A 113,489-nucleotide genomic window follows, 5' to 3' on the forward strand; every position below is an offset into this window, starting at 1 on the left:
GGCAGCCTGGAAGAACAGGCGGCGCGCCTGGCCGATGTGGCGGGAGGGTTCAAGCTGGCGGTGGCGGCAGGACGGCCGTTGCAGCGGGTGGCGGGCAAGGCGCCGTTGAAACTGGCGGCTTGAGGCAAACCTCCACGCAACGGCTTCAGGATGCGTCCGAGTGATAAAAGAGGAAAACTTCGAAATCTCGTCGTTCCGGCGCAGGCGGGAACCCAGGTTCGTGCTGAAAGCACCGGCTAAAACTGCGAACTTGGGTCCCCGCCTGCGCGGGGACGACGGTGGTTAAAGCAATTCCAGCGTCGAGAACCTGGAGGAAAACGCGATCACCTCGTCGTTCCCGCGCAGGCGGGGACGACGGTGGCTGAAGCAACACCAGCGTCGAGAACCGGGAGGAAAACGCGATGATCTCGTCGTTCCCGCGCAGGCGGGAACCCAAGTTCGCGCTGAAGGCACCGGCTAAAACTGCGAACTGGGGTCCCCGCCTGCGCGGGGACGACGGTGGTTAAAGCAGCATCAGCGTCGAGAACCGGGAGGAAAACGCGATCATCGCGAACCGGGACGAAAACGCGATCATCTCGTCGTTCCCGCGCAGGCGGGAACCCAAGTTCGCGCTGAAGGCACCGGCTAAAACTGCGAACTGGGTTCCCCGTCTGCGCGGGGACGACGGTGGCTGAAGCACCGCGAGGGTAGAGAACAGGAGCGGGGCTCACGTCCCCAAAAACATCTCCTGCAGATCATTCAAGAAACGCTGTCCCAGCTCGGTCGGCCGGATGATCTTGTGATCGCGGTAAATCAAGCCCTTCGCCTCCGCCGCATTGAGCGTCTGCTCGATCGCATTGATCCCCATCCCGGTGCGTTCCCCGAACAGGTTCGGCGAAAACCCCTCGGTCAACCGCAAGGTATTGAGCATGAACTCGAACCCCATGTCGGCCCGGCCGATCTCGCGTTCCTCCTGCACCGGATTGCCGGCCCGCGCCGCCTCGATAAACGCCTTCGGCTGCTTGTAGCGCGCCTGGCGCAGCACCCGGTGCGGGAACGATATCTTCGAATGCGCACCCGCCCCGATCCCCAGGTAATCGCCGAACTCCCAGTAATTCACATTGTGCTTCGCGCGCCGCCCCGGCTGCGCATACGCCGACACTTCGTAATGCCCGTACCCCGCCGCCGCCGTCTCGGCCGCGATCATGTCCTGCATGTCGGCGCTGGCGTCATCGTCCGGCAGCGCCGGCGGATACTTGGCGAACAGGGTGTTCGGCTCCATCGTCAGGTGGTACAGCGACAAATGCGGCGGCGCGAACGACAGCGCCGTCTCCAGGTCGAGCCGCGCTTCTTCCAGCGTCTGGGTCGGCAGGGCGTACATCAGGTCCAGGTTGAAGTTGTCGAAGTTCGCATGCGCGATCTCGACCGCCCGCCTGGCCTCGTTGTCGTCATGGATGCGCCCCAGCGCCTTGAGGTGCTTGCCGCTGAAGCTCTGGATGCCGATCGACAGGCGGTTGATGCCGCTGGCCCGGAACGACTTGAACTTCTCCGCTTCGAAGGTGCCCGGATTGGCTTCCATCGTCACTTCGGCGTCCACGTCCAGCGGCAGCAGGGTGCGCACGTCCGACATCAGCCGGTCCAGGCCCCTGGCCGACATCAGGCTCGGCGTGCCGCCGCCGATGAAGATGGTGTAGATCTTGCGGCCCCAGATCAGGGGCAGCGACTGCTCCAGGTCGAGCCGCAGCGCGTCCAGATACGCTTCTTCCGGCAGTTCGCCGCGCGCCTCGTGCGAATTGAAGTCGCAATAAGGGCACTTCTTCACGCACCACGGATAGTGGATGTACAGCGACAGCGGCGGCAGCGCGCTCAGGTTCAAGGCGCCCGGTTGCAGGTATTGCAGGGCGCTGGCGGCCGGCGAGCGCGGTTCAGGACTAACGGCGCTGCCGGCGACTTTGATCGGAATCATTTCAGCTTCTCTACCAGCGCGCGCAGGGCCTGGCCTCGGTGCGACAGCGCGTTCTTCTCGGCCGGCGTCAGTTCGGCGGTGCACTTGCCGAGCGAAGGAATGAAGAAGTGCGGATCGTAGCCGAAGCCGCCCGTGCCGCGCGCTTCGGCGACGATGTCGCCATTCCAGCGGCCGTCGGCGATGACCGGCTGCGGGTCGTCGGCGTGGCGCACGAACACCAGCACGCAGTAGTAATACGCCGATTTGTCGGCATGGGGGGCCAGGTCGGCGATGAGTTTCTCGTTATTGCGGGCGTCCGATTTGGGCTCGCCGGCAAAGCGCGCCGACCACACGCCGGGCGCGCCGCCCAGGGCATTGACGCACACGCCGGAATCGTCGGCCAGCGCCGGCAAACCGGTCATGCGCGACGCGTGGCGGGCTTTTTCGAGCGCGTTTTCGACGAAGGTGGCGAACGGCTCCTCGGCTTCGGGGACGTCGAACTCACCCTGCGCGTGCAGGGTAAAGCCGATGGGGCCGAGGATTTCGCCAAACTCCTTGAGTTTGCCGGCGTTGTTGGAAGCGAGGATGAGGCGTTGGGTCATAAGAGTCTGGTCTGGCGGGTGATGGATGCCAGCGGCATCCGCAAGTGCGTATTTTAGCGCCAATGGCCGGCCGCCTGGCCGGCGCGCGGCTTTCGCAGGATTTTGCGGGGCAAACACTGTACTATATCGGCATCTCAAATTGACGGTGGAAATCCGATGGCGACAGCAGCGCACACTGACCAAGACGCAGGCATGCGCACCGGGAGCTGCCTTGCTTGACGTCGACAAGCCCGAAATGAGCTACGGTTCCGATCCATCGGGACTGGTGTGGGGCTATCTGTTCGGCGTCACGCCGGAAGCGCTGCCGGTCGATTCGGCCGCCGCCCTGGCCTGGATGCGCGACCACGCCGCCAACAACCCCTCGCAGTTCATCTGGCTGCACTTCAACCTGTCCAACGCGGCCAGCGAAAAGTGGCTGACCACGCACGCCAACCTGGCCGACGAATTCTACGAAACGCTGCACACCGGCTCGCGCTCGACCCGCATCGAACTGGCCGAAGACACCCTGATCGCGGTGGTCAACGATGTGCTGCACAATTTTTCGTTCGAAGAATCCGACATTTCGACCCTGTGGGTCAGCGTGGCGCGCAATGTGGTCGTCAGCGCGCGCAGGAAGCCCCTGCAGTCGATCGAGCGCGTGCGCCAGGCGGTGCGCCACGGCGAACCGGTGCGCTCCTCGGTCGAACTGCTGATCCACCTGCTGCGCGACCAGGCCGACGTGCTGGTGAAAATCGTGCGCGACGCGGTCGAACGGGTGGACGACATCGAAGACAAGCTGCTGGCCGACCGCCCCACCGCCAAGCGCGAAGACCTGGGCGCCATGCGGCGCGTGCTGGTGCGCCTGCAACGCCTGCTGGCGCCGGAGCCGGCGGCCCTGTTCCGCCTCCTGCAACGCCCGCCCTCGTGGATGGCCGACCTCGATACCCAGGAGCTGCGCGAAGCGACCGAGGAATTCTCGGTGGTGCTGAGCGATATGTCGTCGCTGCAGGAACGCATCAAGCTGCTGCAGGAAGAAATCGCCGCGCGCGTCAGCGAAGAAACGGGCCGCAGCCTGTTCATTCTGACGATCGTGACGGTGCTGGCGCTGCCGATCAATATCATCGCCGGCATGCTGGGCATGAACGTGGGCGGCATTCCGCTGTCGCACCACCCGGCCGGCTTCTGGATCATCGCCGGGATCATCGCCACGTTCACGGTGGTGGCGGGCTGGCTGGTCACGCGTGCGGCGCGGCGCCTGCGTTAGCCACTATGATGGTGTTTTAGTTAATTAACGGAGGACGCCATGAGCAGACACGAAGCGGCCAGCGCCACCCTGATTGCGGACGCGCTGCACGCGAAGCTGGAAGACCATTTCACCTATCGCGGCATGTGCGACGCCTCGGCCGCCGCCGCGCTCGGGGAAGACCTGTTCGTGGTCGCCAACGACGAACGCAACCAGCTCAAGATCTACCAGCGCGGCGTGGCCGACGCGGTGGAGGTGGTCGACCTGTCGGCGTTTTTGGGCACCAAGAAGAACAAGGAATCGGACCTGGAAGGCGCAGCCACCATCGGCGAGCGGATTTACTGGATTACCTCGCACGGCCGCAACAAGAAGGGCGAGGTGCAGGAGCGCCGCTTCCGCTTCTTCGCCACCGAGGCGGGCAAGGCGAATGGCAAAGGAAAAGCGCGCCTGCAACCGGTCGGCAAGGCCTACAGCGGCCTGCTGGACGACATGATCGCGTCCCAAGCACTGAAAAAATATCCGATCGCGCAGGCATCCGGGATGACGCCGGAAGCCGATGGCGCTTTCAACATCGAGGGGCTGGCCGCCACGCCCGAAGGGACCTTGCTGATCGGCTTGCGCAATCCGGCGCCCGAGGGCAAGGCGCTGGTGGTGCATTTGCTGAACCCGGAAAAAGTGGTCGAGGGCGAGCGTGCCGAATTCGGCGAGGCGTTCGAGCTCGATCTGGGCGGTCTGGCGATCCGCAGCATGGAGCTGGTGGGGCTGGCATACATGATCGTGGCGGGGCCGCCGGCCGATCACGGCGAGTTTGCCCTGTATCGCTGGTCAGGAAAACGGGAGGATGCACCGGAACAGCTGGTGCATGAGGATTTTGACGATGTGCGGCCGGAGGCGCTGTTTGCCATTCCCGGCACGCGCAAGGTGCAGATCCTGAGCGACGACGGCGGGCCGCATGTGAAGGCGATGGCGCAGGAGGAGCAGACCTTCCGGAGCATTACGGTCGTTCTTTAGCGCGCTTCCAGGCTTACCGAAAATGCTACAATGCAAGCGGAAAGCCGTGGCGTAATGGAAGCGCGTTTGCATTGCATGCAAAAGGAGCCGGTTCGACCCCGGCCGGCTTTCCACGCGATGGTTCGATGGCCGGTTTCATCGGCGCCGGAGCGGTTCTGTCGCGCAGCAGCTCCCCTTGCAAGGTGGCCGGCGCCGATGCAAATCCATCCCGTTCTCTTCCTGTTTGAGGCATGGCGCGAACCCGGCCTGCTCCAAAGGATCGATTTTTCTACAGACCTTGCGATGACTTTCACGAACGAGGACCTGGCCACCACGCTGCGTGTGCTGCAAACCATTGCGGACCAGCCGTCCCAGATGAACGCGCATCCGCGTTTCAAGGCGCTGATTGCCAAAATTCAAAAAACGGCCAAGCGCGAGCAGCGCCGGGCGCGCACAGAATTGTCCACCGAGCAGTTTCACCAGGCCCGCCTGCAAACCGGCATCGTGCAGGCACAGCAAGCAACACCAGCGCTGTTGCCACCGCAGCAGCACGGCGGCAGCACCTTGCGTTCCCAGCGCTGCTATATCTGCAAGAAGACCTATCACGAACTGCACCACTTCTATCACCTGCTGTGCCCCGTATGCGCAGCGAAGAACTGGGCAAAGCGCCAGCAACGCGCCGACCTGGGCGGCTACGTGGCGCTGGTGACAGGCGGGCGCATCAAAATCGGCTTCGAAACGGCATTGCGCTTGCTGCGCGACGGCGCCCGCGTGATAGTCACCACGCGTTTCCCGCGCGACGCCGAGCGGCGCTTCCTGTGCGAGCCGGATGCCGGCGCATGGCGCGACCGGCTGACGCTGGAAGCACTGGACCTGCGCAATATTGCGTCGGTCGAGGCTTTGGCCGACACCCTTTGCCGCGACCTGCCCCACCTCGACATCGTCATCAATAACGCGGCGCAGACCATCAAGCGCCCGCGCGAATTCTATGCCGCCCTGATGGCCGCCGAGCCCACGCCGTGGCTGCTGGAGGCAAGCAGCCAATACCTCGGACAGCTGCCGGGCTACGAAAACTACTTCTTGCGCAATGAGCTGGACAGCTACGGGCAGGCGCTCGACAAGCGTCCCAGCAATTCGTGGTCCCAGCGGCTGCACGAGGTGTCCACGCTGGAACTGGTGGAAGTGCAAGTGGTCAACGCGATCGCGCCCTTTCTGCTGACCTCGCGCCTTCGCCCCGCGATGCTGCGCTCGCCTAACCAGAGGCGCTTCGTGATCCAGGCGTCGGCCATGGAAGGGCAGTTCAACCGGCAGGACAAGACCGCGTTCCATCCGCATACGAACATGGCCAAGGCCGCATTGAACATGCTGGTGCGCACCAGCGCCCAGGACTGGGCGCGCGACGGCATCTACATGAACGCCGTGGACACGGGCTGGATTACCGACGAAAAGCCCTACCCCAATGCCGAGCGGATGCGGCAGGAACAGCACTTCTACCCGCCGCTCGATGTCATCGACGGCATGGCGCGCCTGATCGATCCGGTCGCCCGCGGCATCAACGAGCCCGACACGCCCCTGTTCGGCCATTTTCTCAAGGATTACGAGCCCTATGCCTGGTGAACCTTCGCTGCCGCTGCGCCAGCCCATCGCCGCTCCGGCTGCGCAGGACGGCAGTGCCGTGCAATGCCCGGTCCATCGTGTCGAGATCACGCCGTGCGACGCAGCCGAGCTGGCGCCCTTGCTGGCCTACCTGGGCGCCAATCAAGCGCTGCAAGGCAGTCAGTACTTTCCCCGTGGCGCCGTGCTGGAAGATGGCAGGCTGGACCTCTGCAAGCAAAGCCTGGGCACCGACAACTGCCTGCGGATCGCGCAGGCGCTGCAGGGCAACACCCAGGTGCGCAGCCTCATGCTGGGCACCGACGCGATTGGCGATACCGGTGCGCATGCGGTAGCCGAGCTGCTGGACAAAAACGCCCATCTGCAGGTGCTCTACCTGGGCTGCAACAACATTGGCCCCCAGGGAGCGCGCTGGCTTGGCGCCGCGCTGGCGCAGAACGCGCAGCTCACCGGCCTCTGGTTGAAGCGCAACCCCCTGGGACCGGAGGGCGCTGCCAGCATCGCGCAGATGCTGCGTAGCAATCGGCACTTGGGCGTTCTCGACCTCGTCAATACCGATCTGCGCGCTGCGGGCCTGGACGCCATCGTCGATGCCTTGTGCACCGATAACCGCACCATGCACACCCTGTACCTGAGCGGCAACGGCCTGGGGCCGCCCGCCGCTGCAGCCTTGTCCCGGCTGCTGCGCGAAGCGCCGCACGTCACGGCGCTCTACCTTAGCGTGAATCGCCTGGGGGACGAAGGCACGGCCATGCTGGCCGAAGCGCTCCATGTGAACCGCAGCTTGCGGACACTGGACCTGGCCAGCAATGGCATCGGCCCGGAGGGGGCCAGGGCCTTGTTCGCGGCGCTGCAGCGACATCCCGCCATCGAATGCCTTAACCTGGGCTATGCTCCTTCTACCAGAGTGCTGGGCGCGTCGGCAAATCGCATCGGCGATCAAGGTGTCGAGCACGCGATGGGAATGCTGTCGGAATCGCGCACCTTGCGCAGCCTGGATTTGACGCGCAATGGCGTGACGGCCCGAGGGCTGGGAGCGCTGGACAGGGCCCTGTCCGGCAATCGGCATCTCGGCCGCCTGCTGGTCGATGGCAGCCTGCCCGACGCGCTGGCCGAGCGCCTGGCGCGCAACCGCGTGGACCATGGCGATCTTCCGGTTCCACTTGACCGGGCGTTGATCAAGAGTGTCTACCGCTGAAGGGCGGTTCCGGCAGGAGATGGCGCAGGAGGCTCTCGCTTACAACCCGAGGCTTTTCTTCTGCAACGCGATAATGTCCGCAATCCCCGCCTGCGCCAGATCCAGCAAACGGTTCATCCCGGCCCGGTCGAAGGCGGCGCCTTCGGCCGTGCCCTGCACTTCAATAAAGTGCCCGGCTTCGGTCATCACCACATTCATGTCCGTGTCGCAGCCCGAATCCTCGACATAATCGAGGTCCAGCACCGGCATGCCCTGGTACACGCCGACCGAGATCGCCGCCACAAAACTCTTCACCGGCACCGCCGCGATCGCGCCGCTGGCCACGAGTTTACCGAACGCGTCATACGCCGCCACCATCGCGCCGGTGATCGACGCCGTGCGCGTGCCGCCGTCAGCCTGGATCACATCGCAATCGAGGTTCAGGGTGCGCTCGCCGAACGCTTCCAGGTCGAACGCCGCGCGCAGCGAGCGCCCGATCAAACGCTGGATCTCCTGCGTGCGCCCGCTTTGCTTGCCGCGCGCCGCTTCCCGGTCCATGCGCGTATGCGTCGAGCGCGGCAGCATGCCGTACTCGGCCGTCAGCCAGCCCTGCCCCTTGCCCTTCAAAAAGCCCGGCACCTTTTCCTCGATGCTGGCCGTGCAGATGACCTTGGTGTCGCCGCACTCGATCAAGACCGAACCCTCGGCATGCTTGGTGTACTGGCGCGTCAGGACGAGGTCGCGCAACTGGTCGACGGCGCGGCCGCTCGGACGTGATTCAAATGTCATTGATTTCCTTGTTTAAAACAGGCCTTACTTCAGTACCTGGGATGATTTTTCGATGGCGTCGCGGATCTCGGCAATCGCCTTTTCGATTTCGTCGTCGTTGAAGGCGTCGATTTCGAGCGGCTGTTCCGGCTCCGGGGCGCTCAGGATCGTGGTGCTGACCAGGTTCTCGGGCAGCATCATGGTCGAAATCACCGTGCCGCTGCCGTCCGTGTTCACCGCCGGCGTTTCCACTTCCGGCGAACCTTGCCACATGATCGCCAGCGCGGTCGTGTTGTCGCAGGTCTCGCCGCCGATGGTGATCGCCGTGCTGATCATGTCCGGAATGGCGCGCACGATGGTCTGGGTCGAGAGGCGATGGACGATTTCTTCGTCCGGCAGCATCGACCACAGGCCGTCGGAGCACAGCATGACCACGTCGCCCGTCAGCAGGCTGACCTGGCGCGATACTTCGATCTTCGGCAGCGAGCTGGCGCCGATGCAGTTATACAGCTTGTTGCGGTCCGGGTGGGTCGCGCGTTCGGCCGGATCGGCCAGGCCCTGGGCGATCAGGTGCTCGATGTGCGAGTGGTCGCGCGTGCGGCCCAGGATCTGCCCGCGGCGCAGCCAGTACAGGCGCGAATCGCCGCAGTGGGCCCAGATCGCGGTGTTGTGCTGGATCAGGCAGGCCACCACCGTGGTGCGCGGCGTGTCGGGCATGTTGTTGGCGATGCGGTAGCGGTGGATTTCATCGTGCGCTTCCAGAAAAGCCTCTTCCAGGAAGCGTTCGGGCTTGCGCACATACGGCGTGGCGTGCTGCTGGAACATGCTCGACATGGTTTGCAAGGTGATGGCGGCGGCCATTTCGCCGCGCAGGTGGCCGCCCATGCCGTCCGCCAGGACCAGCAGCAGCGCGTCGCGCGTGAAGCTGTATCCCATCCGGTCCTGGTTGACCTTGCGGCCGCCGAGCTGGCTTTCCTGGTAAACGGAAAATTGCATAGTAATCTTTCTGGATCAGGTGTTTTTATCGTTGACTTTTTTGCGGCCGAAGCTACCCAGGCGGTCGACCAGGCCGCGCACCTGGCCGCCGATCTTTTCCAGCCCGCGCGGGGCTTCGGGCTTCTTGGGCGGCGGCAGGGCCAGTTCCTTTTGCAGCGCGAACAGGCTTTGCGGCCGCGCCAGCGGGTCCATGTCGAGGCAGTTCTTGACCATATTGATCAGCGCCGGCGAGAAGCTGCCTTCCAGGCGCGCGTAGTAGCCCGGCATCTTGTCTTCGGTCTTGCGCTGGTCGGCCGGCTGCGGCGGCGCGCCGGCCATGCAGGCGAACATGGTGGCGCCGATGCTGTAAATATCCGACCACGGCCCCAGCGCCGCCGTCTTCGAGTACAGGTCCGGCGGGGCGAAGCCCGGGGTGTACATCGGCGTAAGCTTGGGAATGTCGGCGTTGATGGTCTGGCGCGCGGCGCCGAAGTCGAGCAGGATGGGCGAACCGTCGGTGCGCAGGTAGATATTGGCCGGTTTCAGGTCCAGGTGCAGCAGCTTGTTGGCATGCACTTCGCGCAGGCCGCCGCACACGCCCAGGAAAATCTGGCGGATGAAGGCTTCCGACAGGCGGCTGCCCTTGCTGCCGAGGCGGGCGATATGTTCCTGCAGCGAGTGTCCCGATTCGTAGCCCATCACCATATAGACGGTGTCGTTGGCGCGGAAAAAGTTCAGCACGCGCACCACGTTCGGGTGGGAGATCAGCGCGAGCGCCCTGCCCTCCTCGAAAAAGCACTTCAGGCCGATGCGGAACACCGGCAGGTTGGGCGGCGAAATCACCGGTACCAGCTCGCCCGGCTGGCGCAGCGCGAGGGAGCTCGGCAGGTACTCCTTGATGGCGACCGCGTTCCCCTCGGCGTCGTAAGCGAGATATACAATACTGAACCCACCGGACGCAATTTTCTTTACAATGCGATATCCGGCAATTTCAAGTCCATCGGGCAGGGGGGCGTTATTTTGTGCAGCCATCAGTGTGTGTTCCTTGCTTAACACGGCGATTGTGTGGATAAATCACGGCTTTGTAAAGAAAAGATAAAAATACCGGGGACTCCATTGAGCATTTCTAGCATGACAGGTTACGCGGTGGCTACCAGCGAAGGCGCGGCGGGCACCCTTACAATTGAAATCAAGAGCGTTAATTCGCGCTTTCTGGACCTGCAGTTCCGCATCAACGACGAGTTGCGCGCACTCGAACCGGACCTGCGCGCCGCGATCATGGCCGCCATCACGCGCGGCAAGGTCGAGGCACGCCTCTCTTTCGGGCGCAAGGTCGCCGGCGGTTCGCAAGCCTTGAATAGCGCCTTGCTGGCCGATCTGGCGCGTTTGCAGACCGAAGTGACCAAGCATTTCGTCTCGGCCCCGGTGATGACGGTAGCCGAACTGCTGCGCTGGCCCGGCGTGATCGAAGAGGCGCAAGTCGGCCAGGAGTCGCTCCAGGCCGACGTGGCCGCCCTCACCGCGACCACCGTGGCGGCGTTTGTGGAAAGCCGCCGGCGCGAAGGCGCGGCGCTCGAAGCGATGCTCATTTCGCGCATCGATGCGATGGATGTCATCGTCAAGCGCATCACGCCGCTGATTCCGCAGGTGATTTCGCAGTTCCAGCAAAAGGCGGTCGAGCGCATGCAGGATGCATTGGGACTGGCCGGACACGGCACCCCGTCAACCCTGACGCGCCAGGAAGCGTTCGAACGGATTCGCCAGGAAGTGACCCTGTACGGGATCCGGATCGATGTGTCGGAAGAGTTGTCGCGCCTGTCCGCGCACCTGACCGAGACGCGCCATATCCTCAAAAAAGGCGGCCAGGTCGGCAAGCGCCTGGACTTCATGATGCAGGAGCTGAACCGCGAAGCCAATACGCTGGGCGCCAAGGCGTCGGTGAAGGAACTGGCCGACGCGTCGATGGAATTGAAGCTGTTGATCGAACAGATGCGCGAGCAGGTGCAGAATCTGGAGTAACCTTTCCTTCATTGCGCCCGTTATCTCGTCGTTCCCGCGCAGGCGGGAACCCAAGTTCGCGCCAGCCCCGTCGGCTGCGCAATCGACCTGGGTTCCCGCCTTCGCGGGAACGACGTTTTTGAGCTGACGCAGTAAGCCAGCAAATAAGCAAGTGGCCGTATTAACGCAATAACGCACCAACGTACTCAAGAAAGACACTTATGCCATCTCCTATCCCCGGTTTTTCAGGCAGCCTGTTCGTCGTCGCCGCGCCTTCCGGCGCCGGTAAATCGACCCTGGTCAACGCCCTGCTCGCGCAGGAACCCGGCATTAAGCTGTCGATCTCGACCACCACGCGCCCTCCCCGCCCGGGCGAGCAGGACGGGCGCGAATACCACTTCACCACCGCCGAGGACTTCGTCGAGCGCGCCGGCCGCGAGGAATTCCTCGAATGGGCCGAAGTGCACGGCAATTACTACGGCACCTCGCGCTTGATGGTCGAGAAGGAAATGAAAACCGGCACCGACATCCTGCTCGAAATCGACTGGCAGGGCGCGCGCCAGGTGCGCAAGCAGTTCCCGGACGCGGCCGGCATCTTCATTTTGCCGCCCTCGATCGCCGCCCTGGAAGAGCGCCTCTACAAGCGCGGCCAGGACGAACCGCACGTCATCACGCGGCGCCTGCTGGCCGCCGGCGGCGAGATCGCTCACGCTCCCGAGTTCGAGTATGTTATTATCAATGAAGAGTTCAACGTCGCCTTGTCAGAGATGAGCGCGATTGTCAGAGCGACACGCAGCCGTTTTGCACAACAAGCTGCGCGTAACGCCTCGCTATTTGCCCAACTGGGTATCCATGCGCAACAATCGTGACACGGCACACACCGTCATATTGAGGAAAAACCATGGCCCGCATTACCATTGAAGATTGCTTGAAAAATATCCCTAACCGCTTTCAGCTGACCCTGGCCGCGACCTACCGCGCCCGTCAGTTGTTGCAAGGCCACACTCCCAAGGTCGAAGCCAAGGACAAGCCTACCGTTGTCGCCCTGCGTGAAATCGCCGCCGGCAAGGTCGGTATCGAGATGCTGAAAAAGGTTCCGATGTAAGTTGTGTCGTGCCCGAACGGTGTCAACAAGCCATCCTGATTTACTTTTTTCACATTTCGGCTGATTGACTTTGCGTATGAATCTGACTCCTCCGGATACGACACTCTCAGGCACTCCCAAGACCCGGTCTGCGCGCGCCGCCACCAAGGCGCAAGAGGCCGTGGTCCCTGCCGCTCCCGCCCCGGGCGTGGCCTCGGTCTCGCAGCTGTCGGCCAAGCTGTCCGAGTACCTCACTCCCTCCGAACTCAAAAAGGTCAAGGAAGCGTATCGTTTTTCCGACGAGATGCACCTTGGACAAGTCCGCAAGTCGGGCGAACCGTATATTTCCCATCCCATCGCCGTGGCCGAAATCTGCGCCGACTGGAAGCTCGACGCCCAGGCCATCATGGCCGCGCTGCTGCACGATGTGATGGAAGACCAGGACGTCAAGAAGGATGAGCTGATCGAGCGCTTCGGCGCCCCCGTCGCCAGCCTCGTCGACGGCCTGTCCAAGCTCGAAAAAATCGAATTCCAGACCCTGATCGAAGCGCAGGCGGAAAACTTCCGCAAGATGCTGCTGGCCATGGCCTCGGACGTGCGCGTCATCCTGATCAAGCTGGCCGACCGCCTGCACAATATGCGCACGCTCGAGCACATGACTGCCGCCAAGAAGCGCCGCATCGCGTCCGAGACGATGGAAGTGTACGTGCCGATCGCGCACCGGCTGGGCCTGAACAATATTTACCGCGAACTGCAGGACCTGGCGTTTTCGCACCTGTATCCGGTGCGTTACCGCACCCTGTCCAAGGCGGTCAAGGCGGCGCGCGGCAACCGCCGCGAAGTGGTCAAGAAGATCCTCGAATCGGTCAAGAACACGCTCGCCATGGCCGATCTGCCGGCCGAAGTCTACGGGCGCGAAAAGACCCTGTACGGCATCTATAAAAAGATGCGCAACAAGCATCTGTCGTTCTCGCAGGTGCTCGATGTGTACGGCTTCCGGGTGGTGGTCGACAGCTTCGCCAATTGCTACGTGGCGCTGGGCACCCTGCACGGCCTGTACAAGCCGATGCCGGGCAAGTTCAAGGATTACATCGCGATCCGCAAGCTCAACGGCTACCAGTCGCTGCACACGACCCTGATCGGCCCCTACGGCACGCCGGTCGAATTCCAGATCCGCACCCAGGAAATGCATCGCACCGCCGAATCCGGCGTGGCGGCGCACTGGCTGTACAAGAATGGCGAAGCGAACCTGTCGGACCTGCAGCAAAAGACCCATGCGTGGCTGCAATCCCTGCTCGACATCCAGCAGCAGACCGGCGACTCGGCCGAGTTCCTGGAACACGTCAAGGTCGACCTGTTCCCCGATTCGGTGTACGTGTTCACGCCGAAGTCGAAGATCATCGCCCTGCCGCGCGGCGCCACGGCGCTCGACTTCGCCTACACCATCCACACCGGCATCGGCGACCATACGGTGTCGGTCAAGATCAACAACGAGCCGGCCTCGCTGCGCACCGAGTTGCGCAATGGCGACATTGTCGAGATCGTGACCAATCCCGATTCGAAGCCGAGCCCGACGTGGCTGGCGTTCGTGCGCACCGGCAAGGCGCGTTCGGCCATCCGCCATCACCTGCGCACGATCAACCTCAACGAGTCGGTCGAGCTGGGGCGCGAGTTGCTGGCGCAGGCCCTGACCGCCCTGAATATCCAGCCGGACTTGCCGGAACCGACCGTCGAGAAGCTGCTCAACGAATCGTCGGCCAAGTCGATGGACGAGCTGTACGCCGACATCGGCATCGGCAAGCGCATGGCGGCCCTGGTGGCGCGCCATATTTTCGGGCTGATCGACGACGATCTGGTGAGCTTGCCGGCCAATCCCAACGCCACGCCGGGCGAACTCGATCCGGTCACCATCTACGGCAGCGAAGGCGTGTCGGTGCAGCTGGCGCCGTGCTGCCTGCCGATTCCGGGCGACCAGATCATCGGCCAGCTGCGGCGCGACCAGGGCTTGATCGTGCACACCAGCGATTGCGCCAGCGCCAAGCGCCTGCGCGGCAAGGAACCGGACCGCTGGATCGCCGTGCAGTGGGGCGGCGAATTGAACCGCCGCTTCGATTGCCGCATCAGGCTGCTGATCAATAATGAAAAAGGCATCCTGGCGCGCGTGGCGGCCGAGATCGGCGAGTCCGACGCCAACATTTCGTACGTGGGCATGGACGAGGACGAAGAACACGTCATGACCCAGCTGCGCTTCACGATCCAGATCAAGGACCGCGTGCACCTGGCGCATCTGATCCGCAACCTGCGCCGCGTGGTGGGCGTAACCAGGGTGGAACGCGAGCGCAATTAAGCCCTTGGCGTAAAGCCATGCCGATACACTGAACGCCGTCATTCCCGCGCAGGCGGAAATGACGGCGTTCTCTGTGCGGGCGCTAGCGCATCGCCAGGATCCGGTCGAAGGCGTCGCACGCTCCCCGGCAGGCATAGTCAATCTCGCCTTGGCTTTTCACGCTCTCCCTCAGCGCCAGCATGAAGCTGCGCCAGCGCGGTCCCGGCCCCTCGGCCCCGCTGCGCAGGTAACGCAGCGGATGCGGCGCCAGCGGCCCGGCCAGGCGCTGGTACAGCACCGCCCCGCCCAGTTGCGACCCCTCGATCACATACGTCACGCCCCAGCGGTAGGCCGCACTGGCGCCGTCCGGCCACACGGTCGTGTCGTCGGGACGGGTATCCGCAAGCACGCCGGCCAGCGCCGGATCGGCCAGGTCGGCGTCGATCAGGGCCACCCGCGCCAGCGCCGGCAGGCTTGCCTCGCCCTGCGGTCCGTCGCCGTATTGGCCCAGCCAGCTTTCCAATGGCGACAGCCAGCGCCGCAGCATGCGCAAATGGTCGCTGTACTGCTGCAGGCCGGCGTCCGGCCGCGCCAGCGGCATGCCGGAATCGAGCTCGGCGTGACGGCCGGCGGTGGCGATGCGCAGCGCGCTCAGCGCGTCGCTTTGGGTGGGGTTGGGATGTTGGTTAATAGACTGTTCCTATTCTGCAAGGCATTTTTGCCACAGTTTATCAGCCCGGCCCCGCGCACGCCTCAAAACGCCGAACGCAGGGTCAGCCGGAACGAGCGCGATTCGGTCGGGTGGAAATGGATGTCCTCGACCGCCTCGGGCTCGCCTTGCAGGCGCGATTCGTAAAAGTAATCGATCGCCGAACTGCGCCGCCTGGCCAGGTTGAAACCTTCCAGTTCGAGCTTGAGGCGCGGGCCCAGCTTGTAGCCGATGCGGCCATTCACGGTGGCGCTCGGGCGCGAACGCACGCGATTGTCTTCGATCAGCGGCCGCGGGCCGAAGTAGCGCAGTTGCAGCGCGCCGAACCACGGTCCGATGCGATCGAGCGCCAGCGCCAGCGAGGCCACGCGCTCGACCGCGCCGGGAATGCGCCGTCCGGCCGCGTCGGCATTGCTGAAACGCGCGCGCGCAAAGGCCAGGTCGGCGTCCAGGGTCATGAGCTCGTTCGGCTTGTAGTAGTTGGAAAACTCGACACCGCTGCGGCGGCTCGGCCGGCCCGCCTCGGTGGTGCCGGCGTCGCCCACGAACACGAGTTCCGAATCGACATCGAGCCGGTACACCGACAGCGAACTCTGCAATCCAGGCAGCGCTTCGCTGCGCAAGCCCACTTCATAGCCCCTGGCCTTGACCAGCGGGGTCACGCGCTCGGTCGGCGCGCCGCTTTTCGGGTCGGTGCGGATGGTGGCGCCGCGCGCATCGTTGCTGTGGAAACCGGTGCCGGCGTTCAGATACAGCTCGGTCCGGCGCCACGGCCCGAAAATCAGGCTCAGCGTGGGACTGGCGCGCCGGGCGCTGGCGCGGCCGCTGTTGTCGGGCAGGACGCTGTCGACATCGAAGCGGTAGCGGTCGACGCGCACCCCGGCCACCGAGCGCAACATCGGCGTCCAGCGCGTGCTGTTGTCGTAGAACACGGCGGCGCTGGTCTCGACGATATGGTCCTCGCGCGTGGTGGCGCGGCGCTGGCGCGCGACGGTGTCGTACAGGCCGTTGTGGATATTGTCGTTCTGGAATTGGAAGCCGACCCGGTGGCTGCCCCAGCGGTGCTCGGCATGGACGGCGCTGGTGACGCGCCGGTCCGGCTGGCTGAACTGGTCGCCGTTGACGGGGTCGTCCAGGAAATAGGTGAAGTTCGAATACAGTTCCAGGCGGTTGGCGACCACGGAGGCATTGACCTTGGTCGCACCCGCGCTGGAGGCCGCGTGCCAGCCGCCGGACAGGCTGTAGCGGCGCGCGCTGCCGCCGTCGCTGGCGTCGACCGTGTCGAAGCGGCCCAGGCGGCCGTCCTCCAGCGCGCGGCGCGGGATCTGGTCGCTCGCGTTCCAGCGCGCGCGGTAGGCCATGGCGGTCAGGTTGAAGCCCTTGGCGGCATCGCCCTGGCTGTACCGCAGCACGCCGTTGAGCTTGTTGTAATCGTCCTCGCGCGTAAATGGTCCGTCGTTATGGAACGATTCGAGCGCATACAGCAGATGGCCTTTGCCGGCCTCGGGCGACGCCGCCAGCAGCGCGCGCCGGTAGCCGTTCTGCCCCAGGCCCAGGCTGGCGATGCCTTCCGCCAGCGTATCGGCGTAGCGCACGGCCAGCGCGCCGGCGGCGGCGAAGTCGCCCTCGTCGGCGTAGTACGGTCCCTTGCGGTATTCGAGCCGGTTGGCCAGTTCGGGAATCAGGAAGTTGAGGTCGGTCCAGCCCTGCCCGTGGGCGTGGCTGCGCTGGTTGACCAGCATGCCGTCGACCGTCGTGCGCAGGTCGGTGCCATGGTCGAGGTTAAAGCCGCGCAGGTAAAACTGGTTGGCCTTGCCTTCGCCGCTGTGCTGGCTGACGATCAGGCCGGGCGTCGCTTCCAGCAGTTCGCCGGGACGGTACACCGAGCGCGCCGCCAGCTGCTGCTGGGTGACCAGGCCGGCATTGGCCGAATCGGCCACGCCCAGCTGGCTCACGCGCGAGGCGGCCACCACTACCTGGGGCAAGGGCTCGGCGGCCTCCCCGGCGTGAACCAGGGCCGAAGCGCCCAGCAGCAAGGCGGTGAACGGGCGGCGGACAAGTCGGTCATTGTGCATGGGTGGGCCTGTGGTCGGAAGGGGCGCTATACAACAGCGGACGCATCTCTTATTCGCTTGCCATGCGGTTTCGGATTCAAGCGATTGATGCATTATCAAAAAGACAGCTTCCTTGCGGCAATCGTGTGTTAGCATCGACATCCTTGCCAACCTTTCATGCCATGTCATGGGCTACCGCCATTTTCTTCACACGCTTCCCTTGTGCCTGGCCCTCGCGGTCTGCGGCCGCGCCGGTGCCGTCGAGCGCACGGAAACCGTCGAATGCGACTTGCCGGACGGCAGCGCCTTCGTCTTGCAAGCGCGCCACGACTGGGCGCCGCTGGCGGTGTTCACGCGCCATGGCAGCAGCCGCAGCGGCCAGGGCGGCTTCAAGGTCTCCTACCGCGCGCGCGGCGCACAGGCCCTGGTCGACGCCGGCGCGACGCTGGACTACCAGCGCCTCGATCAAGGCCGCGAGCTGGAAGTGCTGTGCGCCGGCCTCGGACTGCACGAAGGACAGCCCGGCACCGGATCGTCCCTGCGCCTGCCCGGCGAACAGCGTTTCTGGGTACCGGCGCCGCCCTCGCTGGGAGACTTTGGCAAGATCGAACAGGGGCGCGTCGATGCCGCCTTGAAGCAGCGCGGCTTGCGCAGGCTGGGCCAGACCAGTGCCATGGCGCTCCGCCAGGGCACGCTGGTGCGCGAGGCGCCGCTGTTCGCAAAAGACGCCCCCGCCTGCGCCGAAGCCGCCAGCCAGGCATGCCCGGTGAGCGCCGTGCTGCGCATGGCATCGAGCGACCGTGGGCAAACCTGGCAGGCGGCCGGCATCGAGAGCGCGCCCTATTTCTTCAAGACCGGCGCAGCCCTCGCAGAGCAAGCCGGCGTGGCCCGCCCTTCCGCGCGCAGCCTGCGCAATTATCGTAACGGCGACGCCAACGACGCCAGGCCGCTTGAGCAGCCATGCCAGAAAAAATGCACCGAATGAAAACGTCCCTCATCACCGCGCTGGTGCTCGGCCTGCAGCTCCAGCCCGGCGTCGCCCAGGACCGCCTGGAATGCCTGCTGCCGCAGGGCGGCCGCATCCTGATGGAAGGCCCTTGCGAAGCACCGAACGACGATCGTCCGGACACCTGCGACACGCAGTACAGCACGCGCTATCTCGGGCCGGACGGGGCCGCGCCGGTCGAGCTGGGCGTCACGTCGATGCGCCGCACGGCCGATTCGGGCACGCCGGCGGAAATGTGCGCCCATTTTTACGTCAGGGACGGCACGTTGCATGCGCCCGGGGCCGGTTATGGCGAATACCGCACCGTCGCCCGGGGCCAGCTTGCCGCGCTGGTGGCAACACCGCATCACGACGACGCCGTGGACCAGCAGGCCAACCGCGAATCGGCGCGCCAGGCGCTGAGCCGTCCCGGCTATACGCGCATGGCCGTGCTGGGCGGGACCTGGGTGGTCGAGGAAGCGCTGACGCGCTGGCACTGGGGCCACTACGCCGGCGCCGATGTTTACCGCGCGCCGCTGTCGCAGGTGTCGCAGACGAGCTCCACCGACGAGGGAAAAAGCTGGAGCGCACCGCTCATCACCAGCGCGCCGCGCCTGTTCGCCATCGGCGCCTCGGCGCTGGACCAGGCCGATGCCGCCAGACCCGGCGCGGCGCTCATCGCCGACAAACGCCGGGAACGGCGCGCGCTGCTGGCGCAGGGCAAGCAGCTGGTGCTGCGCTGCCGCCTGCCCGACCGCGCCGAATTCGTGCTGTCCGGCAGGCTGCCGGACGCGACTGACGGCGAGCTGCCGCCCTTCGTGCCGCTGGTCTCGGTCGGGTACGTGGCCGCCCCGGGCCGCGCCGCCATCGAGGTGGAGCCCGAACTGGCCCTGGTCATGGGTTTGCCGACCGCCGCCGGTGCGCAGCAGGAGCAGGTCTGCAACAAGGCCGGCCTGGCCAATGGCGTTCCGTACATCGGCATCAGCATGCTCGACCAGGGCGGCAAGCGCTTCACCGATTTTTCGTTTCCGGACAAGATCTGGTACCCGAGCGCGCCGCCGCGCCAGGCGAGCGAGCTGCTGATGCGCCGGGAACTGAGCTACGGCATGAACGTCGCGCTCACCCGCCGCGCCAGGGTGATCGCCCTGGAATATCCGCTCGTGTCGCAGGCCTGCACCCGCGCCGCCAGGCGCGACCAATTGCCCGTGTGCCCGGTCGGCGCCGTACTGCGCAGCGAATCGCACGATAACGGCAGGACGTGGTCGGACCTCGTTTTTTCCGGCAGCTCATGGATTTTCGCGCCCGGCCAGTCCACCGACCAGCAGCCGGGGCGCGCCAGGCTACGCTAGCGGCTCACGTGGTGATGCATGCGCCGCAGTCCCAGCCAGACGACGGCGAGCATCACCGGCATCGCGGCGCCGGTCACCATGTCGGGATTGAGCGGCACGCCGGCCGCCTTCATGGCCTTGCCCGCGTAAGCGATCAGGCCGATCGAATAGTAGGAAATGGCCACCACCGACAAGCCCTCGACCGCCTGCTGCAGCCGCAATTGCTGGGCCGCGCGGGCGTTGAGCGACTCCAGGATGCGCCGGTTCTGCCGCTCCTGCACGATGCCCACGCGCGTGCGCAGCAGGTCGTTGCTGCGGCCGATGCGTTCGGCCAGCGCCTGCTGGCGCCGCTCGGTCGACTCGCAGGTGTTCATGGCCGGGGCCAGGCGCCGGTCCATGAATTCGCGGATGGTCGGCACGCCCGGAATGCGCGTTTCGCGCAACTCCTCGATGCGCGCCTGCACCAGCCGGTAGTAGGCTTTCGACGCGGCGAAGCGGTAACTGTTTTCCAGCGCCAGCTTTTCCATGCGCGCCGCCAGCACCGTGATCTTGTGCAGCAGCTCGCGCTCGTCGTCGGGGCCATCGGCCGCGCCATCGCCGGCATCGCTCATGCCTGCCGACAAACGCGCCAGTTCCGCTTCGATGTTGTTGAGCACAGGCGCGGCCTGCTGCGCCTGCGGCAGGCCGAGCAGCGCCATCATGCGGTAGGTTTCGATTTCCAGCACGCGCTGCACCAGCCGTCCGGCCTGCTGGTACTGCATGCCCAGGTCCTGGATCACCACCCGTCCGAAACCGTCGGGCGCGATCGCGAAATCGGTCCACACCTTGGCGAAATTCTGGCTGTCGCAGCCGACCAGCAGGTTACCGGCGAAGACATGGCGCATCTCGGTCAGCGAGGCGCTCACCTGCTGCAGGGTGACGTGGGTGGCCGCCATCACCTTGCCTTCCAGCCCCAGCAGCCATTCCTCGGGAACATGGCGCAGCGGCACCTGTTCGAACGCGTGTTCGGCCGCAACCGGATGGGCACGCTGCTCGGCGAAGGTGTAGGTCGAAAACTCGGTGTGCGACTCCCACTGCAGGCGAACATTGCCGAAGTCGTGGAAGAAATAGCGCGCTTCCGGATGCGGCGGCGCCACCCCGAAATGGCGGCACAGGGCGGCCAGCAACTGGTTTTGCGACGCCAGCTGGTGCGCATCGGCATCGCCCTCCGCGCGCGCGTAGACCGCCAGGTGGGTCAGCGTTTCGGGGCCGTTCAGGCGCAGCGAGGGGCGCGAATGGACTTCGGCCGCCAGCGGTATTCGCAGCGCGTGGTTGAAAGTGGCATGGGAAATCGACATCGGCAACTCGCTAAAATGAAAAATCAGTCTGTGGCGGGGGCCGGATAGCGCACCTCGAGCACTTCGAGCTCGTCGGGGCCGAGCGGCGTCTGCAGGGTGATCACATCGCCTTCGCGCGCCTTGGTCAGCGCGCGCGCCACCGGCGAGACCCAGCTGATCTTGCCGTTCAGCGGATCGAGCTCGTCGATGCCGACGATGGTGATGGTGTGCTGCTCGCCCGCGCTGTTGCAGTAAGTCACCGTGGCGCCGAAAAAGACCTGGTCGTTGCCGTACTGGACGCTGGGATCGACCACGGCGGCCGAGTCCATGCGCTTGGTCAGGAAGCGGATGCGCCCGTCGATCTGGCGCAGGCGCCGCTTGCCGTAGATATAGTCGCCATTTTCGGAGCGGTCGCCGTTCGAGGCCGCCCAGTGCACCACCTTGACCACCTCGGGACGCTCGACATCGATCAGCTGCAGCAGCTCATCCTTGATGCGCTGGTAGCCGGCCGGCGTGATGTAATTCTTGGCGCCCGCAGGAATAGCTTGCGCAAGCGCAATGGCTTCCTCGTCGTCGTTATCCGATTCTTTGACAAATGCTTTATTCATGCGGTCCATTGTAATGGCGCGCGCGCATCCTGTCCGGGCGATACCCATTTTGGCGCAGGCAATCTTTTTGGCGCGGACACCATGCCGCCGGCTCCGGCCTGCGCTTGGTGGGCGGCGCGGCTGAGCGTCATGCAATGTTACATAAAAGTCATCGCGAACGGATATTATCCCATGTAATCTGCTTAACGTTCTGCCGATACCCGGCAGCCAACCTCCCCAAAGGCAAGCATGCACCCGCATTTCAACAAACGCACCCTGTGCGCCCTGGCCGCCCTGGCCGCCGCCTGGGCGCCGGCCCAGGCCGACACCAGCACCTCGTCCGCCAGCATCGAGCAATTCCAGTTCCGCCTCGTCGACCTCGACCTGAACGATGGCATCGCTCCCTGGATCACCTTCGGCACGGACAGCCGTGTCGTGCGTAGCGAAGGCGCCGGGCAAGTCGACACCCGCAGCGAAGCGGGAAGCACCTCGATCGCGACGCAGTCCGGCTCGGCCGGCGCCATGCTGTCCGATAGCGCCGTGCTCGCGCGCTCCAGCGTCAACCATCTGCCGCTCGATACGGCCAACCACGCCTACGGCAGCCGGAGCAGCCGCGTCGCCGAGTTCGTTCTGAGCCCGAATACCGAGCTGATCTTCACCGGCATCGGCCGGATCGCGCAGCAGCTTGGTGTCCAGTTCGCCTTGAGCGAAGCGGAAATCAAGATGTCGGCGCATCTTCTGGACGCGGATGGCTCGTGGAGTCACCAGCTCAACAAGAACTACGCCGTGCGTTACGGCGATGGCGCGGCCACCGTCAATCTGTACGGCTCGCTGATGTCGGATGCGCAGCAACGCAGGGGCGCATTCTCGCTCGACGCCATCACAATCCTGTCGGGACCGGTCACCAGCGTTCCGGAGCCGTCCACCTACGCCATGCTGCTGGCCGGCACCTTCATGCTGGGCGCCGTGGCGCGCCGCCGCAAGGCCGCTGGCGCCCGGGCCGCATGACGCAGCCCCGCCCCCACCATTCCGACCCGGCCATGGCCGGAACACGCCATCCTCATCGAAAGAATCGTATGCCTGTCCATCCACTCAAGATCGCCGCCGGGCTGTTCGCAGCCGGCCTGCTGGCCTGCGCACCGGCGCAGGCCGCGTCTGCCAACGCTACCGCCAGCCTGAACAACATCAGCTTCCAGCTGATCGACCTGGACCTGACCGACAACATCAGCCCGAGCATTACCTTCGTCTACACGGACGCCGCAAGCTCGCTCGACTTCGTCGGCGGCGGCGTCGTCGAGAGCGCGTCGTCGGCCGACTACGGGAGCATGAACAAGGTGTTGACGTACGGCGGCGGCAGCGTGCAGAACGGGGCGGCCAGCATGCATGCCGACCTGCATATCGACGCCGCTCCGGGCGCCTGGGGCTCGGCCGCCAGCGCCAGCCAGTTGCTCACGTTCACCTTGTCGCCGTCGACCCGGCTGCTGTTCACGGCCGAGGCCGAGGTGCTCATGCAGAAGGACGGGATCGACTTCGGGGTGGCGTCCGCCCTCCTGAGCGGCAGCGTCGGGAGCTCGATCGATGGGGTGTGGGGGACGGAATCATTCAACTCCAAGCTCAGCAGCACGGAGGGACTGCGCAACCAGGTGCTGCAAGGCGTGCTCAATACAGGAGCGCAGATCGGCAGAGGATCGCTGTCGGCCAGCCTCACCACCATCTTCCAGAAGCATTCGGACGTTACCCCGATACCCCAGGACATCTCCGCGGTACCTGAACCGGAAACCTATGGCATGCTGCTGGCCGGCTTGCTGGTCGTCGGCAGCGTCGCGCGCGGCAAACGGCGCGGCCAGGCACGCCAGGCCTGATTCTCCGGCCAGCCGCGCCCGCCCGGGATCCTTACTCGACCACGCCGAGTATCGGCCCCAGCGGCGCGGCGCTGTCGGCGCGCCCCAGTGCGCTCGAGAACAGGCTCGAGATCGACCCGTCCAGGTAAAGCGCATTCTTGCAATGCAAGGTGTCGCGGAAGTAGCTGGCGAATTCGTGGAAGGTGACCGGCACCTTGCTGATCACAAAAATCGCCTTGCCGTCGGCCACGCCGACGCCGTTGCGCACGTAGCGCGACGGCGAGTCGGGATCGAAACGGGGATGCAGCTGGCCGTCGATCACCAGCATCGGGCCGGACTGGGTCGCCAGGCGCACGCCGGACGCCCGGGCCGGATAGGCCGAGGACGCCAGCACCTGCGGGCCGCCCTTGCCCAGCATGAAGACCCCATTCGGCTTGAGGAAAAAATTGCCCTTGCCATCGGCCAGGTTCAGCGGCGCCAGCTCCCTGCCCTCTTCCACATGCAAGCCCACCGGCGCGAAGCCCGGATGGTACATGCCGGCGTTGACGGCAAACACCAGCCGCTGCTTGCGTGCCTGCAGCCACTCCTGCAAGCGGGCGAAGCTGTTAAATGGCTGGCCGGTTTCATCAGTGAGAAACAGGCGCAGCTCCTGGCGCGCCGGGTCGACCGTCACCACGGTGAAACGGTCGTCGGCCGCCTGGCACAAGGAGGCGGACAGGCAGGCGCACAAGCACAGCAGCAGGGAACACAGGCGTTGTTTCATGGCGCCAGTGTACGGCAATTCCCCCTGCCGGATGTGGCGCTTAGAACAGCATCGGCGAAGCGTCCACCAGCGCAGCGCCCGCCAGCAGGGTTTGCATGCCCTTGCCGAAGTTCGCGCTGCCGATGATGGCAAGCCCGGCGTTCATGCCGACCGCCGACAGGTCGCCGTCGAGCGCGTAGTGGTAGGCCAGGTCGCCGCCGATGGCGGCCGTGTCGCTGCCGCCGCGCGAGAACGCCGCCAGCGATTGCGCCATGTTCCAGCTGGCGAGCGCCGGGTTGGCGCTGCGCGCCTGGTTGAACTGCCCGACCAGGCCGGCAAAGTCGAACAGCTCGACCTTGTTGTCGTTGATCGCGCTGGCCGAACCGGGCAGGTAATCGCTGCCGCCAACCGTGACCACCTGCAGGGTCGACACGCTGCCGCCGCCGCTGCCGTACCAGTTCTTGAAGGTGATCTGGTCGCCGCCACCGAGCATCAGGACCAGCTCGGCGCCGACCTTTTTCAGGGCCAGGTCGGCGTACACGATGCCATGGCCCAGCGAGACCGTGTCGTCGTTGCCGCCGAAGGCCGTTACCAGGTCCTGGCCGTCGCCCTTGTTGAAGGCGTGGATGTCGACCCCGGTCTGCACATTGGTATTGTCGTTGCCCGTGCCGCCGATGAACAGTTCGCTGGCGACGCCCCCGAACAGGGTGTCGGCGCCGGCCCCGCCGCTGAACAGGCTGGACTCGCTCGAGCTGTCGCTCAGCCCATCGTTGCCGGCGCCGCCCAGCAGGATGTCGTAGCCCATGTGGCCATTCAGGGAATTGGCCGCGCCGTTGCCCTGGATCAGATTGTTGCCTGGATTGCCGGTGCCGTTGATGGCCAGGGTGCCGGTCAGGGTCAGCACTTCCGCGTTGTTGGCCAGCGTCCTGGTCACGGAACTGAACAGCTGGTCGAAGCCGCCGTTCGCCCATTCGGTCACCACGTCGCCCGTATTGTCGACGTAATAACTGTCGTCGCCGCCGTTGCCGGCCATGCTGTCGGCGCCCGCGCCGCCGTTGAGGACATTCGCGCCGCCATTGCCGGTGAGCGCATTGTTCAGGGAATTGCCGTTGCCGTTGATGGCGGCGCTGCCCGTCAGGGTCAGGTTTTCCACGTTGGCCGGCAAGGTGTAGCTGACGCTGCTGCCGACACTGTCGGTGCCGGCGCTTGACGCTTCGCTCACCACGTCGCCGGCCTGGTCGACCACGTAGCTGTCGTTGCCCCTGCCGCCGGCCATGCTGTCGGCGCCGAGGCCGCCGTCGAGGCGGTCGTTGCCGTCCAGGCCGTTGAGGACGTCGTTGTTCGACTTGCCGCTCAGGCTATCGTCGCCCGCCGTGCCGTTCAGGGTCACGCTGGCGGTCGCGTTGACGGTCAGGCTCAGGGTCGCCGTGGCCGCCAGGCCGCCGGCATCGGTGTAGCTCACCAGCACCTTGCTGGTGCCGGCGTCGCCCAGGGCCGGGGTGCCGCTGAAGGTGCGGGTCTGGGCATGGAAGGCCAGCCAGGCCGGCAGCTGGGCGGCGCTGTAGATGCCGCTGTCGCCCGCATCCGGATCGGCAAAGGTCGCCGCCGGCACGCTGTAGGTGAAGGCCACGTTGTCCATCGTCGCCGTCGGCGCAAGGGGAAGGGCCAGCAGCGGCGCCCGGTTGGTATTGGCGACGCTGACGCTGAACAGGCTGGCGACCGACAGGCCGCCCTTGTCGGTCGCGCTGGCGGCGAGCGCATACACGCCGCTGTCGGCGTAGCCGGGGGTGCCGCCGACGGTGCCGCTGGCAGGGTTGTAGCTCATCCAGGCCGGCAGCGCGCCGCCGTCGGCGCGGGTGACGGCGATGTTCAGCGCGTCGCCCGGATTGACATCCTCGAAGGCCGGCGCGGCCACGCTGAACGCGGCGCCTTCGGCCACGCTGGCGCCGGGGCTGGCGCTGCGCACCGTCGGGGCCACGTTGACGTCGATCACGGCCAGGCTGAAGCTGTCGCCGGCCGCCAGGGCGCCCTGGTCCGTGGCGCGCACCAGCACCTCGATGGTGCCGGCGTCGCGGTGCTCCGGGGTGCCGTGCAAGGTGTTGGTGGCGGCATCGAACGAGAGCCATTGCGGCAGCGGCGAGCCGTCCGCCAGGGTGGCGCCGAGGACCAGGGTATCGCCGCTGTCGGGATCGGCGAACGCCGCCGCCGGCACCGTCCTGGCGAAGGCCGTGCCGACCGTCACGGCGCCGTCGGCGATCGGCGCGACCAGTTGCGGCGCGCGGTTGGTATTGCTGACGACCACCTCGAACAGGTGCGACGCGGTGCGGCCGCCCAGGTCGGTGGCCGTGATTGCCAGCGCATAGCTGCCGCTGTCGTCGAAGCCGGGGGTGCCGGTCAGGTAGTTATCGCGCGCGTTGTAGCTCATCCACGCCGGCAGCGCGCTGCCGTCGGCGCGCGTCACGCCCAGGGTCAGGGCGTCGAACTGGTTCGGATCGGTAAACGTGGCGGGACGCATGATCAGATACGCGCCCTCCGCCGCCATGCCGTTGCCGCCGCTGGTGGCCAGCACCGGCGCCAGGTTCTGCTCGATGGTCAGGCGCGCGCTGTCGCTGGCGCTCAGGCCTTCCCTGTCGGTCCCCGTGATGACCAGATCGTAGCTGCCGACATCGGCGCTGGACGGGAATCCCGTGAAGCTGCCGCTTCCTGGCGCATGCGCGACGAACTTGAGCCAGGCCGGCAGCGGCGCGCCGCCGGCCAGCGAGGCCGACAGGGTCACGGCATCGCCGCTGTCGGGATCCGTAAAGAAGCCGGGCCGCAGGGTGAGGCCGAAGATGTGTTCGGACACCGCGCTAAAGTCGGGCAAGCCCTTGGTGAGCACCGGCGCATGGTTGGCATCGAGCACGTCGATGGCGAATTCGCTTGCCGCCGCCAGGCCGCCCTTGTCGGTGGCGGTCGCCTTGAGCCGGTAGCTGCCGCTATCCTGCGGGCCGGCGGTGCCGCCGATCTTGCCGGTGGCCGGGTCGTACGCCATCCAGGCCGGCAAGGCGCTGCCGTCGGCGCGGGTGAGCGTGACGAGCGGCGTGTCGGTCGGATTGGGGTCGGCGAACACGGGAACCGGCACCGAAAAGGCCTCGCCTTCGGTCACTGTCGCACCGGCGCTTGGCGCGGACACGGCCGGCGCCAGGTTGACCTCGGCGACGACCAGGCGGAAGCTGTCCTTGACGGCCAGCGCGTCGCTGCCGGCGCCGCCGGCCAGGGTATCGTTGCCCTCCATGCCGCGCAACTCGTCGTTGCCTTCCTTGCCATCGATGAAATCCCCACCCGGCGTGCCCGACAAGAGATTCCTGCCACTATCGCCAACGATCGTATATGCCATGCCGATTCCCGTTAAGAAAATTGTAAATACGTTGTTATATGGAAATCCTTGCCAGGGGTCAAATTTAATTCTTACATTCGTTGTAAAAAAATCTAGCCATTTGTCAGTACGACAGCGGCGCATTGCCGGCGCTGCGCGGCACAGCGCAAGCAGACTGCGGACCAGCGCGTTTTTCCCGTATGATTTCAGCCATCGTTTCCCGCGCCGAGCCCAGATGAGCCCAGTTCCTCCCACCATCGCCCATGCCATGAAACCCTTCGTCAGCAACACCCCGGCGCTGGTGTACCAGTTCGAGCTGCATGCGGACGGCCGGGTTGCCTTTCCCTACGTCAGCGACGGCTGCGCCGCCCTGCTCGGCCTGTCCGCCGCCGAACTGCAGGCCGAGCCGCAGCGCTTCATCGAGCTGATCCTGCCGGAAGACCGCAAGAGCTACCTCGACGCCATGCACGTCTCGGCCGCGACCCTGTCCGGCTGGAACTGGGAAGGGCGGGTCTGGATCCACGAATATAAGGACCAGAAATGGATCAACCTGCGCTCGACCCCGCGCGCCATGCCCGACCACCCGGGCAGCGTGCACTGGGAAGGCTTGATGACCAACATCACCGCCAGCAAGCTCGAACAGCTGGAAGTGACCCGCTCGCGCGCGCGCCTGGCCGAACTGGCCGCGCACATGGAGCACGTCAAGGAACAGGAGCGCACCCGCATCGCGCGCGAAATCCACGACGACCTGGGCGGCAACCTGACGGCCATCAAGATGGCCCTGATGATGCTGACCCAGCGCCTGCCGCCCGACCAGCCGCAACTGGCCGAACGGGCCGCCTATGTCGACGCCCTGGTCGACCGCACCATCGACGCCGTGCACCGCATCTCGCTCGACCTGCGGCCCTCGATGCTGGACTTCGGCATCGTGGCCGCGCTCGAATGGCAGATCAAGGAATTCGAAAAGCAGAACGGCATCGCCTGCAGCTTCACCTGCGCCGAAAAGGAGATCGACCTGCACCTGGACCATGCGACAGCCCTGTTCCGCATCTTCCAGGAAGCGCTGACGAATATCGCCAAGCATGCGCACGCCAGCCGGGTCGGGGTGCGCCTGCAGTTGCTGCGCCAGTACATCGTCCTGACGATTGCCGACAACGGCGCCGGAATCGCCCAGGCCGACCGCCAGAAGCCGCAATCGTTCGGTCTGCGCGGCATGAGCGAGCGGGCCCAGGCGCTGGGCGGGACCATGAGCCTGGGCCATGCGCCGGGCGGCGGCACGGTGGTGACCATCAAAATCAGGCTCAGTTCGGCCAAAACGAGGATAATGGCGGATGAGAGCGCCGACGACGCCGCGGCGGCGCCGGACCCGACCGAGTAACCGAACACGAAGCACCATGACCGACAAAGCCATCATCCGGGTTTTCATCGCCGACGATCACGCGATCGTGCGCGAGGGATTGAAGCAGATCCTGGCCGAATCGCCCGACATCATCGTCGCCGGCGAGGCCGAAGACGGGATCGACGCGATCAAGCACGTGCGCAAGGCCAGGTGCCATGTGATGCTGCTCGACATTTCCCTGCCCGACCGCAGCGGCATCGACGTACTCAAGCTGGTCAAGAAGGAGCATCCCGAACTGGCCGTGCTGATGCTGTCCATGCACCGCGAAGACCAGTACGCGATCCGCTCGCTGAAAGCCGGCGCGGCCGGCTACCTGACCAAGCAGAGCGCCCCGCGCGAACTGGTGACCGCGATCCGCCAGGTCGCCGCCGGACAGAAGTACGTCAGCGCGGCCCTGGCCCAGGAACTGGCCAGCGCGGTCGGCGAGAATCACGACACGCCCCTGCACGACACCCTGTCCGACCGCGAATACCAGACCCTGACCATGATCGCCTCGGGCAAGACGGTGGGCGCGATCGCCAAGGAACTGTCGCTGTCGGTGAAGACCATCAGCGAATACCGCTCGCGCCTGCTTGTCAAGATGAAACTCAAGAACAGTGCCGAATTGACGCACTATGCGATCAAAAACCAGTTGATCGAATAAGTTTTTCGCGGCGCCGTGCGGCGGCTTAATGCTCTGGAGTAAGATGCTTTATCCGCCTCTTTTCCAGAGATGGCAGGAAACAAACTCGCTTATCATTGGCACATCGACGCCAAACCTGACTGAGGCACTGTTCTACCATGGCTACAACTCCGCCCACCCCGGCTGCCGCAATGAATCCGGCCGACATCGCGCGCGAAGCCTTCCGCCGCCTGGCCACGCGCCGCATCGCGCCGACCCCGGAAGCCTACCGCGAGATCTATCACGAGATCGCCGGCATCGCCGAGGCCCCCGCCGCGCCCGCGCGCGCGCCCGAAGCGGCGGCGCCCGAGACGGCGCCCGACGCCGGCGCCGAAAACGTGCTGAGCGACTTCGCCGGCAAGCTCAGCGAAACCCCGGGCGAACTGGCCGACTTCGGCCGCCGCTTCGCGCGCGCCGTCAAGACGCGCGACTGGGAAGGCTATGCGCGCAACCTGAACCAGCTGGTCGAGAAACACTTCCGCAAGGGCGGCGGCATCGAGCTGGCCTCGCTTTCGGCCCTGTCCGACGAGCCGGACGCCAAGATCCTGCGCGACCTGCTCAGCCGCACCCTGAGTTTCGCGGTGGCCTCGCTGCTGTCCGATTCGCCGGCCCTGATGGGCGAAGCCGAAGCGCTCGGCGCCGCCGTCAAGGTCGCCACCACCGAAGACGCCCTGAACGATGTCAGCGTGCGCCTCAAGCAGTTGTGTTACCAGATCGACATCAAGAGCGGCGACGTCGGCGAACAGCAGGAATTGCTGCTGCGCCTGTTCAAGCTGCTGCTGGAAAACGTCAGCGAACTGCTCGACGACGACAGCTGGCTGCGCGGCCAGATCGATTCGGTGCAGGAACTGATCGCCGGCCCGATCGACCAGCGCGCGCTGGAAGACGCCACCCGCAGCCTGAAGGAAGTCATCTACAAGCAGGGCCAGCTCAAGCACAGCCTGTCGGACGTCAAGCTGACGGTGAAGAACATGATGCTCACCTTCATCGACCGCCTCAGTTCCGTGGCCACCACCACCGGCGACTTCCACGAAAAGATCGGCGCTTTTTCCGAAAAGATCAGCCACACCGACAATATCGCCGAGCTCAACATCATCCTCGAGGACGTGCTGCGCGAAACCCGCCTGGTCCAGACCGAAGCGCTCAAGTCGCGCGACCGCATGGTGCTGGCGCGCCAGGAAGTGCAGGAAGCCGAACAGCGCATCCACACCCTGGAAGCGAAGCTCCAGCACATGAGCGAGCTGGTGCGCGAAGACCAGTTGACGGGCAGCCTGAACCGGCGCGGCCTGGACGATGTGTTCGAACGCGAGACGGCCCGTTCCGACCGCCGCGGCACGCCCCTGTGCATCGCCATGCTCGACCTGGACGACTTCAAGCGCCTGAACGACACCTACGGCCACCTGGCCGGCGACGCCGCCCTCAAGCACCTGGTCAAGATCGTCAAGGAAACCATCCGCTCGATGGATGTGATCGCCCGCTTCGGCGGCGAGGAATTTTTGATCCTGCTGCCGGAAACCACGGTCGAAGCGGCCTCGCAGACCATGACGCGCCTGCAGCGCGACCTGACCAAGCATTTCTTCCTGCACGATAACGAAAAAGTGCTGATCACCTTTTCCGCCGGGGTGGCCCTGCGCACCCCCAACGAAGACCAGGCCAGCCTGGTCAAGCGCGCCGACAAGGCCATGTACCAGGCCAAGCAGACCGGCAAGAACCGCGTCGTGGTGGCCGACTGAGCGCCGCCCAACCAAGGATGACTGACCGCGCCCCATGAAAAAAAACGCTTCCTACGCCCCGCCCTCCCCCCTCGAGATCGCCATGCAGCATCACAAGGCGGGCCGGCTGGCGCAGGCGGAAGCGCTGTACCGCAAACTGGATGGCAAGGCCGAGGCCTTGCACCTGCTGGGCCTGCTGTACCAGCAAAGCGGACGCCACGCCGAGGCCGTCGACGCCCTCGGGCGCGCGATCGACAAGGAGCCGGCCCGGCCCGCGTACTACTTCGCGCTCGACGCCAGCTGCCGCGCCCTGGGCCTGCTGCCCGAACTGCAGGCCAGCTACGAGCGCCTGTTGAAACTGCTGCCGGACAACTTCGACGCCCACCTCCAGCTCGGCCACGCCCTGCGCGACGGCGGCCAGTTGCCGAACGCCCTGGGCAGCTACCTGGCGGTGCTGGCGCTGCAACCCGACCATGCCGAGGCCTACAGCAACCTGGGCGACACCCTGAAACAGATGGGCAACCTGGACGAAGCCCAGGTCTGCTACGTCAAGGCGCTCGAACTGGAACCGGGCTTTGCCGAAGTGCACAACAACCTCGGCTCGCTCTACCAGCAGCAGGAACAATGGGCCTTGTCGGCCGAGCATTTCGAGGCCGCCCTGGCCTTGCGGCCGGACCTGGCGGCCGCCCACTACAACCTCGGCGTCACGCGCCAGGAACAGGGCGCACTGGACGATGCCGTGGCCTGCTACCGGCGCGCGCTGGCGCTCGATGCGCGCCTGCCCCAGCCCTGGAACAATATGGGCATCGCGCTCAGGGAGCTGGGACAGCCTGACGACGCGGTCGCCGCCTACCGGGCGGCGCTGGCGCTGGCGCCCGATTTTGCCGAAGCGCTCAACAACCTCGGCGCCGCCCTGCTCGAGCAGGACGACGTCGGCGGCGCCATCGACTGCTTCCAGCATGCGGTCACCGTCGCGCCCGGCTACGCCGAAGCGTATTGCAACCTCGGCGTTGCCTACAAGGCCGACTGGCGGCTGGAGGACGCGCTGGTCTGTTTCGAGAATGCCGTCCACCTGCAACCCGGCTACGCCGAGCCGTACGCCATGCTCGCGCTGACCAACGCCGATCTCCAGCGCCACGTGCAAGCGCTGGCCTGGAGCGAAAAAACGCTGGCCCTGTGGCCCGACAGCCCCTCCGCCCACTTCAACCTGGGCGTGGCCTTCGCCAACATGAATCGCCTGCCCGAAGCGGTCGCCTGCTTCGAAGAGGCGATTGCGCGCAAGCCGGAGTTCGCGCACGCCCACAACAACCTGGGCGTGGCCAAGAACGACCTGGGCCGCTACGACGAGGCCGCCGTCTGCTTCGAGCGCGCCATCGGCTTGCGTCCGGGCTTTGCCGAAGCGTTCAACAACCTCGGCACCACCCTGAAAAACCAGGGCAAGCCGGACGCATCGCGCCAGATGTACGAGCAAGCCATCGCGCTCGCACCGGGCTACGCGGCCGCCCACAACAACCTGCTGCTGTCGATGCAGTACGCGGCCGGCATCACCCAGCAGCAACTGTTCGAACTGCACCTGCGCTTTGCGGCCCAGTTCGAGCCGGCCCTGGCGCCGCAGCGCCTGACCCACGGGCCCGGGCGCGACCCGGCCAAGCGCCTGAAAATCGGCTACGTCTCGCCCGACTTCCGGCGCCACGCGGTGGCCTTCTTCATCGAACCGATCCTGGCGCGCCATGACAAAACCCAGGTCGACGTGTTCTGCTACTACAGCCACGTGGTCAACGACGAGTTCACGGCGCGCATCCGGGCCGACGCCGACCACTGGATTGCCTGCCACGGCATGTCCGACCAGTTGCTGGCCGAGCGCATCCATGCCGACGGCATCGACATCCTGGTCGACCTGGCCGGCCACACCGCCGGCAACCGCCTGCTGGCCTTCGCCCGCAAACCGGCGCCGGTGCAGCTGACCTGGATCGGCTATCCGTCCACCACCGGCCTGACGAGCATGGATTACCGCCTGACCGACGCCTTTGCCGAGCCGCCCGGCCAGAGCGAGCACGTCAACGTGGAAACCCTGTGGCGCCTGCCGGAAGTGTTTTGCTGCTACGCGGCGCACCCCGACAGCCCGGCCGTCATCGACCATCCGCCGTGCGAGGACAACGGTTACATCACCTTCGGCTGCTTCAACAACTATGCCAAGGTGAGCGATGCGACCATCGTGCTGTGGGCCGCCATTCTCGAACAGGTGCCGGCCTCGCGCCTGATGCTCGAAATCCTCGGCCTCGACAACCCCGGCATGCGCGAGGAGGTGCAGGCGCGCTTCGCGCGGCTGGGCATCGACCCGGCGCGCCTGGTCCTGATCGCCAACGACCGCAAGAACCAGTTCGTCCTGTACAACCGGATCGACATCGCGCTCGACCCGTTCCCGTGCAACGGCGGCACCACCAGCTTCGACACCCTGTGGATGGGCGTGCCCTTCGTCACCCTGGCCGGCAGCAATTTCATCTCGCGCCTGGGCGTGACGATCCTGCACAACGGCGGCCTGGACGAACTGATCGGCGAGGATGAGGCGGCTTACGTGCGCATCGCGGTCGATGTGGCGCGCGACCCGGCCCGCCTGCGCCGGCTGCGCACGGGCTTGCGCGAGCGCACCCGCGCCAGTCCGCTGATGGACATGGCGCGCTTCACGCGCCACCTGGAACAGGCTTACCGCGGCATGTGGGAAACCTGGTGCGAGCAGGGAGAAGGAGCGCCATCATGAAAGCCGTCATCCTGGCCGGCGGACTCGGCACGCGAATTCTGGAAGAAAGCCACCTGAAGCCGAAACCGATGATCGAAATCGGCGGCAAACCGATGCTCTGGCACATCATGAAGGTGTTCTCGCACCACGGCGTGAACGAATTCATCATCTGCGTCGGCTACAAGGGTTACCTGATCAAGGAATTTTTTTCCAATTATTTCCTGCATATGTCGGACGTCACCTTCGACATGCAGAACAACCGCATGGAAGTGCACGAACGCCACGCCGAACCGTGGCGCGTCACCCTGGTCGACACCGGCGCCGACACCCTCACCGGCGGACGCCTGAAGCGCGTGCGCGACTACCTGGAACCGGGCAAGCCGTTCTGCTTCACCTACGGCGACGGCGTGGCCGACATCGACATCGCGGCCGAAATCGCCTTTCACCGCGCCCACGGCCGCCTGGCCACGGTGGCCGCCGTGCAGCCGCCCGGGCGCTACGGCGCGCTGGTGCGCCAGGGCGACGCCGTCACCGCCTTCATGGAAAAGCCGCAGGGCGACGGCGGCTGGATCAACGGCGGCTTTTTCGTGCTGCAACCGGACGTGGTCGACCTGATCGATGGCGACAATTGCAGCTGGGAAGTGGAACCCATGCAGGCCCTGGCCGCGCAACACCAGCTGATGGCCTACGAACACGCCGGGTTCTGGCAACCGATGGACACCCTGCGCGAAAAGAACATGCTCGAAGAAATGTGGCAGTCCGGCAGCGCGCCGTGGAAGGTCTGGGCGTGAGCGGCATGGACGCGCTGGCGCGCGCCTTTCACGGGCGGCGCGTGTTCGTCACCGGCCACACCGGCTTCAAGGGCGCCTGGCTGTGCCTGTTCCTGGCGCGGCTTGGCGCGCGCGTGACGGGCTATGCGCTGGCCCCCTCCGGCACGCCCAGCATGTTCGAACTGGCGCGCGTGGGCGAGACCCTGGAGCGCCACCACCTCGCCGACGTGCGCGACCAGGCAGCCCTGACGGCCGCGATGGCCGGGGCCGCGCCCGAACTGGTGCTGCACCTGGCGGCCCAGGCGCTGGTGCGGCACAGCTACGCCGACCCGGTGGCGACCTGGTCGACCAATGTGATGGGCACGGTGCACCTGCTGGAAGCCGTGCGCGCCTGCCCGGACGTGCGCGCCGCGCTGGTGGTGACCACCGACAAATGCTACGAAAACCAGGACTGGCCCTGGGGCTACCGCGAAAACGACCGCTTAGGCGGGCATGACCCGTACAGCGCCAGCAAGGCCGGCGCCGAACTGGTGGCGCACAGCTACCGCAGCAGCTTTTTCGCCGGGGGCGGTCCGCTGATCGCCAGCGCGCGCGCCGGCAACGTCATCGGCGGCGGCGACTGGAGCGCGGACCGCCTGATTCCCGACGCCGTGCGCGCCATGCAGCAGGGCGGCGCGCTGCCGGTCAGGAGTCCCAACGCCACCCGCCCCTGGCAACACGTGCTCGAGCCGCTGCACGGCTACCTGCTGCTGGCCGCGCGCCTGCTCGAGGGCGACGCCACCTGCGCCGGGCCCTGGAACTTCGGTCCCGACGCCGCCGACAACCTCCCGGTCGCGACCTTGCTGAACGGCTTGCAGGCGCACTGGCCGCAACTGGCCTGGCGCCACGACGGCGCACAGCATGCGGCCAAGGAAGCCGCCCTGCTCTACCTCGATTCGAGCAAGGCGCGCCAGCAACTCGGCTGGCAGGTGCGCTGGCCGCTGCCCATCGGCATCGAACGGACGGCCGCGTGGTACGCCGCATGCGCGCGCGGCTCGGTGGACATGCGCGCTTTTACCGAACAGCAACTGGATCACTTCTGCGCATGAACACGCCCGCACGTCACTGCCGCGCCTGTGGCGCCCCCCTGCAGCACAGCTTTGCCGACCTGGGCCTGGCGCCCGTGTCGAACGCCTTCGTCGAGCCCGACAAGGCGGCCGAGGGCGAGATGTTCTATCCCCTGCACGCCATGGTGTGCGACCGGTGCTGGCTGGTGCAGCTGGCCGACGCCACCCGCGCGGAGCTGCATTTTCACGCCGGTTACGTGTATTTCTCTTCCTTTTCCAGCAGTTGGCTGGCGCATGCGCGCAGCTATGTGGAACAGGCGACGGCGCGCTTCGGCCTGGACCGCTCCAGCCGCGTGATGGAAATCGCCAGCAACGACGGCTATCTGCTGCAATACTTCCAGCAGGCCGGCATCCCCTGCATCGGCATCGAACCGAGCGGCAACACGGCGGCGGCGGCGCGCGCGCGCGGGATCGACACGCGCGAACTGTTTTTCAACAGGGCGACGGCGGCCACGCTCGCGGCCCAGGGCGAACAGGTCGACCTTTTACTGGGCAACAACGTGCTGGCCCACGTGCCCGACCTGCACGACTTCGTCGGCGCCATGCCGGCCGTGATGAAGCCCGATGCCGTGCTCACGCTGGAATTTCCGCACCTGCTGCGCCTGATCGCCGACCAGCAGTTCGACACGATCTACCACGAACACTATTCGTATCTGTCGCTGCTGGCCCTGATGCCGGTCTTCGCGCGCGCCGGCCTGCGCGTGTTCGACATCGCCCACCTGCCCACCCATGGCGGCAGCCTGCGCGTGTACGCCTGCCTGGAGGCGGCCTCGCACGCGGCCACGGCGCAGGTGCAAGCCTGCCTGGAACTGGAGCGGGCGGCCGGCCTGGCGAGGCTGGACACCTACGCCGCGTTCGGCGCGCGCATGCGCGCCACCAGGCGCGCGCTGCAACGCTTCCTGATCGACGCCAGGGACCAGGGCAGGACGATTGCCGCCTACGGCGCCGCCGCCAAGGGCAACACCCTGCTCAACTACTGCGGCATCGGCGCCGACATCATCGATTACGTAGTCGACAGCAACCCCGCCAAGCAAGGCCGGCTCCTGCCCGGCAGCCGCATTCCCGTGCGCGCGCCCGAGGCCGTGTTCGAAACCCGGCCCGACTACCTCCTGATCCTGCCGTGGAACATCAAGGAAGAGCTGATGACGCAGATGGCCGGCATCCGCGCCTGGGGCGGGCAATTCCTGCTGGCCAACCCGCACATCCACGTGGTGGCCTGATGCGATTCACCCCGACCCCGCTGGCGGGCGCCTTCCTGATCGACATCGATCCGGTCCAGGACGAGCGCGGCCTGTTCGCGCGTACCGTGTGCGAGGAACAATTCGCGCGGCATGGCCTGCTCGGCCGCTTCGTGCAGCAGAGCGTGTCGTGGAACCCGCATGCCGGCACCTTGCGCGGACTGCATTTCCAGCTTGCCCCGGATGCCGAAATCAAGCTGGTGCGGGTGACGCGCGGCGCCATTTTCGACGCCATCGTCGACCTGCGGCCCGGCTCCGCCACGTACGGCAAGGCCTTCCACACCGAACTGTCGGCCGCCGACCGCCGCCAGTTGTACATTCCCGCCGGCATGGCGCACGGTTTCCAGAGCCTGCAAGCCGATACCGAAGTGCTCTACCAGATGAGTACGCCATTCGAGCCCGCGTCGGCGCGCGGCCTGCGCTGGGACGACCCGGCGCTGGCGATTCCCTGGCCCGGCTGCGCGCACCGGATCCTGTCCGAGCGCGACCGCGCCCTGCCGCTGCTGCACGACTGCCTGCCCCCGAACCCTTAGCGCGATTGGAAGCTGACATGGACACGAAAAAACTGATGGCCTCCCTCGGCAAGATCGCCGCCCGGCCCGCGTGGCGCGAAGCGTTTATCGAGCAGCTGCTGCACTTCGAGCGCGCCATTGCGACCGCCGGCATCGATGTGCGCGAAGACGTGATCGGCCCGCTGGTCGACGCGCTCTACGACGACGACCAGATTGTCAGGAAGGAGCTGGCCGACGGTACCCGCCTGGACTTCCTGTACCGCTCGAAGATCGCGCGCGATTTCCTGCTGTCGGCGCCGGCGCGGCCGGATCATGCCTGGGAACCGCAAACCTCGCGCCTGCTGGTCGAACTGGCCGCCAAGGCGCGCCAGATCCTGGTGGGCGGCGCCTATTTCGGCGATCAGGCGATCCTGCTGGCTCGGCAGGCGGCACGCAACAAGGGCTGGGTTCACGCCTTCGAGCCCAATTCCGAACAGCGCCGCATGCTGGTCCACAACGCCGCCCTGAATGGGCTGGACAATATCGTGGCGCGTCCGGAGGGCCTGTGGGACGACAGCGCCACCACGTTGAAACTGGTGGGCTACGATTCGTTTGCCCACCCCGAAGTCAGCGACGACGACAGCGGCTTCCGGACCACGACGATGAAAGACTACCTGGACGGCGCCGGCATCGACCGCCTCGACCTGATCATGCTCGACATCGAAGGCGCGGAACTGCGCGCCCTGCGCGGCGCCGCCGCGTATCTGGCGCTGCCGGCGGGGCAAGCGCCCGACATCGTCTTCGAGGTGCACCGCGACTACGTGGACTGGAGCGACGGCCTGGAAAACACCGCCATCGTGCGCTTCCTGCAGGAGCATGGCTATGCCGTCTTCGCGGTGCGCGACTTCAATTCGAACGTCGACATGGAAGGCAAGCCGATCGAACTGATTCCGGCCGCGTCGGTGTATCTGGAAGGCCCGCCGCATGGCTTCAACATGGTGGCGGTCAAGGATGCGAGCCGCTTTGCCCATCTGCCCTTCAAGATCTGCCACCATGTCAGCCCCAAGCTGCTGCGCCACAAGGATCCGGCGCTGCATCATCCGACCGATGGCCTGTAGCCGGTGGCGCCCGTGCCCGCCCCATCGTATACCGTGCTCGGCGCGGAAGGATTTGTCGGCCGGCGCCTGGCGAGCAGCCTGCGCGCCGGCGGCCACGCCGTGTATGCGCCGCAGCGCGGCGATCCGGCCCTGTTCGCGCGCGCGCTGGGCCGCGTGATCTACTGCGCCGGCCTGACCGCCGACTATGCGCGGCGCCCGTTCGACACGGTCCAGGCCCATGTCGGCCTGCTGGCCAGGATACTGCAGGAGGCCGACTTCGAGCACCTGGTCTACCTGTCGTCGACGCGCCTGTACGACAGCCTGGGCGAGCATGGCGGCGTGCCGGTGGACGAGGACACGGCGCTGCTGCTCAACCCGCACGAGGCGCGCCATCTCTACGACCTGTCCAAAGCCCTGGGCGAAAACCTCTGCCTGCATGCCGCCGGCGGACGCGCGGCGGTGGCGCGCCTGGCCTGCGTGTACGACTGGGCGCCGGGCGCGCCCGGCTTTCTGTCGGAATGGCTGCAGCGCGCCATGCGGGAAAAAGACCTGCACCTGGATTCCTCGGGCGGCGTGGTGCGCGACTATATCCATCTCGACGACGTCGTCGCGGCGCTCGCGGCCATGGCGGCGCAGCGCAGCACGGGCGTGGTCAACGTGGCCAGCGGCGAGCAGGTCTCGAACGCCGAACTGGCGCAGGTCTTCCGGCGCCACGGCTGGTCGGTCAGCCTGGCCCGGGACAGCGCGCGCGCGCACCCGGCGCCTTGTACCGTGGAACGCCTGGCGCAACTGGGGGTCGCCCCGCGCCGGGTGCGCGCGGTCATCGAACACTGTCTGGGCGGGGAGGCGTGGCGTGCGGCTCATTGATCATACCCAGACCAGCCTGCTCGACTATACCTGCGCCCAGCTGGCGTGCTTTTTCCCCAGCGGCGATGGCGCGGGTCTGCGCCGCCGCCTCGAACGCCACCTGCCGCGCGCCCTGGAGCGGCTGGCGCACTGCATCGACCAGGTGCGCATGTGGCAGCCCGGGCAGTTCAACTATCTGAATTCGAGCCAGTATTGCCTGTATCTGTATTTTCTGTCGAACACCATCTGGCGCGAAGAGCGAGGGGACGAGGCGGTGGGTGCGGCAACGCGCCTGTTTCTGCTCAATAAAGCGCTGAACGGCATCGACCTGTTTTACGAGATCGAGATGCCGGAGGTCTTTTTCATCGGGCACTCGGTGGGCATCGTACTGGCCAAGGCGACGTACGGCAATTATCTGGTGCTCTACCAAAACTGCACGGTCGGCAAAAACCACGGGGTGGCGCCGGTGCTCGGCGACGGCGTGATTCTGTATCCCAACAGCGCCATTATCGGGCGCTGCCGGATTGGCGACAACACCACGGTATCGCAGGGTACGGGCGTGATCAACCGCGATACGCCGGGCGACTGCATGGTGTTCGCCGGCACGGCGGGCGCGCTCGTCCTCAAACCCGCCACGCATTCTCTCGTGGCCGACTTCTTCCGCGTCTGAAGCGCCCGGGCAGCAAGAAACGATGCGTCGGCCGTCCGGTTCGGGCGTCCTCACACAGATCACAGATAACGCTGCCGGGGCACGCCCATATTGGGCAATGTCAGCCGGCGCTTCCGCCACTGCCGATCCATACCAAGCCGCCCGGCGCCGGATATTTATCAAAAAACCATTCAATCCGCCTTTTCCCGCGCGCGCCGGAAGAACCAGCATGCATTCATCGGGCAGCGTATTAATAAAATATCTAGGCAATTCTTTATTACGTGAAAATCTGATAATAAAAGACTCGAAAAATCCGAAAAACAACATTACTGACAGTCACCTCTACGGCCCTTTTTCGGGCAGGGCGATCTTCGTATCGATGCCGCCTTATCGTATGGAATCTCGACCGGCTGGTATTACGGCGATGGATGCTACGGCCCGAACGGCTATAAAGGCAAGGACTGCCAGAAATCGTTCGTTGACGGCTCGGCATACGATGGCTTCAACATGCTCGTGGGCGCGATCGAGATATTCGCCGTGGACAGCGCCCCCGCCGCCATCCCCGAACCCGGCTCGCTGGTCCTGGTCGGCATCGGGCTGATGGGTCTGGGCGCAACGCAGCGCAGAAAAAACAAGTCCGCCTGATCGCCCGCAGGGGCCTGCCGACAAGCGCGATTGTGTACAGCACGCTTGCCGGCGCAGCCCCTTCAGGTCGAGCGCCAACTGCCTGGGCGAGACTTGACACCTGGGCGATGAATGCGTCCGACCAGCGCCCGCATCCGATTTCCTGCGGCGCGCGTCTGCTTGTTTCACTCCCCGCTTATCAGCGCCGGCTGGCCCGGCATTTCAATGAATAATATATTCACACCATCCCGCATAACATGGAAATTTGACAATTATTAATCCGGAGGATCTGATAAAACAACAATTTTCTATTATTAAAATTGTTGCTTTGTTATTTTTTTTGGATTTGACGGTTAAGCAAAAGTATGATGATTATCCATCGAATCCAAGGATCAATCATGCTGTCCAAATTAACCATTGCCGCCCTGTTCACCGTGTCCGCAAGCGCCCAAGCGGGCGTGATCATCGGCGGCTCAACCCTCCTCGACACAAGCTCCCTGGCACAGCTCGAAACATGGGGAGGAAAGGGGCCGATCGAATTGACCAATATCTTCACCAAGAGCAATAGCAGCACTGTCGCGACCTTCCATGCCGCGGTGGATAAAAAAGGGCCGACATTTTCACTGTTCAAAGCCTCCGAAGATAATGGCAAAACGTGGAAAACGATGGGCGGCTACAAGCCGGTGAGCTTTACCACGAACGCCGGTCACATCAGTTCGACCAATCCCGCCGACTGGACTGCCTTCATTTTCAATCTGACCGATTCCAAGGTCTGGCGCCAAACCAGCCTGTATCAAGGGTTCGACAGTAACATTTACGGGCCGTTTTTCGGAAACAGCGATCTGCGTATCGATGCGTCCTTATCGGTTGGAATGTCCAGTGGGTGGTCGTATGGCGAAGGGTGCTACGGTCCTGACGGCTTCAAGGGAAAAGAATGCCAGAGGTCGTTCGTTGACGGCTCCTACGACAACGGCGTCAACATGCTGGTCGGCGCGATCGAAGTCTTTTCGATCGCCAGCGCCCCTCCCGCCGCCGTTCCCGAACCCGGCTCCCTGCTGCTGGTCGGCATCGGTCTGCTGGGCCTGGGTGCAGCCCAGCGCAGAAAGACAAGCTCAACCTGATCGTCAACCGGGGGCTGCCGCACGCGCAATGCGTGCATGGCGCATGCCGGCGCGGCCCCCTCACCCTCCCCGCCGCGCCGATCCGCGGCACACTCGCCGGATAGCGCCGGTTTCCGCCCCGAATCGGATGCCGCATCGATCAGCCGTGTTCACATCGGCGCCGCCGGTGCAGGCGAAATCGCGCGAACGCCCCCCAAAATACCCGCTCATTTCCGCTGTTTCGCCCCTCAAGTTTCGGCCACGCCTGCCGTCAAGCGCCGCGATCCGGGTTTGCTTGAGGGTCCAAATAAAAAATATACCTCCTAAACTTTCCGTCCGGTAACCCGTTACAAAAAAGGACTGCGGTGTGATTGTCCCGGACCGAAGGGGCAGACCAAAGCGAAGGCACGTTGCCAACATGTATAAGCAGTCTCTGCAAGGAGTAATACCATGAGCGTAATCAACACCAACACCGCGTCGCTGAATGCACAACGCAACCTGAGCACCTCGGCTTCCGGCCTGGCCACGTCGCTGCAACGCCTCTCTTCCGGCCTGCGTATCAACAGCGCCAAGGACGATGCTGCCGGCCTGGCGATTTCGGAACGCTTCACGTCCCAGATCCGCGGTCTGGATCAGGCCAAGCGCAATGCCAACGACGGCGTGTCGATGTTGCAAACGGCCGAAGGTTCGTTGCAATCGACTGGCAATATTCTGCAGCGCGTACGTGAACTGGCTGTGCAGTCCTCGAATGCGACCAACTCCGCCGGCGACCGTAAAGCGATCCAGGCCGAGGTTGGCCAACTGTTGTCGGAAGCCGACCGTATTTCGCAAACTTCGGAATTCAACGGCCTGAAACTGCTCGACGGCAGCTTCGGTACCGCGACCTTCCAGGTCGGCGCGAATGCCGGCCAGACCATCCAGGCAACGANNNTAACAACGAAGCGACGACCACCGCTCCGGCAACGGGCACGGCCTACACCGCCGGCAGTTTCGCCCTGCAAGGCCTGGCCACGACCAACATCGCCGTCGCCACCACCGACACCGCCCAATCGCTGGCCTCCACCATCAATGGCGCCACCGCCACCACCGGTGTCACGGCCCAGGCCAAGACCGACGAATCGGCAGCGTTCACCGCCGGCGGCGTGTACTCGCTGGCTGTCACCTCCGACAACAGCACCGCTGCCAACGTGACCTTCACCGTGGGCGCCGCACTGAACGCCTCCGGCCTGGCATCGGCCGTCAGCGCCTTCAATGACGTGTCCTCGAAGACCGGCGTGACCGCGCGTCTGAACGACACCAATAATGGCCTGGTGCTGACCAACGCGGCCGGTANCAACAACGAAGCGCGGACCACCGCCCCGGCCACCGGCACCGCCTACACCGCCGGCAGTTTCGCCCTGCAGGGCCTGGCCACGACCACCATCGCCGTCGCCACCACCGATACCGCCCAATCGCTGGCCTCCACCATCAATGGCGCCACCGCCACCACCGGTGTCACGGCCCAGGCCAAGACCGACGAATCGGCGGCGTTCACCGCCGGCGGCGTGTACTCGCTGGCTGTCACCTCCGACAACAGCACCGCTGCCAACGTGACCTTCACCGTGGGCGCCGCACTGAACGCCTCCGGCCTGGCATCGGCCGTCAGCGCCTTCAATGACGTGTCCTCGAAGACCGGCGTGACCGCCCGTCTGAACGATGCCAATAATGGCCTGGTGCTGACCAACGCGGCCGGTAACAACATTACCATCGCCAATAACAGCGCGTCCGCTTCGGTCACCCTCGGCGCCCTCGATGCCAACGGCGCCGCCTCCGGCGCCACGGCGGCGGTTGCCACCGGTGCGACCTCGACCTCGATGGGCTATGTGTCGATGAACTCGGACAAGGGTTTCTCGGTCGGCAGCAGCGGTACCAACGCGATCGCCGCCGGCACCGCCGCCAACCTGAACACCGTCGCCGCGATCGATGTCTCGACCGCCAAAGGCTCGGCCGACGCGCTCAAGGTGCTCGACTCGGCCCTGGCCAGCGTCAACAGCCAGCGCGCCTCGTTCGGCGCACTCCAGTCGCGCTTCGAAACCGCGGTCACCAACCTGCAATCGACCTCGGAAAACCTGTCCGCTTCGCGCAGCCGCATCCAGGATACCGATTTTGCTTCGGAAACGGCCAAGCTGACGCGCGGCCAGATCCTCCAGCAGGCCGGCACCGCCATGCTGGCCCAGGCCAACCAGTTGCCTAACGGGGTGTTGTCCCTGCTGCGCGGCTAAGCGGCCCCGCTTCGCTGCACTCCCCGGCCGCTTTTTGCGCGCCGGGGAATTTTCGTTAAAGGAATACGGTCATGGAACTTCGTCCACTAGAAAACACGGCAGCCGCTCCCCTGCCGCGTCCGGCCGCCCCGGCCGACAGCGGCGCTACCGGCGCCGCCACCGCAGTCAGGGCGGCCCCGGCCGCCGCGATCGGCAAGGCCGATCCCGCCAAGGCGCCGGCCGAGCCCGACCCCGAGGAAGTGAGCAAGGTGGTCGGCCAGATCAACGTGGCGATGCAGGCCTTGTCGCGCAATATCGAGTTTTCGATCGATACCGACAGCAAGCGCACGGTGGTCAAGATCATCGACCAGACCACCAAGGAAGTGATCCGCCAGATGCCCAGCGCCGAGGCGCTCGAAATCGGCAAGGCGCTGGAAAAGGTCCAGGGGCTGCTGATCAGCCAGGTGGCCTGAGGCGGAGCGGTGAAAAACCCGGGAAACCGGGCATAAACCGAACAAGCACCGGATTACCCCTCTAAAGTATGGATAGAAGATGCCGTTAACTTAGTATATTCATGCTTTTACCAGGAGGCGTTCGTGGCCATATCTTCCGTCAGTTCAGGCGGCTCTATCGACGTCAACGACATCGTCAATAAACTGATGGTGGCGGAGAGCCGGCCTTTCGTCGCCATGCAGGACAAGGAAAAGGCCTACGCGGCGAAGCTGGCTGCCTACGGCTCGCTGAGCGGCGCCCTGGGCGGCCTCCAGACCGCGGTGACGGGCATGGCCGATCCGACCAAGTTCAAGACCATCGGCGCCTCCTCGTCCGACTCGGCCATTCTGACCGCCACCGCCGGCAAGGACACCGTCAAGGGCAGCTACAGCGTCAATGTGTCCCAGCTGTCGCAGGCGCAGACCCTCACTTCGGCCGGCCAGGCCAGCACCACCGCCCTGATCGGCAGCGGCGCGGCCACCACGCTCACCTTCGAGTTCGGCAGCATCAGCGGCGGCACCCTGGCCAACGGCGCCTACACCGGCGCCACCTTCGCCCAGGACGCCACGCGCTCGGCGCGCACCGTGACCCTGGACGCCAGCAACAACTCGCTGCAAGGCATCCGCGACGCCATCAACAAGGCCAACGTGGGCGTGACGGCATCGATCATTTCGGACGGCAGCGCCAGCCCCAACCGCCTGGTGCTGACCTCGACCCAGACCGGCGAATCGTCGAGCATGCGCATCGGCGTGGCGGGCGACCCGGCGATCGGCAGCCTGCTCGGCTATGCGGCCGACGGCACCCAGAACATGACCCAGAACAGCGCGGCGCAAAACGCCAAGCTGACCATCAACGGCGTGGCCGTCAGCAGCCAGACCAACAATGTCGCGGAAGCGATCCAGGGCGTGACCATCAGCGCGCTCAAGATCGGCACCAGCACCGTCAACATCACCAGCGACAGCAGCGGCGCGAAGACGGCGATCAATAATTTCATCAAGGCTTACAACGAGCTGAACACGACCATCGGCGGCCTGACCACCGCGCCCAAGGCCAGCGAAGGCAAGGCTGCCGGCGTGCTGCTGGGCGACTCGACCACGCGTAACCTGCAATCGAGCCTGCGCAAGATGTTCTTTACGCCGGTACCGGGCATGGACGGCGACATCAGCAGCATGAGCCAGCTGGGCGTGTCGTTCCAGGCCGACGGTTCGCTCAAGCTCGACAACACCAAGCTGCAGAAAGCGCTCGACAGCAACCTGGAAGACGTCTCCAAGCTGCTCAGCACGGTCGGCTCGACCTCGGACAGCCTGGTCAGCTTTGTCGGCTCGACCACCAACAGCACGGTCGGCACCAAGAGCGTGGTGATCAGCCAGCTGGCCACGCAAGGCAGCGCCACCGGCAGCGTCGCCGCCGACACCAGCATCACCAAGGGCGTGAACGACCAGTTGTCGCTGACCATCAACGGCGTGACCTCGACCGCCACCCTGCTGGCCGGTAATTACACCGCGGCCAGCCTGGCCAGCCACGTGCAGTCGATTATCAACGGCGCGGTCGGCGCCACCGGCGCCAGCGCCACCAGCGGCACCGGGGTCACGGTCAAGCAGGAAAACGGGATCTTCACGATCACCTCGAACAAATACGGTTCGACCTCGAAAGTGGGCATCAGCGGCAGCGCCGCGTCCAGCCTGCTGGGCACGCCGACCCTGGTCGACGGGCTCGATGTGGCCGGCACCATCGGCGGCGCCGCCGCCACCGGCAGCGGCCAGAACCTGACCGGCAACGTCGGCTCGACCGCCTCCGGGATCCAGATCCAGGTCACCGGCGGCAGCACCGGCGAACGCGGCACGGTGAATATCTCGAAGGGCGCGGCCGCCCAGTTTACCGAACTGATCGACAGTTTTCTCAGCGCAAAAGGCACTCTTCCGAGCAAGAACGCCGGCATCAACGCCAGCCTGGCCGATATCGCCAAGCAGCGCGCGGCCTTGAATGTGCGCCTGGCCCAGACCGAAAAAGATTTGCGCAGACAGTATTCCGCGCTCGACGTGACGCTGTCCGGCATGAGTTCGACCAGTAACTTCCTTGCGCAGCAACTCGCTTCCCTTAGCAGCCTTCGATAGTAGCAGACAGAAAGAGGACATAAATTATGTTTGGATCTCCCAACAGGGGCGCGAGCAGCTACGCCAAGGTCGGCCTGGAAACGAGTGTGGTGGCGGCGTCCCCGCACAAGCTGATCGTCATGCTGTACGACGGCGCGCTGGTGGCGGTGTTGAGCGGCCTGATGCACATGAAGTCGGGCAATATCCCGGAAAAAGGCAAGGCGATCTCGAAAGCCATCCAGATCATCGACAACGGCCTGCGCGCCAGCCTCGACAAGAAGGCCGGCGGCCAGATCGCCGAGAACCTCGACGCCCTGTACGAATACATGAGCGCGCGCCTGCTGGCCGCGAACCTGAAAAACGATACCGAGATCATGGTCGAAATCCAGGGCTTGCTGACCGAGCTGCGCGAAACCTGGAACGCCATCGGCACGGCCCCGGCCGTCAATCCCGCGTCCGAGATGGCGCCCAACCGCATGTCCAACCTTGTGAGTGCCTGAACGATGACCATGACCAACGCGATGACCATGAGCAAGGACGAGGTGCTGTCCACCTACGAAGCGATGCTGGCCCTGTCCGAACAGATGGTGGCGGCGGCCGAAAGCGGCGAGTGGGATGCACTGAGCCTGCTCGAAAAACGGGTCGGCGCGCATGCCCGCGCCCTGCAGGCCAGCGACGAGCAGGTCTTGCTCGATGGCGCCAGCCGGGTCAAGAAAGTGGCGATCATCAAGCAGTTGCTGGCCTGCGACCGCACCATCCGCGACCTGACCACACCCTGGATGGCGCAGCTGTCGCAAATGATCAACAGCAGCGGCACCTCGCGCCGCCTGAATAACGCCTACGGCGGCGTCTAGCCGTCCTCGCGATGCTGGCGCGCACGGACGGCCCGGGGCAGGTCGGCAGAGTCGACCCGGTCCGCCCCGCGCCCGGGGTCGGCGATGCGCGCCAGGAAGCGCTGACGCGCGCGCTCTCGGCCGAGGTCGGCAAATCGATGCAGGTGGCGGTGCTGTCCCGCTTCAGCGACGGCACGTTCCTGGTGCGGGTGGCGGGCGAACAGGCCCGCATGAGCCTGCCGCAAGGCGCGCAAGCCGGCACCGAAGTGCCGATGACCCTGGTGTCGGTCACGCCGCGCCCCCAGTTCCGCCTCGATACCGGCCAGCCGGCCCAGCCGCCGGGCCAGCCTGCTCCCGCAGCGCAAACGCCCCTGCCCGGGGGCGCCGCGCCAGCCGCCCCGCCGCCCCTCCCCGGCGCCGCCACGCCGGAACGCCCGGTCGTGCCGCCCCCCGTCCTGCCGCAGGGGCAGGCGGCGCCGCAAGAGGGCAAGGGCGCGGCCTCGGCGAATATGGCCGGACGCACCACCAGCCTGGCCGCCGCCCTGCTCGGCAAATCGCCGCTGACCGCCAGCGCCGACCTGCCTGCGCTCGACGCCAACACCCTGCCGGCCAGGATCAGCACGACCGGACAATTGCTCGCGCGCATACTCGACATCGGCCATCCGCCCGCCGGCAAGCAGCCCGCGATCGCCGGCGCCGCGCCCCTGATCGACCCGAAAAACGGCGTGCCGCCCGCGCCCGAGCTGGCGCGCAAGCTGGAACAGAGCATCAGCGGCAGCGGCGTGTTCTACGAATCGCATGTGGCCGAATGGGCCGACGGCAAGCGTCCGCTCAGCGAACTCCAGCGCGAGCCGCAAATGCAGCAGGCCATGAGCACGCCGGGCGCCAAGCAGGGTGCGGCGGCGGAACTGGCCAGCGCCCAGCTGATCAACCTGCAACTGACCACCCAGGAACAGGCGCGCGTGACCTGGCAGGGCCAGCTGGCGCCGGGCCAGGATTTGCAGTGGGAAATCCATAAAGATGCGCCCGAGCAGCGCGGACGCGGGGCCGGCGAGGATAGCGCGCCGGTCTGGCGCAGCGGCATGCGCCTGCGCTTTCCGCTGCTGGGCGAGATCGAGGCGACCATCGTCACCACCGGCGACAAGGTCCACATCGAACTGCGCACCGCCAGCGAGGACACCGGCGACGCCCTGCGCGCGCGCGCCGGCGAGCTGACTTCCGCGCTGGATGTGTCCGGCACCGCGCTGGCCTCGCTGGTGATCCGCACGCCGGAGCCCGGCAATGGCTGAGACGCCACCCAAGCGCGCCCAGTCGGCGGTGGCGCTGGCCTACCACAGCGGCGACCCCGCGCCCAAGGTGGTGGCCAAGGGCAAGGGCCTGATCGCCGCCCAGATCATCGAACGCGCCAAGGATGCCGGCGTGTTCGTGCACGAATCGAAGGAACTGGTGGCCCTGCTGATGGGCGTCGACCTCGACAGCCAGATCCCGCCCGGCCTGTATCGCGCGATTGCGGAACTGCTGGCCTGGCTATATCATATTGAAGCCGCCCAGGCCTCGGGCGGCCCCCTGCCCGCCCCACCGGACGCAGCCCTTTTCATCGACCGACCACAAGAAGCGGCAGACAAAGATGCAATCAACCAATGATTCCGATATTGAAAGCTGGCACGACTTCGAAGTCGCCTCGCGCAAGGAAATCATCGCACTGCTGCGCAGCATCGGCGAAAAACGCCAGCTGGTGCGCATGGTCATCCGGCGCGGCACCGAAGTGTGCGTCTCGGCCATCCTCGATGTCGATCCCGACAACAACACGGTCACCCTGGACGGCTCGGCCGATCCGGAGCAGCACCGCCGCTTCGCCCACGTGGGCCGGATCATGTTCGAGACCTCGCTCGACAAGATCCGCATCCTGTTTTCGTCCGAAGAAGTGCAGGCCACCACCTTCGACGACACGCCCGCCTTCGTGATGCCGATTCCGGAGAGCATGATCCGCCTGCAACGGCGCGAGTTCTACCGCATGGTCACGCCGGTCAGCAACCCGGTCTCGGTGGTGATCCGGCTGCCGCAGGACCTGGGCGGCGGCACCCATGTGTTTCCGCTGTCCGATATCAGCTGCGGCGGCATCGCCATTCTCGACAACAAGCTGGTGCTCGGCAACACCATCGGCCACAGCTACGCCGGCTGCCGCATCGACCTGCCGGAAGTGGGCGCGGTCCAGACCACCCTGATGATCCGCAACTCGGTCGACCTGACCCTGCTCAACGACAAGACCAACCGCCGCCTCGGCTGCGCCTTCGTCGACATCTCGCGCGGCGGACTGGCCAGCGTGCAGAAGTACATCACCAAGCTCGAACGCGAACGCAATGCGCGCCTCGCGGGCCTGGGCTGAGCTCATTCACCAAGTCAATTCCTTCGATCAGGAAAGCTGTCCTCCCGGCAGCAAGTTGATTGACCGGAGGCCAAGAGCGTGCCGATAGCCGGGCACGGCCGGGCCTGAGGGCGTATGTTTCAAGTTCACCGCGGACTTTTCGGAGAATGATGATGAAACGTACACTCGTGCTGTCGGCAACGCTGGCTTGCCTGGTCGCCTGTTCCACTCCCTACCGCACGCCCGTGCTGGATGCCAACCCGGCCACCTTGCCGGCGTTTTCCGGCGTGGCCAGTCTGCTCAGGCCGGAGCGCGCGCTCGATATCCTGCTGGTGCACGGCATGTGCACCCAGGATGAGAGCTGGGCCCGGACCTCGGTGGCGCAGCTGGTCGCCGGGCTGGGCGGCGATGCGGCGCAGGTGGCGCTGTCGGCGAGCCCGGTGGGCGATACCGGCATCGTGCTGTACAAGCAGAGCCTGCCGCTGGCGGGCGGATCGGTCAACATCAATGCCATCCTGTGGTCGCCCCTGACGCGCCCGCTCAAGGCCGAGCTGTGCTACGACCAGAGCAACAAATCGGGGGGTTGCCCTGCGGACCAGGCCGCCATCAACTATCCCTACGAGCGGGCCGCGCTCAACCGTTCGCTGAAAGACAAGCTGCTCGACGATTGCCTGGCCGATGCCGTGATTTACCAGGGCAAGGCGCGCGAGGCCATCAACCAGCGCATGCAGGCCGCCATCCTACAGGCGGTGGGCGCGACGAGCGGGGTGGCGCGCGCGCCGGAAGGCGGACAGACGCCGCCCGAGCCGGTGCCGCTGGTGCTGATCACCGACAGCCTGGGCAGCAAAGTCACCTTCGACGCCATCTTCAGGCTGGCCGAGACGCCCGGGGTGTCGACGGCGGCGCTGCAGGTGTTCAACCGCATCCCGCTGATTTTCATGCGCGCCAACCAGTTGCCGCTGCTGCGCCTGGCGGAAATGGATCTCGACGGCGGCATGGCGCCACCCGGGCCGGGCGACTTCCCCGCCGATCCGATCCAGGCCCTGGTGGAACGCAGCCGCATGCAAGGCTTCGGCAAGCCGACCGATGTGCCGACCGTGGTGGCGTTTACCGACCCCAACGACCTGCTCTCGTACACCCTGGCGAGGAGCCCGTTCGGCGCGCGCGCGACCTATCCGATCATCGATGTGGTGGTGTCGAATGCGCCGACCTATCTGGGGCTGCTGGAGTTACCTACGACGGCGCACACCAACTATCCGCGTAATACGACGGTCCAGCGCATGATAGCCTGCGGCGAACCGGCGCTGGAGGGCTGCGGCAATTGAGCAAGGCGCGCCATACTTCGGAGGGCTGGCGACCTCACTGGCGCTACCATCCTCAGGTGCAAAAGGAAACGGCGCAGAATGTGGCCAGAACCCTTCAAATTTTCCGCGACGGGGCAATAGCACTTACGCTGTCGCGGCCTTTTCCCCATAACAAGAATGCTTTCGCCGTTCTATAGGTGCTCGTAATATGGTAGTATTTCTACGGGCCTGCGGTCAGACCTTGTACCGCGATTCGCGGTACGTGTATCAATGGCTTGGGCCTATGCCCTCGTCGATGTCCTTACATGATTACTTGAATGTAGCCATGCGTCGCAAATGAGTGTCCGCAGGTCCACCTCCGTTTGGTTAATTTTCAATGACCCAACTCGCTGCACTGAAAGCCGCAAGTTCTTTGCATGGTATTGCCCACCTGCTAGGGTTCAAGCCAGCTGCTCTTGCCTACATCCTTTACAAGCTAAACGATTCGCAGCGGTACAAGCAGTTTGAGATTCCGAAGCGAAGTGGCGGAAAACGAACGATTAAGGCACCCACTGCCGAATTAAAGCTATTGCAACGGAAAATGGCTAGCTTGCTTGAGAACTGCATATCTGAAATAAACGTAGCCAATAAACGTGCAGATCTGTTCGCGCATGGCTTCAAAAAAGGCCGGTCTATTTTTTCAAATGCGCGGCCACATCGGAATCGCCAATGGGTATTCAATATCGATTTAGAGAATTTTTTCGGCAGCATTAATTTTGGGCGAGTTCGTGGCTTCTTCCTCAAAGACCGGGACTTCGCCCTTCATCAAGGAGCGGCTACAATCATCGCTCAAGTTGCTTGTGTAGACAATGCCTTGCCACAAGGAAGTCCATGCTCACCGATCATTTCTAATTTGATAGGCCATTTGCTGGACGTGCATCTTGCGAAATTGGCAGCCAGCTGTGGTTGTCACTACTCCCGCTACGCTGACGACCTAACATTCTCCACAAACGCTCCTCAGTTCCCGTCTCGCATTGCCACTCGCACTCGTGGTGCAGCGGGAGACGAGTGGATGCCCGGTGCCGAACTACATAGGATAATTCAACATGCCAGGTTTGCCATAAATCCTCAAAAAACGCGGATGCAGTTTAAAGACTCGCGCCAAGACGTAACTGGGTTAGTCGTGAACAAGAAACTCAACGTTAAAACAGAGTACCGTCGCTCCGTTCGAGCAATGGTTCATCGGCTTCTGACGCACGGTCACTTTGAGCGCACAAAGCGAGTTGACGACGGAGCCGGAAATCATGTCCTTGATGCGGTGAAAGGCACAACCGCCGAGCTACATGGAATGCTCGGATTTATCGACAGCGTCGAACACTACAATCGCAATTTAGTTCTGCCAAAAGGCGGAAAGCCCAAAGTAGAGAAGAAAAAAAAAGGCACGGAGCCCAACAAACCACGTGTGGCATTGACAGGTAAGGAAGTACTCTATCGCCGTTTCTTATTATACAAAGAATTTTTTGCTACCAGTAATCCCGTGCTCATTTGCGAGGGCGAAACTGACAATATATATTTGGTGCATGCCATCCGAAGTTTAGCCACGCACTTCCCGTTATTGGCAACAGTAGTAAAGCCAGGCGAGATCAAGATTATTCCCCGAATCTTCAAATATGTTGAGACAAGCACAGGAAGAATTTTGGGGCTCGGAAGCGGCGGCACAGGTGATCTCGGGAATCTTATCCGACAGTATGACAAAGAGATCAAGCGTTTTGTCCGGCCAGCTACGCAACACCCGTTCATTCTCGTCGTTGATAACGACGCTGGCGCTGTCGGAGCGGGCCGTCCGCTGCAAGCAAGCAAACAAGTAACGGGATTAGATGTCAATAGGCATGCGCCCTTCACTAACGTCTGCGGAAATCTGTACCTTGTGCCTACTCCTTTTTTAGCCGGCGCTGCCCAGTCCATGATTGAAGATTTCTTCACCAAAGAAACTCTTGATGAAACAATCGACGGAAAATCCTTCTGCGCCTCTAACAAACAGGATTCGGCCAAGCAATATGGGAAAAAGGTTTTCGCCCACAAAGTTGTCAAAGTGAAGGCGGACACGATCGATTTCAAAGGCTTTTTCAAACTGCTAGAGAACATTACACTAGCTATCGAAGATTTCTACAAAAAACACCCGTCGGCCCCTATCACATCGGCGCAGGCAATTTGAAGGTGACCGACTGCATTTTGTTAGTCCAAACTTGCATAGTTTGCTGTTGGAGCCGCTGACAGTGAAACAGGTATCACACCTGCATATTCATAATCTCGTGATACGCCGACACCAATTTATTCCTCACCTGCACAGTTGCCTGGAAACCAATACTGGCCTTCTGCATCGACACCATCACATCCGACAGGCTGACCTTGTCGTCGCCCATGGTAAACGCCCTGCCCTGCTCGCCCGCCTTGAGCTGGGCGTCGCTGACCTGGGCGATCGAATTCTTGAGCGCATCGGCGAAATCGACCTTGGCGACATCCGGCTCGGGCGCCACCTTGACCGCCGGCCCGACCCCGCCCGCCGGGCGCGTCGCCGCCGCCTTGAGCTGGGCCATCATGGCTTCGATCCGGTCCGATCCGATTCCGTTCACATTCATGTCGTTTCCTCTGTTCACACTAGGCGGCGTAGAATAGCTGCACCAGCTATCTCAGGGTGCCAGAATAGCACCGGGGTGGCCAGCCGGGCCGTCGAGCAGGGCCCGAAAGCGCGCTCTATTCGATGTTTTGACCGAGGGCAACGCAGCACATAATGGAGTCTGAGCCCCAGCCTTTGCCTAGGTTTGGGAAATTCTTACCAAGTTTCGGGCCTTGCCCGTCGGACACCCACCACCATGGCAGCTGCAACCGCAGAAGAACTCGTCGATATCCCCCAACAGGACACGCCGCCTCCCCCGACGTTCCTGCAGACGCCGCTCGGAAAGAATTTCCTGCGCGGTCTCGGCATCGCCGCCGTCCTGGCAGTCATGCTGGGCGTGTGGATGTGGAGCCAGCGCGTCGAATACCGTGTCCTGTTCGCCAACGTCAGCGACAAGGATGGCGGCGCCATCACGGCCTCGCTCGACCAGATGGCGGTGCCGTACAAGTTCTCGGACGGCGGCGCGTCGATCATGGTGCCCGAGGAACAGGTGCACGGCGTGCGCCTCAAGCTGGCCGCGCAAGGCTTGCCCAAGGGCGGCACGGTCGGCTTCGAGCTGATGGAAAACCAGAAACTGGGCGTGTCCCAGTTCCACGAACAAGTCAATTACCAGCGCTCGCTTGAAGGCGAACTGGCGCGCTCGATCGAGTCGATCGCCGCCGTCAGCTCGGCGCGCGTGCACCTGGCGCTGCCGAAACCGTCGGTCTTCGTGCGCGAGCAGCAAAAGCCGACCGCCTCGGTCCTGCTGAACCTGCAAACCGGGCGCGTGATCGACCAGGCCCAGGTCAACGCCATCGTCCACCTGCTGGCCTCGAGCGTGTCCGAACTGCCGGTCTCGAACGTCACCGTGGTCGACCAGGCCGGCAACCTGCTGTCCGATCCCGACAAGGCCAACAATGCGCGCAAGCTCGACCCGAACCAGCTCAAGTACGTCGAAGCGATCCAGAAAAACATCATCAAGCAGGTCGAATCGCTGATCACGCCGCTGGTCGGCCCCGGCAATGTGCGCGCCGAAGCGACCGCCGACATCGACTTCGCCCAGGTCGACACCGCCGCCGAAGTCTACAAGCCGAATTCGCCGCCGGAGCCGCAATCGATCCGCAGCCAGCAGACCTCGGAAGCGAACGGCCCCAGCACCGCCAACCCGGCCGGCGTGCCGGGCGCGCTGACCAACCAGCCGCCGGGCCTGGCCACCGCGCCCCTGACCGCCGCCGGCGCGCCCGGCGCGGCCCCGGCCGTGGTGACCGGCCCGACCCGCAAGGACACCACCACCAATTTCGAAGTCGACAAGACGATCCGCTACGAACAGCGTCCGATGGGCCTGGTCAAGCGTCTGACCGTCGGCGTGCTGGTCAACCACCGCCGTTCGGTCGACCCCAAGACCGGCAAAGTCACCGTCACCCCGCTGACGGCCGCCCAGGTCGCCCAGATCAACGACCTGGTCAAGGAAGCGATGGGGTACAACAAGGACCGTGGCGACACGCTCAACGTGACCAATGCCGCCTTCGACGGCGTCGACAAGCCGGACGTGCCGCCTGCAACGCTCGACTGGTGGCGCGACCCGGCCAACCTGCCGCTGGCCAAGGATATCGCCAAGTACCTGTTCGTGTTCGCCGTCATCGCCTTCCTGTACTTCCGCCTGCTGCGTCCGATGCTGCGCCCGGTCATGACCAAGTTCGACAAGGCCCACGAAATCCCGCCGGAGCCGACTGCGGAAGAGGAAGAAAAGGCCGACGAGGCCGCCGACGCCGAAGCGCAGGCGGCAGCCGAGGCGCAAGCCGAAGCCGAGGCCGAATCGCAGCAGGACCACAGCTACCGGGCCAACCTGGAGCTGGCCAAGAAACTGGCGCAGGAAGATCCGCGCATCGTCGCAAACGTCATCAAGGCATGGGTAGGTACAAATGAATGATAATGGAATCCAGAAGGCCGCCATCCTGATGCTGGCCATCGGCGAGTCCGAGGCGGCCGAGGTGATGCGCTTCCTCGGTCCGCGCGAGGTGCTCAAGCTGGGCGCGGCCATGGCCACGATGAAGAACGTGCAGCACGAGCAGGTGGTCGGGGTGCTCGAATCGTTCCGCGAACAGACCGAGCTGACCTCCACCGTCGGCCTCGATTCGGACGAGTACATCCGCCAGGTGCTGACCAAGGCGCTGGGCGACGACAAGGCCTCGGTGCTGCTGTCGCGCATCCTGGGCGGCAAGGATGCCTCCGGCATCGAAAGCCTGAAGTGGATGGACGCCTCGTCGGTGTCGGAACTGATCCGCAACGAGCACCCGCAGATCATCGCCACCATCCTGGTCCACCTGGAGCGCGACCAGGCCTGCGAAATCCTCGGCAACTTCACCGACCGCCTGCGCAACGACGTGGTGCTGAGGATCGCCACCCTGGACGGCGTGCAGCCGGCCGCCTTGCGCGAGCTCAACGACGTGCTGACCAAGCTGCTGTCGGGTAACGAGAACATCAAGAAATCCTCGCTGGGCGGCGTGCGCGCGGCGGCCGAGATCCTCAACTTCATGAGCGGCGAGCAGGAAGGTTCGGTGATGGACAACATCAAGAACTACGACAACGACATGGCCCAGAAGATCATGGACGAGATGTTCGTGTTCGACAACATCATCGACATCGACGACCGCGGCATCCAGCTGCTGCTGCGCGAAGTGCAGTCCGAAATGCTGATCATGGCGCTCAAGGGCGCCTCGCAGGAACTGCGCGAAAAGATCTTCCGCAATATGTCGGCGCGCGCCGGCGAGATGATGCGCGAAGACCTCGAATCGAAAGGGCCGGTGCGCCTGTCCGAAGTCGAAACCCAGCAAAAACAGATCCTGCAGATCGTCCGTCGCCTGTCCGACGAAGGCCAGATCGTGCTCGGCAAAGGTGAGGATTCCTTCGTCTGATGGCTACCCTTCCGAAAGAACTGCAAACCGCCTACCAGCGCTGGGAAATGAATTCCTTCGACCGCGTTCCGGACCCGGAACCGGTGTTCCTCGACACCTCGCCCGAAGAAGAGGCGCTGCCCGACGCGCCGCCCGCGCCCGAGCTGCCGACCGACGAGGAAATCGCCGCCATCCGCGAACAGGCGCGCCAGGAAGGCTACGACGCCGGGCATGCGGCCGGCCACGAAGCCGGCTACGCCGACGCCTACGCCCAGGGGCGCGCGGAAAGCGCGGTCGAACTGGCCAACCTGCAATCGATCGCCGCCACCTTCGGCCAGGCGCTGTCGCAGGCCGACGAGAGCATCGCCAACGACATGCTCGAACTGACCCTGCACCTGGCCAGGAACATGCTGCGCACGGCGCTCGACGTCAAGCCCGAGCTGATCATCCCGGTGGTGCGCGACGCCATTTCCTACCTGCCGGTGCTGCAGCAGCCGGCCCTGCTCATACTGCATCCCGACGATGCGCGCCTGGTGCGCGAGCAGATCGGCGAAGAACTCGACAAGGGCGGCTGGCGCATCGTCGACGATCCCCAGATCAACCGTGGCGGCTGCAAGATCGATACCGCCAGCAACCAGATCGACGCCCAGGCCGAAGTGCGCTGGCAGCGCCTGGCCAGCGCGCTCGGCAAGAACGAGGTGGAGTGGCTGTCACGATGAGCGAGTCCGATCCGCTTACCGGCCCCGGCGCGCCAAGCGACCGCCACACGGCGCGCTGGTCCGCCTACCTGCGCGACTGCGGCACCCTGGTCGGCTTCGTCGAGCCGCAGCAGGTGTCGGGCCGCATCACGCGCGTGGCCGGGCTGGTCATGGAATGCGTCGGCCTCAAGCTGGCGGTCGGCAGCGCCTGCACCATTCCTATGCCGAGCGGCAACCGGGTCGAAGCCGAAGTGGTCGGTTTCGACGGCGACCGCCTGTTCCTGATGCCGCAAAGCGATGTCGAAGGCATCGTCCCCGGCACCAAGGTCTTGCCGGTCGAAGCGACCCTGCCCCGTCCGGGCGCGGTGGCCCACCCGCGGCGGCGCCCGAGCGACCGCGCGCGCCACTTGCCGGTCGGCATGGGCCTCCTGGGCCGGGTGGTCGACGGCGCCGGCCGCCCGCTCGACGGCCTGGGCCCGCTGCAAACCGACGATAGCGGGCCGATCAACGTGCGTCCCGCCAATCCGCTCGACCGCGCCCCGATCGTGGAAACGCTGGACGTCGGCATCCGCGCGATCAACGCCATGCTGACCGTCGGGCGCGGCCAGCGCCTGGGCCTGTTCGCCGGTTCCGGCGTCGGTAAGTCGGTGCTGCTGGGAATGATGGCGCGCTATACCAAGGCCGACGTGGTGGTGGTCGGCCTGATAGGCGAACGGGGCCGCGAGGTCAAGGAATTCATCGAACACATCCTCGGGCCGGAAGGCCTGGCGCGCGCCGCCGTGGTGGCGGCCCCGGCCGACACGCCGCCGCTGATGCGCCTGCAGGGCGCGGCCTACACCACGGCGATTGCCGAACATTTCCGCGACCAGGGCAAGAACGTGCTCATGATCATGGATTCGCTGACCCGCTACGCCATGGCGCAGCGCGAAATCGCCCTCGCCATCGGCGAGCCGCCCGCCACCAAGGGCTATCCGCCGTCGGTGTTCGCCAAGCTGCCGGTGCTGGTGGAACGGGCCGGCAACGGCCTCGAAGGAGGCGGCTCGATCACCGCCTTCTACACCGTGCTGACCGAGGGCGACGACCAGCAGGACCCGATCGCCGACTCGGCGCGCGCGATCCTGGACGGCCACTTCGTGCTCAACCGGCGCCTGGCCGAAGCCGGGCACTATCCGGCCATCGATATCGAACAGTCGATCAGCCGCGCCATGCACACGATCACCACCACCGCCCACCAGCACGCCGCGCGCCGCCTCAAGCAGCTCTATTCGCGCTTCGAGCGCTCGCGCGACCTGATCACGGTCGGCGCCTACGCCCACGGCAGCGACCCGGTGCTGGACCAGGCCATCGCCCTGAACGACAAGATCGAAGCCTTCCTGTGCCAGGAGATCACGGACAACGTCGGCATGCCGCAGAGCTTGGCCGAATTGACCTCTCTATTCTCGTGATGGAATCGCGGCCGGGATGCCTATAATGATGCATTATGGCAAAACAAACCGTCCTCGACACCTTGCTCGACCTGGCCCAGCGCGACACCGACGCCGCCGCCAAGCGGCTGGGCGAAGCGCTCAAGGCGGCCGAGGAAACCGAGCAGAAATTGCAGATGCTGCTCGGTTACCTGGAGGATTACGCGCAAAAGCTGGATGCGGCGCAGCGCAACGGCATCACGCCGATGGCCTACGCCAATTTCATCGCCTTCATGGGCAAGCTGGAGCACGCCATCATGGGCCAGCGCGAAATCGTCAAGCATGCGCACCACAGGAGCGCGGTGGAAAAGGGCTTGTGGCAAGCCAGCGAGCGCAAGCGGGTGTCCTACCGCACCCTGAACGAGCGCGCGGCCGTCGAAGCGCTGCGCCTGGAAAACAAGCGCGACCAGAAACAGATGGACGAACACGCCGCCCGCCAGGCTTATTACAAACGTTGATGCAACCGACATAACCAACCGATCGCCCGCCATGTCCACTACTCCCATCGCCCAGCCACTGGCCGCCCTGAACGCCAACCCGGCCCCGGCGCGCAGCAATGCCGCCGCCGCCCAGCCGGCGGTCCAGTTCGGACAGACCCTCTCGCGCGAGATCGCGCAGCGCCAGGCCATGCAGCAGCAGCCGGCCGCCCCCGTCAACGCCAGGGCCGGCGCGCCGCGCCCGGCCGAGAAAGCCCCGGCCCCGGCCGCGCGCCCGGAACAGGGCGCCAAGGCCGAGCAGGCCGCCGCGCCCGTGCCGGACGCCGCCCCGGCGCGCCCGGCAGCGCCAGCGAACAACAGTAGCGCCAACGCCCAGTCCGGCGACACGGGCGGCGCCCCGGCCACAGCCGACAGCGCCGCCGCAGCGGCAGCGGCCGCCGACAGCGCCGCAGCCGCCGCCGCGCGCGCCGAACTGCCGGTGGCCGACATGCTGGCCCTCGTCGCCAGCCTGACCCAGCCGGCACAAGCGGCCGCCGCGCCGGCCGCCGCCGATCCGTCCTGGAGCACGCTGGGCTCCGGCCGCGCCGCCGCCGTTACCGTGGCCGACCCGAACCAGGCGGCCGACGCCGCGCTGGCCGCCTTCGCCGCGCCCGCCATGGCCGCCGCCGGCCGCTTGCCGGCGGTCGACGGGGCCCCTACCGCGCCCGCCGCCGGCGCGCTGGGCTTGCCGGCCGAACCTTCCCTGGCGACCGAATCCGGGGCCGCCCCGGCCGGCGACCTGCGCGCCCTGCTGGAAGGCGCCATGCCGCGCGCCGCCGGCGCCGCCACCGAGTCCGCCCAGGGCCAGGCCGCCCCGACCCAGACGGGGGCCCTGCAAACGGCAGCCGTCCCGGCCGATGCCGCCAGGCTGGCGCCGGCCGCGCGCGAACTGCCGGAGAGCGTCGGCGCCATCGACCTCAAGGCGGCCGAGCCGGCGCCGGTGGCCGCGCCGCTGCAGCAGGCCGCGCTCGGCCTGGCGCAGGCCGCCAACGCCGGCGCCGACAAGCTGTCGGCGCGCGTCGGCACCCCGGCCTGGGACAACCAGGTCGGCCAGAAAATCGTCTGGATGGTGGCCGGCAAGGAACAAAGCGCCACCCTCACCCTCAATCCGCCCGACCTCGGCCCGGTCCAGGTGGTCCTGAACGTCACTGGCGACAATGCCAGCGTGACCTTCTCCTCGGGCGAGCTGGAAGTGCGCCAGGCGCTGGAAAACGCCATGCCGAAATTGCGCGAAATGATGGACGAGAGCGGCATCTCGCTGGGCAACGCCAGCGTCAACGCCGGCATGCCGGAGCAGCGCCAGGACCAGGGTGAACGGGCCACGGCCGCCTCCGCCGACGGCAGCGGCGCCGGAGGCGGCCGCGGCATCGTCAACGGCAGCGCGGCCGACGCCAACGAGCGCCTGGCCGCCAGGACCCCGGCACAAGGCGGCGCACTGGGCCTGGTCGACACCTTCGCCTGATAACGCAGGGCATCCGTGCTTGTCGATTTGCCTAGCCTTCCCTGCCACGCCGCCAGGGGCCCGTATGTAAAGCGCATCGGATGTCGATGCCAAGCCACGAGTTGGGCCGCGATCGGCCCTGTTTTCCACGCATCTGCCCGCTCATTTCTTCGCGATAATGACATAATGACGGCATGATCCACCGACGTCGTCCCGAGGTACTTTGAAAGCGAAAGCAAACATGAAAGCTGCAGCCCCCCCTGATGCGGCCGCCAAGCCGCCGTCGAAGAAAATGGCCATGATCGGCGCGATCGTGGCCGTGCTGGTGCTGGGCGGCGGTGGTGCGGGCTGGTATTTCACGCAGAGCAAGGGCGGCGAGGAAGCGGAAGAAACCGCGAAGCCGGCCAAGAAGAAGAAAAAGGCCGCCAAGGCGCATGTGCCGCCGGTGTTCGCCCCGCTCGAGGTGTTTACCGTCAACCTGCAACCGGACGGCGAAGAAGAACACATGCTGCAGGTCTCGATCACGCTCGAAATGGCGGGCCAGGAGCAGGCCGACCTGGTCAAGAACAATATGCCGAAGGTGCGCAGCCGCGTGCTGCTGCTGCTGTCGGCCAAGAAAGCCTCGGAACTGTCCACGGTGGAAGGCAAGACCAAGCTGGCCGAGGAAATCATGGAAGAAATCAAGAAGCCGTTCGCCGAGCACGAAGACACCCAGGAAATCAACGAAGTCATGTTCACCCAGTTCATCATCCAGTGACGCGCCATGGCCGATAATTTTCTCTCGCAGGAAGAAGTCGATGCGCTGCTCAAGGGCGTCAACGGCGACGCCGACGAAGCTTCCACGCCGGAAGACAATACCGGCGTACGCACCTACAACCTGGCGACCCAGGAACGCATCGTGCGCGGCCGCATGCCGACGCTCGAAATCATCAACGAACGTTTCGCGCGCCTGTTGCGGGTCGGGCTGTTCAACTACATCCGGCGCAGCGCCGAAGTCTCGGTCGGCTCGGTGCGGGTCTCCAAATACAGCGAATTCATCCGCAACCTGGTGGTGCCCACCAACCTGAACCTGGTCCACATGAAGCCGCTGCGCGGCACGGCCCTGATCGTGTTCGATCCGGGCCTGGTGTTTTTGCTGGTCGACAATCTGTTCGGCGGCGACGGGCGCTTCCATACCCGGGTCGAGGGGCGCGATTTTACCCAGACCGAGCAGCGCATCATCCTGCGCATCCTCGATATCGTGTTCGATTCCTACGCCAAATCGTGGGAACCGGTGTATCCGGTCGAGTTCGAGTACATCCGCTCCGAAATGAACACCCAGTTCGCCAACATCGCCACCCCGAACGAGGTGGTGGTGTCGTCCACGTTTACCATCGAGCTCGGCTCGGTGAGCGGCCAGATCCACATCTGCATGCCGTATTCGATGATCGAGCCGATCCGCGACACCCTCACCTCCAGCCTGCAGGGCGAGGCGCTGGAAGTCGACAAGCGCTGGATCCGCCTGATGACGCAGCAGATCCAGATCGCCGAAGTCGAGCTGGTGGCGGTGCTGGGCACGGCGCGCGCCTCCTTCGACGAGATTCTCAATTTCAAGGTGGGCGACATCGTCCCCCTCAACGTACCCGAACAGATCCAGGCCACCGTCGACGGCGTGCCGGTGATGGATTGCACGTATGGCGTGCTCAACGGACAATATGCGCTAAAGGTCGAGAAACTGCTCGCCAATGCCGACACCAAATAATTTAGGAGAGCACCATGTCCGATACTACCGATGACGACGCGATGGACGACTGGGGCGCGGCCATTGCCGAGCAGGCCAAGGCGGAAGCCGAAGCCCTGCAAAGCCAGGCAGCCAGCGCGGCCGTGTTCAAGGATTTTTCCAACAAGGGCAGCAAGCCCGACACGCCCAACGACATCGACTTCATCCTCGATATCCCGGTCCAGCTCACGGTCGAGCTGGGACGGACCAAGATCGCCATCAAGAACCTGCTGCAGCTGGCCCAGGGTTCGGTGGTCGAGCTCGACGGCCTGGCCGGCGAGCCGATGGACGTGCTGGTCAACGGCTGCCTGATCGCCCAGGGCGAAGTGGTGGTGGTGAACGATAAATTCGGTATTCGCCTGACGGACATCATCACGCCGTCCGAACGGATTCGAAAACTCAATAAATGACGGCGCGCCTGATCGTCGCCGTGGCGCTGGCGTGCAGCCTGGCGCCGCAACTGGCCGCCGCCGAGGCGGCTGGCGCCGCTGCGTCCGCGCCTGCCGCCGCCGTTCCCGCTGCCGCCGTGCCGGCTGCCGCATCCGCTCGCGCCGCCGTGGAGCCGGCCGCGGCCGCGCCGCAGGCCAGCGCCGCGCTTGCAGGAGCGCCGGCCCCGGGCGCCGCCCTGCCTGCCGCGCCCGCCGTGCCCGTGGCGCCCGCTCCGACGGCGGGACCGTCGGCCGGCAACCTGCTGCAAACCATTTTCGCCCTGACCCTGGTGCTCGGCCTGCTGGGCGCCATGGTCTGGTTCATGAAGCGCTACGGTCCGCAGGCCAACGCCGGCGCGGCCCAGATGCGCACCATCGGCGCGCTCAGCCTGGGCGGGCGCGAACGGGTCGTCGTCATCGAAGTGGGCGACCAGTGGATCGTGGTGGGCGCCTCGCCCGGGCGCATCAACGCGCTGGCCACCATGCCCAAGCAGGAAACCCCGGGCGGCCCGGCGCTGCTCGCCAACGGCCCGGCCTCCGGCACCTTTGCCGAATGGCTGAAGCAGACGGTCGACAAGCGCCATGGACGCTAAGCCGGCGACTTCCCTGACGCGCCGCGCGCGGCGCGGCTTGCCGCTCCTCGCGCTGCTGGCCCTCGGCCTGCCGGCGCTGGCCCTGGCCGCGCCGGGCATCCCGACCTTCACCAGCACCCCGGCCCCGGGCGGCGGCACCGCCTATTCGCTGCCGGTGCAGACGCTGCTGTTGATGACGGCGCTGTCCTTCATCCCGGCGGTGCTGCTGATGATGACCAGCTTTACCCGCATTATCATCGTGCTGTCCCTGCTGCGCCAGGCGATCGGCACCCAGTCGGCCCCGCCCAACCAGGTCATGGTCGGGCTGGCGCTGTTCCTGACCCTGTTCGTGATGGGGCCGGTGTTCGACAAGATTTACGTGGACGCTTACCAGCCGCTGCAGGAAAACAAGATCCAGATGAACGAGGCCATGGACAAGGCCGTGGCGCCCCTGAAAGCGTTCATGATCCGGCAGACGCGCCAGGCCGACCTGGCCATGTTCGTCAAGATTTCGCGCTCGGCCGCCCTGCAGGGTCCGGAAGACATTCCGCTGCGCATACTGATTCCCGCGTTTGTCACGAGCGAATTGAAGACCGCGTTCCAGATCGGCTTCGCCATCTTCATTCCGTTCTTGATCATCGACATGGTGGTGGCCTCGGTGCTGATGTCGATGGGGATGATGATGATGTCGCCGGCCGTCATCTCGCTGCCCTTCAAGCTGATGCTGTTCGTGCTGGTCGATGGCTGGCAACTCCTGCTCGGCTCGCTCGCGCAGAGCTTTTACTAGCGGGGCTGGCGATGACTCCCGAAAGCGTGATGACAATGGGCCGGGTGGCCATGGAAGTGACCCTGATGGTGGCCGCGCCGATGCTGCTGGTGGCGCTGATCATCGGCCTGATCGTCAGTATCTTCCAGGCCGCGACCCAGATCAATGAAGCGACCCTGTCCTTCATCCCCAAGCTGGTCGGCATTTTTGTGGCCCTGCTCATCGCCGGGCCGTGGATGCTGGCGGTCATGCTCGACTACATGCGCCAGGTGTTTTCCGGCATTCCCGGCCTGGTCGGATAGAACGCGTCCGCGCGTTCCGCTCGCATGATTACCCTCACCAGCGCCGAGATGAATGCGTGGATCGCCGGCGTGCTGTGGCCGCTGACCCGCATCCTCGGCCTGGTCACCGCCGCTCCCCTGTTCGGCAACGCCAGCGTCCCGGTGCGGGTCAAGGTCGCGCTCGGCGTGCTACTGGCGAGCATCATCTCGCCGGCGATTCCGGCGCTGCCGGCGGCCGATCCGCTGTCGATGGCGGGCCTGCTGATCCTGGTGCAGGAATTGCTGATCGGCGTGGCCATGGGCTTCGCCATGCGGCTGGTGTTCGCCGCCATCGAAATGGCCGGCGAAATCTGCAGCCTGACCATGGGCCTGGGCTTTGCCAGCTTTTTCGATCCCCTGACCAAGGGCCGTTCCTCGGCCGTCAGCCAGTTCCTGGCGCTGATCGCCACCATGGCGTTTTTGGCGGCGAATGCGCACCTGGTGCTGCTCGAAGCGCTGGCCGAGAGTTTTATCACGATGCCGATTTCGGCCACGCCGATGTCGTCCAGCGCGGAATGGGAACTGGCCAAATGGGGCGGCCTGATCTTCAGCGCCGGCCTGCACCTGTCGCTGCCGATCGTGGCGGCGCTGCTGATTACCCAGGTCGCGCTCGGCATCCTGACGCGCGCCGCGCCGCAGCTGAACATCTTCGGGATCGGCTTTCCGATCACCCTGGGGGTGGGTTTCCTGGTGATCGTGATGGTGCTGCCTTACCTGGGCAATCCCTTCCAGGTGCTGTTCAACCAGGGCATCGAAACGGCGCGCCGGGTGCCGCGCATGGCGGCCACGGCGCAGCCTGCAAGGGCGCCGACGCCGCCTGTCCGGGCGGTTCCGGCGGATCCCTTAGCCGATGTAATTAAACAGCGATAAGCCGGACAAGGCCTTGAACGATTTCTGCGCCGCTTCCAGCGTGGTCTGCTGCTGCGCGAACTGCGACAGCGCCTTGACCATGTCCAGGTCCACCAGGTTCGAAATCGCGGTCTGGTACTGGATGTCGCGGTCCGAGCCGGCGCTGTCGAGGTAATCGAGTTCCTGCATGCGCGAGCCGAACGAGGCGCGCACCGACAGGATGTTGTCGAGCGACGAGGTCAGGTTGGCGTTCGCCACGCTCAGGTTATTGGCCAGCTGGGCCTTGCCGCCGGCCCCGATGACCGGCTGGCGCAGCGCCGCAACGAGGTCGGTGATGGTCTTGAACACCGACTGGTTCACGCTCGGCTCGGTGGTGAAGGTATCGCCGTTGGCCGGCTCGCCCTTGACGTCCAGCGCCATGCCGTCGAAGGCGATCTGCTGCCCGGTCTTGTACGGCTGCGGCGTGGCCACGGCCGGCGGGCGCGGAATCGCTTCGTTGGTGGTGGTGTCGGTCACCATATAGGTGGTCACCGGCGGGGTGGTCGCCGTCACCGAGAACGTGACGCTGTAATTGTGCCCCGTGAGCGCCGCCTTGTCGGTCACCGTGCCCGGCGAGACCAGGCCGGAACCGGTATTGCCGGGCGCGGCGCGGGTCTGGAAGTCGCCGTTGCCGGTCATGTTGCGCTCGAAAATCGCGTTGCCGGTCTCGCTGACCGGCATCGTGCGCGAGGAGCCGACCTGCAGCATGCGCTGGCCCTGGTCGCCGTTGTACTGGGCGCCGCCGGCGGTCTGGGTGAACGGCTGGGTGTTGGCGCGGTGGCCGGCGAACAGGTAGCCGCCCACCCCGTCTTCGGTATTGGCCACGGCCAGCAAATCCTGCATGCGCGATTCGAGGTCGATGGCGATCGCTTCGCGGTCGGGCGGGGTCAGCGAACCGTTGCCGGCGTACACAGACAAACGCTGGATTTCCTGCATCAGGGTGGTGGCGCTGGTCAGCGCGCCTTCGACCTGCCCCAGCGAACTGTTGGCATTCATGCGGTTGACCTTGAACTGCTCGTTGACCGACTGCGACTGCGTCAGTTCGAGCGCGCGCGCGGCCGCGACCGGATCGTCGGCGGCCGTCACCAGGCGGCGGTTGGTCGACAGCTGCATCTGGGTCTTGGCCAGCTGGCTCTGCAAGCTGCCGAGCTGGCCGGTGCCGTTGGCGAAGATGGTGTTGGTGCTGATGCGCATGCTGGTTTCCCCGACTGGACTGATCGACTACGTGATTAACGGCTGATCGACAGGACCGTGTCGAACAGGGTACTGGCCATCTGCATCACCTTGCCGGCCGCCTGGTAGGCTTGCTGGTACTTGAGCAGGTTGGTCGCTTCTTCATCCAGGTTCACGCCCGACACGTCCTGCTGCGCCGCCGTGACCTGCTTGAGCAGGGTGTCGCCGGCCTGGCTGTTGACCTGCACTTCGCGCGTCTTGTTGCCGACAAAGCTGACCAGCTCGGCGTAGGCCGACTGGTAGGTGGCTTTGCCGCCATCGAGGATCGGCTTGGTCTGCAGGCCGCCCAGCAGGCGCGCATTGCGGTTGTCGGCCGTGCCGTTGCTGTTGGGGCTGACCGTGAAGGTGTCGCCCGCCACCGGCGTGCCGGCGAATTTCAGGTTGACGCCGCCGAAGTTGTAATTGGCGCCGGCGGTAAACGGAATCGAGGGCGTGCCGGCCGGATAGGTGGTCGGCACCCCGTTGGTGGTCACCGTCACGGCCTGGCCCGCCGGGAAACCGGACAGCGCGGCCGGCGTGCCGCCCACGGTCAGGTTGACCGGCGCCGTCAGGGCATTGCCCGGCGTCAGGTAGGAAGCGTCGATATTGCCTTCGCTGATCGTCCCCGTGCCCTTGTTACTGAGCGGCACGCTGGTGCTGATCGGGGCCGCCGCCGCGATCGAGTTGCGCTCGTTGATCTTCATCGAAAAATCGGAGGCGCCGTTGATGGTCGGGCGCACCAGGAAGCTGTCGCCGGCCGAAGCGCTGCCGGTGACGGTAAACGCCACGCCGTCGATCACCTGCGGATCGGTCTGCGGGAAGGGCGTGACCGTGAACGGCTTGTTGTCCGCCAGGCGCGTGACCGTGTAATTGCTGCCGTCGTAGCTGACCCGGTAGTCGCTCTGGGTCAGCGCGGCAGGGTCGACGATGGCCGCCTTGACGTCGGTGGTGCTGCCGACCGCGTTATTGATATTGCGTCCGACCACGGGCACGCCGACCGTGAAGAAATCGCCGCCCGGATTGCCGGCCGAGTCGATCCCGAGCCGGTGCTGGGCGTTGAAGGTTTGCGCCAGGGTGATCGCCACCCGGCCCAGCGAATTCTGGGTGCGGTCGAGCGTGCCGGAGCGAAATTCCATCAAGCCGCCCAGTTCGCCGCCAGAGAGCGCGCTGTCGGCCAGCACTGTCACATTGCTGCCGGTAACCAGGCCGACTTGCACGCGGCTCAGGTCGGTCGGCGAGGTGGTGGCCGCCAGCTGGAAGGCCTTGTTGCCCACCACCAGCGGCTGGCCGCTGCCGATGGCCACGGTCAGGCTGTTGTTGTTGCCGCGCGTGACGGTGGTCTTGACTTCCTTGTTGAGGTCGGCGATGAGCTGGTCGCGCGCATCCATCAGGTCGTTCGGCTCCGCGCCGGAACCGGTGGTCAGCTGGGCGATCTTGTCGTTGAGCTCGCCGATCTGCTGGGCGTAGGAATTGATGACGCCGACCTTGGCCGTGATTTCGCTGTTGACGCCCTGGCGGATCTCGGTCAGGCGGTCGTTGATGCCCTGGAAGCGCGCCACCAGCGACTCGCCGTTCGACAGCACCGCCTGGCGCGAGGCGGCCGAGGACGGGTTCGAGGCCATGTCCTGCACGCCCTTGAAGAAATCCTGCAGGGCTGGCGACAGGCCGGACGTGGTGTCCGAGAGCAAGTTGTCGACCTGGCTGATCTGGGCGTAGAAGGCGTTGAGCGAGCTGACCTGGGTCTGGGCGGAACGCACCTGGCCGTTCAGGAAACTGTCCGAATAGCGCTTGATCTGGTCCACTTCGGTGCCGCTGCCGACGAAGCCATAACCGTAGTTCTGGGCGATGCCGGTGGCCTGGACGATCGTCTGGCGGCTGTAGCCGGCCACATTGGCGTTGGCGATATTGTGCCCGGTCGTGGACAGGCCCACTTGCGCAGCGAACAAACCGGTCTTGCCGATGTTGAGAAGATTTCCAGCCATGATGTGGGTTCTTTCCTTGAATATCTCTGTCTACGGCAAGTTATCAAAAAACTTGAATCGCCGGCGCGGCTCAGGCCAGGTTGCGCTGGATGATCTTGGTCAGCTTGGCCGCGTACAGGGGATCGGTGGCGTAGCCGGCCTTCTGCAAGCCGTGCGCGAACCCGGCCGCATCCTGGGCGTTGGCCAGCACTTTTTCGTAGCGCGGATTGGTCGTGATGAGCTTGGCGTAATCCTTGAAGCTGTCGGCATACGAATCGTAGGCGCGGAATTTCTCGACCCGGGTCTGCGGCTTGCCGTTGACGTACTCGGTCGTGACCGCCGTGGCAACCTTGCCAGTCCAGCCAGGGCCGGCCTTGATGCCGAACAGGTTGTGGCTGGTGCCGCCGTCGGCATTGCGGATCTCGCGCCGGCCCCAGCCCGATTCGAGCGCGGCCTGGCCGAGCATGAACTTGGCCGGAATCCCGGTGGCGCGCGCCGCTTCGTCGGCGTGTGCGCCCAGCTTTTCCTGGAAGGCGCGCACATGCGGCGACTGCGGCCGCCCGCTCGCGCTCACCCCGGGCGTCGACGGGACGGCGGACGTTGCCGGGGTGAGCAGCGCAGCGGGCGACTTGATCATCTCGCCGGCATCGCGCCCGGGCGGCATGGCGATCCGCTTGGCGGGCTGGTCGTTGGCGATGGTGAACGGCTGGGCCGGCTGGGCAGTCGGGTCGCCATGGATCGCCAGCGCCTGGGCATTCGCGGCCGTGGTGCTCAGCTGGCGGATCAGCACGTCGGCCAGGCCGACCCCGCGCTTGGCCAGGTTCTGGCTCATCTGCTGGTCCAGCATGGTGGTGAAGGTCTTGGTTTGCTGGCTGTCGAGCATGCCTTCGCCCTGGGGCGTGGCGTCGCGCATGCTTTTCATCATCATGTTGATGAACATCGCCTCGAACTGGGTCGACGCGGTTTTCAGCGCTTCCGGCGAACCGTCCTTGGCCGACTGCTTGAGCCCGCCCAGGGCATTGGTGTCGAGGGCGAACTTGCTGCTCAGGTCGTTCGATGGGCCGATCATGATGGCATCCTCAAATGATTTCGAGTTCGGCGCGCAGCGATCCGGCCGCTTTCAGCGCCTGCAGGATCGAGAGCAAGTCTTGCGGCGAGGCGCCGATCGCATTCATCGCCTTGACCACGTCGGCCAGCGAGGCGCCGCCCTTGACCATGACCACCTTGCCCGGGTCTTTCTTCACTTCCACCTGGGTGTTCTGGGTCACCACGGTCTGCCCGCCCGAGAACGGCCCCGGCTGGCTGACCTGGGGATCGGAACTGATCGTCACCGACAGGTTGCCGTGCGAAATCGCGCAGGTGTCGAGCGTGACGGTCTGGTTCATCACCACCGAGCCGGTGCGCGCGTTCATGATGACCTTGGCGGCCAGCTTGGACGGATTGACTTCCAGCCCTTCCAGGATGCCGATGAAGGCCACCCGCTGGTCGCTCGACGAGGGCGAACGCACGCGGATCACGCGCCCGTCCAGGGCGGTGGCGATGTCCGGGCCGAAATGGTTGTTGATCGCCTCGACCACCCGCGCCACGGTGGAAAAATCGGTGGTGTTCAGTTCCAGCCGGATCTGGTTGTTTTCGCCCAGGTTCGAGGCAACGGCGCGCTCCACCGTGGCGCCGGCCGAAATCTTGCCCACGGCCAGGTGATTGACTTGCACCTGGGCCCCGCCGGCCTGGGCGCCGACGCCGCCGACCAGCACATTGCCCTGCGCCATGGCGTACACCTGGCCATCGGCGCCTTGCAGCGGCGTCATGATCAGGGTGCCGCCGCGCAAGCTCTTGGCGTTACCGATGGACGAGACCGTGATGTCGATGGTCTGGCCCGGCTGGGCGAAGGCCGGCAGCGAAGCCGTGACCATGACCGCGGCCACGTTCTTGAGCTGCAGGCTGGTCCCGGGCGGCATGTTCACGCCCTTCGCCTGCAGCATCGACATGATCGACTGCACCGTGAACGGGGTCTGGGTGGTCTGGTCGCCGCTGCCGTCGAGGCCGACGACGATGCCGTAGCCGCTCAGCTGGTTCTGGCGCACGCCGGCGATCGTGGTCAGGTCCTTCAGGCGCTCGGCCCGGGCCGCCTGCGGCAGCAGGGTCAGCGCCATGGCACAGGCCAGGGCAGCGGTTTTCAGGAATGCACGCATGAGGGATCCGATCAGAATGGCAGCAGGGACTGGAAGAAACGCGACACCATCGCCGTCATTTCGGCGCGGTCGATCTGGCTGTTGGTGCGGTACTCGACGCGCGCATCGGCCACCTGGGTCGACGAGACCGTGTTGCCGGTGCCGATATTGTCCGGGCTGATCATCCCCGAAAAGCGGATGAACTCGACGCCCTTGTTCATCGCCACCTGCTTCTCGCCGGCCACGATCAGGTTCCCGTTCGGCAGCACTTCGGTGACGGTGACGCCGATGGTGCCGGTAAAGGTATTGCTGGCGCTCTGGTTGTCCGAATCGGCGTACTTGTTGGCGCCTTCGACGCCCACGTTGGCCCCGAACACGCCCTTGATCACGCCCGGCGCGGCGAAGCTGGCCGAGCCGGACTTGTTGCCCGAACTGGCGCCGGCTTTCACGGCCGAGGTGCGCTCGGTGATGTTAATGGTCAGCATGTCGCCGATATGGCGCGCGCGCCGGTCTTCGAACAGCGGACGGTACTGCGAACTCTGGTAGATGGCGCCGTTGGCCGGCGCGCCCTGCTCCGCCATGAGCGGGCGCGCCGTGGTCGGACGCTGCACGATCGAGCTCGGGGTGGCGGCGCAGCCGGCCAGCGCCAGCAGGGAAACGATCATCAATGGTTTCATGCGGATTCTCCTGGCCGCGCTTACAGCTGCGACAATTTTTGCAACATCTGGTCGGACGTGGTGATCGCCTTGCTGTTGATCTCGTAGGCACGCTGGGTCTGGATCATGTTCACCATCTCCTCGACCACGTTCACGTTCGAGGTTTCCACATAGCCTTGCAGCAGCACGCCGGAACCGTTGGTGCCCGGGGTATTCGTGTTGGCAGCGCCCGAGGCGCCGGTTTCCACGTACAGGTTTTCGCCTTTCGACTCCAGCCCGGCCGGGTTGACGAAGGTGGTCAGCTGCAGGCTGCCGATCTGGGACGGCGCGCTGGTGCCCGGCAGGGTCACCGAGACGGTGCCGTCGCGGCCCACGGTCAGCGAGAGCGCATTGGACGGCACGGTAATGGCAGGCTGCACCACGAAGCCGGACGAGGTCACCAGCTGGCCGTTGGCATCGGTCTGGAACGAGCCGTCGCGGGTGTAGGCGGCGGTACCGTCCGGCATCAGCACCGAGAAGAAGCCGGCGCCGTTGACCATCACGTCTTTCGAGTTGCCGGTCTGCTGGGGATTGCCCTGGGTGTGGATGCGTTCGACCGAGACCACGCGCGTGCCGGTGCCGATCTGCTGGCCCGACGGCAGCTGGGTTTGTTGCGAGGATTGGGCGCCTGGCTGGCGGACATTCTGGTACAGCAAGTCTTCGAACACGGCGCGGCTGCGCTTGAAGCCGTTGGTGCTGACGTTGGCCAGGTTATTGGTGATGACGTCCAGGTTGGTCTGCTGCGCTTCGAGGCCGGTCTTGGCGATAAAAAGGGAACGAATCATGGTCTTCTCCAGTAACGGCGGCCGGCGAACATCGCCACGCACCGATCAATGAAGCCATTATGCGCCGCCCGGTGTTAACCCAAAGCGAGGATCTGGGTGGCTTTCGCCGCGTTGTTCTCGGCATTCTTCATCAGGCTCATTTGCAGTTCGAACGAGCGCGCCAGCGAAATCATGGTCACCATGGCATCGACCGGGCTGACGTTGGAGCCTTCCAGCGCGCCGCCGGCCACCGCCACCTGCGGATCGGGATCGGCGGCGACGCCGCTCTTGAGGCGGAACAGGCCGTCGTCGCCGCGCACCAGGTCCTGCTCGGGCGGATTGACCAGTTTCAGGCGTCCCAGGATGGTGGGAGCGCCCGGCTTGGTGGTGGTGGCGATGGTCGAGATGGTGCCGTCGCCGCCGATGGCGACCGAGACTTCGGGCGGCACCGTGATCGGGCCGCCGTCGCCCTGGATGGCGAAGCCGGCGGTGTTGGTCAGCAGGCCGTTTTCGTTCATCTGCAGGGCGCCGTTGCGCGTGTAGGCTTCGCTACCGTCGGGCATTTGCACGGCGATAAAGCCCTTGCCCTTGATCGCCACGTCGAGGTCGCGCCCGGTCAGCTGCAGGGGGCCGGTGGTGAAATCGGTGCTGGCGGTGGTGTTGACCACGAAGGCGCGCGTGGGCAGCGGCAGGTTCTCGCCGACGATCGGGACCGCGCGGAAGGCATCGATCTGGGCGCGGAAACCGGTGGTGGTGACGTTGGCCAGGTTGTGCGAGGTGGTGGCCTGCTGCTCCAGGATGTGCTTGGCGCCGCTGGCGGCTGTGTAAATGAGTCTGTCCATGATGTGCTCCTAGATGCGTATCGCCAAGGCCGTGCCTGTCCATGACGCCGCCGTTCCCGCCCAGGCGGGAACGGCGGACCGGGTTTAACGCAGGTTGACCAGGGTCTGCAACACCGAATCCTGCGTCTTGATGGTCTGCGCATTGGCCTGGTACACGCGCTGCGCCGTGATCATATTGACCAGTTCCGCCGTCAGGTCGACGTTCGAATTTTCCACCGCCGAGGACTGCAGGTTACCGAAACTGCCGGAATTCGGCGTGCCGATCAGCGGCGTGCCCGAGGTCGGCGTCTGTGCCCAGGCATTGTTGCCCAACGGTTGCAGTCCGTTTGGATTGGCAAAATTGGCCAGCACGATCTGTCCCAGCGGACGCGATTCGCCATTGCTGTACTGTCCCAGGATGGTGCCGTCGGGACCGGCCGAGAAGCGCTGCAGGTTGCCGGCCGTGTAGCCGTCCTGGCTCGATTTCTTCTCTTCGGTGGCGTCGCCGTACTGGGTCGAACCGGCGAAATGCAGGTCGAATTCGATGGTCGGCTTGGAACCCGTCAGCGGGAATACCGGCAACTCGATTTGCAGGGGCAAGGTCTGGGGCGCCATCGCGGCCGCGTTGAGCACGCCATTGCTGTCGAAATTGAGGTGACCGGCGCGCACCGCCGGCACCTTGACGGCGGCGGCGATCAGCTTGTCGATCTCGGCCGGCGTGATGCCGGGGGTGCCGCCGGCGCTGGTGGCGGCGGTGGTGATCGCGGTCTGCTGGGCGGCGGTGGCGCCGGCGGTACCGGCGGCGGCGGCCACGGCGGCGCCGGCGGCGGTGGCGTAGGCGGCGGCGGCAGCGGCCAGGTCGCCCGGCGGCACGGCGGTGGCGGCGGTCTGGAAGGCGGTGCGCGCAGTGCCCGCCGCGGTATCGGTCTGGGCGGCGGCGGCGACCGCCTGGTTGGTGATTTCCACCCCGTCCGAACCGACGTACACATCCCACGAGCCGGGGCCGGTCTTGACGTAGAAGGTCGACATCACGTGCGAATTGCCGAGGCTGTCGAAGACGTCGATCGAGGTCTGCTTGTTGTAGGTTTCCGGATCGGTCGCGCTGAACGGCACCTTGATCGGCAGCGGGCTGCGCGAATCGAGGTTGAGCTTGGTATCGACGCGGGTGGTTTCCAGCGGGCTCATGTCCTTGTTGTCGATCTTGATCGGTACCGCCGAGCCGGTCAGGATGTTGCCGGTGTCGCTGACGCTGTAGCCGGTCAGCTTGGCGCCCTGGGCGTTGACCACGAAGCCGTTCTTGTCGAGCGAGAACTGGCCGTTGCGCGAATATTGCACGTCGCCATTGACATCGGTGCGGAAGAAGCCGGCGCCATTGATCGCAATGTCGAGCGGGTTGTTCGAGCTTTCGATATTGCCCTGGGTGAACTGCTGGGCGATCTGCGAGACTTTCACGCCGATCCCGGCCTGGTTGCCGCCGGCGCCGTTGAGCGAATTGGCGTACACGTCCGCGAACTGGGCTTGCGATCCCTTGAAACCGACCGTGCTGGCGTTGGCGATGTTGTTGCCGATAACGTCGAGCGATTTGGCTGCGCCATTCAAGCCGCTAAGTCCTTGTTGAAACGACATGGTGTTTCTCCTGAAAAGTATAAGTGGTAGCGGCTTGTTTTACAGAATTTGCTTGACGTCGCTCATGGCCACGACGCCCCGCGAGGGCAGATTCAGTTTCACGCCATCCTTGGCGCTGGTGGTGACGCTGGCGACCGTGTCGAAGGACAGGGCCTTGGCGTCTTTCAAGACTTCGCCGCCGCGCTCGGCGACGACGCGAATCAGGTAATTCCCATCCTTGAGCGCGATCGGCTTGCCGGCCGCGTCCAGTTTGGTCGGGTCGACCACGCCATCCCAGGCCACCGGCACGGTGCCGGCCGCCCGCTTGCCGAGGTCGATGGTCTGGACATCCTTGCCGGTTTTCGGATCGGTGACGATCAGCTGCACCTTGTCGGCCGGGGTCGCCATATGGACGCCCATGATGCCCTTGCCGCCGGCCAGGGTCACGCCATTGCCGTCGACCAGCACGCCGTGCCCGATCAGGTTGGCGGCCTGCAAGCCTTCCGAACTCTGGTAGCTCGCCTTGAGCGTTTCCATGGTCGTGTTCAGCTTGTTGACGCCGGTCACCGTCGACAGCTGGGCCAGCTGGCTGGTGATCTGGGCGTTGTCCAGCGGATTCATCGGATCCTGGTTCTTGAGCTGGGTAACCAGCAGGGTCATGAACTTGTTGGTGTCCGCTTCGACGCTGCCTTCGACCGCTTTCGGCTTCTTGGGATTGACGGCGTTGAGCAGGTCGGGCGACATCACGGGTGCATTGGAATTGACGGTTGCCATGGCGGGTTCTCGGTTTATGACGCGGTTTATTGACCGATGGTCAAGGTTTTCATCAACAGCGACTTGGCCGCGTTCATGGTTTCGACGTTGGTCTGGTAGGAACGCGAGGCCGACAGCATGTTGACCATCTCGTCGACCACGTTGACGTTCGGCATGGCCACATAGCCCTTTTCATCGGCCATCGGATGTTTCGGGTCGTACACCTGCTTGAGCGGCGACGGATCTTCGATCACTTCGCGCACCTTGACGGCGGTGCCGGCGCCCTCGGTCGGGACCGCCTCGAACACGACCTGCTTGGCGCGGTAGGCCTCGCCGCTGGCGCTGGTGGCGCTGTCGGCATTGGCCAGGTTGCTGGCGGTGGTGTTGAGGCGCTGGGCCTGGGCGCTCATGGCCGAGCCGGACACATTAAAGATATTAAACAGCGACATGATTACTGGCCTCCCTGGATCGCCGCCGTCATGCCGCGGATCTGCATATTGATGAAGGTGACCGCCGCTTCGTAGCGCAGGGCGTTGTCGGCGAACTGGTTGCGCTCGACATCCATGTCGACCGTGTTGCCGTCGACCGCGCCCTGGGCCGGCGTGCGGTACAGCACCGGCGTGCCGTTCGCCAGCACCTCGCCCTTGGGCGCGCCGGTGGCCATATGGGCCGGGGCGGTTTGCTTGAGCACGCCGGCCGGCGGCGTACTCTTGGCCAGCACGCCCTGCAGGGCGCTGGCGAAGTCGATGTCGCGCGCCTTGTAGTTGGGCGTATCCGCATTCGCGATGTTCGACGCCAGCAATTCCTGGCGTTGCGAGCGCAGGCTCAGGGCCGTCTCGTTAAAGCGCATGTAATCGTCGAGTTTGCCAATCATGTCGTGCTCCGCATCTGTCGACTGCCTCCGGGTTGGCGGCAATGTACTGGTGATGACAGGATGAATCATACGGACCCTGTTGCTCGCCCAATCGAACGATCAGGCGCGCCAAAACACGGCTATTCAGGCATTCGGCACGGCCGCGTGAAGTCTATGATGCTCTCATTCCTGAAAGCAATCCATATGAAAATCGCCTTCTTCTCTGCCCTCTTGCTTGCCTCGCAATCTTGCTTCGCCCAGCCCGCCGCCGCGCCGGCGGCGCTGCAAGACCCGGCTGTCTTGAAGCGCGTGGCCGAAGACTATCTGCGCGCCCAGAACGCCGGCCTGTCCGGCGAGGTGAGCGTGACCGCCGGCCCCGTCAATCAACGCATGAGCCTGGCATCCTGCCCCGCCCCGCAGGCATTCCAGCAGCCGGGCGCGCGCACGTCGGGAAAAACCACGGTCGGCGTGCGCTGTACGGCGCCTGTCGCATGGACGGTGTATATTCAGGCACAGGTGAGCGTGGTGACCGATTACGTGGCCACCGCCGTGCCCCTGGTCCAGGGCCAGACAATTGAACAATCGCAATTAGTGTTGCTCAAAGGCGACATCGGGACGATGCCGAACGGCGTGGTGACCGACATGGCGCAGGCGCTTGGACGCACCAGCACCATGTCCATCGCGTCCGGGACGCCGCTGCGCCTCGATGCGCTGCGCGGCAAGCCCGTGGTGCAGCAGGGGCAGCTGGTCCGGGTGGTATCGAGCGGCAACGGTTTCCGGGTATCGGCCGAAGCGCGCGCGATCGGCAACGCCAGCGACGGCCAGGTGGTGCAGGTGCGCACGCCGGCCGGCGCCATCCTCAGCGGCGTGGCCAAGGCGGGTGGCATGGTGGAGGTGGTCTTTTAGACAAGGGTTCAATCTCCCGCTGGAATGCGCTAAAGTTTACGCCGCAAGCGCCGTTACTTACGCAGACCCAGGAGTTTTTACCGCTCCGCCCAGAGAAGGATGATGCTGTGAAAATTAACGACAACCTCAAGAGCAACCCCGGCCTGCCGACGGTGAGTACGCCCCCGGCCAACGCCAAGAGCACCGAAAAAGCCACGAGCGCGGCCCCGGCCAGCACCGACAGCGTCAAGCTGTCGTCGCAGGGCCAGGCCATGGCCAGCGCGGTGGGCAACAATAATGGCGTGTTCGACACCAAGAAAGTCGAACGCATCAAGCTGGCGATCGCCGACGGCCAGTTCCAGGTCAATTCCGAGAAAGTCGCGGATGGCTTGCTGGACACCGTACGCGACCTGCTGCATTCCCGCAAACGTTAACCGCGCCGGTTTTCCGGCCACACCATGACCATGTCGACAGCCAGCCCCAGCACCACCCTGCCGCAGGAACTTGCCTTGATCGCGTCCGTGCTGGACCTGATGAAGCAGGAGCAGCAATTGCTGGTAAGCGCGGACACGGCCGGCCTCGACGAGCTCACCCCGCGCAAGGCGCAGGTGGTGGCCGAGATGACGGCGCTGGCCCGGCAACGGCACCAGAGCCTGGCGGCGGCCGGCTTTTCGGCGGACGAGGCCGGCATGCAGGCGTGGGTGGAGGGCAGCGGCGCGCAGGCTTTATCTGGCTGGCAAGAACTGCTGGACAAGACGCGCGACGCCAAGGAATTGAACCGTATCAACGGCATGCTGATCACCAGGCAGCTGTCGCACACCCAGGGGCTGATCAACGCCATGCGCACCCCGGCCGGCGGCGCCGAAGCGGCGGTGTACGGCAAGAGCGGCCAGGCCGCGCCGGGCGGGCCGTCGAAGCGGTACGTGGTCGGCTGAACGCCCTGCCTTCGCGGACAGAAACCGATACCTGCGTCAGCGGCGCCCGCGCAGCAGCCCATGTCCATGCTGTCCACCCTGCGTCCGCACGGCGCCCTCTTCCTCTGCACATTTCTCCTTAGCATATTGCCGTCGGCCCAGGCCGCTGCGCCCGCGCCGCCCCTCCTTTTGCGCCTGTGCGTCGACGAACGCCCGCAACTGCCGTTCATCACGCCCGACGGACGGGGAACGGCAGGCGAACTGATCCGTATGGCGGCGGGCCAGAGCGGGATGGAAGTCGCGTTCCACGGCGCGCCGGTGTCGCGCTGCCGCGAAGAAATTCGCGCCGGCGTGGCGGATGGCTTCGCGACGGCGCCGTACACGCCATCCCTGCTCGGCTTCATGGCCTTTCCGATGGCGGGGGCGGAGCCGGACAGCGCGCGTGCCATCATGGTGGCGCGCGCCATGGTTTTTCGGCGCAAAGGCAGTGCGCTGGACTGGGACGGCAGGCAATTCAGGGAGCGCAGCCTGCCGGTGCTGCTGCCCTTCGGCGCGGCCATGCTGCTCGACCGCATGCAATCGCTGGGCGTGCCGCACGACGACAAGGGCAAGACCCTGGAAATGAATTTTTCCAAGCTGGCGGCGCAGCGCGGCGACGCCGCCGTGGGCGCCGAATACGCCGGCATGGCCCTGCTGGCGCAGCCGCGTTTCGCGGCGCGGCTGGAAATGCTGCCGCTACCGTTTTCGGAACAGCCCTATTTCCTGGGCGTGTCGAGCGCGTATTACAGCGCGCATCCGGCCGCGATGGAACGGATGTGGGATGCGGTCGGCCGCATCCGCCAATCGGCAGCGTATCGGGAGTATTACCAGAAGGCTGTGGACGGGGCGGCACGTTGATAAGGCCTGCCGGATTCAAACGTACAGTGCCGACGCGCATTTTGCGTGTTGGGCGGCACCCGCTTTCCCACCCGAACGCGAACAACACCTCGACCGGCTCCCGCAGCGCTCCTTTTTCCGACTAGGGAAAAGCCGGACTCTGGTACACAAGCTTTCCGCCCACCACCGTCTGCAACACCTTGATGTCGGCGATTTCCTCATCCGGAATCTGGAAGAAATTGCGGTCCAGCACAATCATGTCGGCCAGCTTGCCCACCTCCAGCGAACCGACCTGCCCTTCCTGGCGCAAGGTGTAGGCGGCGTTCATGGTCACCGCGCGCAGCACGGCGGCGCGCGGCATGCCCGGCGCCGGTCCCAGCTTGCCCGCGAACGCGGGGCCGGCCGACGGCGCGTTGGTGCGCGTGACGCCTACCTTGAGCGCGAACCATTGGTCGAGCGCGTCGACCGGCCAGTCGCTGCCGAACACCACGCGCGCGCCGGCGTCGAGCAGCAGCGATTGCGGTTCCAGGATCGCGTAGCGCTGCGGTCCCAGGTAATCCTTCAGGCCCGCCACCGTGTCCGGCGCCGGTTTGCCCCACTGGAAGGACAGCACCGCGCTCGCGTCCAGCGCGGCAAAGCGGCCGAAGTCGGCCGGGTCGACGATCTCGGCATGCGCCAGCGCCGGGCGCGCATCCTTGCCGCCGGGGGCGGCGCGCAGGGCGGCGACGGCATCGAGCGTTTCGCGCACGGCGCCGTCGCCGTCCGCGTGCACGTGGGCATCGATGCCGGCTTTTGCCAGTCCGATCAGGATGGCTTTCAGCGCATCCGGCTTGAAGTAGGTCGGCGGGCCCTTGCTGTCGCCCGGCACCCAGTGCGGATGCTGGGGCGTGCCGCGGTCGACGAAATAAGGCGCGACCATGGTGCCGGTAAAGGCGGGCGCGGCGATCACGCCATCCATGTAGATCTTGGCATGGCGCACGCGCATGGAGGGCGCGGCGCTGCCGCTTTCCTGGTGGTAGCGCCTGGCCATCTTGAGCACCGACGCCACCGCCCGGGACGGATCGGCGCCATCCTCGGTCGCGACCTCGGCGGCGAAATGGGCGCGCGCGCTCAGCTTGCCCTGGCGTTCGATCGCGGCAAAGGCGGTGAAGATTTCTTCGTCGCTGCTGGCGTCGAGAAAACTGGTCACGCCCTGGCGCCCCAGCGCCTCCATGGCGAAGCTGGCGGCGGTGACGTTCTCGGCCGGGGTGGTCTTGGGCAGCAGCTTGCTGACCATTTCCATGGCGGCGTCTTCCAGCAGGCCGGTCGGCTCGCCTGCGGCGTCGCGCACGATCTTGCCGGCGGCGGGGTCGGGTGTCGCGCGCACGATGCCGGCCGCCTGCAGGCCGCGCGTGTTGACCAGGTAGGAATGGCCGAACGAGGAGCGCACCGCGATCGGGCGCTCGGTCCTGATGGCGTCGAGCGTGGCGCGGGTGGTTTCCACGCCGGCCGGCAGCATGCTTTGCTGGAACCAGTTGACCACCTGCAGCCATTTTTTGCCCTCCTTGCCCTCCTTGCCCTCCTTGCCCTCCTTGCCCTCCTTCCCGCCTTTGGCAGCGCGGTCCTTGTCGGCGCAGGCCTGGATGCGCGCCTGGAATTGCGGCACGGTCAAGGCTTCGTAGTTCAGGTTGCAATGCAGGAGGCGCTTGCCGCCGGAGAGCGGGTGCATGTGGGCGTCGATCAGGCCGGGCATCAGCATGCGTCCCTGCAGGTCGACGATACGGGTCTGCTTGCCCTTGAATGCGACCGCGCCGGCATTGTCGCCCACGTAGACGATGCGCCCGTCGCGCACGGCCAGCGCCTGGTGCACATTGTCCTGGGCGTCGACCGTGTAGACATAGCCGTTGCGGTAGATGGTCTCGGCCTCGGCCTTGGACTTGCCCGCGGCCTCGCCCGCGTCGGCGCTGCGCGGCGTGCCCGCCTGCGCCAGCGGCAATGCGCACGCCAGCGCCATCGCGGCCACTGCGGAAAGCAAACTGTGCTGTGTGAGGCTGTTTTTGTCTTTCATCGTTTCCCCTTGGTTCACTTCGCCCGGACGCGCCCCGTCGGAGCCCCCGGCGCCAGAATACACGCTTGCCCTGAGCGTGGCACAGGCCGATCAAAATTTAACAGTTTTGTTAAATATCGACTGGAACTTTTTCCCGCGACAAGCTTGATTTCATTGAGGGAATTGTGCGAAAGCACATTCTTTTGAGATCGGCAACGATACGTTCAGAATTCGCCCAAATGACACAATTACCGATGATTATGACTGTGCTGTGCCTTTGGACCGTGTAAGGATGGGTTGTTGAGGCCGCCTTTGGCCCGGCACTCAGAACAAGCACATTCACTCACGGAGAACTGTATGAACTGGAATCACTTGGTAAAAGCAAGCGTCGGTATCGTTGCAGCAGCAGCCTGCCTGGCAGCCCAGGCGGGGTCGAACGGGGTGACTGTCAGCCTGAGTCCCGAAAAATCCTCCCTCGGCAAAGAAGACGACGTGGTGGTGCGCGTGACCATCACCAACACCTCGTCCAAGCCGCAATACGTGCTGAAATGGCACACCCCGTTTGCCGGCGTCGAAGACCATCTGTTCGACGTCACGCGCGACGGCGTCGACGTGCCTTACCAGGGCCGCCACTACAAGCGCCCCGCCCCGACCGCCAAGGATTACTACCTGCTCAAGCCGGGCGCGTCGCACACCGCCAAGGTCGAACTGTCGTCGATGTACGACATGAGCGTGACCGGCGACTATGCGATCCGCTACCACGCCGCCTCCTTCAACCTGTTCAACTCGACGTCGGACGACGACAACAGCCTGACCGCGCGCCAGGGCGAGCGCGAGATCGGCGAGATCGCCTCGGCGCCGGTATCGCTGTGGATCGACGGCCGCCTGGAGCGCGGCACGGTGGTGGCCGATCCGGCTGAACTGGCGTCGCGCCAGCAACTGGCGGGGCCGGCCGGCATCTCGTTTGCCAGCTGCAGCTCGTCGCAGCAGACCTCGATCAACTCGGCCTTGTCGGCAGCCAAGACCATGGCCAACGGCAGCGTCAGCTACCTGAACAGCGGCCTGCAGGGCACGCGCTACAAGAAATGGTTCGGCGCGTACACCTCGGGACGCTACGCGACCGTCAAATCGCACTTTACCAACATCAAGAACGCGCTCGATACCAAGCCGATCGTGGTCGATTGCAGCTGCAAGGAATCGTACTACGCCTATGTGTACCCGACCCAGCCGTACAAGATCTACGTCTGCAACGCTTTCTGGTCGGCGCCAACCTCCGGCACGGATTCGAAAGGCGGCACCCTGGTGCACGAGCTGAGCCACTTCAACGTGGTGGCGGCAACGGATGACTGGGCGTACGGCCAGTCGGCCGCCGCCAGCCTGGCGACCAGCAATCCGACCAAGGCCGTGGACAACGCCGATTCGCACGAATATTTCAGCGAAAACACCCCTGCGCTGCCGTAAGCGGGCGGGGAATGAAAAACAGCCTGGCCGCGCGAGCGGTCGGGCTGTTTTTTTATCGCTTCCAGGAACGCCGTCGCCCCCGCGCACGCGGGGGACCAAGTTGCGTGTTCAGCCATCGGCCGCGGTTCGAACCTGGGCCCCCGCCTGCGCGGGGGCGACGGTCTTGAGGCCGTGCGGCATGTTATTCGTCCGCCGGCTGCGCCACCTGCGTATGCGTGAACACCGTCGAGGCCGGTTTCATCGCTACCGGATGATCGAGCTGCTGCAAGTCCGTCACATAACTTCCCGTATGACTAAGCCGGTAGCGCTGCTTGCCCGGCTGGAAATCGTAGGACGCCGTGATATCGATCGTATTGCGGTGCACGCCGTTCGGCTCGACCTTCAGGAAGTCATCCGGCCCCGGCGGCGCGCGCTTGACCATCGGGCCGATGTAATCGACCGGCGCCGCGCTGCCGGCCACGCTGATGTCGAACTCGGGTCCGAACAGTTGCGTGCCCGCGTAAGTCACCTTCCACAGGTAGATCGGCTGCCTGGTCTTGTTGCTCACCGTCAGGGTCACCAGCACCTTGCCGCCGCGCGAGGCCACCGATACCTTTTCGCTCACGCCGCTCATCGGCCTGTCCTTCGCATAGGCCAGTCCCAGCGCCATGAGCATCAACACGCCCGCCACTGATCGTTTCATCGCCACGCTCCTTGTCTTGTCGGTTCCGGCCTGCGCCGTACTCAGGCATTGTGCACCGTTTCCGCCATCCGGCCAGCCCGTTTGAATCAACGGGTGGGGATCTCGGTCGTGGTATCGGGCAGGGCCGACAGGATCGTCACCGCCACGCGCCGGTTGCGCGCCTTGCCTTCGGGCGTGTCGTTGGAGGCGACCGGAATATTCGCGCCGTGCCCCACCGCCGTCAGGCGCCCGGGCGCCACGCCGGCCTCGATGAACAGGCGCACCACGCTGCTCGCGCGCACCGCCGACAATTCCCAGTTCGACGGAAACAGCGCATTCCGGATCGGGGTCGGATCGGTGTGGCCTTCCACCTGCACCGCGTGCGGATCGTCCTTGAGCAGCACCGCCAGCGCGCGCAGGGCCTGGTCCGATTCGGGCGTGAGGGTGGCGTCGCCCGGATCGAACAGCACGCTGGCATTGATCTCCACGCTCACCCCGCGGCTGTTCTGGGTCACCCGCACCTTGCCTTCGCGCACCAGCGGCGCCAGGGTCGAGGTCAGCTTTTGCGCCAGCTGGGTCAGGCGCTCCTTCTCGCGCAGCATGGCTTCGGCGCGCCGCTTGATCAGCGGGTCGGGCAGCACGATCAGCTGCGGCACATTGCTGCTGGCGACACTGGCCGTCTTTTTGTCCTTGCCGCCGAAGGCGTCGCCCAGCGAGACCGAAAACACCTTGTATTTTCCCTCGTTGACGACCGAGATGGCGTACATGACCACAAAAAAAGCGAACAGCAAGGTGATGAAATCGGCGTACGAAATGAGCCAGCGTTCGTGATTTTCGGGCTCGGCCTCGTACTTTTTGCGCGCCATGGTCAGGGCCGCGAGAGCAGGCTGGCGACGCGCTCTTCGATCACGCGCGAATGGTCGCCGCTGGCGATGTCGTGAAACACATCGGTGAGGATTTCGTACTGGGTCACCCGTTCGGCGACGATGGTCTTGAGCTTGTTGGCGATCGGGTAGAAGAACATATTCGCCAGCCCGACCCCGTACACGGTCGAGACGAAGGCGACCGCGATGCCGCTGCCCAGCTTGGCCGGGTCGCTCAGGTTTTCCATCACGTGGATCAGGCCCAGCACGGCGCCCAGGATGCCGATGGTGGGCGAGTAGCCGGCCGCCGCTTCCCAGATCTTGACGGCCTGGCGCTCGCCGAATTCGTAGGCCGTCACTTCCAGTTCGAGCAGGCTGCGCAGCTTGTCGGGGGCGATGCCGTCGACCACCAGGCGCAAGCCCTTCTGGACGAATTTATCCTTGTTCACGGCCATGTATTTTTCCAGCGACAGCAGGCCGTCGCGGCGCGCGTGCAAGCCCCACACGGCGATCTCGCGCGCCAGCGCGGCGCGCTGGCTGGGCGGCGGCGAAAACACCCAGCGCAGCATGCGCACGCCGCGCAGGAAGGTCGGCGCTTCGCTTTGCAGCAGCACCGCGCCGGCGGTGCCGATGACGACGATGGCGAACGCCGCCGGCTGCACCAGCGAGGACAGCTTGCCGCCTTCCAGCGCCTGCCCGACCAGGATGCCGGCCAGCGCCAGGATGATTCCCGCTACGCTGGCCCGGTCCACGCCTGCTCCTTCAAGGACGCCCGCAGGCGCGCGACCGCCTGGGTGTGCAATTGCGACACGCGCGATTCCGATACCCCCATGACGGCCCCGATTTCTTTCAGGTTCAGTTCTTCTTCGTAGTACAGGCCCATGAGGATCTTCTCGCGCGGCGGCAAGTTGTCGATGGCGTCGATCACGGCCTGGCGGAAATCGCCGTCGAGCAGGCTGCGCAGCGGATCGGCATCGTCCACCGCATAGCGGTCGAGGAAGCTGTCGTTGCCTCCCTCGTTGTCGTGAAAATCTTCGTAGTACACCAGCTGGTGGCCGCCGCCGTCGGTGAGCATGTCCTGGTAGTCGGCCAATGACAGCTTGAGGCTCTTGGCCACTTCCGATTCGGTGGGCGGATGGCCGAGTTTTTGCTGCAGGGTGCTCATCGCCGTTTCGATCTTGCGCATGTTCTGGCGCATCGAGCGCGGCAGCCAGTCGCTGCTGCGCAGCTCGTCGAGCATGGCGCCGCGGATGCGCAGCACGGCATAGGTTTCGAATTGGGCGCCATGGGTTTCCTCATAGCGGCTGATGGCGTCCAGCAAGCCGATCATGCCGGCCTGGACCAGGTCGTCGACTTCCACGCTGGGCGGCAATTTGGCCTTCATGTGGTGGGCCAGCCGCTTCACCAACGGCATGTGTTCCGTCAGTAAATGGTTCTTGTCCGCTTTCCCTTTGACGGTGTACATAGTTATCAGTATGTTTTAAGAACCAAAATGGGAATTCCCCCCTGTGCGCCCGAGCTGCGGCATGGCCGACAGGGCAAAGCGCCCCGCCAGTTGGCGAAATGCAACCGAGGCTCCCGCCAGCGGGAACGCATCGACCACGGCCCGGCCCAAGCGCGCGGCCCGGTGCAGGTATTCGTCCGCCGGGACCGAGCCCATCGACGTGAGCTGTACGGCAAGGTAACGACTTGCCGCAGATGACATATTATCGTATACCACCTTGGCTTCGGCTTCGGATGCGCCCGTGACCAGGATTCCGAACGGGCGGCGGCCCAATTGTTGCGAAAGTCGCTTGATGAGGGCGTAGGCGGCCGTGATCGAGGCGGCGCTGGTGGAGACCTGGACCACGATTTCGGCGCTGTCCATGACCGGCACCGGGAAGGTATCGTCGTCGCCGAATTCGCCGTCGACGATGACGATGCCGGTCTGCTTGACCAGCACGTCGAAGGTATTGGCCAGGCGCCGCGCTTCGTCCGGACCGCCGCGCGCGCGCGCCATGCTGACCACGCCGAAGCCCTGCGGCACCTGGTGGATGATCTGGTTCAGGGCGCACTGCTGGCGCGCCACCTGCAGCAGGCTGGCGCGGTCGGCCACGCCGAGGCGCTGGGCCACGCCGTATTCGCGGTCGCAGGCGTCGACGATGAGCACATCGTTGCCGGCGCGCGCCAGCGAGGCGCCCAGGTTGACCAGCATGGCGCCCTTGTCGTCCTGCGGGGTGGCCGAGAGAAAGGTGACGATGCGCGGCTTGGAGCCGGCCAGCATCCGGCGCAGGCCTTCGGCCTGGTCGAAATCGAAGTGCTTAGCCAAGGGACACCTCGCGCAGGCTGCTGTCGTTGCGCGCGGTGCTGGTGTTAGCCATCAGCAGCGGCAGTTCGGCATCCGAAAACTGGGCGGCGGCATCGCGCTTGAGGCGGAAGGCGCGGTCGACCAGCATGTTGCGGTCGGCCAGGTGCAGGTCTTCCGGCACGCGCTGGCCGTTCGAGACATAGAACAGGTTCAGTTTCTGGCGGATCACGACGTCGAGCACATTGCCGATCGAGGCCGCTTCGTCGAGCTTGGTCATGATGCAGCCGGCCAGGCCGCTGCCCTGGTAGGCGCGCACCACTTCGTTGAGGGTTTCGTTGGTCGAGGTCGAGTTCAGGCACAGCAGGCGCTTGACGTCGGCGCCGGTCTCGGACAGCATCGCCACCTGTTCGGCCACGTTCTGGTCGCGCTGGGAGACGCCGACGGTATCGATCAGCACAGTGTGCTTGTTGCGCAATTCTTTCAGGGCGATGCGCAGGTCGGCTTCATCCTTGACCGAGTGCACCATCACGCCGAGGATCTTGCCGTAGATACGCAATTGTTCGTGGCCGCCGATACGATAGGCGTCGGTGGTGATCAGGGCCAGTTTTTCCGGGCCGTGGCGCATCACGCAGCGCGCGGCCAGCTTGGCGGTGCTGGTGGTCTTGCCCACGCCGGTGGGGCCGACCAGGGCGAACACGCCGCCCTTTTCCAGGATTTCATCTTCGTTCGAGATGCTGGTCAGGTTGCGTGCGAGGACGGTCTTGATCCAGCGCAGGCTGTCGGCGGCATCCTTGCCGGCCGGGAGTTTTTCGATCAGGTAGCGCGACAGGCTGGGCGAGAAACCGGCGGCCAGCATCTCGCGCAGCACGCCGGCCTTTTGCGGTTCGCGCTGCTGGGTGGTGCCCCAGGCGATTTCGGCCAGCTGGCTTTCCATCAAGCCACGCATGGCGCGGATTTCACTCATCATGCCCGACATTTCGGCGGCGGCGCTGTCCTTGGCCTGGGCCATGGCCTGCATCATCATCGAAGACATTTGCGAGGCCATCATCGACATGTCGAACGATTCGGGCTGGACCGCGTAGGCCGGGGCTGGCGCCGGGGCGGCGCGGCGGTTGGTGTAGGTCTCGGGCGGGATCGACAGCGATGGGCGCGGCTGGGCCATCTCGGACTCGGGGGCGGGCGAGGAGATGGAAGCGACGTCATCGCTGGCGAGGGCGAGGATTTCGACCACGCCGTCGACCGGACGGTTGGACAAGATGACGGCGTCGGGCCCGAGCGCTTCGCGTACTTTACGCAGAGCGTCACGTGATGTTGCAGCCGTAAATTTTTTGACATTCATCGCCAACTCCTGGGTTCCTGCTGGGTGCGCTCACATGAGGCACTGACAGGATCCATTATTGACGATGCAGCTTGGAAATGATCTGGGGAGAAGGATGGGAAAAGGGCTTCATTTCCGTGGTGAGGTGGAGCACGTTTGATCGGGGCGGGGTGGGCGGCAGTTTTCCGGGGCCACTATCTTGAGATGAATAAGTACAGCTATGTCTATATGCTTGCCAGCGATCCTTACGGCACTCTCTATGTTGGCGTCACGTCCGACCTGGTCAGGCGTGTGTGGGAACACCGTACCGCCGTGATGGAGGGATTTACCAAACGTCATGCTGTGACCAGACTGGTCTGGTATGAGATGCACGCCGATATCATGGAAGCGATCAAACGCGAGAAACAGATCAAGAAGTGGCGGCGGAACTGGAAGGTGAATCTGGTGCAGGCCGAAAATCCGGGGTGGCGGGATTTGTATCTGGACTTCACTGCGGACTGAAGAGCCGACCAGTGGTTTGCAGCTCTGGAGTTGGCGCCGTCGTTCGATTGATGCCACTGCATTTAGCGCCGTCGTTCCCGCGCAGGCGGGAACCCAAGTTCGCGCTGTAGCCGACCTCTGAGCAAGAAACTTGGGTTCCCGCCTGCGCGGGAACGACGGGGTAGTTGAGACGCGAACCCGGCGGGGTAGTTGAGACGCGAACCCGACGGGGTAGTTGAGATGCGAACCCGACGGAGTAGTTGAGATGCGAACCCGACGGGGTAGTTGAGATGCGAACCCGACGGGGTAGTTGAGATGCGAACCCGACGGGGTAGTTGAGATGCGAACCCGACGGGGTAGTTGAGATGCGAACCCGACGGGGTAGTTGAGATGCGAACCCGACGGGGTAGTTGAGATGCGAACCCGACGGGGTAGTTGAGATGCGAACCCGACGGGGTAGTTGAGATGCGAACCCGACGGGGTAGTTGAGATGCGAACCCGACGGGGTAGTTGAGATGCGAACCCGACGGGGTAGTTGAGATGCGAACCCGACGGGGTAGTTGAGATGCGAACCCGACGGGGTAGTTGAGATGCGAACCCGACGGGGTAGTTGAGATGCGAACCCGACGGGGTAGTTGAGATGCGAACCCGACGGGGTAGTTGAGATGCGAACCCGACGGGGTAGTTGAGATGCGAACCCGACGGGGTAGTTGAGATGCGAACCCGACGGGGTAGTTGAGATGCGAACCCGGCGGGGTAGTTGAGACGCGAACCCGACGGGGTAGTTGAGATGCGAACCCGACGGGGTAGTTGAGATGCGAACCCGGCGGGGTAGTTGAGATGCGAACCCGACGGGGTAGTTGAGATGCGAACCCGGCGGGGTAGTTGAGACGCGAACCCGACGGGGTAGTTGAGACGCGAACCCGGCGGGGTAGTTGAGACGCGAACCCGACGCGGTGGTTGAGGCGCGAACCCGGCGGAGTAGTTAAAACGCAACCCCGGCGGGGTAGTTGAGACGCGAACCCGGCGGGGTAAGAGCCACCATCACTTTCTTACTGCGCCCCAACCAGACTGGTCACATGAATCGTCTTGGTCTCCGGAATCTCATTGTGCGACAGCACCTTCAACTGCGGCAACGCACGGCGCAGGAATTTCGACAGCAAGGCGCGCAACGGACCCGGCACCAGCAACACCGGCGTCAAACCCATCTGCTCCTGCTGCGCCGCGGCCGCACCAGCCTGCTGCGCAATCGTATCGGCCAGGCCAGGCTCGATCCCGGCGCCGTCGCCACCGGCGCCCATGGCCTGCATCAAGAGCCGCTCCAGGCGGTTATCCAGGGTCATCACCGACAATTCATTGGTACCAGGGAACAGCTGCTGCACGATCGCCCGCCCCAGCGCAATCCGCACCACCGCCGTCAGGTCGGCCGGATCCTGGGTCTGCGGCGCATACTCGGCCAGGGTCTCGATCACGGTCCGCATATCGCGGATGTGCACGCCTTCGATCAGCAGATTCTGCAGCACTTTCTGCAAGGTCGACAGCGACACCAGCTTCGGCACCAGGTCTTCCACCAGCTTCGGCGCTTCCTTGGCCAGATGGTCGAGCAAGGCTTGCACTTCTGCACGGCCGAGCAATTCCGACGCATGCGTGGTGATCAGATGGTTCAGGTGCGTCGCCACCACAGTGCCGGCGTCGACCACCGTATAGCCCATGCTCTGCGCTTCGTCGCGCAGGCCGGCGTCGATCCATACCGCCGGCAGGCCGAACGCCGGATCGGTGGTCACCAGGCCGGCCAGGCTGCCGCTCGCCATGCCCGGATTGATCGCCAGGAACTGCCCGTTCATCGACTCGCCGCTGCCCACTTCCACGCCCTTGAGCGTGATGCGGTAGGCCGACGGCTTCAGTTCCAGGTTGTCGCGGATGTGCACCGGCGGCGCCAGGAAACCGACTTCCTGCGCGAATTTCTTGCGGATGCCTTTGATGCGCTTGAGCAGCTCGCCGCCCTGGGTCTTGTCGACCAGCGGAATCAAACGGTAGCCGACTTCCAGCCCCAGGGTATCGACCGGCATGATGTCTTGCCAGCTGGCTTCTTCCTGCTCGGCCGGCGCGGCCGGTGGCGGCACCTCGACTTCTTCCGGCGGCGGCGCCTTGGCTTTCTTGTTGATCAGGTAGGCACTACCCGCCAGCGAACCGGCCAGCATCAGGAACACCAGGTTCGGCATGCCAGGAATCAAGCCCATGCCGCCGATGATCGCGGCGGTGATGTACAGCACTTCCGGCTTGGCGAACAACTGGCGCATCAGCTGGGTGCCGATGTCCTGGTCGCTGGCCACGCGCGAAACCACGATACCGGCCGCGGTCGAGATGATCAGGGAAGGAATCTGCGCCACCAGGCCGTCGCCGATGGCCAGCAGGGTGTAGGTCTTGGCCGCTTCGCCGAAGGCCATGTCGTGCTGCAGGACACCGACCAGCAGGCCGCCGATCACGTTGATGACGGTCACCATGATGCCGGCCACGGCATCGCCGCGCACGTATTTCGAGGCACCGTCCATGGCGCCGTAGAATTCGGCTTCCTGGGCCACTTCGGTACGGCGGCGGCGCGCTTCGTCTTCGGCGATCAGGCCGGCGTTGAGGTCGGCGTCGATCGCCATCTGCTTGCCCGGCATCGCGTCCAGGGCGAAACGCGCGCCCACTTCGGCGATCCGGCCTGCACCCTTGGTGACGACGGTAAAGTTAATGATGGTCAGGATGATGAACACGACGATACCGACCGTGTAGTTGCCACCGATCAGGAAGTGGCCGAAGGCTTCGATCACCTTGCCGGCCGCGGCGCCGCCGGTGTGGCCTTCGGTCAGCACGATACGGGTCGAGGCCACGTTCAGCGACAGGCGCAGCATGGTCGATACCAGCAGGATGGTCGGGAAGGCCATGAAGTCGAGCGGCTTGACCGTGTACAGGCTGGTCAGCAGCACGATCACCGACAGGGCGATGTTGAAACTGAAGAACACGTCCAGCACGAAGGCCGGCAGCGGCAGGATCATCATCATCAGCAGCATGATGATGATGGCCGGCGCGGCCAGGGCGTTGCCGCCGCCTTTCATTCCACTCAACCAGGCAGGCATGTTCAAGCGGTTCATGGTGTGGCTCCGTTCTTCGGTTCAGGTTTGGTGTGCGATGTCGGGTTATGCGGGTCGAGCTCGGGTGGTACGCGCAGTCGGGTCGGCCGGTCGGGGTAGGTGCCGCCCTCCTTCCTGTAGGCGCGCAGCTGGAACACATAGGCCAGCACTTCGGCCACCGCCGAGTACAGCGCTTCGGGAATCTCGTCGCCGATCTCGGTATGCTTGTGCAGGGCGCGGGCCAGCGCCGGCGCTTCCAGCATGGCCACATTGTTTTCCTTGGCCAGTTCGCGAATCCTGGCCGCCACCTCGTCGGCCCCCTTGGCCACCACGCGCGGCGCGCCGCGCTGGCCGTCGGCGTACTTCAGCGCCACCGCGTAGTGGGTCGGGTTGGTCACGACCACGTCGGCGGTCGGGACGTCGGCCATCATGCGGCGCTGCGACATCTCGCGCTGCATCTGGCGGATCTTGCCCTTGATCTGAGGATTGCCGTCCGACTCTTTCGACTCCTGGATCATTTCCTGGCGCGTCATCTTGAGCTTGTTCGCGTAGTGCCAGATCTGGTACGGACCGTCGATCGCGGCCACCAGCCCCAGGCCGCCGACGATGTACAGGAACGCCGAGCCGATCAGGTCGATCATGTGGGCGCTGCCGCTCTTCAGCGGCTCGACGGCGAGGCCGATGACGGCGTCCTTCTGGCTCATCACGACCATCCAGGCGATGGTGCCGACCACGATGGTCTTGGCAATCGCCTTGAGCAGTTCGACCAGCGCGTTGGTCGAGACCATATTGGTCAGGCCGCGCACCGGATTGAGTTTGTTGAAATTTGGCATGAACGACTTGCTGCTGAACAGCCAGCCGCCGATCAGCAGGGGCGAGGCCAGCGCCACCACCATCACGGCCAGGGCCAGCGGCAGGCAGGCGATCATGACCTGGGCGATATCGCTGGCCACGCGCAGGATCATGGCGTTCGGATTGAAGATCTGCTCGCGGTCCATGGCCATGCCCGAGACCATGGTCGCGTTGAGCTGGCGCACGATGCCGGCGCCGAAGAACCACAGGGTGCAGCCGGCCGTCATCAGGACCGTGAACGTCGCCACTTCACGCGATCGGGGCACGTCGCCTTCTTCGCGCGCCTGCTCCAATCGCTTGGGTGACGCTGCTTCTGTCTTTTCTGCGTCGCTACTGTCTGACATGCCAGGCTCCCGTTAACAGATACCATTATTCGCGATATTGCTCTGGAGCTATCCGTCGAGCAAGGCGGCAAACAGGGCTCAATTCGGGGCGCAATCCGGATGGTGGCAGGCGAACGGGGGTTTGAAGCGGGCTCTCGTATAATCGAAAATTATCAACTTCTACACGAATGCCATGAATTCGCTGGTCCCACCCGATCCCCAGGAAGCGCTGGTCGACGCCGACCTCAAGGAGGATGGCGACTTTTCCGATATGCTCAGCGAGCAGCGCATCCTGCTGCCGGGCGCGCAGATGCTCACCGCCTTCCTGATCATCCTGCCCTTCAATGGCGGCTTCAAGCAGATCGTGCAGACCGAGAAACTGGTGTTCCTGGCGACCTTCGTGCTGGCCTTGATGAGTTTGGTGCTCTTGAGCGCGCCGGCGATCCAGCATCGCCTGATGCGCCCGCTCAACGACCGGGCGCGCTTCAAGCGGGTGGCGACGCGCCAGATCGTGGCCGGGGCCTTCACGCTGGCCATCGCGCTGATCCTGGCGACCAATCTGGTCATTTCCGAAGTGTTCGGGAGCACGGTCGGGCTCGCGATGGCGGGCACGGTGGCCGTCTTCGTCTTATGCGTATGGTGGCTGTTGCCAGCCTATTTGAAGCGGATGCAGGGGTATTAGCGGATTTTTCTCGCTTCGGCCTGCTTTACGGCCTGGTCGATGGCACCGAACACCGACTTGCCCGCCGCGTCGAGCATCTCGATCCTGATGGTGTCGCCAAACAGCATGAACGGTGTGCTGGCGACGCCATCTTCAATCATCTCCAGGGCACGTTTCTCGGCGATGCAGGAATAGCCGCGCTTGGCATCCTTGTTCGACACCGTACCGGAACCGAGGATGGTCCCGGCGCGCGCATGACGGGTTTTGCATAAATGTGCAAGCAGTTGCGCGAAGTTGAACACCATATCGACGCCGGCATGGGGCTGGCCGACCAGCTTTCCGTTCCATGTCGAGCGCAGCGGCAGATGCACCTTGGCATCCTGCCAGGCGTCGCCCAGCTCGTCCGGCGTAACCGCCACCGGCGAAAACGCCGAGGCCGGCTTGGACTGCAAAAACCCGAAGCCCTTGGCCAGCTCGGCCGGAATCAAATTACGCAGCGACACATCGTTGACCAGCACCAGCAGCCGGATCTGGTCGAACGCCTGGTGCGGCGTGCTGCCCATCGGAATGTCGCCGGTGATCACCGCGACCTCGGCCTCGAAATCGATGCCCCACTCTTCATGCGCCAGCACGATGTCGTCGGTCGGACCGAGAAAATCGTCGCTGCCGCCCTGGTACATGAGCGGATCTTCCCAGAACGAGGCAGGCATCTCGGCATGGCGCGCCTTGCGCACCAGCTCGACGTGATTCACATACGCTGAGCCGTCCACCCACTGGAAGGCGCGCGGCAGCGGCGCCATGCAGCTGGCGGGATCGAAATCGAAGCTGCGCGTGGTCCGGCCGGTATTGAGCAGCAAGTACAGATCGTGCAACTGCGGCGCGATGAAGGCCCAGTCGTCCAGCGCGGCCTGCATGGTCGGCGCGATGCCGTCGGCGACGTGCGCGGTTTTCAGGTCGCGCGCGACCACCACCAGCTGGCCGTCGCGGCTGCCGTCCTTGAGTGTGGCTAATTTCATCAGTTCACCAAACGCCTGCCATCAAGCCGGCACCAGCAAGTCGCGCTGCGCCTGGTCCAGGTAGCACCACTCGCCTTCGGCCAGGCCGAGCGACGCCAGGGTCAGCTGGCCGATGGCGGAACGGTGCAGTGCGCTGCAATGGTTGCCGGCGGCGGCCAGCATGCGTTTGACCTGGTGATACTTGCCTTGTTCCAGCACGATTTCGAGCTGGTGCTCGCCGCGCTGCACACAGCTGAGCGCCGCCAGTGGCGCCGGCTCGTCATGCAGTTTGACGCCGGACAGGAGTTGTTCAATCAGTTCCGGCGTGACGGGGTCCTGGGTGGTGGCCTGATATATCTTGGGAATGTGCCGTTTGGGCGAGGACTGGGTGTGGATGAACGGACCGTCGTCCGACATCAGTAACATGCCGGTGGTATCGTGATCGAGCCGCCCGACCGGTTGCACGTCGCGCCAGGTGAACTGTTCCGGCAGCAAGGTCAGCACGCCCGGGTGGTGGCTCGGCTTGCGCGAACACTCGACATTGACCGGTTTATGCAGCGCGATATACACATGTTCGCGGTAAACCCACTCTTCGTCGAAGATCGTCATGACCAGGCCATCGGTGTCGATGGCGGTCTTGTAGTCGGTGTGAGGGGCGCCGTTGATGACGATTTCGCCATCTTCAATCAGGTTGCGGCAATATTTGCGTGTGCCGAAGCCCTGCGATTGCAGGATGCGGTCCAAGGATAATTTACTCATGGGCGAGACTGTACCAGATGCGCCCCCTGGCGAATAGGAATCGGCCTACTCGCTTGTAGGAAAAAAGTGGAACCGCTGCGAATTACGGAAGAGCCATTACGCATCTTTGACTTAGATCAAGAGTGACAGGAGTCCGGTTGTTACACTGAAACTTCAGTAGGAATCGGCCTAACGCCACCTGCCGATGCTTACGGCACCATTAGGATAACTGAACAGTACCAACATGATGAGGACCAGGATGCGCACCATGACAACCGCTGCGACGCAATTGGACAACGCCGACTTCCTGGAATCGGCCGCCGACAATCTTCCCGACAATCCGCTGGCGCAGTCGGCGCTGGAAACCACGCGCGACGCGATCGCGCGCTGGACCGGCGGCATCCACCTGCCGCGCATGCTGGTGCCGGGCATGGTGCGCGTGTCGCCGCAGGCGCGCTGGTACGCGCAGGCCAATCATGGCTTCCAGGAGTGGCTGAACCAGGGCGGCTTCCAGGGCGCCGACGGCGATGTTGCCGCCGATACCGGTGCGCGGGCCGATTGCACGGGCCAGCGCGTGCTCGATGTCGTCTCGCCGCAACAGATGGCGGACCGGCTGCGCGCCGTGGATGCCGAAAACAGCGATTTTTGCGTGGATTGAATCCCGCCGCCGTCCGGTTCTGCAATACCGGCCCATTCCCGCGATGACGCCGATGCCGTCGATTCTGCCAGCGGCAGGAACGACGGTTTTCGGCTGCCGGGAAGTGCACGACGGCGCCATGCGCGTGCGTCCATGGACAATGAATAAAAGAGGAAGAATAAACAGGCTGGATGGAAAACGACGGCTTTTACACCGCCGTTTCCATGTCCCCATGCGAGGACTTCATGCGAGGAATTGTAATTCTCTCTATGCCGCATCATGATGCGGTTAGTAGTTCATTTCAAACAATATGCTGCCAACACACGCTTTACTTTTTATATCGGCCTCCCTTGGAAAGAACTACAGGTCTAATATAGAACACCTGTCCGAACTTTCAAGGAAAATATGCGACTCCGGTTCCGATCTCAGCGCAAAGCCGGCCGCGCCGCCGGTCCCAGGGTCTTGACCATTCCCGCCCCGACCGACGCGCCGAATTTTTTCAGCACGCGCTCAGGCAAACCTTCATGCGCCGTGTAATCGACAATATCTTCGGCCTTGACCACGTCGCGCGCCGTGGTCTCGACCGTGCCGAAGCCGTCGGCCAGGCCCATCTCCACCGCCCGCGCACCGCTCCAGAACAGGCCGGAGAAGGTTTCCGGCGTTTCTTTCAGGCGCTTGCCGCGGCCGGTGCGCACCACGGCGATGAATTGCTGGTGAATTTCGTTGAGCATGGCCTGGGCGTGCGCCTTGTGCTTGTCCGATTGCGGGCTGAAAGGATCGAGAAAACCCTTGTTTTCGCCGGCCGTGAGCAAACGCCGCTCGACCCCGAGTTTTTCCATGGTGCCGGTAAAACCGAAACCGTCCATCAGCACGCCGACCGAACCGACGATACTCGCCTTGTTAACAAAGATCTTGTCCGCCGCCGCCGCGATGTAATAGCCGCCCGAGGCGCAGATTTCATCGACCACCACATACACCGGCTTGCCCGGATATGCCTGTTTCAGGCGCAGGATCTCGTCGACGATATTGCCCGCCTGGACCGGACTGCCGCCCGGGCTGTTAATGCGCAGGACCACCGCCACCGAGCCGGCATCGGCAAACGCCTTGTTCAGGGATGGAATCACCACGTCGGCCGATCCGCTGCCTTCGGCTTCGATACTGCCGTCGATTTCGATCAGGGCGGTATGGCGTCCCAGCGTTTCCATATCCGAACCGGTGAAATCGAAATCGAAAAACGCCCACAGCGCGAAAAACGCCAGTCCGAGGAACGTCAGCTTGAAGAAAATCCCCCAGCGGCGCGTGGCGCGCTGTTCGCGCACCGTGGCGAAGACCAGCTTTTCCAGGGTCTCGCGCTCCCAGTTGCCCGTGGTCGGGACCGCCGCCAGCGTGCTGTTCGTGGAATCGCCGAAAGTGTTGTCGCTCATAAATCGCTTTACATAAATGGTTTGCGCTGCGTGCTGCTATCGGCTCAGGCTGCCGGCGGTTTGATGAACTCGTCCGGCTGCCAGTAAATCTGCCCGTCCGCCTCGGTCACGCCGATCGGACGCAGGCGCCCGCCCTTGCAGGGCCCGCCCGCGCAAAAGCCGCTCTCGGGCACGTAGATGGCGCCGTGGGTCGAGCACATCAGGTACAAGCCGCTGGATTCGAAGAACTCGCCTTCGGCCCAGTCCAGCTCGATCGGGACGTGGGCGCAGCGGTTCAGGTAGGCATACACCACGCCCTTGTGGCGCACCACAAAGCCGGTGGCCTTGTCGCCGAAGGCGCTCACGCCGAAACGCACGCCGCGCCCGCCTTCGAGCACCTGTTCCGACGCGCACACCAATACACCGCCCTGGTCCGCCATCATGCGTTCTCGCTCAGCCAGGTGCGCAGCTGGGCCACCGATTCCGCCGAATAGATCGGCTTGCAGGCGCTCAGCTGCTCGTGCGGATGGGCGCCGTATTGCACGGCAATCCCGGCCGCGCCGGCATTATTTGCCATCAGCAAATCGTGCGTGGTATCGCCGATCATCACCGTGCGCTTGAGATCCTGGCCCAGTTCGCGCGTCAGTTCCTGCAGCATGGCAGGGTGCGGCTTGGAAAATGTCTCATCGGCGCAACGGGTGGCGTCGAACAGCGACAGCAGCCCGACCGCATTGAGCGAGCGGTTCAGGCCCACGCGGCTTTTGCCGGTAGCCACCGCCAAAAAGTATGCTTCCTGCGAAAGTTCGGTCAACATCTCGCGAACGCCGTCGAACAGCACCAGTTCGTGGTCTTTCGACAGAAAGTGAAAGCGGTAACGCTCGACCATGCGGGGATAGTACGCGGGATCGATATTCGGCATCACGGCCTGCATCGCTTCGTGCAAGCCCAGGCCGATCACGTGCGAGGCGGCATCGTCGCGCGGAATCGGCAAGCCGAGGTCCTTGGCCGCGCCCTGGATGCACTTCACGATGGTGGACGTGCTGTCCATCAAGGTGCCGTCCCAGTCGAAAACGATCAGATCAAATTGCTTACGTGCCATGTATTGCGGCCGCTTGTGGCGGCCGGCTCCTTCCAGGATTGATCAACGCGGTCCGTCTCGTGAGACTAGCGCGGTGCTGAGTTCAGCGGTTTCCCCAAGCTTACCAAGAAACGTTCGCATTCTGCTGGCAACGGTGCATTTATCGTCACCTCCTTGCCGGTTTCCGGATGGGTAAACGTAATTTGATGCGCGTGCAGGAACATCCGCTTGAGCGCGCCACGCTTGGCGTCGGCTTTGAGTAACACGCGGTTTAACGCAAAATCGCCGTATTTGTCATCGCCAAGGATGGGAAAGCCCGACGAAGCCAGATGAACGCGAATCTGGTGGGTACGTCCGGTTTTCAGCTCGGCTTCGAGCAGGGCGAATTGATCGAATTTGCGCAGCAGGCTGAACACGGTATGCGATTCCATGCCGCCAGCCTGCACGCAGACGCGCCGTTCGCCGTCGGCCGTGGTGAACTTGTGCAGCGGCAGCTTGATGTGCTGGCGCGCGTTTTTCCAGTCGCCGGCCACCATGGTCAGGTAGCGCTTGTCGGTCAGGCCGTCGCGCATCTGCTCGTGCAGATTGGTCAGGGCCGAGCGCTTCTTGGCCAGCAACAGCAAGCCCGAGGTTTCGCGGTCGAGGCGGTGCACCAGTTCCAGGAACTTGGCGTCCGGCCGGGCCGCGCGCAACTGCTCGATCACGCCGTAGGACACGCCCGAACCGCCGTGCACCGCCGTGCCGCAGGGCTTGTCGATGATGAGCAGGTGGGCGTCTTCGAACAGGATCGGGAACTCGACGCCCGGTACCGCCGCAGTGGACTTTTCGGCCACCCGCACCGGCGGAATGCGCACCACGTCGCCGCTTTCGAGCCGGTACAGCTGGTCGATACGGCCCTTGTTGACGCGCACTTCGCCCGAACGCAGGATGCGGTAAATATGGCTCTTGGGAACGCCCTTACAGACCCGCAACAAGTAGTTGTCGATCCGCTGTCCGGCTTCTTCTTCGGTGATTGTGACAAATTGGGCTTGAACGGGGGCCTGTGATGAAGGGGGAACAACATCGTTTTGCATCTTCATTTGCTCTGTCTTCCCAGAAATTCTCTCTAAGTCCTTCATTTTGAATATATAATCGACAGGCGGCGGTCAAACCTCTGCTGGTGTAAGAATTAAAACGATATTTTACACAGGGGCGTCTCCATCGGCCCCGCCAAATTGCAAATTCGATGGAAAAAATGTGTACGCACATCCCGGCGCGAATCAAGGTTGCACCGTTGTTGTAATCGGATAACGCGCAAGGCTGCGGAATGGATTGTTTGGAATTGTAAGGATAAGTACTGGCAAGCTGTCCCCCGGGGCCAGCTCGCCGGATGATGGCGTCGATAACGCTTGTCGTTTTCGCCCGACCCGATGTAAGCCTCATCCTGAAGGCTTGAGAATAAGGGCTGGTGTTTAAGCCCGGTATCGAAGTCTTAGTATGTTCGCTGGCGACGGTCTGGCTCACTGATTTCGCTCAGCCTGGCTTTGTCTGTACCCCGCATAATCCGGGGCTGCTGCAGCCTAGTTGCAGGTGATGCGTCACTCGGCATGTCGATCGACCCCACCGCGCCCTGTTGCGGCCGTAGCGCTTTGCGTTGCTGCGCCGTACGAAAAGGCATACCCACCCTCCACTTCCCTTCCCGCGTACATCCCTGTACTTTTCGCCGCCCTGCGCCCAGCGCAGCGCGGCACTGGAACGGCCCCCGGGTCGCGGAGTCAATAAAAATGAAACGCATGTTGTTTAACGCTACGCAGCAGGAAGAACTGCGCGTAGCGATTGTCGACGGTCAGAAACTGATCGACATCGATATCGAGACCGCAGGTCGCGAACAGCGCAAGTCGAATATCTACAAGGGCGTGATTACCCGGATCGAACCCTCGCTCGAAGCCTGCTTCGTCAGCTACGGCGAAGACCGCCACGGTTTCCTCCCATTCAAGGAAGTCGCCCGCACCTATTTCCGCGAAGGCGTCGACGTCCGTACCGCTTCGGTCAAGGAAGCGTTGCGCGAAGGCCAGGAAATCATGGTCCAGGTCGAGAAGGAAGAACGCGGTAACAAGGGCGCCGCCCTGACCTCCTTCGTTTCCCTGGCCGGCCGTTACCTGGTCCTGATGCCGAATAACCCGCGCGGCGGCGGCGTCTCGCGCCGGGTCGAAGGCGAAGAGCGCCAGGAACTGCGCGAAACGATGGACAAGCTGGACTTGCCACAAGGCATGTCGGTGATTGCCCGCACCGCCGGCATCGGCCGCAATGTCGAAGAACTGCAGTGGGACCTGAATTACCTGATGCAACTCTGGCGCGCGATCGAAGGCGCCGGCAAGTCGGCCAGCGGCGCCTTCCTGATCTACCAGGAATCGTCGCTCGTGATCCGCGCGATCCGCGACTACTTCCAGCCCGATATCGGCGAGATCCTGATCGATACCGACGATATCTACGAACAAGCGCACCAGTTCATGCGCCACGTGATGCCCGACATGATCCACCGGGTCAAGCGCTACAGCGACGATGTGCCGCTGTTCTCGCGCTTCCAGATCGAACACCAGATCGAAACCGCGTACTCGCGCACCGTGCCCCTGCCGTCCGGCGGCGCCATCGTCATCGACCACACCGAGGCCCTGGTGTCGGTCGACGTCAACTCGGCCCGCGCCACCCGCGGTTCCGACATCGAAACCACCGCCTTCAATACCAACTGCGAAGCCGCCGAAGAAGTCGCGCGCCAGCTGCGCCTGCGCGACCTTGGCGGCCTGATCGTCATCGACTTCATCGACATGGAAGTGGCGAAGAACCAGCGCGAAGTCGAAACCCGCCTCAAGGATGCCCTGCACCACGACCGTGCGCGCGTTCAGATGGGCAAGATTTCCCGTTTCGGCCTGATGGAACTGTCGCGCCAGCGCCTGCGTCCGTCGCTGTCGGAAGGCTCGCACGTGACCTGCCCGCGCTGCTCCGGCACCGGCCACATCCGCGATACCGAATCGTCCGCCCTGCAGGTGCTGCGCATCATCCAGGAAGAAGCGATGAAGGAAAACTCGGCCACCATCCACGTGCAGGTGCCCGTGGACGTTGCCGCTTTCCTGCTGAACGAAAAGCGCGGCGAAGTGCTCAAGATCGAGAACCGCCACCGCATCAGCGTGATCCTGATCCCGAACAAGCACCTGGACACGCCGCACTACAAGCTCGAGCGCATCAAGCACGACGATCCGCGCCTCGAGGACAGCCAGGCCAGCTACAACCTGGCCGAAGAAGCCGAAACCGACATGGCCTACAGCAAGCGCCAGAAGGAAGAAGTCAAGCCGCGCCAGGAAGCCGTCGTCAAGACCATCACCCCGGACCAGCCTGCCCCGATGGTGGACCGCTCCGAAGTGCTCAAGCCGGTTGCTCCGCCAGTCCAGGCGCCGGTGCTGACCGCGCCCGTGGAAGAAGGTTTCCTGGCCAAGATCATGGGCTTCTTCTTCAAGAAGGAAGCACCGGTCGTGGTCGCGCCAGCCCCCGTGGCCCCGCCCAAGCCGGCCGCCGCGCCCGCCGCCCGCGAAGACCGCAACAACCGTGGCCCGCGTGCCCGCACCCGTGGCGGCAAGCCGGACGGCCGTCCCGAGCGCGAGCCGGGCAAGACTGCCGCACTGGAAGAAGCCGGCAAGCCGGGCGACGCCGACAAGGCCGCCCGTCCGCCGCGTCCTCCACGTCCGCCGCGCGAGCCGCGTGAACCGCAGGTCGAGGCCGCCGGCGCACCGGTCGCACCGCGCGCCGAACGTGGCGAACGTGCCGAGCGCCCTGAGCGTGGCGAGCGTCCGGAACGTGGCGAGCGCACCCCGCGCCCACCGCGCGAGCGCGCCGACTACCGCACCCCGGTCGCCGAAGCGAAAACCGATGAGCTGGCCGTGTCGCCCGTCGTGGCCGCCGCAGCTGCAGTGAATGTTGCCGCACCACAAGGCGACGAAGAAGCGCTCGTGCCGAAAATGATCACCACGATCGGCCCGAACGGGGAAGAAATCGAAGTCGAAGCCGGTGGCGACGAGCCGCGCCGCCGTCGTCGTCGTGGCGGCCGCAACCGCAATCGCCGCGACCGCGACCAGGCCGAGGGCATGGAAGGCGAAGACGGCGACGTTGTCAACGAAGCCAGCTTCACCGTCGAACCGGCGCCAGCGGACGCACCAGCGCCAGTGTCGTTCGACAAGGCCGCAGCGCCTGTGGCTGCCGTCGCCACGGCGGCGGTCGCCGAGGCCGCTGCGCCGGTGGAAGCCGTCGCCGCACCCGAGCCGGTGTCGGAATACGTCGTCACGCCAGCGCCGGTGGAAGCCGCCGCACCAGCCCCGGTGGAAGCCGCCCCGGTGGAAGCAGCGCCGGTGGAAGCCGCGCCGGTGGAAGCCGCCCCGGTGGAAGCCGCCCCGGTGGACGCCGCAGCGGCCCCTGCCGAGCCAGCACCGGTCGCCGAGGTTGTTGCCGAAGCGCCCGTCGCAGCAGCAGCGGCAGCAGCAGTTGCGCCTGAGCCGGAAGTTGCCCCGGTACGTGAAGAAATCGTACCGGCAACCATGTTCACCCCGGCCGATCCGGTCGCTGAAGCTACCCCGGCACCCGAAGCAATCGTGCCGCCAACGATCTTCACCCCGGCCGAACCGGTCGCCGAGGAAGTTACCGCCGAAGCTGTTGCAGCCGAGCCAGCCCCTGCGCCTGCGGCTGCGCCAGCACCCGAGCCTGTGGCAGTGGCGCAAGCCGCACCGGCGCCGGTAGCGCCACCTGCGCCGCCTGCGCCAGTTGCTCCAGCGCCAGTTGCTGCGGCACCGGTCGCAGCAGCACCGGTCGCCGACCTGGCCGAGATCCTCGGTTCGGCCGGCCTGACCCTGGCGGCCACCGATCCTGAAAAGCTGCGCGCAGCCCAGGAAGCGGCCGCCAAGGCAGCCCCTCCGGTACGCGTGCCACGCGAGCGCAAGCCGCTGCCGCCGCAAGTCGACGAGCCGCTGATCCAGGTGGACACCAGCCGCCAGTAATCACGCGGTCACATAAAAAAGGGAAGCTTCGGCTTCCCTTTTTTACGCCGCCACGCCACGTAGCGACACCCACGATGCCTCTTCCCGCCGACACCCGCCCCGCCCCCGTCCCCTTGCGCGTTGCCTTCTGGTACTGGCTCAAGCTGGGCTTCATCAGCTTCGGCGGCCCGGCCGGCCAGATCGCGCTGATGCATACCGAACTGGTCGAGCGGCGCCGCTGGATCTCCGAGCAGCGCTTCCTGCACGCGCTCAACTACTGCATGCTGCTGCCCGGCCCCGAAGCGACCCAGCTCGCCATCTACATCGGCTGGCTGATGCACAAGACGCGCGGCGGCATCGTCGCCGGCCTGCTGTTCTTCCTGCCCTCGCTGCTGATCCTGATCGTGCTGTCGTGGATTTACATGGCCTACGGCACCCTGCCCGTGGTCGCCGGGATTTTGTACGGCATCAAGCCGGCGGTGGTGGCGATCGTGCTGGCGGCGGCCTGGCGCATCGGTTCGCGCACCCTGAAAAACCGCACCCTGCTGGCGATCGCCGTTGCCGCCTTCCTGGCCATCGCGCTGGCCGAGGTGCCGTTCCCGCTGATCGTGCTGGCGGCGGCCGCCATCGGCATGCTCGGCGCTCGCCTGCTGCCGTCGCACTTCCAGGTCGGCGGCCAGCACCCGGGCAGCCGCGCCTCCTACGGCATGGCCCTGATCGACGACGACACCCCCACGCCCGCCCACGCGCGCTTTACCTGGCCGCGCCTGGCCCGGGTGGCCGTGGGCGGCCTGGCGCTGGGCGCCGGCGTCTGGCTGCTGCTGGCATGGCGCTACGGCGCGCAGGGCGCACTGGCGCAGATGGGCTGGTTCTTCACCAAGGCCGCGCTCATGACGTTCGGCGGCGCCTACGCCGTGCTGCCCTATGTGTACCAGGGCGGCGTGGAGCACTACCAGTGGCTCAGCGCGCCCCAGATGATCGACGGCCTGGCGCTGGGCGAAACCACGCCCGGCCCGCTGATCATGGTGGTCGCCTTCGTCGGCTTCGTGGGGGCCTGGAGCCACGCCATTTTCGGTCCGGGCAGCGTGCTGCTGGCCGGCGTGGCGGGCGCCTGCGTGGCCACCTTCTTCACCTTCCTGCCCTCGTTCATGTTCATCCTGGCCGGCGGCCCGCTGGTGGAAGCGACGCGCGACAATGTGCGCATGACGGCGCCGCTGACCGCCATTTCGGCGGCGGTGGTGGGCGTCATCGTCAGCCTGGCCCTGTTCTTCGGCCAGCATGTCTTCGTCCAGGATGGACGGCCCGACATCGCGGCCATCGCCATCAGCGCGGCCGCCTGCGTGGCCCTGTTCCGCTTCCAGGCCGGGACCATCAAACTGCTCGCCGCCTGTGCCGTGGCGGGGCTCGTGCTATCGTATCGGCATGGCTGAAAAAACTATCATGCTCAGCGACGGCCGCGCGCCGCCGCCGGCAATTCCCGCGCGGCTCGATGCGCCCACCGGCCTGCTGGCCGACGCGCTCGGGCGGCCCCTGCACGACCTGCGCATCTCCGTCACCGACCGCTGCAATTTCCGCTGCGTCTATTGCATGCCGAAGGAAGTCTTCGACAAGGACTACGCCTACCTGCCGCATGCCTCGCTGCTGTCGTTCGAAGAAATCACCCGCGTCGCCAGCCTGTTCGTCGCCCACGGCGTCGAAAAGCTGCGCCTGACCGGAGGCGAACCGCTGCTGCGCAAGAACCTCGAACGGCTGGTCGGCATGCTCAGCGCCCTGCGCACCCCGGGCGGGAAGGCACTCGACATCACCCTCACCACCAACGGCTCGCTGCTGGCGAAAAAAGCGCAGTCCCTGAAAGACGCGGGACTGAACCGGGTCACGGTGTCGCTCGACGCGCTCGACGACGCCACCTTCAAGCGCATGAACGATGTCGATTTCGCGGTGGCCGACGTGCTGGCCGGGATCGACGCCGCCCACGCCGCGGGCCTGGGGCCGATCAAGGTCAACATGGTGGTCAAGGCCGGCATGAACGACCAGGAAATCGTGCCCATGGCGCGCCACTTCAAGGGCAGCCCCTACATCCTGCGCTTCATCGAATACATGGACGTCGGCGCCTCCAACGGCTGGAACCTGGCCGAAGTGATCCCCTCGGCCGAGGTGGCGCGCCGCATCTCGGCCGAGATGCCGCTGCTGCCGCTGCAGGCGAACTACAACGGCGAGACCGCCGCGCGCTGGCGCTATGCCGACGGCGGCGGCGAGATCGGCCTCATTTCCAGCGTCACCCAAGCCTTCTGCAAGGATTGCTCGCGCGCGCGCCTGTCGACCGAGGGCAAGCTGTTCACCTGCCTGTTCGCCACCCGGGGCCACGACCTGCGCGCGCTGCTGCGCGACGGCCGCAGCGACGCCGAAATCTCGGCCGCCATCGGCGCCCTGTGGCAGGTGCGCGCCGACCGCTATTCCGAAACCCGGACCATGAACACCAGCGGCAAAGAGCGGCCGGAGAAACGGGTCGAAATGTCCTACATCGGCGGTTAAATGACAGCACTTGACGATATCACCGGCCTGGTCCTGGCCGGCGGACGCGGCACCCGCATGGGCCACGTCGACAAAGGCCTGCAGCCCTTCCGCGGCGCCGCCATGGTGCAGCATGTGATGCAGCGACTGGCGCCGCAAGTGGGCGCGCTGGCCATCAACGCCAACCGCAACCTGGACCTCTACGCCGGCTTCGGCGTGCCGGTCTGGCCCGACCGGCTGACCGGTTTCGAAGGCCCGCTGGCCGGACTGGCCACCGGCATGGCCCGCTGCGCCACGCCGCTGCTGGCCACCGCGCCGTGCGACTCGCCCTTTTTGCCGCCCGACCTGGTGGCGCGCCTGCACCAGGCCCTGAGCAGCGAGGGCGCCGACCTGGCGCTGGCCGAAACCGAGGAACCCGGCCCCGGCGGCACCCTCCGCGTCCAGCCGCAGCCCGTGTTCGCCCTCGTGCGCACGGCCGCCCTGCCGCAGCTGGAAGCCTATCTGGCCGGCGGCGGACGGCGCATGGATGGCTGGTACGCCGGCATCACGGTGGCGCGCGTGCGCTTCGGGCACGCCGACGATTTCCGCAACATCAACACGCTGGACGAACTGCGCCAGTGCGAACCAGAATAATCCACTCCGTGTGCACACCATGACCCTGCCGACCCTGAACGACGTCACCAGCTGCCTGTCTTCCTACGATCCCGATGCCCTGCCCGTGCGCGACGCCCAGCGCATCATCGGCGAGTTCATCACGCCGGTCGACGGCGTCGAACAGCTGCCGCTGCCGGCGGCGCTGGACCGGGTGCTGGCGGCCGACATCGTCTCGCCGATCAGCGTGCCGGCGCACGACAATTCGGCCATGGACGGCTACGCGCTGCGCGGGGCCGACCTGTCCGAGACAGATCCGGTCACGCTGTCGGTGGTGGGCACGGTGTTCGCCGGCCGTCCCTCGGATGTGGTGCCGGCCAGCGGCGAGTGCGTGCGCATCATGACCGGCGGCGTCATGCCGGCCGGCTGCGACAGCGTGATCCCGCAGGAGCTGGTCGCGGCAATCGGCGCCGGCAGCATCAGCATCGCGCCCGGCGCGATCCGCGCGGGCGACAACCGCCGTTTCGCCGGCGAAGACCTGATGGCCGGCAGCGCCGCCCTGCGCAAGGGCAAGGTCATCCGCCCGGCCGACCTGGGGCTGCTGGCGTCCCTCGGGATTGCCACGGTGCCGGTCGCGCGGCGCCTGCGCGTGGCCTTCTTTTCCACCGGCGACGAGCTGCGCTCGATCGGCCAGCCGCTCGACGCCGGCTGCGTCTACGACAGCAACCGCTATACGCTGCACGGCATGCTCACCCGGCTCGGCTGCGACATCGTCGACATGGGCGTCGTGCGCGACGACCCGCAGGCGCTGGAAGAGGCGCTGCGCCACGCCTGCGAAAACGTCGACGCCATCTTCACCTCGGGCGGCGTGTCGGTCGGCGCGGCCGATTACACGCGCGAGATCATGGCCAAGCTGGGCGACGTGAGCTTCTGGAAGATCGGCATGCGTCCGGGCCGCCCGCTCGCGTTCGGGCGCATCGCCTCGAACGGCCACAGTGCCTTTCTGTTCGGCCTGCCGGGCAATCCGGTGGCGGTGATGGTGTCGTTCTACTTTTTCGCGCGCGACGCGCTGCTGCGCATGATGGGCGCCGACGCTCCGCTGCCCCTGTTCAAGGTTCGCTCGGCCTGCGCGATCCGCAAAAAACCGGGGCGCACCGAATACCAGCGCGGCATCCTGGCGCGCGGCGAGGATGGCCAGCAAACCGTCCGCATCACCGGATCGCAAGGCTCCGGCATCCTGCGTTCGATGAGCGAGGCCAACTGCATGGTGATCTTGCATGATGAACAAGGAAACGTCGCGGCGGGAGAGTTGGTCGACGTGATGCCGTTCGAGGGGTTGATCTGAGCCGCGCCGCTGCGCAAATACTTATTGAATATGCAAACTGGATGACGCAACAGGGCGATCGATTGCACAAATAGCAAAATTCATGACAATTCAAAGTGGCATTTTCGATAACTGTGTTGTTTTTGAGTCACTGTATTTTGTCATAGCTTGCCTATTTATTGCCGTGCTATACAGCGACTTATCATAGGTGAAATGACTAAAAAACATTGAAGATGTCATTTTTGAATTATTTGAATGATAACCTTTTTTTGAAATACGCTTGCTAATATGATCTCTAAGCAAACCTATCCGGTAAGAGATCATGAAGCGCGCAAGCTGCATTACCGTTGCAAGTTCCAGGGTCGCGGGGCCGCTGTCGGCCTGCGTGTTGGTGTTGGGCGCGGCGCTGATGCTGGCGGCGAATCCGGCCCACGCAGCGGCCGCGAGCCGCGTCGACAAGTGCGACTGGGACCGTCCCGGCGTGAACCCGTTCATGGGCGACGTGGTGGCCGCCGTCGACCGCTACCGCGACATTCCGCCGCTGGTGCGCGCGCGCCTCAAGGAGCGCATGGCCGACCGCAATTTCGATGAATTCGTCACCATCGGGCGCGATTCGATCAAGGGCCAGAACTACTACGAACCGAAGATCCGCGACATGCATTTCGGCGCCGGCACGGTGTGCGGCAGCGTTTCGCGTGCCGGCTGGAGCGCCAGCACCAAACAGGCGGGATTGGTGTATTGCGAAGGCGATCACTGCATCCTGGTGCCGACCGTGTGCCGCAACGTGAGCCGCATTCACCGGATCGGCACGAGCGGCCCGTCGCGCGGCCGCGCCGGCCTTGGCGGGCCGGGATCGTCGACCTCCCTGTCCGACGAACCGGCAGCGCCGGAGACCGACCTGGCTCTCGCCCTGCGCGGCACCAGCGCGGAAACCAAATCGGTGGTCATGGAGCGCACCCCGGCCGCGCCGCCGGGGCTGACCGGCTACCAGGGCGGGATGCCGGTCACGCCGATCGGCAGCGGCGGTTTCGGGCCGCCGTTCAGGGACGGCCCGATCACCGGCATCGATCTCACGCCGGTCCCGGAAACCAATCTGCCGGCGGTGCCGGTGCCGGAGCCGGAACAGTGGATGATGATGGGATTGGGATTGATGGCGGTGATGAGTGCTGCCAGGCGCCGTCTGCGCCCCCGCTAACCTCATCTCCGTCACCCGCCAACCTCATCTCCGTCGCCCGTTAACCTCATCTCCGTCGCCCCCGCTAGCCTCATCTCCGTCGCCCCCGCGCAGGCGGGGGCCCAAGTGAGCGCCGCAGCCGGCAACTGAGCATCGAACGTGGTCCCCCGCCTGCGCGGGGGCGACGTGCTTACGCCTCGCTATCCATATCCGGCCCCAGCATCAGCTGCGCCGCTTCGCTCGGCAAGGCCTCCACCGACTTGAGCTTGCGCGCCATCTGGCGGCTGCGCACTTCCGCGCTCTCGATATTCTTGGCCGCCTTTTCGAGCGTGAGCTTGGTCTGCGTGAGCACGTCGCCGAACTTGGTGAATTCCGTCTTCACCGCGCCCAGCACCTGCCACACCTCGGACGAGCGCTTTTCCAGCGCCAGCGTGCGAAAGCCCATCTGCAAACTGTTCAGGATCGCCGACAAGGTCGACGGCCCCGCGATCGACACGCGCAAGCTGCGCTGCAAATCGTCGGCCAGCCCCGGCCTGCGCATCACCTCCGCATACAGCCCTTCGGTCGGCAGGAACAGGATCGCAAAGTCGGTCGTCAGCGGCGGCGAGACGTACTTGTCGCAGATCGTCTTCGCTTCCAGCCGCACCGCGCGTTCGAGCTCGCGCCCGGCCAGCGCCACGCCATCGGCGTCGGCCCGGTCGGCCGCGTCGAGCAGGCGTTCGTACTGCTCCTTGGGGAACTTGGCGTCGATCGGCATCCACACCGGCGCGCCGCCATCGACGTGGCCGGGCAGCTTGATCGCAAACTCGACCCGCGCTCCGCTGCCGGGAATGGTCTCGACGTTCTTCGCATACTGGTCCACCGTGAGCACCTGTTCGAGCAGCATTTCGAGCTGCACTTCGCCCCAGGTGCCGCGCGTCTTGACGTTGGTGAGCACCCGTTTCAGGTCGCCCACGCCGATGGCCAGCTGCTGCATCTCGCCCAGCCCCTGGTGCACCCGCTCGAGGCGCTCCGACACCTGGCGGAACGATTCGGACAGGCGCGTCTCCAGCGTCGCGTGCAGCTTCTCGTCGACCGTCTTGCGCATCTCTTCCAGGCGCGCGCCGTTGTCGTTCTGCAGGTCGCGGATCTTCGCTTCCAGCGTCGAGCGCACTTCGAGCATGCGCTGCGCGTTCGATTCGGTCAGCGCCGACAGGGTCTGGTGCATGGTGTCGGCAAAGCGCTTGAGCGTGGCCGACTGCTCTTCGCGCCCGCTGATGCTGGCCAGGTGAATCTGCTGGCGCATGCTGTCGAGCTGCTGCACGGTGGCGGCGTGATACTGCGCGAGGCTGGCGCCGATGTCCTGGCGCGTGCCCTGGGCGCCGGCCTGCAGCTCTGCGCGCAGTTCGCGCTCGAGGCGTTCAAGATGGAGCGCGCCGCCATCGGCGCGCGCGCGCAGCAGCAGGAGCGCCTGCAGCACGATGACGACGACCGCCAGCGCGGCCAGGATCAGGAATTCGGTCTGGGTCATGGAATCGGTCGGACCTCAACCCGGCTGGTTGCGCATCCAGTCGGCGGTCTGGTAGAACGACTCCATCAGGCGCAGGCGCAGCGCTTCGTCGATGCCGATGTCTTCCATCGCCCAGGCCATGGCGCGCAGCCACTGATCGCGCTCGCTGCTGCCGATGGCAAACGGCAGGTGGCGCGCGCGCAGGCGCGGGTGGCCGTACTGTTCGACGAACAGGTCGGGCCCGCCCATCCAGCCGCTCAGGAACATGAACAGCTTGTCGCGCGAGCCGTCCATCGACGGCGGATGCAGTGCGCGGATACCGGCAAATTCCGGCTCCAGTTCCATCAGATCGTAGAAGCGGTCGACCATCTCGCGCACGCGCGCTTCGCCACCGATGACGTCATACAGGGTTTGTGGTTCACTCATGCCGCCATGATAGCGCAGCATGCGCGCCGCTGTCAGACCAATGCGAGGCGGCGCAGGCGCCGCGTGGACGGCCAGCTGTCCATGCCGACTTCCAGGCGCATGTCGGCGCAGGCCTCCAGCAGGCGCGCGCAGTGCGCGCCCGTCATGCCGCTGTTGAGCGTGAGGCGCACCAGCGAGCGGTTCTTGGCGGTGGCCGGCGCGCAGAACACGGCGCCGTAGACGCCGCGCTTTTCCAGCGCCTTGCGCAGCGCCAGCGTGCGCGGCTCGGGGCCGGCTTCGAGCGCGACGATCTGTTCGCTGCCCTCGACGTTGTAGCCCAGGGTGCGCAGCCCGTCGCGCACCGTGCGCGTGGCGTGCGCCAGCGCGGCGCGGCGCGCGTCGGCGGCGGCGATGAAGTCGAGCGCCGCGTCGAACCACGCCAGCTCGTGCTCCAGCAGGCAGGAGCTGAAAATCGCCGGCCGCGACGCCGACAGGAAGTAGCCCTTGAAGTGGCTCGAGCAGGTAATGAAGCCGGCGCGCCCGGCAAAGCTCTTGGCCAGCGAGGCGGTGCGGAAGTGCACCTGGCCGGCCAGGCCCAGCTGCGCCACCAGTCCGCCCCCGCGCGGGCCGTGGGTGCCGAGCGAATGCGATTCGTCGACCACCAGGATGCTGCCGCTATCGCTGGCGATGCGCGCGATCGCGGCCAGGGGCGCGACGCTGCCGTTGGTGCTGTACAGGGCGTCGACCACGATCACGCCGGGACCGTGCTTGCGCACCTGGCGCTCCAGGTGCGCCGCGTCGTTGTGCAGGAACGGCAGCGCAGCGGCCTGCGCCGACTGCACGCCCTCCCACAGCGAGGCGTGCGCCATCATGTCGAGATAGACCGGCACCCCCGGCCCGGCGATGGTTTGCAGCAGGCCCACATTGGCGGCCCAGCCGGACTGGGTCAGCACCGCGTCCTCGGCCCCCATGAACGCGGCCAGCTTCGCTTCCAGCCGGTGCTGGGCGCTGCCCTCTTGCAGGAAGACCGAGGACATCAGCATGCCGCCGCGGGTGCGCACCAGGCAGCGCGCCTGCGCATCGAGCAAGGCCGCTTCGCCGGAGATGCACAGGTAGTCGTTGCTGGCCAACATCAGCGCGCCGGGCGCGGGCGCGCTCCAGACGTGCAGATGCTCGCCACCGAGCAACTGCGCCACCCGCGTGACGTAATGCGCATCCATGCGGCCTGTGACGAAAGAAGGCATGGCCGATTCGGCGCGCAAGGCAGGCGAAACTTGATCGACAGCAAAAGACATGAATTCTCCTCGGAAAAATCATCCATTCTGTCGCGCCCATCCTTGACAATTGTGCAACATCGATAGAGCTTGACATATATCAAATTGCAAAATATCAACATGGGTGAAGATTGCGCTTCCCGCCCAACCCTGCGAGTCCGGAAGCTCTTCCATGATCTTTGCCAGCGTCCCTTCCCCGTTATCGATTCAGCGCCTGCGCGAATACCTGCTGGAGTGGTTCGTCAAGCACGAGCGCCATCATGCGCATGCGACCGGGCGCTTCCTGCTGCTGGCCTGGATCGGCTTCCTGGGCATGCCGGCCTACTACACGATCTGGACCTACTGGTTCCCGCAGGAGTTCGAGAGCCTGACGCTGCGCCTGGCCGGCGCGGCCCTGTGCCTGCCGGCGCTGGCGCCCGGGCGCCTGCTGCGCGGACGCTTCGTCGACGCCTACCTGTTCGTCGCGGTGACCTACGTGCTGCCGTTCCAGTTCATCTTCATGTATCTGATGAACCACGGTTCGGCCGTGTGGAGCCAGTCGCTGCTGATCGCGCTGATCGTGCTGTTCCACTTCCGCACGCGCTGGGCGCTGGCCGCCTGCGCCAGCGGCACGGTACTCGCCTGCGTCCTGTTCGCGCTGGTCGGCGACCCCGCCTTCCTGCTCAGCCACACGGTGCTGGAACAGCTGCCGATCTACGCGTTCACCATCGTCGCCGTGTCGGTGGCCAAGGCCGGCCGCGGCGCCCTGGCGCGCGAAAAACTGGCCGGCATGGCGTACGCCCTGGCCAGCGTGTCGCACGAACTGCGCACGCCGCTGGTGAGCGTGGAAGCGAATGTGCGCGGCATCGCCCGCCGCATCGCGCCGCCGGCCAGGGCCAGCGAAGCGGACTGGCAGGCCATGGGCGAAGCGATGGCGCGCATCCAGTACGAGGTGCGCCACATGACGCACATGATCGACCTGTTCCTGCTGTCGGCCAGCGCGGTCGAACAGCAGCTCGAAGCGACCGAAGTGCTGTCGATGCGCGAGGTGGTCGATTCGGTGATGCGGCGCTATCCGTTCGCGGCGCAGTCGCAGCGCGACGCGGTCAGCGTCGACATCCGCACCGACTTCCGCTTCGCCGGCAAGCACGAGCTGTCGGTCGTCATTCTGCTCAACCTGCTGCGCAATGCGCTCAAGGCGCTGCACCGGGCCGGCAAGGGCCGCATCCGCATCGTGGTCGACGGCCGTCCCGAGCGCCCGCGCCTGCTCGTCATCGACACCGGCTGCGGCATCGCCGCGCGCCAGCTGCCGCTGATCTTCCAGCGCTTCTATTCCTACCCTCCCAGCTCCGGCGCCGGCATCGGGCTGGCCCTGTGCAAGGACATCATCGATGCCTGGCAGGCCAGCATCCGCTGCGTCTCGCGCGAACTTGGCTACACCATCTTCGTGCTCGAATTCCCGCGCGTGGCGGCGGCGCCGGACCCGCATTGACCTCCCACGAAAGGCTCCCATGCCCCTGCCGATCTACAGCCATCCCAGCCTGACCGTCCTGATCGACGACAGCGACAGCTTCCTGAAAAGCGTCGCCTTCCAGCTCGACCCCGCGCTGGCCAGCAAATGCTTCGCCGATACCAGCAGCGC

General features: G+C 65.0%; 105 protein-coding genes, 1 tRNA gene and 1 pseudogene (1 of these 107 running past the window's edge). 66 read left to right on the forward strand and 41 right to left on the reverse strand.

What is annotated here, in order from left to right; all coding sequences use genetic code 11:
• Positions 1-706: 706 nt before the first annotated feature.
• Positions 707-1,945: a radical SAM family heme chaperone HemW gene (gene hemW / locus EJB06_RS17430; protein ID WP_126075305.1), complete on the reverse strand. Its 1,239-nt coding sequence runs from the start codon at positions 1,943-1,945 to the stop codon at positions 707-709.
• Positions 1,942-2,526: an RdgB/HAM1 family non-canonical purine NTP pyrophosphatase gene (gene rdgB / locus EJB06_RS17435; RefSeq protein ID WP_126075306.1), complete on the reverse strand. Its 585-nt coding sequence runs from the start codon at positions 2,524-2,526 to the stop codon at positions 1,942-1,944. The genes hemW and rdgB overlap by 4 nt, the downstream gene beginning before the upstream one ends.
• A 235-nt stretch (positions 2,527-2,761) precedes the next feature.
• Here rdgB and EJB06_RS17440 point away from each other — a divergent pair, with 235 nt between their 5' ends.
• The 5 genes from EJB06_RS17440 to EJB06_RS17460 all read left to right on the forward strand — a co-directional run bounded on the left by EJB06_RS17440 (position 2,762) and on the right by EJB06_RS17460 (position 7,550).
• Complete coding sequence (locus EJB06_RS17440) at positions 2,762-3,769, forward strand: transporter (RefSeq protein ID WP_126075567.1); 1,008 nt, start codon at positions 2,762-2,764, stop codon at positions 3,767-3,769.
• A 39-nt stretch (positions 3,770-3,808) separates the two neighbouring features.
• The gene (locus tag EJB06_RS17445) at positions 3,809-4,759 is read left to right on the forward strand and encodes a DUF3616 domain-containing protein (RefSeq protein ID WP_126075307.1); all 951 of its coding nucleotides are present in this window, start codon (positions 3,809-3,811) and stop codon (positions 4,757-4,759) included.
• Positions 4,760-4,799: 40 nt separating this feature from the next.
• Positions 4,800-4,868 (forward strand) — tRNA-Ala (locus EJB06_RS17450).
• Between the two features lie 86 nt (positions 4,869-4,954).
• Complete coding sequence (locus EJB06_RS17455; protein WP_198420853.1) at positions 4,955-6,355, forward strand: SDR family NAD(P)-dependent oxidoreductase; 1,401 nt, start codon at positions 4,955-4,957, stop codon at positions 6,353-6,355.
• Positions 6,356-6,695: 340 nt separating this feature from the next.
• The gene (locus tag EJB06_RS17460; protein WP_370660137.1) at positions 6,696-7,550 is read left to right on the forward strand and encodes a leucine-rich repeat domain-containing protein; all 855 of its coding nucleotides are present in this window, start codon (positions 6,696-6,698) and stop codon (positions 7,548-7,550) included.
• A gap of 39 nt (positions 7,551-7,589) precedes the next feature.
• Here EJB06_RS17460 and rph read toward each other — a convergent pair whose 3' ends face one another.
• From rph to EJB06_RS17475, 3 genes are read right to left on the reverse strand one after another with little or no spacing between them, the layout of a single operon-like run.
• On the reverse strand, positions 7,590-8,318 hold the full coding sequence (gene rph / locus EJB06_RS17465) for a ribonuclease PH (protein ID WP_126075309.1): 729 nt from the start codon (positions 8,316-8,318) through the stop codon (positions 7,590-7,592).
• 24 nt (positions 8,319-8,342) lie between these two features.
• Complete coding sequence (locus tag EJB06_RS17470) at positions 8,343-9,293, reverse strand: PP2C family protein-serine/threonine phosphatase (protein ID WP_126075310.1); 951 nt, start codon at positions 9,291-9,293, stop codon at positions 8,343-8,345.
• A gap of 15 nt (positions 9,294-9,308) precedes the next feature.
• Positions 9,309-10,304, reverse strand: coding sequence for a serine/threonine protein kinase (locus EJB06_RS17475; protein ID WP_126075311.1), 996 nt, complete (start codon positions 10,302-10,304; stop codon positions 9,309-9,311).
• 99 nt (positions 10,305-10,403) lie between these two features.
• Here EJB06_RS17475 and EJB06_RS17480 point away from each other — a divergent pair, with 99 nt between their 5' ends.
• From EJB06_RS17480 to EJB06_RS17495, 4 genes are all read left to right on the forward strand, one after another.
• Positions 10,404-11,291, forward strand: a complete 888-nt coding sequence (locus EJB06_RS17480; RefSeq protein ID WP_126075312.1) for a YicC/YloC family endoribonuclease — start codon at positions 10,404-10,406, stop codon at positions 11,289-11,291.
• Positions 11,292-11,491: 200 nt separating this feature from the next.
• Positions 11,492-12,139 (forward strand): guanylate kinase, encoded by a 648-nt coding sequence (gene gmk, locus EJB06_RS17485; protein WP_126075313.1) that lies wholly within the window; start codon positions 11,492-11,494, stop codon positions 12,137-12,139.
• A 32-nt stretch (positions 12,140-12,171) separates the two neighbouring features.
• The gene (gene rpoZ / locus EJB06_RS17490) at positions 12,172-12,375 is read left to right on the forward strand and encodes a DNA-directed RNA polymerase subunit omega (RefSeq protein ID WP_019922806.1); all 204 of its coding nucleotides are present in this window, start codon (positions 12,172-12,174) and stop codon (positions 12,373-12,375) included.
• A 76-nt stretch (positions 12,376-12,451) separates the two neighbouring features.
• Entirely contained in the window at positions 12,452-14,701 is a 2,250-nt protein-coding gene (locus EJB06_RS17495) for a RelA/SpoT family protein (protein WP_126075314.1), read from the forward strand.
• A gap of 82 nt (positions 14,702-14,783) precedes the next feature.
• Here the strand turns inward: EJB06_RS17495 and EJB06_RS17500 are convergent, their stop codons facing one another.
• Together EJB06_RS17500 and EJB06_RS17505 are read right to left on the reverse strand one after the other, a co-directional pair.
• Entirely contained in the window at positions 14,784-15,281 is a 498-nt protein-coding gene (locus tag EJB06_RS17500) for a biliverdin-producing heme oxygenase (protein ID WP_229427137.1), read from the reverse strand.
• 152 nt (positions 15,282-15,433) lie between these two features.
• Positions 15,434-17,464 carry a TonB-dependent receptor gene (locus EJB06_RS17505; RefSeq protein WP_126075316.1) on the reverse strand — a complete coding sequence of 677 codons (2,031 nt, stop codon included), beginning with the start codon at positions 17,462-17,464 and terminating at the stop codon, positions 15,434-15,436.
• Positions 17,465-17,630: 166 nt separating this feature from the next.
• Here EJB06_RS17505 and EJB06_RS17510 point away from each other — a divergent pair, with 166 nt between their 5' ends.
• Complete coding sequence (locus EJB06_RS17510) at positions 17,631-18,428, forward strand: hypothetical protein (RefSeq protein WP_126075317.1); 798 nt, start codon at positions 17,631-17,633, stop codon at positions 18,426-18,428.
• Positions 18,425-19,777, forward strand: a complete 1,353-nt coding sequence (locus EJB06_RS17515; protein ID WP_126075318.1) for a hypothetical protein — start codon at positions 18,425-18,427, stop codon at positions 19,775-19,777. Before EJB06_RS17510 ends, EJB06_RS17515 begins: the two co-directional genes overlap by 4 nt.
• Here EJB06_RS17515 and EJB06_RS17520 read toward each other — a convergent pair.
• On the reverse strand, positions 19,774-21,093 hold the full coding sequence (locus EJB06_RS17520; RefSeq protein WP_126075319.1) for a DUF3422 family protein: 1,320 nt from the start codon (positions 21,091-21,093) through the stop codon (positions 19,774-19,776). The two genes, EJB06_RS17515 and EJB06_RS17520, sit on opposite strands and share 4 nt — an antisense overlap.
• A 23-nt stretch (positions 21,094-21,116) precedes the next feature.
• Complete coding sequence (gene greB / locus EJB06_RS17525; protein WP_126075320.1) at positions 21,117-21,680, reverse strand: transcription elongation factor GreB; 564 nt, start codon at positions 21,678-21,680, stop codon at positions 21,117-21,119.
• A 228-nt stretch (positions 21,681-21,908) separates the two neighbouring features.
• On the opposite strand from greB, the gene EJB06_RS32565 reads away from it, so the two are divergent.
• Together EJB06_RS32565 and EJB06_RS32570 are read left to right on the forward strand one after the other, a co-directional pair.
• Complete coding sequence (locus EJB06_RS32565) at positions 21,909-22,667, forward strand: PEP-CTERM sorting domain-containing protein (protein WP_229427138.1); 759 nt, start codon at positions 21,909-21,911, stop codon at positions 22,665-22,667.
• A 68-nt stretch (positions 22,668-22,735) separates the two neighbouring features.
• A complete protein-coding gene (locus tag EJB06_RS32570) occupies positions 22,736-23,521 on the forward strand; it encodes a PEP-CTERM sorting domain-containing protein (protein ID WP_229427139.1) in 786 nt (261 codons plus the stop codon).
• A gap of 31 nt (positions 23,522-23,552) precedes the next feature.
• Here the strand turns inward: EJB06_RS32570 and EJB06_RS17540 are convergent, their stop codons facing one another.
• Positions 23,553-24,263: a phosphodiester glycosidase family protein gene (locus EJB06_RS17540; RefSeq protein WP_126075321.1), complete on the reverse strand. Its 711-nt coding sequence runs from the start codon at positions 24,261-24,263 to the stop codon at positions 23,553-23,555.
• 40 nt (positions 24,264-24,303) lie between these two features.
• On the reverse strand, positions 24,304-27,618 hold the full coding sequence (locus EJB06_RS17545; RefSeq protein ID WP_164557957.1) for a putative Ig domain-containing protein: 3,315 nt from the start codon (positions 27,616-27,618) through the stop codon (positions 24,304-24,306).
• A gap of 214 nt (positions 27,619-27,832) precedes the next feature.
• Between EJB06_RS17545 and EJB06_RS17550 the strand changes: the two genes are divergently transcribed.
• The 24 genes and pseudogenes from EJB06_RS17550 (at position 27,833) to EJB06_RS17665 (ending at position 53,548) form a co-directional block, all read left to right on the forward strand.
• Positions 27,833-28,975: a sensor histidine kinase gene (locus EJB06_RS17550; RefSeq protein WP_126075323.1), complete on the forward strand. Its 1,143-nt coding sequence runs from the start codon at positions 27,833-27,835 to the stop codon at positions 28,973-28,975.
• 16 nt (positions 28,976-28,991) lie between these two features.
• Positions 28,992-29,639, forward strand: a complete 648-nt coding sequence (locus EJB06_RS17555) for a response regulator (RefSeq protein ID WP_126075324.1) — start codon at positions 28,992-28,994, stop codon at positions 29,637-29,639.
• Between the two features lie 137 nt (positions 29,640-29,776).
• Positions 29,777-31,390, forward strand: a complete 1,614-nt coding sequence (locus EJB06_RS17560; RefSeq protein ID WP_126075325.1) for a GGDEF domain-containing protein — start codon at positions 29,777-29,779, stop codon at positions 31,388-31,390.
• A gap of 34 nt (positions 31,391-31,424) precedes the next feature.
• Entirely contained in the window at positions 31,425-34,127 is a 2,703-nt protein-coding gene (locus EJB06_RS17565) for a tetratricopeptide repeat protein (RefSeq protein WP_126075326.1), read from the forward strand.
• Positions 34,124-34,897 carry a glucose-1-phosphate cytidylyltransferase gene (rfbF, locus tag EJB06_RS17570; RefSeq protein ID WP_126075327.1) on the forward strand — a complete coding sequence of 258 codons (774 nt, stop codon included), beginning with the start codon at positions 34,124-34,126 and terminating at the stop codon, positions 34,895-34,897. Before EJB06_RS17565 ends, rfbF begins: the two co-directional genes overlap by 4 nt.
• Positions 34,898-34,902: 5 nt before the next feature.
• Entirely contained in the window at positions 34,903-35,964 is a 1,062-nt protein-coding gene (rfbG, locus tag EJB06_RS17575; RefSeq protein WP_126075571.1) for a CDP-glucose 4,6-dehydratase, read from the forward strand.
• The gene (locus tag EJB06_RS17580) at positions 35,961-37,202 is read left to right on the forward strand and encodes a class I SAM-dependent methyltransferase (RefSeq protein WP_126075328.1); all 1,242 of its coding nucleotides are present in this window, start codon (positions 35,961-35,963) and stop codon (positions 37,200-37,202) included. The genes rfbG and EJB06_RS17580 overlap by 4 nt, the downstream gene beginning before the upstream one ends.
• Entirely contained in the window at positions 37,202-37,753 is a 552-nt protein-coding gene (gene rfbC / locus EJB06_RS17585) for a dTDP-4-dehydrorhamnose 3,5-epimerase (RefSeq protein ID WP_126075329.1), read from the forward strand. The genes EJB06_RS17580 and rfbC overlap by 1 nt, the downstream gene beginning before the upstream one ends.
• Positions 37,754-37,770: 17 nt before the next feature.
• Complete coding sequence (locus EJB06_RS17590; RefSeq protein WP_126075330.1) at positions 37,771-38,829, forward strand: FkbM family methyltransferase; 1,059 nt, start codon at positions 37,771-37,773, stop codon at positions 38,827-38,829.
• A 12-nt stretch (positions 38,830-38,841) separates the two neighbouring features.
• Complete coding sequence (locus tag EJB06_RS17595; RefSeq protein ID WP_164557958.1) at positions 38,842-39,675, forward strand: NAD-dependent epimerase/dehydratase family protein; 834 nt, start codon at positions 38,842-38,844, stop codon at positions 39,673-39,675.
• Positions 39,662-40,324, forward strand: a complete 663-nt coding sequence (locus tag EJB06_RS17600) for an LbetaH domain-containing protein (RefSeq protein ID WP_229427140.1) — start codon at positions 39,662-39,664, stop codon at positions 40,322-40,324. The genes EJB06_RS17595 and EJB06_RS17600 overlap by 14 nt, the downstream gene beginning before the upstream one ends.
• Positions 40,325-40,810: 486 nt before the next feature.
• Positions 40,811-40,948, forward strand: a complete 138-nt coding sequence (locus EJB06_RS17605) for a PEP-CTERM sorting domain-containing protein (protein ID WP_126075332.1) — start codon at positions 40,811-40,813, stop codon at positions 40,946-40,948.
• A 377-nt stretch (positions 40,949-41,325) separates the two neighbouring features.
• Positions 41,326-42,048, forward strand: coding sequence for a PEP_CTERM-anchored TLD domain-containing protein (locus EJB06_RS17610; RefSeq protein ID WP_126075333.1), 723 nt, complete (start codon positions 41,326-41,328; stop codon positions 42,046-42,048).
• A 429-nt stretch (positions 42,049-42,477) separates the two neighbouring features.
• Positions 42,478-43,385, forward strand: a pseudogene (locus EJB06_RS17615) (flagellin N-terminal helical domain-containing protein); the annotation flags it as partial.
• A 510-nt stretch (positions 43,386-43,895) separates the two neighbouring features.
• Entirely contained in the window at positions 43,896-44,288 is a 393-nt protein-coding gene (locus tag EJB06_RS33215; protein ID WP_441295158.1) for a flagellin, read from the forward strand.
• A 71-nt stretch (positions 44,289-44,359) separates the two neighbouring features.
• Positions 44,360-44,740 carry a flagellar protein FlaG gene (locus tag EJB06_RS17625; protein ID WP_126075335.1) on the forward strand — a complete coding sequence of 127 codons (381 nt, stop codon included), beginning with the start codon at positions 44,360-44,362 and terminating at the stop codon, positions 44,738-44,740.
• Between the two features lie 123 nt (positions 44,741-44,863).
• Positions 44,864-46,873, forward strand: a complete 2,010-nt coding sequence (gene fliD / locus EJB06_RS17630) for a flagellar filament capping protein FliD (RefSeq protein WP_126075336.1) — start codon at positions 44,864-44,866, stop codon at positions 46,871-46,873.
• Positions 46,874-46,899: 26 nt separating this feature from the next.
• Positions 46,900-47,352: a flagellar export chaperone FliS gene (gene fliS, locus EJB06_RS17635; protein WP_126075337.1), complete on the forward strand. Its 453-nt coding sequence runs from the start codon at positions 46,900-46,902 to the stop codon at positions 47,350-47,352.
• A 9-nt stretch (positions 47,353-47,361) separates the two neighbouring features.
• Entirely contained in the window at positions 47,362-47,706 is a 345-nt protein-coding gene (locus EJB06_RS17640; protein ID WP_229427142.1) for a flagellar protein FliT, read from the forward strand.
• A gap of 11 nt (positions 47,707-47,717) precedes the next feature.
• Positions 47,718-48,974, forward strand: coding sequence for a flagellar hook-length control protein FliK (gene fliK / locus EJB06_RS17645; RefSeq protein WP_126075338.1), 1,257 nt, complete (start codon positions 47,718-47,720; stop codon positions 48,972-48,974).
• On the forward strand, positions 48,967-49,329 hold the full coding sequence (locus EJB06_RS17650; protein WP_126075339.1) for an EscU/YscU/HrcU family type III secretion system export apparatus switch protein: 363 nt from the start codon (positions 48,967-48,969) through the stop codon (positions 49,327-49,329). Before fliK ends, EJB06_RS17650 begins: the two co-directional genes overlap by 8 nt.
• Complete coding sequence (locus EJB06_RS17655; RefSeq protein ID WP_126075340.1) at positions 49,313-50,071, forward strand: flagellar brake protein; 759 nt, start codon at positions 49,313-49,315, stop codon at positions 50,069-50,071. Before EJB06_RS17650 ends, EJB06_RS17655 begins: the two co-directional genes overlap by 17 nt.
• A gap of 152 nt (positions 50,072-50,223) precedes the next feature.
• Positions 50,224-51,375, forward strand: coding sequence for a hypothetical protein (locus EJB06_RS17660; protein WP_126075341.1), 1,152 nt, complete (start codon positions 50,224-50,226; stop codon positions 51,373-51,375).
• 355 nt (positions 51,376-51,730) lie between these two features.
• On the forward strand, positions 51,731-53,548 hold the full coding sequence (locus EJB06_RS17665) for a retron Ec67 family RNA-directed DNA polymerase/endonuclease (protein ID WP_126075342.1): 1,818 nt from the start codon (positions 51,731-51,733) through the stop codon (positions 53,546-53,548).
• Between the two features lie 73 nt (positions 53,549-53,621).
• On the opposite strand, the gene fliE is transcribed toward EJB06_RS17665, so the two are convergent.
• The gene (fliE, locus tag EJB06_RS17670; RefSeq protein ID WP_126075343.1) at positions 53,622-53,972 is read right to left on the reverse strand and encodes a flagellar hook-basal body complex protein FliE; all 351 of its coding nucleotides are present in this window, start codon (positions 53,970-53,972) and stop codon (positions 53,622-53,624) included.
• A 234-nt stretch (positions 53,973-54,206) separates the two neighbouring features.
• On the opposite strand from fliE, the gene fliF reads away from it, so the two are divergent.
• The 13 genes from fliF (at position 54,207) to fliR (ending at position 65,676) form a co-directional block, all read left to right on the forward strand.
• Positions 54,207-55,919 (forward strand): flagellar basal-body MS-ring/collar protein FliF, encoded by a 1,713-nt coding sequence (gene fliF / locus EJB06_RS17675; protein WP_126075344.1) that lies wholly within the window; start codon positions 54,207-54,209, stop codon positions 55,917-55,919.
• Complete coding sequence (fliG, locus tag EJB06_RS17680; RefSeq protein WP_126075345.1) at positions 55,912-56,904, forward strand: flagellar motor switch protein FliG; 993 nt, start codon at positions 55,912-55,914, stop codon at positions 56,902-56,904. Before fliF ends, fliG begins: the two co-directional genes overlap by 8 nt.
• Complete coding sequence (locus tag EJB06_RS17685; protein ID WP_126075346.1) at positions 56,904-57,602, forward strand: flagellar assembly protein FliH; 699 nt, start codon at positions 56,904-56,906, stop codon at positions 57,600-57,602. The genes fliG and EJB06_RS17685 overlap by 1 nt, the downstream gene beginning before the upstream one ends.
• The gene (fliI, locus tag EJB06_RS17690; protein ID WP_126075574.1) at positions 57,599-59,026 is read left to right on the forward strand and encodes a flagellar protein export ATPase FliI; all 1,428 of its coding nucleotides are present in this window, start codon (positions 57,599-57,601) and stop codon (positions 59,024-59,026) included. Before EJB06_RS17685 ends, fliI begins: the two co-directional genes overlap by 4 nt.
• A gap of 35 nt (positions 59,027-59,061) precedes the next feature.
• Positions 59,062-59,502, forward strand: a complete 441-nt coding sequence (gene fliJ, locus EJB06_RS17695; protein WP_126075347.1) for a flagellar export protein FliJ — start codon at positions 59,062-59,064, stop codon at positions 59,500-59,502.
• A 31-nt stretch (positions 59,503-59,533) separates the two neighbouring features.
• Positions 59,534-60,982, forward strand: a complete 1,449-nt coding sequence (locus EJB06_RS17700; protein ID WP_126075348.1) for a flagellar hook-length control protein FliK — start codon at positions 59,534-59,536, stop codon at positions 60,980-60,982.
• 220 nt (positions 60,983-61,202) lie between these two features.
• A complete protein-coding gene (gene fliL, locus EJB06_RS17705) occupies positions 61,203-61,718 on the forward strand; it encodes a flagellar basal body-associated protein FliL (RefSeq protein ID WP_126075349.1) in 516 nt (171 codons plus the stop codon).
• A 6-nt stretch (positions 61,719-61,724) separates the two neighbouring features.
• On the forward strand, positions 61,725-62,702 hold the full coding sequence (gene fliM, locus EJB06_RS17710) for a flagellar motor switch protein FliM (protein ID WP_126075350.1): 978 nt from the start codon (positions 61,725-61,727) through the stop codon (positions 62,700-62,702).
• Between the two features lie 14 nt (positions 62,703-62,716).
• The gene (gene fliN / locus EJB06_RS17715) at positions 62,717-63,130 is read left to right on the forward strand and encodes a flagellar motor switch protein FliN (RefSeq protein WP_126075351.1); all 414 of its coding nucleotides are present in this window, start codon (positions 62,717-62,719) and stop codon (positions 63,128-63,130) included.
• Positions 63,127-63,741: a flagellar biosynthetic protein FliO gene (fliO, locus tag EJB06_RS17720; RefSeq protein ID WP_126075352.1), complete on the forward strand. Its 615-nt coding sequence runs from the start codon at positions 63,127-63,129 to the stop codon at positions 63,739-63,741. Before fliN ends, fliO begins: the two co-directional genes overlap by 4 nt.
• Positions 63,731-64,507, forward strand: coding sequence for a flagellar type III secretion system pore protein FliP (fliP, locus tag EJB06_RS17725; RefSeq protein ID WP_126075353.1), 777 nt, complete (start codon positions 63,731-63,733; stop codon positions 64,505-64,507). The genes fliO and fliP overlap by 11 nt, the downstream gene beginning before the upstream one ends.
• An 11-nt stretch (positions 64,508-64,518) precedes the next feature.
• Positions 64,519-64,788, forward strand: coding sequence for a flagellar biosynthesis protein FliQ (gene fliQ / locus EJB06_RS17730; protein ID WP_126075354.1), 270 nt, complete (start codon positions 64,519-64,521; stop codon positions 64,786-64,788).
• Between the two features lie 24 nt (positions 64,789-64,812).
• Positions 64,813-65,676, forward strand: a complete 864-nt coding sequence (gene fliR / locus EJB06_RS17735) for a flagellar biosynthetic protein FliR (RefSeq protein ID WP_126075355.1) — start codon at positions 64,813-64,815, stop codon at positions 65,674-65,676.
• Here the strand turns inward: fliR and flgL are convergent.
• From flgL to flgB, 11 genes are all read right to left on the reverse strand, one after another.
• Positions 65,650-66,888, reverse strand: a complete 1,239-nt coding sequence (gene flgL / locus EJB06_RS17740; protein WP_126075356.1) for a flagellar hook-associated protein FlgL — start codon at positions 66,886-66,888, stop codon at positions 65,650-65,652. The genes fliR and flgL overlap by 27 nt on opposite strands.
• 35 nt (positions 66,889-66,923) lie before the next feature.
• Positions 66,924-68,888, reverse strand: a complete 1,965-nt coding sequence (flgK, locus tag EJB06_RS17745; protein ID WP_126075357.1) for a flagellar hook-associated protein FlgK — start codon at positions 68,886-68,888, stop codon at positions 66,924-66,926.
• A 70-nt stretch (positions 68,889-68,958) separates the two neighbouring features.
• On the reverse strand, positions 68,959-69,936 hold the full coding sequence (gene flgJ / locus EJB06_RS17750) for a flagellar assembly peptidoglycan hydrolase FlgJ (protein ID WP_126075358.1): 978 nt from the start codon (positions 69,934-69,936) through the stop codon (positions 68,959-68,961).
• A 10-nt stretch (positions 69,937-69,946) separates the two neighbouring features.
• Positions 69,947-71,059 carry a flagellar basal body P-ring protein FlgI gene (locus EJB06_RS17755; RefSeq protein ID WP_126075359.1) on the reverse strand — a complete coding sequence of 371 codons (1,113 nt, stop codon included), beginning with the start codon at positions 71,057-71,059 and terminating at the stop codon, positions 69,947-69,949.
• Between the two features lie 11 nt (positions 71,060-71,070).
• Entirely contained in the window at positions 71,071-71,715 is a 645-nt protein-coding gene (locus tag EJB06_RS17760; protein ID WP_126075360.1) for a flagellar basal body L-ring protein FlgH, read from the reverse strand.
• A 20-nt stretch (positions 71,716-71,735) separates the two neighbouring features.
• Positions 71,736-72,518: a flagellar basal-body rod protein FlgG gene (gene flgG / locus EJB06_RS17765; protein WP_126075361.1), complete on the reverse strand. Its 783-nt coding sequence runs from the start codon at positions 72,516-72,518 to the stop codon at positions 71,736-71,738.
• A 74-nt stretch (positions 72,519-72,592) separates the two neighbouring features.
• The gene (locus EJB06_RS17770) at positions 72,593-73,339 is read right to left on the reverse strand and encodes a flagellar basal body rod protein FlgF (RefSeq protein ID WP_126075362.1); all 747 of its coding nucleotides are present in this window, start codon (positions 73,337-73,339) and stop codon (positions 72,593-72,595) included.
• Positions 73,340-73,423: 84 nt separating this feature from the next.
• Positions 73,424-74,944 (reverse strand): flagellar hook protein FlgE, encoded by a 1,521-nt coding sequence (locus EJB06_RS17775; protein WP_126075363.1) that lies wholly within the window; start codon positions 74,942-74,944, stop codon positions 73,424-73,426.
• 39 nt (positions 74,945-74,983) lie between these two features.
• The gene (locus EJB06_RS17780; protein WP_126075364.1) at positions 74,984-75,697 is read right to left on the reverse strand and encodes a flagellar hook assembly protein FlgD; all 714 of its coding nucleotides are present in this window, start codon (positions 75,695-75,697) and stop codon (positions 74,984-74,986) included.
• Positions 75,698-75,723: 26 nt separating this feature from the next.
• Complete coding sequence (gene flgC, locus EJB06_RS17785; protein WP_126075365.1) at positions 75,724-76,125, reverse strand: flagellar basal body rod protein FlgC; 402 nt, start codon at positions 76,123-76,125, stop codon at positions 75,724-75,726.
• A gap of 2 nt (positions 76,126-76,127) precedes the next feature.
• Entirely contained in the window at positions 76,128-76,550 is a 423-nt protein-coding gene (flgB, locus tag EJB06_RS17790) for a flagellar basal body rod protein FlgB (protein ID WP_126075366.1), read from the reverse strand.
• A 183-nt stretch (positions 76,551-76,733) separates the two neighbouring features.
• Between flgB and flgA the strand changes: the two genes are divergently transcribed.
• The 4 genes from flgA (at position 76,734) to EJB06_RS17810 (ending at position 79,225) form a co-directional block, all read left to right on the forward strand.
• A complete protein-coding gene (gene flgA, locus EJB06_RS17795) occupies positions 76,734-77,435 on the forward strand; it encodes a flagellar basal body P-ring formation chaperone FlgA (protein ID WP_126075367.1) in 702 nt (233 codons plus the stop codon).
• A 107-nt stretch (positions 77,436-77,542) separates the two neighbouring features.
• Positions 77,543-77,848: a flagellar biosynthesis anti-sigma factor FlgM gene (flgM, locus tag EJB06_RS17800; RefSeq protein WP_126075368.1), complete on the forward strand. Its 306-nt coding sequence runs from the start codon at positions 77,543-77,545 to the stop codon at positions 77,846-77,848.
• Positions 77,849-77,872: 24 nt separating this feature from the next.
• Entirely contained in the window at positions 77,873-78,349 is a 477-nt protein-coding gene (locus EJB06_RS17805; RefSeq protein WP_229427143.1) for a flagella synthesis protein FlgN, read from the forward strand.
• Between the two features lie 60 nt (positions 78,350-78,409).
• Positions 78,410-79,225: a transporter substrate-binding domain-containing protein gene (locus EJB06_RS17810; RefSeq protein ID WP_126075369.1), complete on the forward strand. Its 816-nt coding sequence runs from the start codon at positions 78,410-78,412 to the stop codon at positions 79,223-79,225.
• 121 nt (positions 79,226-79,346) lie between these two features.
• Here the strand turns inward: EJB06_RS17810 and EJB06_RS17815 are convergent, their stop codons facing one another.
• Positions 79,347-81,251 (reverse strand): amidohydrolase, encoded by a 1,905-nt coding sequence (locus EJB06_RS17815; protein ID WP_229427144.1) that lies wholly within the window; start codon positions 81,249-81,251, stop codon positions 79,347-79,349.
• A gap of 336 nt (positions 81,252-81,587) precedes the next feature.
• Between EJB06_RS17815 and EJB06_RS17820 the strand changes: the two genes are divergently transcribed.
• Positions 81,588-82,691 (forward strand): M35 family metalloendopeptidase, encoded by a 1,104-nt coding sequence (locus EJB06_RS17820; RefSeq protein WP_126075370.1) that lies wholly within the window; start codon positions 81,588-81,590, stop codon positions 82,689-82,691.
• A 181-nt stretch (positions 82,692-82,872) separates the two neighbouring features.
• On the opposite strand, the gene EJB06_RS17825 is transcribed toward EJB06_RS17820, so the two are convergent.
• The 6 genes from EJB06_RS17825 to flhF all read right to left on the reverse strand — a co-directional run bounded on the left by EJB06_RS17825 (position 82,873) and on the right by flhF (position 87,841).
• Positions 82,873-83,373 (reverse strand): hypothetical protein, encoded by a 501-nt coding sequence (locus EJB06_RS17825; protein ID WP_126075371.1) that lies wholly within the window; start codon positions 83,371-83,373, stop codon positions 82,873-82,875.
• An 86-nt stretch (positions 83,374-83,459) separates the two neighbouring features.
• Positions 83,460-84,218 (reverse strand): flagellar motor protein MotD, encoded by a 759-nt coding sequence (motD, locus tag EJB06_RS17830; protein ID WP_126075372.1) that lies wholly within the window; start codon positions 84,216-84,218, stop codon positions 83,460-83,462.
• A gap of 2 nt (positions 84,219-84,220) precedes the next feature.
• Positions 84,221-84,967, reverse strand: a complete 747-nt coding sequence (locus EJB06_RS17835; RefSeq protein ID WP_126075373.1) for a flagellar motor protein — start codon at positions 84,965-84,967, stop codon at positions 84,221-84,223.
• Entirely contained in the window at positions 84,949-85,680 is a 732-nt protein-coding gene (locus EJB06_RS17840; protein ID WP_126075374.1) for an RNA polymerase sigma factor FliA, read from the reverse strand. Before EJB06_RS17840 ends, EJB06_RS17835 begins: the two co-directional genes overlap by 19 nt.
• Positions 85,681-85,695: 15 nt before the next feature.
• Positions 85,696-86,478 carry a MinD/ParA family ATP-binding protein gene (locus EJB06_RS17845; RefSeq protein ID WP_126075577.1) on the reverse strand — a complete coding sequence of 261 codons (783 nt, stop codon included), beginning with the start codon at positions 86,476-86,478 and terminating at the stop codon, positions 85,696-85,698.
• 37 nt (positions 86,479-86,515) lie between these two features.
• Complete coding sequence (flhF, locus tag EJB06_RS17850) at positions 86,516-87,841, reverse strand: flagellar biosynthesis GTPase FlhF (RefSeq protein WP_126075375.1); 1,326 nt, start codon at positions 87,839-87,841, stop codon at positions 86,516-86,518.
• Positions 87,842-88,024: 183 nt separating this feature from the next.
• Here flhF and EJB06_RS17855 point away from each other — a divergent pair, with 183 nt between their 5' ends.
• Positions 88,025-88,321, forward strand: a complete 297-nt coding sequence (locus EJB06_RS17855) for a GIY-YIG nuclease family protein (RefSeq protein ID WP_126075376.1) — start codon at positions 88,025-88,027, stop codon at positions 88,319-88,321.
• Positions 88,322-89,352: 1,031 nt separating this feature from the next.
• On the opposite strand, the gene flhA is transcribed toward EJB06_RS17855, so the two are convergent.
• Together flhA and flhB are read right to left on the reverse strand one after the other, a co-directional pair.
• Positions 89,353-91,437, reverse strand: a complete 2,085-nt coding sequence (flhA, locus tag EJB06_RS17860) for a flagellar biosynthesis protein FlhA (RefSeq protein WP_126075377.1) — start codon at positions 91,435-91,437, stop codon at positions 89,353-89,355.
• Positions 91,434-92,612 carry a flagellar biosynthesis protein FlhB gene (gene flhB, locus EJB06_RS17865; protein ID WP_126075378.1) on the reverse strand — a complete coding sequence of 393 codons (1,179 nt, stop codon included), beginning with the start codon at positions 92,610-92,612 and terminating at the stop codon, positions 91,434-91,436. Before flhB ends, flhA begins: the two co-directional genes overlap by 4 nt.
• A 172-nt stretch (positions 92,613-92,784) precedes the next feature.
• On the opposite strand from flhB, the gene EJB06_RS17870 reads away from it, so the two are divergent.
• The gene (locus EJB06_RS17870; RefSeq protein ID WP_126075379.1) at positions 92,785-93,273 is read left to right on the forward strand and encodes a DUF6328 family protein; all 489 of its coding nucleotides are present in this window, start codon (positions 92,785-92,787) and stop codon (positions 93,271-93,273) included.
• Here EJB06_RS17870 and EJB06_RS17875 read toward each other — a convergent pair.
• On the reverse strand, positions 93,270-94,268 hold the full coding sequence (locus EJB06_RS17875; protein WP_126075380.1) for a fumarylacetoacetate hydrolase family protein: 999 nt from the start codon (positions 94,266-94,268) through the stop codon (positions 93,270-93,272). The genes EJB06_RS17870 and EJB06_RS17875 overlap by 4 nt on opposite strands.
• 21 nt (positions 94,269-94,289) lie before the next feature.
• Positions 94,290-95,006 (reverse strand): pseudouridine synthase, encoded by a 717-nt coding sequence (locus EJB06_RS17880; RefSeq protein WP_126075381.1) that lies wholly within the window; start codon positions 95,004-95,006, stop codon positions 94,290-94,292.
• Between the two features lie 247 nt (positions 95,007-95,253).
• Between EJB06_RS17880 and EJB06_RS17885 the strand changes: the two genes are divergently transcribed.
• Positions 95,254-95,643 (forward strand): hypothetical protein, encoded by a 390-nt coding sequence (locus tag EJB06_RS17885; protein ID WP_126075382.1) that lies wholly within the window; start codon positions 95,254-95,256, stop codon positions 95,641-95,643.
• Between the two features lie 404 nt (positions 95,644-96,047).
• Here the strand turns inward: EJB06_RS17885 and EJB06_RS17890 are convergent, their stop codons facing one another.
• The 4 genes from EJB06_RS17890 to EJB06_RS17905 form a co-directional block, all read right to left on the reverse strand.
• On the reverse strand, positions 96,048-97,046 hold the full coding sequence (locus EJB06_RS17890) for a S49 family peptidase (protein WP_126075383.1): 999 nt from the start codon (positions 97,044-97,046) through the stop codon (positions 96,048-96,050).
• Between the two features lie 44 nt (positions 97,047-97,090).
• Positions 97,091-97,465, reverse strand: a complete 375-nt coding sequence (locus EJB06_RS17895) for a Rieske (2Fe-2S) protein (protein WP_370660138.1) — start codon at positions 97,463-97,465, stop codon at positions 97,091-97,093.
• Positions 97,465-98,124, reverse strand: coding sequence for an HAD-IA family hydrolase (locus tag EJB06_RS17900; protein ID WP_126075385.1), 660 nt, complete (start codon positions 98,122-98,124; stop codon positions 97,465-97,467). The genes EJB06_RS17895 and EJB06_RS17900 overlap by 1 nt, the downstream gene beginning before the upstream one ends.
• Positions 98,125-98,189: 65 nt before the next feature.
• Positions 98,190-99,182: an RluA family pseudouridine synthase gene (locus tag EJB06_RS17905; protein ID WP_126075578.1), complete on the reverse strand. Its 993-nt coding sequence runs from the start codon at positions 99,180-99,182 to the stop codon at positions 98,190-98,192.
• 684 nt (positions 99,183-99,866) lie between these two features.
• On the opposite strand from EJB06_RS17905, the gene EJB06_RS17910 reads away from it, so the two are divergent.
• The 6 genes from EJB06_RS17910 to EJB06_RS17935 all read left to right on the forward strand — a co-directional run bounded on the left by EJB06_RS17910 (position 99,867) and on the right by EJB06_RS17935 (position 108,721).
• Complete coding sequence (locus tag EJB06_RS17910; protein ID WP_126075386.1) at positions 99,867-103,121, forward strand: Rne/Rng family ribonuclease; 3,255 nt, start codon at positions 99,867-99,869, stop codon at positions 103,119-103,121.
• 74 nt (positions 103,122-103,195) lie between these two features.
• Positions 103,196-104,530 (forward strand): chromate efflux transporter, encoded by a 1,335-nt coding sequence (gene chrA / locus EJB06_RS17915; RefSeq protein ID WP_126075387.1) that lies wholly within the window; start codon positions 103,196-103,198, stop codon positions 104,528-104,530.
• Positions 104,523-105,632, forward strand: a complete 1,110-nt coding sequence (moaA, locus tag EJB06_RS17920; protein ID WP_126075388.1) for a GTP 3',8-cyclase MoaA — start codon at positions 104,523-104,525, stop codon at positions 105,630-105,632. The genes chrA and moaA overlap by 8 nt, the downstream gene beginning before the upstream one ends.
• Complete coding sequence (gene mobA / locus EJB06_RS17925; protein WP_126075389.1) at positions 105,633-106,244, forward strand: molybdenum cofactor guanylyltransferase MobA; 612 nt, start codon at positions 105,633-105,635, stop codon at positions 106,242-106,244.
• A gap of 19 nt (positions 106,245-106,263) precedes the next feature.
• Entirely contained in the window at positions 106,264-107,547 is a 1,284-nt protein-coding gene (gene moeA, locus EJB06_RS17930) for a molybdopterin molybdotransferase MoeA (protein ID WP_198420861.1), read from the forward strand.
• Between the two features lie 301 nt (positions 107,548-107,848).
• Positions 107,849-108,721, forward strand: a complete 873-nt coding sequence (locus EJB06_RS17935) for an MHFG family PEP-CTERM protein (RefSeq protein ID WP_126075390.1) — start codon at positions 107,849-107,851, stop codon at positions 108,719-108,721.
• A gap of 169 nt (positions 108,722-108,890) precedes the next feature.
• On the opposite strand, the gene EJB06_RS17940 is transcribed toward EJB06_RS17935, so the two are convergent.
• From EJB06_RS17940 to cqsA, 3 genes are read right to left on the reverse strand one after another with little or no spacing between them, the layout of a single operon-like run.
• A complete protein-coding gene (locus EJB06_RS17940; protein ID WP_126075391.1) occupies positions 108,891-110,210 on the reverse strand; it encodes a DNA recombination protein RmuC in 1,320 nt (439 codons plus the stop codon).
• A gap of 15 nt (positions 110,211-110,225) precedes the next feature.
• Entirely contained in the window at positions 110,226-110,615 is a 390-nt protein-coding gene (locus EJB06_RS17945) for a group II truncated hemoglobin (protein WP_126075392.1), read from the reverse strand.
• A 32-nt stretch (positions 110,616-110,647) separates the two neighbouring features.
• Positions 110,648-111,889, reverse strand: coding sequence for an alpha-hydroxyketone-type quorum-sensing autoinducer synthase (gene cqsA / locus EJB06_RS17950; protein ID WP_126075393.1), 1,242 nt, complete (start codon positions 111,887-111,889; stop codon positions 110,648-110,650).
• Between the two features lie 151 nt (positions 111,890-112,040).
• Between cqsA and EJB06_RS17955 the strand changes: the two genes are divergently transcribed.
• Positions 112,041-113,339: a sensor histidine kinase gene (locus EJB06_RS17955; protein WP_126075394.1), complete on the forward strand. Its 1,299-nt coding sequence runs from the start codon at positions 112,041-112,043 to the stop codon at positions 113,337-113,339.
• 19 nt (positions 113,340-113,358) lie between these two features.
• Positions 113,359-113,489: the start of a response regulator gene (locus EJB06_RS17960; protein WP_126075395.1), read on the forward strand. Its footprint extends 865 nt past the window's final position; the window shows 131 of its 996 coding nt (coding positions 1-131); it begins with the start codon at positions 113,359-113,361; its stop codon lies off the right edge, out of view.

The sequence above is a fragment of the Massilia atriviolacea genome, from assembly GCF_003953935.1.
In the GTDB taxonomy this organism is placed as follows: domain Bacteria; phylum Pseudomonadota; class Gammaproteobacteria; order Burkholderiales; family Burkholderiaceae_D; genus Telluria_A; species Telluria_A atriviolacea.

Excerpts from the sequence above, each read along its gene's own strand:
- hemW (WP_126075305.1), bottom strand. The coding sequence starts at position 1,945 with ATGATTCCGATCAAAGTCGCCGGCAGCGCCGTTAGTCCTGAACCGCGC.
- EJB06_RS17875 (WP_126075380.1), bottom strand. The coding sequence starts at position 94,268 with ATGAAATTAGCCACACTCAAGGACGGCAGCCGCGACGGCCAGCTGGTG.
- EJB06_RS17650 (WP_126075339.1), top strand. The coding sequence starts at position 48,967 with ATGGCTGAGACGCCACCCAAGCGCGCCCAGTCGGCGGTGGCGCTGGCC.
- EJB06_RS17580 (WP_126075328.1), top strand. The coding sequence starts at position 35,961 with ATGAACACGCCCGCACGTCACTGCCGCGCCTGTGGCGCCCCCCTGCAG.
- flgB (WP_126075366.1), bottom strand. The coding sequence starts at position 76,550 with ATGATTGGCAAACTCGACGATTACATGCGCTTTAACGAGACGGCCCTG.
- fliQ (WP_126075354.1), top strand. The coding sequence starts at position 64,519 with ATGACTCCCGAAAGCGTGATGACAATGGGCCGGGTGGCCATGGAAGTG.
- fliR (WP_126075355.1), top strand. The coding sequence starts at position 64,813 with ATGATTACCCTCACCAGCGCCGAGATGAATGCGTGGATCGCCGGCGTG.
- rpoZ (WP_019922806.1), top strand. The coding sequence starts at position 12,172 with ATGGCCCGCATTACCATTGAAGATTGCTTGAAAAATATCCCTAACCGC.
- EJB06_RS17470 (WP_126075310.1), bottom strand. The coding sequence starts at position 9,293 with ATGCAATTTTCCGTTTACCAGGAAAGCCAGCTCGGCGGCCGCAAGGTC.
- EJB06_RS17855 (WP_126075376.1), top strand. The coding sequence starts at position 88,025 with ATGAATAAGTACAGCTATGTCTATATGCTTGCCAGCGATCCTTACGGC.
- gmk (WP_126075313.1), top strand. The coding sequence starts at position 11,492 with ATGCCATCTCCTATCCCCGGTTTTTCAGGCAGCCTGTTCGTCGTCGCC.
- EJB06_RS17565 (WP_126075326.1), top strand. The coding sequence starts at position 31,425 with ATGAAAAAAAACGCTTCCTACGCCCCGCCCTCCCCCCTCGAGATCGCC.
- EJB06_RS17885 (WP_126075382.1), top strand. The coding sequence starts at position 95,254 with ATGACAACCGCTGCGACGCAATTGGACAACGCCGACTTCCTGGAATCG.
- EJB06_RS17480 (WP_126075312.1), top strand. The coding sequence starts at position 10,404 with ATGACAGGTTACGCGGTGGCTACCAGCGAAGGCGCGGCGGGCACCCTT.
- EJB06_RS17540 (WP_126075321.1), bottom strand. The coding sequence starts at position 24,263 with ATGAAACAACGCCTGTGTTCCCTGCTGCTGTGCTTGTGCGCCTGCCTG.
- EJB06_RS17445 (WP_126075307.1), top strand. The coding sequence starts at position 3,809 with ATGAGCAGACACGAAGCGGCCAGCGCCACCCTGATTGCGGACGCGCTG.
- EJB06_RS17665 (WP_126075342.1), top strand. The coding sequence starts at position 51,731 with ATGACCCAACTCGCTGCACTGAAAGCCGCAAGTTCTTTGCATGGTATT.
- fliK (WP_126075338.1), top strand. The coding sequence starts at position 47,718 with ATGCTGGCGCGCACGGACGGCCCGGGGCAGGTCGGCAGAGTCGACCCG.
- EJB06_RS17895 (WP_370660138.1), bottom strand. The coding sequence starts at position 97,465 with ATGGCGGACCAGGGCGGTGTATTGGTGTGCGCGTCGGAACAGGTGCTC.
- flgA (WP_126075367.1), top strand. The coding sequence starts at position 76,734 with ATGAAAATCGCCTTCTTCTCTGCCCTCTTGCTTGCCTCGCAATCTTGC.
- EJB06_RS17510 (WP_126075317.1), top strand. The coding sequence starts at position 17,631 with ATGGGCTACCGCCATTTTCTTCACACGCTTCCCTTGTGCCTGGCCCTC.
- EJB06_RS17515 (WP_126075318.1), top strand. The coding sequence starts at position 18,425 with ATGAAAACGTCCCTCATCACCGCGCTGGTGCTCGGCCTGCAGCTCCAG.
- EJB06_RS17475 (WP_126075311.1), bottom strand. The coding sequence starts at position 10,304 with ATGGCTGCACAAAATAACGCCCCCCTGCCCGATGGACTTGAAATTGCC.
- EJB06_RS17775 (WP_126075363.1), bottom strand. The coding sequence starts at position 74,944 with ATGTCGTTTCAACAAGGACTTAGCGGCTTGAATGGCGCAGCCAAATCG.
- EJB06_RS17880 (WP_126075381.1), bottom strand. The coding sequence starts at position 95,006 with ATGAGTAAATTATCCTTGGACCGCATCCTGCAATCGCAGGGCTTCGGC.
- flgJ (WP_126075358.1), bottom strand. The coding sequence starts at position 69,936 with ATGATCGGCCCATCGAACGACCTGAGCAGCAAGTTCGCCCTCGACACC.
- rfbC (WP_126075329.1), top strand. The coding sequence starts at position 37,202 with ATGCGATTCACCCCGACCCCGCTGGCGGGCGCCTTCCTGATCGACATC.
- EJB06_RS17550 (WP_126075323.1), top strand. The coding sequence starts at position 27,833 with ATGAGCCCAGTTCCTCCCACCATCGCCCATGCCATGAAACCCTTCGTC.
- fliE (WP_126075343.1), bottom strand. The coding sequence starts at position 53,972 with ATGAATGTGAACGGAATCGGATCGGACCGGATCGAAGCCATGATGGCC.
- EJB06_RS17640 (WP_229427142.1), top strand. The coding sequence starts at position 47,362 with ATGACCAACGCGATGACCATGAGCAAGGACGAGGTGCTGTCCACCTAC.
- fliF (WP_126075344.1), top strand. The coding sequence starts at position 54,207 with ATGGCAGCTGCAACCGCAGAAGAACTCGTCGATATCCCCCAACAGGAC.
- fliJ (WP_126075347.1), top strand. The coding sequence starts at position 59,062 with ATGGCAAAACAAACCGTCCTCGACACCTTGCTCGACCTGGCCCAGCGC.
- fliN (WP_126075351.1), top strand. The coding sequence starts at position 62,717 with ATGTCCGATACTACCGATGACGACGCGATGGACGACTGGGGCGCGGCC.
- rfbG (WP_126075571.1), top strand. The coding sequence starts at position 34,903 with ATGGACGCGCTGGCGCGCGCCTTTCACGGGCGGCGCGTGTTCGTCACC.
- EJB06_RS17945 (WP_126075392.1), bottom strand. The coding sequence starts at position 110,615 with ATGAGTGAACCACAAACCCTGTATGACGTCATCGGTGGCGAAGCGCGC.
- EJB06_RS17560 (WP_126075325.1), top strand. The coding sequence starts at position 29,777 with ATGGCTACAACTCCGCCCACCCCGGCTGCCGCAATGAATCCGGCCGAC.
- flhF (WP_126075375.1), bottom strand. The coding sequence starts at position 87,841 with ATGAATGTCAAAAAATTTACGGCTGCAACATCACGTGACGCTCTGCGT.
- EJB06_RS17955 (WP_126075394.1), top strand. The coding sequence starts at position 112,041 with ATGATCTTTGCCAGCGTCCCTTCCCCGTTATCGATTCAGCGCCTGCGC.
- EJB06_RS17655 (WP_126075340.1), top strand. The coding sequence starts at position 49,313 with ATGCAATCAACCAATGATTCCGATATTGAAAGCTGGCACGACTTCGAA.
- EJB06_RS17935 (WP_126075390.1), top strand. The coding sequence starts at position 107,849 with ATGAAGCGCGCAAGCTGCATTACCGTTGCAAGTTCCAGGGTCGCGGGG.
- EJB06_RS17590 (WP_126075330.1), top strand. The coding sequence starts at position 37,771 with ATGGACACGAAAAAACTGATGGCCTCCCTCGGCAAGATCGCCGCCCGG.
- EJB06_RS17505 (WP_126075316.1), bottom strand. The coding sequence starts at position 17,464 with ATGCACAATGACCGACTTGTCCGCCGCCCGTTCACCGCCTTGCTGCTG.
- fliM (WP_126075350.1), top strand. The coding sequence starts at position 61,725 with ATGGCCGATAATTTTCTCTCGCAGGAAGAAGTCGATGCGCTGCTCAAG.
- EJB06_RS17520 (WP_126075319.1), bottom strand. The coding sequence starts at position 21,093 with ATGTCGATTTCCCATGCCACTTTCAACCACGCGCTGCGAATACCGCTG.
- flhB (WP_126075378.1), bottom strand. The coding sequence starts at position 92,612 with ATGTCAGACAGTAGCGACGCAGAAAAGACAGAAGCAGCGTCACCCAAG.
- cqsA (WP_126075393.1), bottom strand. The coding sequence starts at position 111,889 with ATGTCTTTTGCTGTCGATCAAGTTTCGCCTGCCTTGCGCGCCGAATCG.
- EJB06_RS17545 (WP_164557957.1), bottom strand. The coding sequence starts at position 27,618 with ATGGCATATACGATCGTTGGCGATAGTGGCAGGAATCTCTTGTCGGGC.
- flgK (WP_126075357.1), bottom strand. The coding sequence starts at position 68,888 with ATGGCTGGAAATCTTCTCAACATCGGCAAGACCGGTTTGTTCGCTGCG.
- fliP (WP_126075353.1), top strand. The coding sequence starts at position 63,731 with ATGGACGCTAAGCCGGCGACTTCCCTGACGCGCCGCGCGCGGCGCGGC.
- EJB06_RS17605 (WP_126075332.1), top strand. The coding sequence starts at position 40,811 with ATGCTCGTGGGCGCGATCGAGATATTCGCCGTGGACAGCGCCCCCGCC.
- EJB06_RS17555 (WP_126075324.1), top strand. The coding sequence starts at position 28,992 with ATGACCGACAAAGCCATCATCCGGGTTTTCATCGCCGACGATCACGCG.
- moaA (WP_126075388.1), top strand. The coding sequence starts at position 104,523 with ATGGCTGAAAAAACTATCATGCTCAGCGACGGCCGCGCGCCGCCGCCG.
- rfbF (WP_126075327.1), top strand. The coding sequence starts at position 34,124 with ATGAAAGCCGTCATCCTGGCCGGCGGACTCGGCACGCGAATTCTGGAA.
- EJB06_RS17815 (WP_229427144.1), bottom strand. The coding sequence starts at position 81,251 with ATGAAAGACAAAAACAGCCTCACACAGCACAGTTTGCTTTCCGCAGTG.
- EJB06_RS17820 (WP_126075370.1), top strand. The coding sequence starts at position 81,588 with ATGAACTGGAATCACTTGGTAAAAGCAAGCGTCGGTATCGTTGCAGCA.
- EJB06_RS17755 (WP_126075359.1), bottom strand. The coding sequence starts at position 71,059 with ATGCGTGCATTCCTGAAAACCGCTGCCCTGGCCTGTGCCATGGCGCTG.
- greB (WP_126075320.1), bottom strand. The coding sequence starts at position 21,680 with ATGAATAAAGCATTTGTCAAAGAATCGGATAACGACGACGAGGAAGCC.
- motD (WP_126075372.1), bottom strand. The coding sequence starts at position 84,218 with ATGGCGCGCAAAAAGTACGAGGCCGAGCCCGAAAATCACGAACGCTGG.
- rph (WP_126075309.1), bottom strand. The coding sequence starts at position 8,318 with ATGACATTTGAATCACGTCCGAGCGGCCGCGCCGTCGACCAGTTGCGC.
- EJB06_RS17455 (WP_198420853.1), top strand. The coding sequence starts at position 4,955 with ATGCAAATCCATCCCGTTCTCTTCCTGTTTGAGGCATGGCGCGAACCC.
- EJB06_RS17940 (WP_126075391.1), bottom strand. The coding sequence starts at position 110,210 with ATGACCCAGACCGAATTCCTGATCCTGGCCGCGCTGGCGGTCGTCGTC.
- EJB06_RS17890 (WP_126075383.1), bottom strand. The coding sequence starts at position 97,046 with ATGAGCGACAACACTTTCGGCGATTCCACGAACAGCACGCTGGCGGCG.
- flgC (WP_126075365.1), bottom strand. The coding sequence starts at position 76,125 with ATGTCGCTGTTTAATATCTTTAATGTGTCCGGCTCGGCCATGAGCGCC.
- EJB06_RS17625 (WP_126075335.1), top strand. The coding sequence starts at position 44,360 with ATGGAACTTCGTCCACTAGAAAACACGGCAGCCGCTCCCCTGCCGCGT.
- EJB06_RS17780 (WP_126075364.1), bottom strand. The coding sequence starts at position 75,697 with ATGGCAACCGTCAATTCCAATGCACCCGTGATGTCGCCCGACCTGCTC.
- EJB06_RS17905 (WP_126075578.1), bottom strand. The coding sequence starts at position 99,182 with ATGAAGATGCAAAACGATGTTGTTCCCCCTTCATCACAGGCCCCCGTT.
- EJB06_RS17810 (WP_126075369.1), top strand. The coding sequence starts at position 78,410 with ATGTCCATGCTGTCCACCCTGCGTCCGCACGGCGCCCTCTTCCTCTGC.
- mobA (WP_126075389.1), top strand. The coding sequence starts at position 105,633 with ATGACAGCACTTGACGATATCACCGGCCTGGTCCTGGCCGGCGGACGC.
- fliS (WP_126075337.1), top strand. The coding sequence starts at position 46,900 with ATGTTTGGATCTCCCAACAGGGGCGCGAGCAGCTACGCCAAGGTCGGC.
- chrA (WP_126075387.1), top strand. The coding sequence starts at position 103,196 with ATGCCTCTTCCCGCCGACACCCGCCCCGCCCCCGTCCCCTTGCGCGTT.
- fliO (WP_126075352.1), top strand. The coding sequence starts at position 63,127 with ATGACGGCGCGCCTGATCGTCGCCGTGGCGCTGGCGTGCAGCCTGGCG.
- flgL (WP_126075356.1), bottom strand. The coding sequence starts at position 66,888 with ATGCGCATCAGCACCAACACCATCTTCGCCAACGGCACCGGCCAGCTC.
- fliI (WP_126075574.1), top strand. The coding sequence starts at position 57,599 with ATGAGCGAGTCCGATCCGCTTACCGGCCCCGGCGCGCCAAGCGACCGC.
- EJB06_RS17610 (WP_126075333.1), top strand. The coding sequence starts at position 41,326 with ATGCTGTCCAAATTAACCATTGCCGCCCTGTTCACCGTGTCCGCAAGC.
- moeA (WP_198420861.1), top strand. The coding sequence starts at position 106,264 with ATGACCCTGCCGACCCTGAACGACGTCACCAGCTGCCTGTCTTCCTAC.
- fliL (WP_126075349.1), top strand. The coding sequence starts at position 61,203 with ATGAAAGCTGCAGCCCCCCCTGATGCGGCCGCCAAGCCGCCGTCGAAG.
- EJB06_RS17660 (WP_126075341.1), top strand. The coding sequence starts at position 50,224 with ATGAAACGTACACTCGTGCTGTCGGCAACGCTGGCTTGCCTGGTCGCC.
- EJB06_RS17440 (WP_126075567.1), top strand. The coding sequence starts at position 2,762 with ATGAGCTACGGTTCCGATCCATCGGGACTGGTGTGGGGCTATCTGTTC.
- EJB06_RS17685 (WP_126075346.1), top strand. The coding sequence starts at position 56,904 with ATGGCTACCCTTCCGAAAGAACTGCAAACCGCCTACCAGCGCTGGGAA.
- EJB06_RS17500 (WP_229427137.1), bottom strand. The coding sequence starts at position 15,281 with ATGCCGCTGGCGCGGCCGGACGCCGGCCTGCAGCAGTACAGCGACCAT.
- EJB06_RS17840 (WP_126075374.1), bottom strand. The coding sequence starts at position 85,680 with ATGTACACCGTCAAAGGGAAAGCGGACAAGAACCATTTACTGACGGAA.
- EJB06_RS33215 (WP_441295158.1), top strand. The coding sequence starts at position 43,896 with ATGAACTCGGACAAGGGTTTCTCGGTCGGCAGCAGCGGTACCAACGCG.
- EJB06_RS17495 (WP_126075314.1), top strand. The coding sequence starts at position 12,452 with ATGAATCTGACTCCTCCGGATACGACACTCTCAGGCACTCCCAAGACC.
- flgG (WP_126075361.1), bottom strand. The coding sequence starts at position 72,518 with ATGATTCGTTCCCTTTTTATCGCCAAGACCGGCCTCGAAGCGCAGCAG.
- rdgB (WP_126075306.1), bottom strand. The coding sequence starts at position 2,526 with ATGACCCAACGCCTCATCCTCGCTTCCAACAACGCCGGCAAACTCAAG.
- EJB06_RS17910 (WP_126075386.1), top strand. The coding sequence starts at position 99,867 with ATGAAACGCATGTTGTTTAACGCTACGCAGCAGGAAGAACTGCGCGTA.
- EJB06_RS17870 (WP_126075379.1), top strand. The coding sequence starts at position 92,785 with ATGAATTCGCTGGTCCCACCCGATCCCCAGGAAGCGCTGGTCGACGCC.
- EJB06_RS17845 (WP_126075577.1), bottom strand. The coding sequence starts at position 86,478 with ATGCTGGCCGGCTCCAAGCCGCGCATCGTCACCTTTCTCTCGGCCACC.
- EJB06_RS17770 (WP_126075362.1), bottom strand. The coding sequence starts at position 73,339 with ATGGACAGACTCATTTACACAGCCGCCAGCGGCGCCAAGCACATCCTG.
- fliG (WP_126075345.1), top strand. The coding sequence starts at position 55,912 with ATGAATGATAATGGAATCCAGAAGGCCGCCATCCTGATGCTGGCCATC.
- EJB06_RS17825 (WP_126075371.1), bottom strand. The coding sequence starts at position 83,373 with ATGAAACGATCAGTGGCGGGCGTGTTGATGCTCATGGCGCTGGGACTG.
- EJB06_RS17900 (WP_126075385.1), bottom strand. The coding sequence starts at position 98,124 with ATGGCACGTAAGCAATTTGATCTGATCGTTTTCGACTGGGACGGCACC.
- EJB06_RS17700 (WP_126075348.1), top strand. The coding sequence starts at position 59,534 with ATGTCCACTACTCCCATCGCCCAGCCACTGGCCGCCCTGAACGCCAAC.
- EJB06_RS32565 (WP_229427138.1), top strand. The coding sequence starts at position 21,909 with ATGCACCCGCATTTCAACAAACGCACCCTGTGCGCCCTGGCCGCCCTG.
- EJB06_RS17805 (WP_229427143.1), top strand. The coding sequence starts at position 77,873 with ATGACCATGTCGACAGCCAGCCCCAGCACCACCCTGCCGCAGGAACTT.
- EJB06_RS17760 (WP_126075360.1), bottom strand. The coding sequence starts at position 71,715 with ATGAAACCATTGATGATCGTTTCCCTGCTGGCGCTGGCCGGCTGCGCC.
- EJB06_RS32570 (WP_229427139.1), top strand. The coding sequence starts at position 22,736 with ATGCCTGTCCATCCACTCAAGATCGCCGCCGGGCTGTTCGCAGCCGGC.
- flhA (WP_126075377.1), bottom strand. The coding sequence starts at position 91,437 with ATGAACCGCTTGAACATGCCTGCCTGGTTGAGTGGAATGAAAGGCGGC.